This is a genomic window from Microbispora sp. NPDC049125, assembly GCF_040802045.1.
Classification (GTDB): domain Bacteria; phylum Actinomycetota; class Actinomycetes; order Streptosporangiales; family Streptosporangiaceae; genus Microbispora.
Genome location: NZ_JBEZDW010000025.1, coordinates 1 through 96,968, shown reverse-complemented (window position 1 = coordinate 96,968; position 96,968 = coordinate 1). Strand labels below are relative to the sequence as shown.

The 96,968-nt window shown below is 70.0% G+C and carries 89 protein-coding genes, 1 tRNA gene and 1 rRNA gene; 46 read left to right on the top strand and 45 right to left on the bottom strand.

Annotated elements, in window-relative coordinates; all coding sequences use genetic code 11:
* Positions 1 to 63: 63 nt before the first annotated feature.
* Positions 64 to 153, bottom strand: a tRNA-Lys gene (locus tag AB0B72_RS26385).
* Between the two features lie 157 nt (positions 154 to 310).
* Between AB0B72_RS26385 and AB0B72_RS26380 the strand changes: the two genes are divergently transcribed.
* The gene (locus AB0B72_RS26380) at positions 311 to 1,300 is read left to right on the top strand and encodes a bifunctional lysylphosphatidylglycerol flippase/synthetase MprF (protein WP_367741641.1); all 990 of its coding nucleotides are present in this window, start codon (positions 311 to 313) and stop codon (positions 1,298 to 1,300) included.
* Between the two features lie 9 nt (positions 1,301 to 1,309).
* Complete coding sequence (locus AB0B72_RS26375) at positions 1,310 to 1,444, top strand: hypothetical protein (RefSeq protein ID WP_367741640.1); 135 nt, start codon at positions 1,310 to 1,312, stop codon at positions 1,442 to 1,444.
* An 18-nt stretch (positions 1,445 to 1,462) separates the two neighbouring features.
* Here the strand turns inward: AB0B72_RS26375 and fabI are convergent, their stop codons facing one another.
* From fabI to AB0B72_RS26360, 3 genes are read right to left on the bottom strand one after another with little or no spacing between them, the layout of a single operon-like run.
* The gene (gene fabI / locus AB0B72_RS26370) at positions 1,463 to 2,266 is read right to left on the bottom strand and encodes an enoyl-ACP reductase FabI (RefSeq protein ID WP_367741639.1); all 804 of its coding nucleotides are present in this window, start codon (positions 2,264 to 2,266) and stop codon (positions 1,463 to 1,465) included.
* A complete protein-coding gene (locus tag AB0B72_RS26365) occupies positions 2,263 to 3,225 on the bottom strand; it encodes an NAD-dependent epimerase/dehydratase family protein (RefSeq protein ID WP_367741638.1) in 963 nt (320 codons plus the stop codon). The genes fabI and AB0B72_RS26365 overlap by 4 nt, the downstream gene beginning before the upstream one ends.
* Positions 3,222 to 4,115: a ScbA/BarX family gamma-butyrolactone biosynthesis protein gene (locus AB0B72_RS26360; protein ID WP_367741637.1), complete on the bottom strand. Its 894-nt coding sequence runs from the start codon at positions 4,113 to 4,115 to the stop codon at positions 3,222 to 3,224. Before AB0B72_RS26360 ends, AB0B72_RS26365 begins: the two co-directional genes overlap by 4 nt.
* 243 nt (positions 4,116 to 4,358) lie before the next feature.
* Here AB0B72_RS26360 and AB0B72_RS26355 point away from each other — a divergent pair, with 243 nt between their 5' ends.
* Positions 4,359 to 4,973: a ScbR family autoregulator-binding transcription factor gene (locus AB0B72_RS26355; RefSeq protein WP_367741636.1), complete on the top strand. Its 615-nt coding sequence runs from the start codon at positions 4,359 to 4,361 to the stop codon at positions 4,971 to 4,973.
* Here AB0B72_RS26355 and AB0B72_RS26350 read toward each other — a convergent pair.
* The 3 genes from AB0B72_RS26350 to AB0B72_RS26340 form a co-directional block, all read right to left on the bottom strand.
* Positions 4,970 to 5,587: a ScbR family autoregulator-binding transcription factor gene (locus tag AB0B72_RS26350; protein ID WP_367741635.1), complete on the bottom strand. Its 618-nt coding sequence runs from the start codon at positions 5,585 to 5,587 to the stop codon at positions 4,970 to 4,972. The genes AB0B72_RS26355 and AB0B72_RS26350 overlap by 4 nt on opposite strands.
* 82 nt (positions 5,588 to 5,669) lie before the next feature.
* Positions 5,670 to 6,482 carry a BTAD domain-containing putative transcriptional regulator gene (locus AB0B72_RS26345; protein WP_367741634.1) on the bottom strand — a complete coding sequence of 271 codons (813 nt, stop codon included), beginning with the start codon at positions 6,480 to 6,482 and terminating at the stop codon, positions 5,670 to 5,672.
* A gap of 113 nt (positions 6,483 to 6,595) precedes the next feature.
* A complete protein-coding gene (locus AB0B72_RS26340; RefSeq protein ID WP_367741633.1) occupies positions 6,596 to 7,237 on the bottom strand; it encodes a 2-oxo acid dehydrogenase subunit E2 in 642 nt (213 codons plus the stop codon).
* A gap of 257 nt (positions 7,238 to 7,494) precedes the next feature.
* On the opposite strand from AB0B72_RS26340, the gene AB0B72_RS26335 reads away from it, so the two are divergent.
* The 3 genes from AB0B72_RS26335 (at position 7,495) to AB0B72_RS26325 (ending at position 11,175) form a co-directional block, all read left to right on the top strand.
* The gene (locus tag AB0B72_RS26335; protein WP_367741632.1) at positions 7,495 to 8,526 is read left to right on the top strand and encodes a fatty acid desaturase; all 1,032 of its coding nucleotides are present in this window, start codon (positions 7,495 to 7,497) and stop codon (positions 8,524 to 8,526) included.
* A gap of 22 nt (positions 8,527 to 8,548) precedes the next feature.
* Positions 8,549 to 10,015, top strand: coding sequence for an MmgE/PrpD family protein (locus AB0B72_RS26330; protein WP_367741631.1), 1,467 nt, complete (start codon positions 8,549 to 8,551; stop codon positions 10,013 to 10,015).
* Between the two features lie 398 nt (positions 10,016 to 10,413).
* Positions 10,414 to 11,175, top strand: a complete 762-nt coding sequence (locus tag AB0B72_RS26325) for a BTAD domain-containing putative transcriptional regulator (RefSeq protein WP_367741630.1) — start codon at positions 10,414 to 10,416, stop codon at positions 11,173 to 11,175.
* A 71-nt stretch (positions 11,176 to 11,246) separates the two neighbouring features.
* Here the strand turns inward: AB0B72_RS26325 and AB0B72_RS26320 are convergent, their stop codons facing one another.
* The gene (locus tag AB0B72_RS26320; protein WP_367741629.1) at positions 11,247 to 11,654 is read right to left on the bottom strand and encodes a hypothetical protein; all 408 of its coding nucleotides are present in this window, start codon (positions 11,652 to 11,654) and stop codon (positions 11,247 to 11,249) included.
* A 33-nt stretch (positions 11,655 to 11,687) separates the two neighbouring features.
* Positions 11,688 to 12,053, bottom strand: coding sequence for a nuclear transport factor 2 family protein (locus tag AB0B72_RS26315; RefSeq protein WP_367741627.1), 366 nt, complete (start codon positions 12,051 to 12,053; stop codon positions 11,688 to 11,690).
* A 106-nt stretch (positions 12,054 to 12,159) separates the two neighbouring features.
* Here AB0B72_RS26315 and AB0B72_RS26310 point away from each other — a divergent pair, with 106 nt between their 5' ends.
* A complete protein-coding gene (locus AB0B72_RS26310) occupies positions 12,160 to 14,832 on the top strand; it encodes an AAA family ATPase (protein ID WP_367741626.1) in 2,673 nt (890 codons plus the stop codon).
* A 13-nt stretch (positions 14,833 to 14,845) separates the two neighbouring features.
* Here AB0B72_RS26310 and AB0B72_RS26305 read toward each other — a convergent pair whose 3' ends face one another.
* The 9 genes from AB0B72_RS26305 to AB0B72_RS26265 form a co-directional block, all read right to left on the bottom strand.
* Entirely contained in the window at positions 14,846 to 15,454 is a 609-nt protein-coding gene (locus AB0B72_RS26305; protein ID WP_367741625.1) for a flavin reductase family protein, read from the bottom strand.
* A gap of 16 nt (positions 15,455 to 15,470) precedes the next feature.
* Positions 15,471 to 15,992, bottom strand: a complete 522-nt coding sequence (locus tag AB0B72_RS26300; RefSeq protein ID WP_367741624.1) for an NADPH-dependent FMN reductase — start codon at positions 15,990 to 15,992, stop codon at positions 15,471 to 15,473.
* Between the two features lie 49 nt (positions 15,993 to 16,041).
* Complete coding sequence (locus AB0B72_RS26295) at positions 16,042 to 17,412, bottom strand: LLM class flavin-dependent oxidoreductase (RefSeq protein WP_367741623.1); 1,371 nt, start codon at positions 17,410 to 17,412, stop codon at positions 16,042 to 16,044.
* A complete protein-coding gene (locus tag AB0B72_RS26290) occupies positions 17,409 to 18,251 on the bottom strand; it encodes an ABC transporter permease (protein ID WP_367741622.1) in 843 nt (280 codons plus the stop codon). Before AB0B72_RS26290 ends, AB0B72_RS26295 begins: the two co-directional genes overlap by 4 nt.
* Positions 18,244 to 19,032, bottom strand: coding sequence for an ABC transporter ATP-binding protein (locus tag AB0B72_RS26285; protein WP_367741674.1), 789 nt, complete (start codon positions 19,030 to 19,032; stop codon positions 18,244 to 18,246). The genes AB0B72_RS26290 and AB0B72_RS26285 overlap by 8 nt, the downstream gene beginning before the upstream one ends.
* Positions 19,033 to 19,052: 20 nt before the next feature.
* Entirely contained in the window at positions 19,053 to 20,063 is a 1,011-nt protein-coding gene (locus AB0B72_RS26280) for an ABC transporter substrate-binding protein (protein WP_367741621.1), read from the bottom strand.
* 289 nt (positions 20,064 to 20,352) lie between these two features.
* Positions 20,353 to 21,435, bottom strand: a complete 1,083-nt coding sequence (locus AB0B72_RS26275; protein WP_367741620.1) for an MBL fold metallo-hydrolase — start codon at positions 21,433 to 21,435, stop codon at positions 20,353 to 20,355.
* A 6-nt stretch (positions 21,436 to 21,441) separates the two neighbouring features.
* Positions 21,442 to 22,815 carry an MFS transporter gene (locus tag AB0B72_RS26270; protein ID WP_367741619.1) on the bottom strand — a complete coding sequence of 458 codons (1,374 nt, stop codon included), beginning with the start codon at positions 22,813 to 22,815 and terminating at the stop codon, positions 21,442 to 21,444.
* On the bottom strand, positions 22,812 to 23,393 hold the full coding sequence (locus AB0B72_RS26265; RefSeq protein ID WP_367741618.1) for a winged helix-turn-helix domain-containing protein: 582 nt from the start codon (positions 23,391 to 23,393) through the stop codon (positions 22,812 to 22,814). Before AB0B72_RS26265 ends, AB0B72_RS26270 begins: the two co-directional genes overlap by 4 nt.
* Positions 23,394 to 23,601: 208 nt before the next feature.
* On the opposite strand from AB0B72_RS26265, the gene AB0B72_RS26260 reads away from it, so the two are divergent.
* Complete coding sequence (locus AB0B72_RS26260; RefSeq protein WP_367741617.1) at positions 23,602 to 26,136, top strand: glycoside hydrolase family 9 protein; 2,535 nt, start codon at positions 23,602 to 23,604, stop codon at positions 26,134 to 26,136.
* A gap of 126 nt (positions 26,137 to 26,262) precedes the next feature.
* Here the strand turns inward: AB0B72_RS26260 and AB0B72_RS26255 are convergent, their stop codons facing one another.
* A complete protein-coding gene (locus AB0B72_RS26255; protein ID WP_367741616.1) occupies positions 26,263 to 26,406 on the bottom strand; it encodes a hypothetical protein in 144 nt (47 codons plus the stop codon).
* Between the two features lie 177 nt (positions 26,407 to 26,583).
* Between AB0B72_RS26255 and AB0B72_RS26250 the strand changes: the two genes are divergently transcribed.
* From AB0B72_RS26250 to AB0B72_RS26230, 5 genes are all read left to right on the top strand, one after another.
* Entirely contained in the window at positions 26,584 to 27,225 is a 642-nt protein-coding gene (locus AB0B72_RS26250; RefSeq protein WP_367741615.1) for a B3/4 domain-containing protein, read from the top strand.
* A 207-nt stretch (positions 27,226 to 27,432) separates the two neighbouring features.
* Positions 27,433 to 31,134, top strand: a complete 3,702-nt coding sequence (locus AB0B72_RS26245; RefSeq protein ID WP_367741614.1) for a multifunctional oxoglutarate decarboxylase/oxoglutarate dehydrogenase thiamine pyrophosphate-binding subunit/dihydrolipoyllysine-residue succinyltransferase subunit — start codon at positions 27,433 to 27,435, stop codon at positions 31,132 to 31,134.
* 105 nt (positions 31,135 to 31,239) lie between these two features.
* Positions 31,240 to 31,413 (top strand): DUF6104 family protein, encoded by a 174-nt coding sequence (locus AB0B72_RS26240; protein WP_367741613.1) that lies wholly within the window; start codon positions 31,240 to 31,242, stop codon positions 31,411 to 31,413.
* A 119-nt stretch (positions 31,414 to 31,532) separates the two neighbouring features.
* Positions 31,533 to 32,378 (top strand): DUF4097 domain-containing protein, encoded by an 846-nt coding sequence (locus tag AB0B72_RS26235; protein WP_367741612.1) that lies wholly within the window; start codon positions 31,533 to 31,535, stop codon positions 32,376 to 32,378.
* Complete coding sequence (locus AB0B72_RS26230) at positions 32,375 to 33,193, top strand: helix-turn-helix transcriptional regulator (protein WP_367741611.1); 819 nt, start codon at positions 32,375 to 32,377, stop codon at positions 33,191 to 33,193. The genes AB0B72_RS26235 and AB0B72_RS26230 overlap by 4 nt, the downstream gene beginning before the upstream one ends.
* A 65-nt stretch (positions 33,194 to 33,258) precedes the next feature.
* On the opposite strand, the gene AB0B72_RS26225 is transcribed toward AB0B72_RS26230, so the two are convergent.
* The 3 genes from AB0B72_RS26225 to AB0B72_RS26215 form a co-directional block, all read right to left on the bottom strand.
* Positions 33,259 to 34,221 (bottom strand): zinc-binding dehydrogenase, encoded by a 963-nt coding sequence (locus tag AB0B72_RS26225; protein WP_367741610.1) that lies wholly within the window; start codon positions 34,219 to 34,221, stop codon positions 33,259 to 33,261.
* A gap of 90 nt (positions 34,222 to 34,311) precedes the next feature.
* Positions 34,312 to 34,740: a type II toxin-antitoxin system VapC family toxin gene (locus tag AB0B72_RS26220; protein WP_367741609.1), complete on the bottom strand. Its 429-nt coding sequence runs from the start codon at positions 34,738 to 34,740 to the stop codon at positions 34,312 to 34,314.
* Complete coding sequence (locus AB0B72_RS26215) at positions 34,727 to 35,017, bottom strand: hypothetical protein (protein WP_367741608.1); 291 nt, start codon at positions 35,015 to 35,017, stop codon at positions 34,727 to 34,729. The genes AB0B72_RS26220 and AB0B72_RS26215 overlap by 14 nt, the downstream gene beginning before the upstream one ends.
* A gap of 456 nt (positions 35,018 to 35,473) precedes the next feature.
* On the opposite strand from AB0B72_RS26215, the gene AB0B72_RS26210 reads away from it, so the two are divergent.
* The gene (locus tag AB0B72_RS26210; protein WP_367741607.1) at positions 35,474 to 36,598 is read left to right on the top strand and encodes a serine protease; all 1,125 of its coding nucleotides are present in this window, start codon (positions 35,474 to 35,476) and stop codon (positions 36,596 to 36,598) included.
* A 144-nt stretch (positions 36,599 to 36,742) separates the two neighbouring features.
* On the opposite strand, the gene AB0B72_RS26205 is transcribed toward AB0B72_RS26210, so the two are convergent.
* A complete protein-coding gene (locus AB0B72_RS26205; RefSeq protein WP_367741606.1) occupies positions 36,743 to 37,228 on the bottom strand; it encodes a subtilase-type protease inhibitor in 486 nt (161 codons plus the stop codon).
* A gap of 209 nt (positions 37,229 to 37,437) precedes the next feature.
* Here AB0B72_RS26205 and AB0B72_RS26200 point away from each other — a divergent pair, with 209 nt between their 5' ends.
* The 11 genes from AB0B72_RS26200 to AB0B72_RS26150 all read left to right on the top strand — a co-directional run bounded on the left by AB0B72_RS26200 (position 37,438) and on the right by AB0B72_RS26150 (position 53,545).
* The gene (locus AB0B72_RS26200; protein WP_367741605.1) at positions 37,438 to 38,643 is read left to right on the top strand and encodes a serine protease; all 1,206 of its coding nucleotides are present in this window, start codon (positions 37,438 to 37,440) and stop codon (positions 38,641 to 38,643) included.
* Positions 38,644 to 39,029: 386 nt separating this feature from the next.
* Positions 39,030 to 40,208, top strand: a complete 1,179-nt coding sequence (locus tag AB0B72_RS26195; RefSeq protein ID WP_367741604.1) for a serine protease — start codon at positions 39,030 to 39,032, stop codon at positions 40,206 to 40,208.
* A gap of 395 nt (positions 40,209 to 40,603) precedes the next feature.
* Complete coding sequence (locus AB0B72_RS26190) at positions 40,604 to 41,833, top strand: serine protease (protein ID WP_367741603.1); 1,230 nt, start codon at positions 40,604 to 40,606, stop codon at positions 41,831 to 41,833.
* Between the two features lie 530 nt (positions 41,834 to 42,363).
* A complete protein-coding gene (locus AB0B72_RS26185) occupies positions 42,364 to 43,617 on the top strand; it encodes a serine protease (RefSeq protein ID WP_367741602.1) in 1,254 nt (417 codons plus the stop codon).
* A 559-nt stretch (positions 43,618 to 44,176) separates the two neighbouring features.
* Positions 44,177 to 45,436: a serine protease gene (locus AB0B72_RS26180; protein ID WP_367741601.1), complete on the top strand. Its 1,260-nt coding sequence runs from the start codon at positions 44,177 to 44,179 to the stop codon at positions 45,434 to 45,436.
* A gap of 493 nt (positions 45,437 to 45,929) precedes the next feature.
* On the top strand, positions 45,930 to 47,111 hold the full coding sequence (locus AB0B72_RS26175; RefSeq protein ID WP_367741600.1) for a serine protease: 1,182 nt from the start codon (positions 45,930 to 45,932) through the stop codon (positions 47,109 to 47,111).
* A 136-nt stretch (positions 47,112 to 47,247) separates the two neighbouring features.
* Positions 47,248 to 47,451: a hypothetical protein gene (locus AB0B72_RS26170; protein ID WP_367741599.1), complete on the top strand. Its 204-nt coding sequence runs from the start codon at positions 47,248 to 47,250 to the stop codon at positions 47,449 to 47,451.
* 548 nt (positions 47,452 to 47,999) lie between these two features.
* Positions 48,000 to 49,079, top strand: a complete 1,080-nt coding sequence (locus AB0B72_RS26165; RefSeq protein WP_367741598.1) for a serine protease — start codon at positions 48,000 to 48,002, stop codon at positions 49,077 to 49,079.
* A gap of 553 nt (positions 49,080 to 49,632) precedes the next feature.
* A complete protein-coding gene (locus AB0B72_RS26160) occupies positions 49,633 to 50,823 on the top strand; it encodes a serine protease (RefSeq protein ID WP_367741597.1) in 1,191 nt (396 codons plus the stop codon).
* Between the two features lie 228 nt (positions 50,824 to 51,051).
* Positions 51,052 to 52,218 carry a serine protease gene (locus AB0B72_RS26155; protein ID WP_367741596.1) on the top strand — a complete coding sequence of 389 codons (1,167 nt, stop codon included), beginning with the start codon at positions 51,052 to 51,054 and terminating at the stop codon, positions 52,216 to 52,218.
* A 214-nt stretch (positions 52,219 to 52,432) separates the two neighbouring features.
* Positions 52,433 to 53,545, top strand: coding sequence for a serine protease (locus AB0B72_RS26150; protein ID WP_367741595.1), 1,113 nt, complete (start codon positions 52,433 to 52,435; stop codon positions 53,543 to 53,545).
* A gap of 151 nt (positions 53,546 to 53,696) precedes the next feature.
* On the opposite strand, the gene AB0B72_RS26145 is transcribed toward AB0B72_RS26150, so the two are convergent.
* Together AB0B72_RS26145 and AB0B72_RS26140 are read right to left on the bottom strand one after the other, a co-directional pair.
* On the bottom strand, positions 53,697 to 55,073 hold the full coding sequence (locus AB0B72_RS26145; protein ID WP_367741594.1) for a hypothetical protein: 1,377 nt from the start codon (positions 55,071 to 55,073) through the stop codon (positions 53,697 to 53,699).
* 187 nt (positions 55,074 to 55,260) lie between these two features.
* Positions 55,261 to 56,445: an NADP-dependent malic enzyme gene (locus AB0B72_RS26140; RefSeq protein WP_367741593.1), complete on the bottom strand. Its 1,185-nt coding sequence runs from the start codon at positions 56,443 to 56,445 to the stop codon at positions 55,261 to 55,263.
* Between the two features lie 270 nt (positions 56,446 to 56,715).
* On the opposite strand from AB0B72_RS26140, the gene AB0B72_RS26135 reads away from it, so the two are divergent.
* Positions 56,716 to 57,243: a CGNR zinc finger domain-containing protein gene (locus tag AB0B72_RS26135; protein WP_367741592.1), complete on the top strand. Its 528-nt coding sequence runs from the start codon at positions 56,716 to 56,718 to the stop codon at positions 57,241 to 57,243.
* A 42-nt stretch (positions 57,244 to 57,285) separates the two neighbouring features.
* Here AB0B72_RS26135 and AB0B72_RS26130 read toward each other — a convergent pair whose 3' ends face one another.
* Entirely contained in the window at positions 57,286 to 58,770 is a 1,485-nt protein-coding gene (locus AB0B72_RS26130; RefSeq protein ID WP_367741591.1) for a cellulose binding domain-containing protein, read from the bottom strand.
* Between the two features lie 244 nt (positions 58,771 to 59,014).
* Positions 59,015 to 59,338, bottom strand: a complete 324-nt coding sequence (locus tag AB0B72_RS26125) for a helix-turn-helix transcriptional regulator (protein ID WP_367741590.1) — start codon at positions 59,336 to 59,338, stop codon at positions 59,015 to 59,017.
* An 84-nt stretch (positions 59,339 to 59,422) separates the two neighbouring features.
* Here AB0B72_RS26125 and sodN point away from each other — a divergent pair, with 84 nt between their 5' ends.
* From sodN to AB0B72_RS26110, 3 genes are all read left to right on the top strand, one after another.
* Entirely contained in the window at positions 59,423 to 59,824 is a 402-nt protein-coding gene (gene sodN / locus AB0B72_RS26120; protein WP_367741589.1) for a superoxide dismutase, Ni, read from the top strand.
* Positions 59,825 to 60,116: 292 nt separating this feature from the next.
* Entirely contained in the window at positions 60,117 to 60,542 is a 426-nt protein-coding gene (locus AB0B72_RS26115; RefSeq protein ID WP_367741587.1) for an ATP-binding protein, read from the top strand.
* A gap of 17 nt (positions 60,543 to 60,559) precedes the next feature.
* Positions 60,560 to 61,339 carry an RNA polymerase sigma factor SigF gene (locus tag AB0B72_RS26110; RefSeq protein ID WP_367741586.1) on the top strand — a complete coding sequence of 260 codons (780 nt, stop codon included), beginning with the start codon at positions 60,560 to 60,562 and terminating at the stop codon, positions 61,337 to 61,339.
* A 7-nt stretch (positions 61,340 to 61,346) separates the two neighbouring features.
* Here the strand turns inward: AB0B72_RS26110 and AB0B72_RS26105 are convergent, their stop codons facing one another.
* Complete coding sequence (locus tag AB0B72_RS26105; protein ID WP_367741585.1) at positions 61,347 to 61,757, bottom strand: hypothetical protein; 411 nt, start codon at positions 61,755 to 61,757, stop codon at positions 61,347 to 61,349.
* An 87-nt stretch (positions 61,758 to 61,844) separates the two neighbouring features.
* Here AB0B72_RS26105 and AB0B72_RS26100 point away from each other — a divergent pair, with 87 nt between their 5' ends.
* Positions 61,845 to 62,837, top strand: a complete 993-nt coding sequence (locus AB0B72_RS26100) for a diacylglycerol kinase family protein (protein WP_367741582.1) — start codon at positions 61,845 to 61,847, stop codon at positions 62,835 to 62,837.
* 285 nt (positions 62,838 to 63,122) lie between these two features.
* Positions 63,123 to 63,377 carry a WhiB family transcriptional regulator gene (locus tag AB0B72_RS26095; RefSeq protein ID WP_367741581.1) on the top strand — a complete coding sequence of 85 codons (255 nt, stop codon included), beginning with the start codon at positions 63,123 to 63,125 and terminating at the stop codon, positions 63,375 to 63,377.
* A gap of 102 nt (positions 63,378 to 63,479) precedes the next feature.
* Here the strand turns inward: AB0B72_RS26095 and AB0B72_RS26090 are convergent, their stop codons facing one another.
* Entirely contained in the window at positions 63,480 to 64,943 is a 1,464-nt protein-coding gene (locus tag AB0B72_RS26090) for a histidine kinase N-terminal domain-containing protein (protein ID WP_367741580.1), read from the bottom strand.
* Between the two features lie 89 nt (positions 64,944 to 65,032).
* On the opposite strand from AB0B72_RS26090, the gene AB0B72_RS26085 reads away from it, so the two are divergent.
* The 5 genes from AB0B72_RS26085 to AB0B72_RS26065 all read left to right on the top strand — a co-directional run bounded on the left by AB0B72_RS26085 (position 65,033) and on the right by AB0B72_RS26065 (position 70,674).
* On the top strand, positions 65,033 to 66,184 hold the full coding sequence (locus tag AB0B72_RS26085; RefSeq protein WP_367741579.1) for an 8-amino-7-oxononanoate synthase: 1,152 nt from the start codon (positions 65,033 to 65,035) through the stop codon (positions 66,182 to 66,184).
* The gene (locus tag AB0B72_RS26080) at positions 66,181 to 66,909 is read left to right on the top strand and encodes a GntR family transcriptional regulator (protein ID WP_367741578.1); all 729 of its coding nucleotides are present in this window, start codon (positions 66,181 to 66,183) and stop codon (positions 66,907 to 66,909) included. Before AB0B72_RS26085 ends, AB0B72_RS26080 begins: the two co-directional genes overlap by 4 nt.
* Positions 66,910 to 67,014: 105 nt before the next feature.
* Positions 67,015 to 67,737, top strand: a complete 723-nt coding sequence (bioD, locus tag AB0B72_RS26075; protein ID WP_367741576.1) for a dethiobiotin synthase — start codon at positions 67,015 to 67,017, stop codon at positions 67,735 to 67,737.
* Positions 67,738 to 67,757: 20 nt separating this feature from the next.
* Positions 67,758 to 68,756, top strand: coding sequence for a biotin synthase BioB (gene bioB, locus AB0B72_RS26070; RefSeq protein WP_367741575.1), 999 nt, complete (start codon positions 67,758 to 67,760; stop codon positions 68,754 to 68,756).
* A 271-nt stretch (positions 68,757 to 69,027) separates the two neighbouring features.
* Entirely contained in the window at positions 69,028 to 70,674 is a 1,647-nt protein-coding gene (locus tag AB0B72_RS26065) for an acetolactate synthase (protein ID WP_367741574.1), read from the top strand.
* A 38-nt stretch (positions 70,675 to 70,712) separates the two neighbouring features.
* Here AB0B72_RS26065 and AB0B72_RS26060 read toward each other — a convergent pair whose 3' ends face one another.
* Positions 70,713 to 72,356, bottom strand: a complete 1,644-nt coding sequence (locus AB0B72_RS26060; RefSeq protein ID WP_367741573.1) for a serine/threonine-protein kinase — start codon at positions 72,354 to 72,356, stop codon at positions 70,713 to 70,715.
* 424 nt (positions 72,357 to 72,780) lie between these two features.
* On the opposite strand from AB0B72_RS26060, the gene AB0B72_RS26055 reads away from it, so the two are divergent.
* On the top strand, positions 72,781 to 73,158 hold the full coding sequence (locus AB0B72_RS26055) for a thioesterase family protein (protein WP_367741572.1): 378 nt from the start codon (positions 72,781 to 72,783) through the stop codon (positions 73,156 to 73,158).
* 67 nt (positions 73,159 to 73,225) lie between these two features.
* On the opposite strand, the gene AB0B72_RS26050 is transcribed toward AB0B72_RS26055, so the two are convergent.
* The 8 genes from AB0B72_RS26050 to AB0B72_RS26015 form a co-directional block, all read right to left on the bottom strand.
* On the bottom strand, positions 73,226 to 73,438 hold the full coding sequence (locus AB0B72_RS26050; protein ID WP_367741570.1) for a biotin/lipoyl-binding carrier protein: 213 nt from the start codon (positions 73,436 to 73,438) through the stop codon (positions 73,226 to 73,228).
* 30 nt (positions 73,439 to 73,468) lie between these two features.
* Entirely contained in the window at positions 73,469 to 74,818 is a 1,350-nt protein-coding gene (locus AB0B72_RS26045; RefSeq protein ID WP_367741569.1) for an acetyl/propionyl/methylcrotonyl-CoA carboxylase subunit alpha, read from the bottom strand.
* Between the two features lie 134 nt (positions 74,819 to 74,952).
* Positions 74,953 to 76,269, bottom strand: coding sequence for an HD-GYP domain-containing protein (locus AB0B72_RS26040; RefSeq protein ID WP_367741568.1), 1,317 nt, complete (start codon positions 76,267 to 76,269; stop codon positions 74,953 to 74,955).
* Positions 76,266 to 77,636 carry an HD-GYP domain-containing protein gene (locus AB0B72_RS26035; protein WP_367741567.1) on the bottom strand — a complete coding sequence of 457 codons (1,371 nt, stop codon included), beginning with the start codon at positions 77,634 to 77,636 and terminating at the stop codon, positions 76,266 to 76,268. The genes AB0B72_RS26040 and AB0B72_RS26035 overlap by 4 nt, the downstream gene beginning before the upstream one ends.
* 460 nt (positions 77,637 to 78,096) lie before the next feature.
* Positions 78,097 to 81,231, bottom strand: coding sequence for an FG-GAP-like repeat-containing protein (locus AB0B72_RS26030; protein ID WP_367741566.1), 3,135 nt, complete (start codon positions 81,229 to 81,231; stop codon positions 78,097 to 78,099).
* 453 nt (positions 81,232 to 81,684) lie between these two features.
* The gene (locus AB0B72_RS26025; RefSeq protein ID WP_367741565.1) at positions 81,685 to 82,611 is read right to left on the bottom strand and encodes an NAD-dependent epimerase/dehydratase family protein; all 927 of its coding nucleotides are present in this window, start codon (positions 82,609 to 82,611) and stop codon (positions 81,685 to 81,687) included.
* 33 nt (positions 82,612 to 82,644) lie between these two features.
* A complete protein-coding gene (rsrA, locus tag AB0B72_RS26020; protein ID WP_367741563.1) occupies positions 82,645 to 82,911 on the bottom strand; it encodes a mycothiol system anti-sigma-R factor in 267 nt (88 codons plus the stop codon).
* Positions 82,908 to 83,549, bottom strand: a complete 642-nt coding sequence (locus AB0B72_RS26015; RefSeq protein ID WP_367741673.1) for a sigma-70 family RNA polymerase sigma factor — start codon at positions 83,547 to 83,549, stop codon at positions 82,908 to 82,910. Before AB0B72_RS26015 ends, rsrA begins: the two co-directional genes overlap by 4 nt.
* Before the next feature lie 249 nt (positions 83,550 to 83,798).
* Between AB0B72_RS26015 and AB0B72_RS26010 the strand changes: the two genes are divergently transcribed.
* Positions 83,799 to 84,539, top strand: coding sequence for a class I SAM-dependent methyltransferase (locus tag AB0B72_RS26010; RefSeq protein ID WP_367741562.1), 741 nt, complete (start codon positions 83,799 to 83,801; stop codon positions 84,537 to 84,539).
* Positions 84,540 to 84,563: 24 nt separating this feature from the next.
* Here the strand turns inward: AB0B72_RS26010 and AB0B72_RS26005 are convergent, their stop codons facing one another.
* Positions 84,564 to 84,896, bottom strand: a complete 333-nt coding sequence (locus AB0B72_RS26005) for a TraR/DksA family transcriptional regulator (RefSeq protein ID WP_367741561.1) — start codon at positions 84,894 to 84,896, stop codon at positions 84,564 to 84,566.
* A gap of 135 nt (positions 84,897 to 85,031) precedes the next feature.
* Positions 85,032 to 85,799, bottom strand: coding sequence for an SOS response-associated peptidase (locus AB0B72_RS26000; protein ID WP_367741560.1), 768 nt, complete (start codon positions 85,797 to 85,799; stop codon positions 85,032 to 85,034).
* Between the two features lie 116 nt (positions 85,800 to 85,915).
* Here AB0B72_RS26000 and aroA point away from each other — a divergent pair, with 116 nt between their 5' ends.
* Entirely contained in the window at positions 85,916 to 87,235 is a 1,320-nt protein-coding gene (aroA, locus tag AB0B72_RS25995; protein WP_367741559.1) for a 3-phosphoshikimate 1-carboxyvinyltransferase, read from the top strand.
* Positions 87,236 to 87,283: 48 nt separating this feature from the next.
* On the top strand, positions 87,284 to 88,330 hold the full coding sequence (gene rsgA / locus AB0B72_RS25990; protein ID WP_367741672.1) for a ribosome small subunit-dependent GTPase A: 1,047 nt from the start codon (positions 87,284 to 87,286) through the stop codon (positions 88,328 to 88,330).
* A gap of 17 nt (positions 88,331 to 88,347) precedes the next feature.
* Here the strand turns inward: rsgA and AB0B72_RS25985 are convergent, their stop codons facing one another.
* The gene (locus AB0B72_RS25985) at positions 88,348 to 88,785 is read right to left on the bottom strand and encodes a DUF4442 domain-containing protein (protein ID WP_367741558.1); all 438 of its coding nucleotides are present in this window, start codon (positions 88,783 to 88,785) and stop codon (positions 88,348 to 88,350) included.
* A gap of 82 nt (positions 88,786 to 88,867) precedes the next feature.
* Here AB0B72_RS25985 and hisN point away from each other — a divergent pair, with 82 nt between their 5' ends.
* Complete coding sequence (gene hisN / locus AB0B72_RS25980; protein WP_367741557.1) at positions 88,868 to 89,653, top strand: histidinol-phosphatase; 786 nt, start codon at positions 88,868 to 88,870, stop codon at positions 89,651 to 89,653.
* Positions 89,654 to 89,674: 21 nt separating this feature from the next.
* Here hisN and AB0B72_RS25975 read toward each other — a convergent pair whose 3' ends face one another.
* Positions 89,675 to 90,499, bottom strand: a complete 825-nt coding sequence (locus AB0B72_RS25975; RefSeq protein ID WP_367741556.1) for a fructosamine kinase family protein — start codon at positions 90,497 to 90,499, stop codon at positions 89,675 to 89,677.
* Positions 90,486 to 90,944, bottom strand: a complete 459-nt coding sequence (locus AB0B72_RS25970; RefSeq protein WP_367741554.1) for a low molecular weight protein-tyrosine-phosphatase — start codon at positions 90,942 to 90,944, stop codon at positions 90,486 to 90,488. The genes AB0B72_RS25975 and AB0B72_RS25970 overlap by 14 nt, the downstream gene beginning before the upstream one ends.
* Positions 90,945 to 91,105: 161 nt before the next feature.
* Here AB0B72_RS25970 and pstS point away from each other — a divergent pair, with 161 nt between their 5' ends.
* Genes pstS through AB0B72_RS25945 form a run of 5 tightly spaced genes read left to right on the top strand, consistent with a single transcriptional unit; the run spans position 91,106 to position 95,584 of the window.
* Positions 91,106 to 92,209, top strand: coding sequence for a phosphate ABC transporter substrate-binding protein PstS (pstS, locus tag AB0B72_RS25965; RefSeq protein ID WP_367741553.1), 1,104 nt, complete (start codon positions 91,106 to 91,108; stop codon positions 92,207 to 92,209).
* A gap of 4 nt (positions 92,210 to 92,213) precedes the next feature.
* Positions 92,214 to 93,194, top strand: coding sequence for a phosphate ABC transporter permease subunit PstC (gene pstC, locus AB0B72_RS25960; protein WP_367741552.1), 981 nt, complete (start codon positions 92,214 to 92,216; stop codon positions 93,192 to 93,194).
* Positions 93,195 to 93,199: 5 nt separating this feature from the next.
* Positions 93,200 to 94,078, top strand: coding sequence for a phosphate ABC transporter permease PstA (gene pstA, locus AB0B72_RS25955; RefSeq protein WP_367741671.1), 879 nt, complete (start codon positions 93,200 to 93,202; stop codon positions 94,076 to 94,078).
* A gap of 4 nt (positions 94,079 to 94,082) precedes the next feature.
* The gene (pstB, locus tag AB0B72_RS25950; protein ID WP_367741551.1) at positions 94,083 to 94,859 is read left to right on the top strand and encodes a phosphate ABC transporter ATP-binding protein PstB; all 777 of its coding nucleotides are present in this window, start codon (positions 94,083 to 94,085) and stop codon (positions 94,857 to 94,859) included.
* Between the two features lie 20 nt (positions 94,860 to 94,879).
* On the top strand, positions 94,880 to 95,584 hold the full coding sequence (locus AB0B72_RS25945; protein WP_367741549.1) for a response regulator transcription factor: 705 nt from the start codon (positions 94,880 to 94,882) through the stop codon (positions 95,582 to 95,584).
* A gap of 5 nt (positions 95,585 to 95,589) precedes the next feature.
* Here the strand turns inward: AB0B72_RS25945 and AB0B72_RS25940 are convergent, their stop codons facing one another.
* Positions 95,590 to 96,732 (bottom strand): serine hydrolase domain-containing protein, encoded by a 1,143-nt coding sequence (locus tag AB0B72_RS25940; RefSeq protein WP_367741548.1) that lies wholly within the window; start codon positions 96,730 to 96,732, stop codon positions 95,590 to 95,592.
* A gap of 153 nt (positions 96,733 to 96,885) precedes the next feature.
* Positions 96,886 to 96,968 (bottom strand): 5S ribosomal RNA (rrf, locus tag AB0B72_RS25935); the annotation flags it as partial.

Here is a 96,968-nt window from a genome sequence, read left to right as displayed (position 1 = left end):
TAAACGCCCGATCCCCGTTAGGCCGCTACGGGAACCTCTCCTCGGACCGATCACTCGGCCCAGCGGAGAGGGCAGGATTCGAACCTGCGTGGGCTATCACACCCGACCGGACTAAACGCCCGATCCCCGTTAGGCCGCTACGGGAACCTCTCCTTCGACCGGCTTTCCGGTTCCCCGGAGCCGCTCACAAATTCATAGTGCCCGACCGCTCTGACATTCGCCTGACTTTCCGCTGATGCGATTTAGGTGGCCCTTCCTGGGCCGTTCCGAAGATGCTTCACTGAATACAGGACGAAGAATGGAGTAGATCGTGTCTGTCATTACCACGGATACCGGGGTGATCCAGTCCCTGCGTGCCCACGCCGACAACCCCTCGGCCTTCCTGGCCCTCAACCGGGAGACCGACGCCTTCACCTCGCCCGGCGTCGAGGGCCTGATCGCCTACCGGCGGGCCGGCGGCCACCTGGTCCAGCTCGGCGGCCCCTTCGCCCCGCCCGGCGACTACGACGTGCTGCTCGACCGCTTCCTGGCGTACGCCGACGACAACGACCTGCGCGTCGTGTCGGTGCAGCTGCAGCGCGACGACGCGGAGCGCTACGCGAGCCGCGGGTTCACGGTCAACCAGATCGGCGCGTCCTGGGCGGTCTCGCTGGACGGCTTCACGCTGCGCGGCACCAAGTTCATGCAGCTGCGTAACAAGATCTCCCGGGCCTTCCGGAACGGGCTGACCGTGACCGAGGTGGACCCGGCCGACCTCGGCGAGGCCATCGCGGAGATCGACCGCGAGTGGCTCGGCGCGAAGGGCGAGCACGTGCATCAGCTGGAGTTCCTGGTCGGCCAGCTCGGCGGGCCGGCTCAGGAGCACCGGCGGCTCTTCCTGGGCCGGGTCGAGGGCCGCCCGGTCGGCTACATCTCCTACTGCCCGGTGTACGGCACCCGCCCCGGCTGGATGCACGACCTGAGCCGCCGCATCCCCGGCGGGTCACCCGGGATCATGGAGGCGATCAACAGCACCGCCATCGAGGTCTTCCGCGGCGAGGGCGTCCCGTGGCTGCACTTCGGGTTCACCCCGTTCACCGGCCTCGACGCGAGCCTTGAGCTGCCCGGCCACAACCTGGGCTTCCAGTGGCTGATGCACGCGCTGTTCGCCCAGGGCGCCGATCTGTACCCGGCGCAGACCCAGCTCGCCTACAAGCAGAAGTGGGGGCCCGATCTCATGATCCCCGAGTACATCGGGTTCCGTGGCCGGGCCTCCGTGGCCGCCTTCGCCCACGTCTTCCGTGCCTGCGGCGCTTTCTAGGAGGAACCCATGTCCGTTGAAGAGTTGATGCAGTCGCTGATCCAGAGCATGTTCGGCGTGTTCGGCGCCCCCGACGACCCCGAGGTGGCCAAGCACGCCGACGACGTGCTGGCCGACCTGCACACCGCCCTGGCCGGGGGCTGAGCGCCGCTCATCCAGCAGTCACCCCGGCGCGTCCGCCGGGGTGCCGAGCGCGACCGCGTGGGCGCCGCCGTCGACGTGGATCACCTCGCCGGTGACCTGCGGCAGCCAGTCCGACCACAGCGCGCAGATCGTCCGGCCGACCGGGGTGGCGTCGGCGGCGTCCCAGCCCAGCGGGGCCAGCGTCGGCCACACGGCCTCGAAGTCGCCGAAGCTGCTGCCGATGCCCGACGCGGCCACCGTGCGCAGCGGCCCGGCGGCGACGAGGTTCACCCGCGTGCGCTGCCCGCCCATCGCGTGCGCCAGGTAGCGGCACGAGCTTTCCAGCCCCGACTTCGCCACCCCCATCCAGTCGTAGCCCGACCACACCTGCGACGCGTCGAAGTGCAGCCCGACGATCGACCCGCCGCCCGCCTTGGCGAGCAGCGGCCCGAACGCCCGGCCGAGCGCCACGAACGAGTAGGTCGAGATGTGCAGGGCCGTGGACACGTCGTCCCAGGAGGCGGACATGAACCCGCCCCCGAGGGCCGACTTCGGGGCGAAGGCCACCGCGTGCAGGATGCCGTCGACCATCCCCCATCTGGTGTCCAGGTCGGCCACGACGGCCTCGATGTGCTCGGGCCTGGTGACGTCCATCTCCAGCACGTCGCACGGCCGGGGCAGCTTCTCCGCCACCCGCTCGGTGACCCGCAGGCCCCGCCCGAACCCGGTGAGCACGATCTCGGCTCCCTGTTCCTGGGCCAGCCGGGCCGCCGCGTACGCGATCGACTTGTCCGTCAGCACGCCCGTGACGAGCAGGCGCTTTCCTTGCAGCAACATGGTCATCCCACTTTCGTGGTCGGAGAGAGAAGCTCGCGGTACCAGGAGACCGCGGCGGGGAAACGTGCCTCGAATCCCGGTCCCGGGTCGAGCGCCGTACGGGACCAGACGGCCGAGGTGTCGTACCAGTGGTCGTCGGCGAGCAGCGTGAACTGGTGGTCGGTCATCGCCGGCACGGCCGTGCGAGAGAGCGCGCGGTGGTCGGCCGCGGGCAGGTCGAGTTCGGGCAGCGGCAGGCCCAGGCAGCCGTGGACGGTGGTGAGCAGCCGCCGTACGCTGACCGGCTCGGGGTGCCCGACGTGCAGCACCACTCCGGCGCCGTCCGACCCTGCCTCCAGGGCCAGCGCGCCCACAACACGGGCCAGGTCGCCGACCGACACCAGCGTCATCAGCGCCCGGCCCCCGTCGATCCACGCGGGAACCAGGTGGAACAGCCGCAGCAGCGCCGGGACGAACCACTTGTCCCCCGGCCCGTAGACCAGGTGCGGCCGCAGCACGGTGCCTCCCGCGGCCAGCACGAGCCGCTCCGCCGCCGCCCGGCTCATGCTCGTCGGCGACACCGGGTGGGGCACCAGCGCGCTCTCGGCGTCCCCCCGGTGCGTGCCCATCCCGTAGACCGACGTCGTGCTCAGGTAACGCGTCCTGCGGACCCCGGCGCTGCGGGCCTCGGCGAGCAGCGCCGCCGTGCCTCCGAAGTTGACCCGGTCGCACAGCTCGGCGTCGCCGGCTATCTGCGAAGCCAGGTGGATCAACGTGGAGACCCCGTCGCAGCTTCCGCGAAGTGACCGCGGGTCGGCGAGATCGCCGCGGGTCAGCGTCGCCCCGGCCATCCATTCCGGCAGCGCCCCTCTGCGGAGCACCCGGACGGGGCGGTCGGTGGCGGCGAGCAGCAGCCGCACAACGGCGGAGCCGATGAAGCCGGTGCCCCCCGCCACCAGGATCGCGTCCCCTTCACCGGCGTTCATGCAGAAAGGTCCTCATGCACGTTGAGCACGCCGACGGCGACCTCGGCCCCGCCCTGGACGAAGACCACCCGGACGCTCGCCGAGTCGCCGTCGTCGGCCAGGACCGTTCCGGTGACCAGGCACGGCTCGTCGAGGTCCACGTACTGGGCGAAGCTGAAGTCGCAGGACAGGAGGATCATGCCGGTACGGCCCAGCATCAGGTGGGCGGCCTGCCGCCCGGCCTCGATGACCGCCATGCCGGGCACATGGTCCACGGAGTGCTCGAACATCACCGGGTGCCTCCGGTCGAGCCGCAGCAGCCACGTGTCCGGCATGAGCGTCTCGGCCAGCACCACGTCCGCTTCGGCGTCCCGGCCGACCAGGCAGGGCCGTACCGGCTCGGGGATGACCGCCGGCGGGCCGTCGACGAACGCCCGCACCCCGCGCAGGCGCATGTACAGCCGTGGCGGCACGCAGCTCATCCGGGCGTCGGCCGTGGCGATCCGTTCGCCGTCCCGGTACGCGCTGAACTGCAGGCTCATCCCCCCGACCTGATCCCGCCGCCGCTTGATGTCATGACATTTCACCATCAGGGCGATCGAGGCGACGGTGTCGCGCAGCTCCAGGCCGGCCTGGGTGACCTGGAACGACTTGGCGTGCGAGAGGAACTTGACGTCTTCCCCGATCGAGAAGCCCTCGTGCGCCACCAGCAGGCCCGCCTGCCGGATCGTCTCCGCCACGAGCATCGGATCGTGGGAACGGCCCGACCTCAACCCGAAGAAGCTGTGGCTGCGGGGCCACTGGGCCCCGACGAGGAAGCTGTCGCTCGTCAGCTTCACGATGTCGGTGAGGAAGACCTCCGACACGGCCTCCCGGTGCACGAGGCGCCGGGGGACGGTTTGCTGGAACATCCCCGTGATCATCGGTGGGGAGAAGCGGGGTGCGTCGTCGTTACCGTGCTTACCGTGCTCATTGATCGTCGTGTGCATCGAACACCTCACGAAGAGACGGGTGGCGGCCATTGCTTTATGACATAGGGGGCAAGGCCGTACAATACCTACCGACCGGTTTTTTTTGCTTTGTTACTCAGCAGTTGGGTCTACTGTGGGAAGAGAGATCAAGATGAGCGCGCATGGAACGGAAAGGCACTGAAGGTGAGACAGCAGCGGGCCGAGATCACCCGCTCGGCCATCCTCGACGCGGCGGCCACCGTCTTCGATGAGCATGGCTACGCGGCGGCGAGTCTGTCCGACATCATCTCCCAGGCGGGCGTCACCAAAGGCGCCCTGTATTTCCACTTCCCCTCGAAAGAAGAGCTGGCCAGGGAGCTGATCGACGCCCAGTTCCAAGTCGGCGCGCTCCCCGTCGCCGTCACCGACGCCGGCATGCAGACCCTCATCGACGTCTCCCACGACCTGGCCGCGAACCTGATGGACAACGTCCGCGTGCGCGCGGGCATCCGCCTCGTCATCGAGTACGGCACGTTCGAGTCACCCTCGCCCGACGCGTACCAGCGGTGGGTCGACGTGGCGAGGGTCTGCGCGGCCGGCGCGCGGGACAAGGGCGACCTGCGCAGCGGTCTGGAGCCGGACGACGTCGCGCACTACGTGATCTCGTCCTTCACCGGCGTGCAGCTCAGCTCCCAGGTGTTCTCGCGGCGGGCCGACCTGCGGCGCCGGGTCACGGTCATGTGGGAGCTGCTGCTCCCCGGAATCGTCCCGCCCCGACGGCTGGCGCGATTCTCCCCGGGCGGCAGCTCAGCGGTCTAGGGGTCCGCGGCGCGCAGCTTGCCCAGGAACTCATCGGAGACGAGCGCCGGGAGCAGCGACTCCCACATCGCGGTGAGCGCGGCGGTCATCCGGGCCCGGGGCAGGCCTGCGCACGCGAGCCCCTCCAACCCGACGCCGATCGCCACGACGATGATCGTGTAGGAGTCCTCGCGCACGCCGGGGTGCAGCTCGCCCAGCGTGCGCGCCCTGGCGAGCAAGTCCACGGCCAGCCGGAGCCAGCCGTTGTAGACGCCGGCCGGGCCGTCGTCGGCTCCGCGCTCCCGGGCGAGCCGGAAGCTGGCCCGCAACGTCGGCTCCTCGTCGAGCCAGCGCAGAAGTACGTGGGTCATGTCGATCAGCGCCTGGATGAGTGGCAGCTCCCGGGAGGCGAGCTGCCCGGCCAGGGCACGGAGTCGCTGGCCCCCCTGCTGCTGCACGGCCGTGGCCATGTCCTCCTTGGCGGAGAAGTGGAAGTACAGCGCGCCCTTGGTCATGCCGGAGGCCCGGCCGATGTCGTTCAGGCTGGTTCCCGCGAACCCGTTGCGCGCGAACACCTCGGCCGCCGCCTCGACGATTCGCTGCCGGGTGATGTGGGACCGCTCCTGTCGCGCCACGTCCGAACTCCTGTCACGTCACCGTCCCCCACTGGTCCCCCCGGCACCGCTGCCACCGCTCCCCGCGGCCTCAGCGGTGGCCTCATCGTCGGACCGCCCCCACTCCGGCCCTGGGCTCGGCCAGATGACGGTCGGAGACGAGCACCCCCCGGTGCAGGACCTGCAGCACAGGCGACGGCTCCATTCCCAGGCCGTTGACGAGCCTGGTCCTGAGCTGGCGATAGACGCTGAGCGACTCGGCGCGCCGCCCGGCCCGGTAGAGCGCCAGCATCTGCTGCGCCGCCAGCCCCTCGTGGGTCGGATGCCGGGCGACCAACGCGCTCAGCTCGGCCAGCAACTCGTGGTGACGTCCGAGACGCAGGTCGGCGTCGATCCTGCGCTCCAGGACGTTGAACCGGGCCTCTTCCAGGCGGCACGCCTCGATCTCGGTCATCGGCCCCAGCTGCACGTTCGACAGGGCGCCGCCCCGCCACATGGCCAGTGCCTCGCCGAACTTCGCCGAGGCCTTCTGGAAGTCCCCGGCCTCCCTGGCCCGATGCCCGGCGGTCGCGAGCTTCTGGAACTCCCAGACGTCCATCCGGCCGTCGCCGATGTCCAGGAGATAGCCGCCCGGCTGGGTCACCACGATGCCCTTGGGCACCCGCGTCGTGTCGCCCGTCCGGTCGAGCGCGGCCCCGATGAGGTTGCGCAGATGCATCACGTACGTCTGAAGGGTGGTGCTCGCGCTGCGCGGAATCGTGTTTCCCCACAGCTCGCTGAAGAGCGCGGCGATGGGAACGGACTCCCCGGCGTGCAGCGCCAGCGTCGCGAGCAAGGTGCACGGCTTCGCGGCTGAGGGGGTTACCGGGATTCCCGCCACACGGACCCGTAGGGGCCCGAGGATCTCGATCTCCATGTCATCTCCCATACGACGGAGGTCATATCGAAGATAATAAAACGGGACGACCGGTTTGTATATGAAAATCGGGGCGATCGGTCTTTTTTTGAGTATCCGCAGGTGAGAGCTTCTCAGGCCACAGTCAGACGCATGATCGCGTCCTGGATCGCGGTCAGGAAGGCGACCGCCTCGCGTGTGTCGAGCACCGCCAGGTCGTACGCGACGACGACGGGCCGCACCCATCGGGCGCCCAGCCGCTCGACGGCGCCCAGGAAGAACGTGGCCACCGAGTGCGCCACGACCACGGGCACGCCGTGCAGCACCGAGTGGCCGCCCAGGTGCGACAGGATGGCCGGCACGCTGTTCGGCGGGCTTCCGGGGAGCGCGCTCTCGATCGCGGCCAGACAGTGCTCGGACAGGTCGGACAGGTCGAGCAGATCGACATCGGGAAGCACCTCGACGGTGAAGTCGCCCTTCGCGGCCGGCACGGCGACGCCGAGGTTGACCCAGGACTGCAGCCGCAGCTCGCCCCGGTTCGCGCGGCGCTGCCGTACGGACGGGTGCTCGGCCAGGGCGCGGGCGGTGAGGTTCGCGAACGCCTGGAAGGGTGTGATCGGCCGGCCGTCGGAGCTCAGCTCCGCCGCCGCGTCCTCGAGCGCCCCGGCGTCGATCGGCGCGTGGACGGACGCCGGCACCATCTGGGTGTGGAGCCAGCTCATGGCCTCTCGCGCCGGGGGGAGCACCACTGCGGGTGTGACATTGACCTGGGACACGAAATCCTCCTCGACTCCTTGATCTGACGTTCGGTGGTGAATATCGGGCGACTGCACAACCACACCTTTTTATCCCGGCCGGCAGGCTGCGGCAATGGCGGCGCCGGTCCACGTCAGCGGATCGTCAGGCCAATCGAGAATGACTCGGACGGCGGTCGAGAATTCGCGTCAGCCGCCTGTCAGAGCTGTTTGCGAGAATTATCGCCGAATGGCAGGAACAACGCTATGACGTTTCCACGCGGGAGGTCTTCGTTCCCATGTCAACCGAAGCGCAAACGATCACGATATCCCCGACGGGCACCCACGAGGACCTGACGGAGCGCATCAGGCGGGCGGGCCTGCTGGCCCCCAGGCGGGACTACTACGTCCTCAAGATCACCACCACTCTCCTGCTGATGGCCGGCTGCTGGGTGGCGTTCTTCCTGATCGGCGACTCATGGTGGCAGCTCGTGGTCGCGGTGGCGCTCGGGCTGACGTTCGTCCAGTCCGGCTTCATCGGGCACGACGTCGGGCACCGGCAGATCAGCCACACCAAGCAGCTCGCCCAGGCGATCGGCTGGGTGCACATGAACGTGCTGATGGGAATGACCTACGGCTGGTGGGTCAACCACCACAACCGCCATCACAGCCATCCCAACAACCTGGACAAGGACCCCGACACCCGGCGCCGCAAGGTGATCTTCCACGTCGACGAGGTGCCGACCAAGGGAGCCACCGCGTTCGGCCGGTTCGTGATCAGGCACCAGGCCGTGATGTTCTTCGTGCTGCTGGCCCAGGAGGCGTGGCGGGTGCACGCGTCGGGCTTCCAGGCGGCCAGGGCGGGCACGCTCAAGCGGCCGTTGACCGAGCTCGGGCTGACCGTGCTGCACGGCCTGCTCTACCTGGGGGCCGTCCTGGCAGTGCTGCCGCCGGTCAAGGCGATCGTCTTCATCCTGCTCAACCAGGCCATCTTCGGGTTCTACCTGGGTGCCGTCTTCGCCCCCAACCACAAGGGCATGGTCGTGCACCGCAGCGACGTCGAGCTGGACTGGCTGCACCGGCAGGTGCTCACCTCGCGCAACATCCGCCCGGGGCGGATCACCGACTTCCTGTTCGGCGGGCTGAACTACCAGATCGAGCACCACCTGTACCCGACCATGCCGCGGGTCAACCTGGGCCGGGCCCGGCCGATCGTGCGCACCTACTGCGCCGAGCACGGCATCCCGTACGTGGAGGTCTCGGCCTGGGAGTCCTACCGGCAGGTCGCGGGCTTCCTGAACGAGGTCGGCGCGGAGGCCACGGCCCGATGACCGTCCACGACAACCTGCCGCGATGACCCTGCTGGAGGAGCTCACCGGCTGGGCAGCGAAGCTGACACTCGACCAGGTGCCGCCTCGAGTGGTGGAGATGGCCAAGAGCCAGGTGCTGTCGCAGCTGGCGGCCATCCGTGGCGGGATGGCGCATCCGCAGGGACAGACCCTCCTCCGCGCGTTCGGCACGCCGCTCCAGCCGACGGCGAAGAAGGCGGCGACCGTGCTGGCCGGGCTCACCTCCTGGCTGCACCTGGACGACACCGCGTACGCGGGGCACCTGTCCAACTCCACGGTCAGCGTGCCGTTCGCCTACGCCGAGGCGTGCCGGCTCGACGGCACGGCACTGCTGACCGCGATCATCGCGGCGAACGAGTGCGCGGCGCGCATCACGGCCTCGGCCACCCTGGGCCCGTTCCGCGGGCAGATGGCCGCGCACACGCATCTGGCCGGAGCGATCGCCGCGCGGCTGCACGCCTCCGGCGCGCCGGCCGGCCGCTGGGTCGACGCGTTCGGGCTGGCGTTCGCGATGCCGATCTGGACGCTCACCCACGGCTTCATGGGCAGCGAGGCGCGGATGCTCAGCTCGGCGCTGCCCGTCCGGGTCGGGCTGGCGGCGGTCGACTCGGCCGCCGGAGGGCTGAGCGGCGCACCCGACATCCTCGAACACCCCAAGGGTTTCCTCGCCACGTTCGCCCAGGTGCCGGTGCCCACCGCGATCACCGTGGGGCTCGGCGACCGGTGGCACACCGAGACGCTCTCGTTCAAGGTGCACCCGTCGGGCCCCGGCACCGACACCGCCGTCGACTGCGCCCTCCGCCTGCACGCGGAGCTCGATCCGGACGAGATGGAGGCGATCGAGGAGATCGTCGTCCGCGCGTCCCTCTACACGCTCATGGTGGACAAGGCCGCCGCCGAGTACCTCGACGGGCCGCGCACCCCCGTCAGCGCGCTGGTGTCGGCCACGCCGTACGCGGTGGCGACCGCGCTGAGCACCGGCGGCCTGACCCCGGCCGACTTCACCGCGCCGGCCACGGACGACCCGGCCCGCTGGGCGCTGGCGGCCAAGGTGCGCCTGGTGCACGACAAGGAGATGACGACCATCCTGCTCCACGCCGACGCGCCCTTCGGCGAGGCGATCAGGGCGGCCGGCGAGCGTGGGGCCGCCTGGGTCCGTGACTTCGGCGGGCCGCTGCTCGCCGACCTGCTCGGGCCCATCGGGCCGCCACGCGCCTCCTTCGAGGACGCGGTGAAGGCCACTCCCGCCGCGGTGTCGGTCCACCTGGCCGGCGGGCGGGTCGTCGAGCACCGTGCCGACGTGCCCGTGGGGGGCATCGGCCCGGACACCAGGGCGAGCCACCGGCGGCTCGTCCGCGGCAAGTTCCTCGAAGCGGGCGGGCCCGCCGAGGTCGCGGACGCGGTGAACGATCTCGAACGGCTGTCGGCCTCCGAGATCGGCTGGTTCCTGCGCACCGCCCTGCAACGCTGACCGTCCCGCACCACCCTGCGACGCCGACGTTCCCGCGCCCTGCGGCACCGGCCTTCCCGGTCGCCGCCTGCGGGGAGGTCGGCGTCTCTGTTTGGATCACCGCCGTGAAAGGCCGTTCCGCTGCCCCCTGCGGTAAGCGGCCGTATCGAAGCCGTCTCTCACCGTCACCTCCTTCCCCACTCGAACCGCACTGGACCAACAAGACTCGCGACAATTCGAGTGGCTATATTGGCCGTTAGCACGGCAAAAGGGGGGGAATTGGGGCTTGGATTCCTTAGCGCGAGCCTGGAGGCCGATCACCCATTTCACCTTTCGTGGCAACCGACGAACGCTCGGAGGAAAAGGAGTAGTCGGTGACCGGAACAGTGCTCTTCAGGTTATTCGGTTCCGTTTGTCTTATGGACGGTGACCGCCGCATCGCGGTGCGCGGCATGCGTCAGCGCACCCTCCTGGCCGCATTGTGCGTGAACGCGGGCAGACCCGTCTCCAAGGAGCAGTTGCTCGACGAGCTGTGGGACGGCAAGCCGCTGTCCAACGTCGACAACGCCCTGCATGCCCTCGTCGCCAGGCTGCGCAGGGTTCTCAACGACGCCTACGGCGAGCAGTTCGCCAAGGAGCGGCTCATCACGCTGCCCACCGGGTACATGCTCAAGGCCCGCGACGAGGAGGTCGACGCGCTGCTGTTCGACAAGCTCGTCGCCCAGGCCCACGAAGTGCTCGGCACCGATCCCGTGCGGGGGGTCGAACTGCTGGGGCAGGCCCTCGCGCTGGCGGACGGGCCCGCGCTCGACGACGTCGGCGGCGGCCCCGCGCTGCGCAGCGCGGCCCTGCACTACGAGGAGCTCCGCCTCACGGCGATCGAGGACAAGATCGCGGCCGGCATCTCGGCCGGCGCGGAGCGGGGCACGATCAGCGAGCTGAAGCGAATGGCGGTGCTGCATCCGTGGCGGGAGCGGGTCTCGGAGCTGCTGATGCTCTCGCTCTATCGGGCCGGGCGCCAGGTGGAGGCGCTCGACGTGTACAACCAGATACGCCGCAGGCTGACCGAGGAGCTGGGCGTCGAGCCCTCCCCCGTCCTGCGGATGCGGATGCAGTCCATCCTCAACCAGGATCCCGCCCTGCAGGAGTCCACGGTCCTCACGGCCGTCCCCCACCGCTGAACGCGGCAGTGCCCGGCCTCCCTGGAGGTCCGGGCACTGGTGGCGCCGCCGTACGGTCTTCAGCGGGACGGTCATCGGGCCTGACGCAGGCCCGCGTACTGGAGAGCGGCGAAGGCGGCGACGACCACCGCCTGCAGGACGACCCACACGGCGCCGAGGGTGTTCACGTCGATGCCGCCGAGCTCAAGCTCCAGGACGCTGGCCACCGCCCACAGGAGGTTGGCCGCGATCACGGTCCCCACCGCGGCCGGGCTGACCCGGGCCGGACGGCCGACCGCCCAGACCACGACGGCGTAGGCGAGCAGGAAGACGCCGATCCCGCGCTGGAAGCCGACGGACAGGCCCAGCAGATCGTGCAGCGGGCCGGCCAGCGCGAGGTAGGCCAGGCCGTTGACGCCGGTGACGAGGGCGTCGAGGTTGAGCGCCAGCTTGACGAGGTTCTGGTTGCCGGTGGCGGTGGTGGCAGTGGTGGCAGTCATCTTGTCTTTCCTTCCAGGTGGTTTCGGGGAGTGTCAGGCGGCGGGCACCTGGTCGAGGAAGCCGTACACGGTCGCGATCCGGCCGTCCTCGTCGAGCACCGCGACGTCGAAGCCGATCACGATGGCGTCCCCGCCCTCGGGGCCCAGGTGCCAGTTGAAGCGGGCCACGTTGTGATGGGCGTCCACCTCACCGGCGAGGGTGAAGACCAGGCCGGGGAACTGGCCCTGAACGGCGGCCATCACCGCGTCGATCTGGTCGCGCCCGTGCACGCCCGCCAGCGGGTCGATGTAGGAGGCGCTCTCGGTCAGCACCTCCTCCATCTCGGCGCGGCGCTCGGCGGCGTCGGTGATGTTCCAGCAGTTGAGGTAGCGCTCGGCCAGCTTGGTCATGTCGCTCATCGGTGGTCTCCTGTCGTCGTCGTCCGATGTCATAGACGCTACGGATCTCGGCGAACGAGAGAATCTGTCAGTGGTAAGTACTTTCCGGAGCGCGCGTAGGTAGGTCATGGGCATGTTGTACGGACGGGCCGCCGAGCAATCCGTCATCGAGTCCCTGCTGTCGGACTGCCGCGAGGGGCGCAGTGGCTGCCTGCTCGTGCGCGGCGACCCCGGCATCGGCAAGACCGCCCTGCTCGACCACGCCGCCGCCACCGCCGCCGGTGACCTGCCGGTGCTGCGCGCCACCGGGATCGAGTCCGAGGCGGAGCTGCCGTTCGCCGGTCTGCACCTGCTGCTGCGCCCGGTCCTCGACCGGCTGGACGCGCTCCCCGAGCCGCAGTCACGCGCTTTGCGCGCCGCCTTCGGCCTGGCCCCCGCCGAGGCCGGGGACCGGTTGCTGGTCGGCCTGGCCGTGCTGTCGCTGCTGTCGGAGCTCGGCCCGCTGCTGTGCCTGGTCGACGACGCGCACTGGCTGGACCGGGCGTCGGCGGAGGCGCTGCTGTTCGCCGCCCGCAGGCTCGACGCCGAGGGCGTCGCGCTCGTGTTCGCCGCCCGGGAGCACTTCTCCGCGCCCGGTGTGCCCGAGCTGCGGCTCCACGGCATCGACGCCCCCTCCGCCGCCGCGCTGCTCGGCGGCGGCCTGTCGCCGTCTCTGCGGTACCGGGTGCTGGCCGAGGCGAGGGGCAACCCGCTGGCCCTGATCGAGCTGCCCGGCGCGCTGCGCGACGAGCCGCTCGACGAGCCGCTCGACGGGGTCCCGCTGCCGCTCACGGAACGGGTCAGCGCCGCCTTCCTCTACCGGGTCCAGGGGCTGCCCGAGCGCACCCAGGCGATGCTGGCGCTGGCCTCCGCCGACGACACCGGTGACCTGGCGCTCCTGCTCCGCGCCGCCGCCCGCCTGGACGCCGGGCTGCGGGACCTCGCGCCCGCCGAGACGGCGGGGCTGGTCCGGATCGAGGGCGACACGGTGACGTTCCGCCATCCGCTGGCCCGTGCCGCCGTCTACCAGGGGGAACCGCCGAGCATGCGGCTGGCCGTCCACCGCGCGCTGGCCGACGCGCTGACCGAACCGGCGGACGCCGACCGCCGGATCTGGCACCTCGCCATGTCGGCGACCGGCCCGGACGAGGAGATCGCGGCCGAGCTGGAGCGGACCGCCGTACGGGCCAGCAGCCGGGCCGGATACGCGGCCGCCGCGTCCGCGTACGAGCGGGCGGCCCGGCTGAGCGCCGACGGCGGCCCGGCGCGGGCCCGCCGGTTGACGCTGGCCGCCGAGAGCGCGCTCGCCGCCGGTCAGCTCGACCGGGCGGCCGAGCTGGCCGGACACGCCAGGCTCCGGGTACGGCAGGCGGACGACGACGAGCTGAACGCCCGGCTGGCCCACGTCGGGGCCACCGCCGACTTCCTGCGCGGCGCGCTGCACACCGCCCACCAGACGCTGCTCGACGTCGCCGACACCGCGTCCGGCCCGCAGGCGGCGCGGATGCTGCTGCAGGCCCTGCACAGCGCCTGGTACATCGGCGGAGACGAACTGGAGCGGACCACCGCCCTGCTGGAGGCGCTGGACCTGCCCGCCGAACACCCGGTGGGCCCGGTCGTCCGGTTCGTGGTGGCGGTGAGCCGCCGCCAGGGGCCGTCGCCCTCGCTCACCGAGGTGGTCGCGCGGACCCGGAGCCTGGGCGCCGAGGCGCCGCGTGACCTGGTCCAGCTCTGCGGCCTGGGCCTGGCCGCCGGTCAGGACGCCGAGACCGCCGAGGTGGCGGCCGAGCTCATCGCGGAGTCCCGGGCCAGGGGCGGCGTCGGCGCGCTGCCCACGCTGCTGTTCTTCCTGGCCGAGACCGAGCTCTTCCACGGCAGGCACGCCGACGCGCTGGCCACCGGGAGCGAGGCGCTGCGCATCGCGCAGGACACCGACCAACGCCAGTGGGCGAGCCAGCTGAACGGCTTCCTCGCCTGCCTGGCCGCGCTCCGCGGCGACGAGGCCCTGGCCCGGCGGCACGCCGCCGACGCCCTGGGCGACACGGTCGGCGACGTCCCCGCCGCCGGCGCGCCCTGGGCCACCTGGGCGATGGGCCTGCTGGACCTCGGCCACGGCCGGGCCGAGGCCGCGCTGACCCGGTTGGAGACCCTCACCGAGATGCACATGGTCGCCACCGCGCGCAGCGTGCCCGACATGGTCGAGGCGGCGGTACGGCTGGGCCGGCCCGAACGGGTGCTCACGACGTTCGCCCAGTACGAGGAGTGGGCGCGCTTCTGCGGGCAGCCGTGGCTGGACGCGCTCGTGCTCCGCTGCCGGGCACTGCTCAGCGACGACGACACCGAGCCGGACGAGCTGTTCGCGGCCGCCCTCGACCTGCCCGGACGGCCCTTCGAGCGGGCCCGCACCCAGCTGCTGCTCGGCGAGCGGCTGCGCCGTACCCGGCGCAAGGCCGAGGCCCGCCCGCACCTGCGCGCCGCGCTGGAGACCTTCGAACGGCTCGACGCCACACCCTGGGCCGACCGTGCCCGCACCGAGCTGGGCGCCACCGGCTCGGCCACCCCCGACAGGCACGAGCCGGGCGCGCTGGCCACGCTCACCCCGCAGGAGCTCCAGATCGTACGGCTGGCCGCACGCGGCCTGTCGAACCGGGACATCGCCGCCCAGCTCTTCCTCAGCCCGCGCACGGTGGCCCATCATCTCTACAAGGCGTATCCCAAGCTCGGCGTCGTCTCCCGCCGGGAGCTCGCCGACTTCACCTGAGCGCAGCCCCTGATCAGTGCGCCAGGAACCTGCCGAACCTGCCCTGGTGGTACAGGAGAGGACGGCCTCCCGCGCGCACGTCGGTCCCGGTCACCAGCCCGACCACGAGGACGTGGTCGCCGACCTCGACGATGTGGTGGGGGCGGCAGACGAGATGGGCCGAGGCGCCGTCGAGCAGCGGAACGCCCTCGTGCCCCTGCGACCAGCTCGTGGGATGGGCGAACCTGTCGATGCCCTTCCTCGCGAACCGGGCGGCCAGGTCGGCCTGGTGGGAGGCGAGGACGTTGACCGCGAACAGGTCCGCCTCCCGCAGCAGCGGCCACGTGGCCGACGACTGCGCGACGTAGAACGACACGAGCGGCGGGGTCAGGCTGACCGACGAGAACGACGTCGCCGTCAGCCCGACCGGCACTCCCTCCGGGCTCGCGGTGATCACCACCACGCCGGCCGCGTGCACGGCGAGCGCCCGGCGGAACTCCTCCCCGGCCACAGGCTCGGCCCGCTTCGCGTCCACGGGCACCGGCTCGTGGTCGGGCACCAGGCGCAGCCACGCCTCGGCGCGGCCCTCGGGGCCCTCGTCCCTGACGGCCGTCATGACCGCGCCGCCCGTCGCGCCGCCCATCGCGGATCCTCACCGGTCATGCCGGCACCTCCTGTCGGTACGAGAGCTGGGGGGCCACCTGGCCGGCCCACCGGGCCAGCACGTCGTCCAGGTCGGGTATCTGAGACTCCAGCACGGCGAGCCCGGGTGTGGGAACGAACGCGCCGAGCTCGACCAGCAGGGGGCGCAGGTGCACCTCCACCGCGAGGGAGTGCTTGGGGTCACCCATCACCAGCAGCGGCAGCGCCGCCGTCCCGGCCAGCGCCTGGTGGGGCAGCCGGTCGAGGAAGGCCTTGAGCAGCCCGGTGTAGGTGCCCTTGTACGTGGGGCTCGCCACGACCAGGATGTCGGCCTCGCGTACGAGGTCCAGCGCCACCTCCACCCCCGCCGACGGCTCGGGGACGAACAGCTGCGCCGCGAGCCCGGCGAGGTCCACCACGTCGCCGTGAGCGGCCGGGCCGGGAGCGAGCCGCCCGGCCACCGCCTCCGCCGCCCGTACGGCCACGCCCAGCGTGCGCGACCCGTCCCTCGGGTTGCCGACCAGCGTCACGATGCTCATCGCGTCCTCCTCCTTGGTGCCGGGGTGTCGTGACCCGTCCGCGCGGCGGTCACGAGGCGACCGCCACGGTGGTGTCCGCCACGGTGGTGTCCGCGGCCTCCTGGGCGGGTGCCGCATCGGTGTGGCGGCCGGCGGGCCGGGCGAGGCCGTAGCGGTCGCGCAGGGTCCGGCCCTCGTACTCGTACCGGAACAGGCCCCGGGCCTGGAGCTCGGGCACCACGTGGTCGACGAAGTCCTCCAGGCCGCTGGGCAGGAGGGGCGGCATGATGTTGAAGCCGTCGGCCGCGCCTCCCTCGAACCACTCCTGGAGCTGGTCGGCGATCTGCTCCGGCGTCCCGGCGACCACCCGGTGCCCGCGCCCGCCGGCGAGCCGGCCGATGAGCTGCCGGATGGTGAGGCCCTCCCGCCGGGCCAGGTCGACGACGAGCTTGAGGCGGCTCTGCTGGCCCTCCGTCTCCACCGGCACCTCGGGCAGCGGCTCGTCCAGCGGATGCCCGGACAGGTCGACGCCGAGGATGTTGGACAGCTGGCCCACGCCGTACGCGGGGACGATGAGGTCCTCCAGCTCCTTCTCCAGGCGCAGCGCCTCCCGCTCGGTGGCGCCGAGGATGGGCGAGATGCCGGGCAGGATGAGGATGTCCTCCGGCCGCCTGCCGTACGCGACCGCCCTGGCCTTGATGTCGGCGTAGAACTCCTGGCCCTCCTCAAGCGTCTGCTGGGCGGTGAAGACGGCCTCGGCGTGGCGGGCGGCGAAGCCCCTGCCGTCCTCCGACGAGCCCGCCTGGACGAGCAGCGGGCGTCCCTGCGGCGGGCGCTGCGTGTTGAGCGGGCCCCGCACCCGGAAGTGCGGCCCCTCGTGGTCGACCTGGTGGATCTTGCCGGTGTCGGCGTAGACCCCGGAGGCCCGGTCGCCGAGCACCGCGTCGTCCTCCCAGCTGTCCCACAGCTTGGTGACGACGTCGAGGAACTCGTCGGCCCGCTCGTAGCGGAGGCGGTGCGCCGGCCGGTCGATGCCGAAGTTGTGCGCCTCGGCCTCCCCTGCCGAGGTCACGATGTTCCAGCCCGCGCGTCCGCCGCTGATGTGGTCGAGCGAGGCGAACTTGCGCGCGACGTGGAAGGGCTCGTTGTAGGTGGTGGACACGGTCGCGATCAGCCCGACGTGGTCGGTCACCGCCGCGAGCGCCGACAGCAGGGTCAGCGGCTCCAGCCCGCCGAGCGCGTTGTGCCGGACGTTCCCCCACAGGGCGAGGCCGTCGGCGAGGAACACCGAGTCGAGCCTGCCCCGCTCGGCGACCCGCGCCAGGTGCTGGAAGTGGCGGACGTCCGTCACCCGCCGCGGCTCGGTGCGGGGGTGCCGCCAGGCCGCCTCGTGGTGCCCGACGCCCATGAGGAAGGCGTTGAGGTGCAGTTTCCTGGTCACGTGGTCCTCCAGGTCGAAAAGCGGCGCTCCAGCAGGACGAGGAGCTGGTTGAAGAGCAGGCCGATCAGGGAGATCGTGATGATCCCGGCGTACATGTCCTGGATCCGGAAGTTCGACTGGGCGGCGTTGATGAGGTAGCCGAGCCCGGCCTTGGCGCCGACCATCTCGGCGAACAGCAGCACGAGGATGGAGTACGCCCCGGCCAGCCGGACGCCGGTGAAGATCGCGGGCACGGCGGCCGGGAACAGCACCTTCTGGAACAGCCGCACCGGGGACAGCCCCATCGACCTGGCCGACTTGACCAGGAGCGCGTCCACCGTCTTCACCCCGCTGACGGTGTTGAGCAGAATCGGCCACGAGCAGGCGTAGAAGACGAAGGCGATCTTCGAGGTCTCGCCGATCCCGAGGATGAGCGTGAAGACCGGCAGCAGCGCCACCGGGGAGGTGTTGCGGAACAGTTCGAGCACCGGGCTGAGGAAGTCGGCCACCGGCTTGTACCAGCCGATGAGCAGCCCGAGCGGGATCGCCGCCGCGATGGCCAGGGCGAACCCGGCGAGCGAACGGCCCAGGCTGGCCCCGACGTGGTCGAGCAGCTCACCGCCGCGCAGCAGGTCGTATCCGGCGGCCAGGTCCTCCGACAGGGGCGGCAGGAAGACGCGGTCGACGACTCCGGTTCGGGGCAGCGCCTCCCACAGCGCGAGCAGCAGCACCACGGCGAGCGACCGCTTGGCTGCCGTCCCCAGGCGGCCGGCCGCCCGGCGGGGCGGCCTGCCCGTGTCGCCGTACGAGCGGGCCTGGGCGGCGCGTGCGGGGGCGTGAGGGGTGAGGGTGTCAGCCAACGGAGGCCACCTCCTGGGCCCGTGCGGCGGCGACCTCGTCGCGCAGCAGCTTCCACAGCCGGTGGCGGTACTCGCCGAAGCCCGGGTCGGCCCGCAGGTCGCCGGCGCGGCTGTCGAACTCCACGTCGATGACCTGCTTGATCCGGCCGGGCCGGGAGGTCATGACCGCCACCCGCTGGCCGAGATAGACGGCCTCGTCGATGCCGTGGGTGATGAATACGATCGTCTTGCCGGTCTTGTCCCAGATGCCGCGCAGCTCCTCCTGGAGCGACTCGCGGGTCTGCGCGTCCAGGGCCGCGAACGGCTCGTCCATCAGCAGCACGTCCGGGTCGAAGGCGAGGCTCCGCGCGATCGCCACCCGCTGGCGCATGCCGCCCGACAGCTCGTGGGGGTAGCGCCGCTCGAACCCGTTCAGCCCGACGAGGTCCAGGTAGTGCCTGGCCCTGTCCTCCCGCTCCCTTCTCGGCACCGACTTCGCCTCCAGCCCGAAGGCGACGTTGCCCAGTGCGGTGCGCCAGGGGAACAGCGCATACTGCTGGAAGACGATCCCCCGGTCCAGGCCCGGGCCGGTGACCGGCGCCCCGTCGAGCAGGATCTCGCCGGAGGTCGGCGGGGTCAGCCCCGCGACGAGGTCGAGCAGCGTCGACTTGCCGCAGCCGCTCGGCCCGACGAGAGTCAGGAACTCGCCGTCCCGGACGTCGAGGTCCACCCCGTCCAGCGCGGTGAAGGGCCGTTCGGCGTCCCGGACGCGGAACACCTTGCCCACCCCCCGGATGCTGATCTTCGTACGGCTCTCGCGGCTCACTTGGCACTCCCGTTCGCGAAGGGGTTGTACGCGTTGGTGTAGACGTCGGCGGCCTTGACCTGGCCGGGCCGGAGCTCGCCCTCGCGCTGGAGCCAGTCGATCCAGGTCTGGAACTCCTTGGCGCCGATCACTCCACCGGTGCTGGAGACGCCGTAGCTCTTCCAGTAGCCGATGGCGGTGGCGTCCTCGCTGCGGCCGCGCTTGGCGATGATCGACTTGAGCCGGGCGACGACCTCGTCCCTCGGGTGGCTCTTGGTCCACTCGATGGCCTTGGCGACGCCGGTGACGAACTTCCTGGTGGTGTCCGGATTCTTGGCGATGAAGTCGTCGCGCAGCACGTAGGTGCCGGCGTTGAACGCGCCGAGCAGCTCGTAGTCGGTGAACAGCGGGTGGATGCCGCCGCGCTCGACCGCCTTGTCGCGCAGGATCCCGCCGAGTGTGGCGACGTCGATCTGCTTCTGCCGCAGGCTCTGCTCGGTGTTGACGGGCGGCACCACGACGAGCTCGACCTGCTTGATCTCGTCCTTGGTCAGGCCCTGGCGCTTGAGGTACTCCTTGAGCACGGCCTCCAGATGGGCGCCGAGCGTGTTGACGGCGACCTTCTTGCCGATGAGGTCGCGGGCCGACTTGATCGGGCTGCCGTCGAGGACGTAGTAGCCGTTGAACGTCTCCTTGTCCTCGCCGTAGTAGCTGATCACCGCCTTGATCGGGGCCCGGGCGGCGACGAGCTTCGCGACGGCGCCGTTGAAGGCGCCGCCGAAGTCGGTCTGCCCGGTGGCCGCCGACTGGATGTCCTGCGGGCCGCTGATCGTGTTGCCGACCCATTTGAGCGTGACGCCATTGAGAAAACCGAGGTCCTGGGCGAGCTCGGGCAGGATGACCGTCCCGGGGCTGCCCTGGTAGCGGAGCTCGGTGACCTGCCGGTCTCCTTGGCCGGCGGCGGCCGAGCCGCAGGCGGACAACGTCGCGACCAGGGCGGCCGCGACGGCGAATCTGAACGTGCGCATGCGAAGTCCTGCCGGGTGTACGCGGCGGCGCTCAACGGGCGCCGCCGACCGCGGGGCGCGCGACCGTCCTGGGCGCGCGAGGGGGGAGGGAGATCGAGGTGGACAGCCGCCGACGTCGGTGGGGCGGCCGGCCCGGCGATGGGGCGGATTCTCCTAGGCGGCGCGGCGACACTGGGCGCTGCGGACGTGACCGAAGTCCACGTGGGCGCGCCGGGTCAAGTACAGGCCCTGGCTCATAACGGACACGCTAGATGCGTTCAGGGCAGATAGTCAACATTCCCTACTGGATTTACATGGAAAGCGACGGCTCCCCGGCCGTAGCGTTCCACCGGTCGGGCTCCCCCGCCACGCGCGACACCAGTCCTCTGGCCTCCAGCCACACCAGGTGGGCGAGCGTCTCGTTGTTGGCCGCACGCCGCATGTACGGCGGGATCGCCTCCCAGGGCCGCGACCAGGTCAACCGGGTGGCGACGTCCCAGCAGGTGGCCCCGCCGCCCTCCGCCACGGTGCGCCGCACCTCGTCGAGCCGCTCCTCGTGGTGGCCGATCACGTAGTCGACCCGCTCGGCGAGCTCCAGGAAGCGGAACTCGTGGGCGGGCAGCACCTCGTCCACGTCGAGTTTGCCGACGGCGCGCAACGCGTCGAGATAGTCGGCGAGGGGGTTGGCGGCCGACTGCGGGTGCACCGCCACCATCGGAGTGATCTTGGCCAGCACGTGGTCGCCCGAGAAGAGCAGCCTGCGCTCCGGCTCGGCGAAGCACAGGTGGCCGGGCGAATGCCCGGGAGTCCAGATCGCGCGCAGATCCCATCCCGGCAGGCCGAGCCGTTCGCCGTCCTCGATGAGCCGGTCGGGGGCCGCCATCGCGACCATGTGGCGGATCATCATGGAGGCTCCCGCCAGCTCCTCGGCGGTCAGCTCGGGCACGCCGCAGCGCAGCAGCAGCCCCCGCTCCCGCTCCACGAGCGCCTCGATGGCCGAGTCGTCGTAGCGGTCGTGCACGAGGCGCGCGTCGGCCGGGTGCAGCCCGATCCAGGCTCCCGACACCTCGCGGACCCGCCCGGCGAGGCCGTAGTGGTCGGGATGGATGTGCGTCACCAGCACGGCCTTGACGTCGGTCATCTCGTAGCCCGCGACCCTCAGGCCGGAGGCGAGCCCGTCGTACGCCTCGTCGGTGTTCCACCCGGCGTCGATGATCGCGACCCCGGAGTCGATCTCCAGGGCGTAGACGAGGACGTACCGCAGGGGGTTGACGGGGATGGGCACCGGGATCGACCACAGGCCGGGCCGGACGCGCTCCACCGGGGGCAGCACCCCGTCCTGCCACGCCGTCCGCTGCTCCGTGCTCGCCGCCGTCACGGTCACCTTGCCCATCGGCCCCTACCCCTCTTGCGACGCCGTTCCTGCCTGATTGTGCCCCCTTACCGAATGATGTTCTACCAGGGATGCCGCCGGCCGTTCCGGGAGCCGTACGAACAGCAGGGCTGAGGCGAGGACGATCACGGAGACGACCGCCCACGCGGCGCCCACGCCGAGTGCCCCAGCGAGCGGCACGAGGCAGAGCGAGGCGGGCAGGGCGCCGAACTGGAGCTGGAGCGAGTCGACCGACATGACGGTCGCCCGCCGGTCGGCCGCGACGCGCTTGTGCATCAGCTCGTCGCGAAGGAGCATCGCGACCGAGAGCGCGGCGAAGAGCACGGCGTACGCCGCCCCCATGGCGGCGATGGCGACCCAGCCGTGCAGCGTCACCGAGGCGGCGAGGGCACCGGTGGCTACCGCGACGGCGACCGTGGCCAGGACGGCCGCGCGGACTGAGCCCCCGGCCAGCCGCGCCACGGCCGGGGTGAGGGAGCTTCCCGCCGCGTTGGCGGCGAAGCCGGCGGCGGCCACGAGGGCGTAGGCGGTGCTCCCGGTCTCGGGGAGACCGGTGAGGGCGGCCAGGCGGCCGGGGGTCAGGGTCTCGATCGTGGTGAGCAGCAGGCCCCCCGCGGCGGCGACGAGCAGCAGCCGCGCGAGCCCCCGGTCGACCAGGGCCAGCCGCACGCCCCCGGCGATCGTCCGCGGGACGTCCCTGACGACCTGTCCCACCCGTGCGCGATGGGGCCTGACCGGCTCGTGCATGATCGCCAGTGCGGCCACGAGCAGGACGACGGCGGCGCCGGCCCCCGTCCAGACGGGGACGGCCAGGGCGTCGCGCAAGCCGAGCAGCGGTACGGCTCCGCCCGCGAGGATGCCGAGCGTCAGGGCGATCGCCCCCGCCGCCCCGCCCGCCGCCAGCCCCGGCTTCAGGTCGGCATCGCTCCCCTGCTCGGCGTGCAGCGCGTCGACGTACCAGGCCTGCGCCGGGCCGCTCGACAGCGCCCTGGCGATCCCCTTGAGCACGGCCGCGGCGAAGAACGGCCAGAACGAGCCGGCCAGCGCCAGCGTGGCCAGGCCCACCGCGCTGAAGGCGGCCGCGGCGGCGAGGACGCCCCTGCGGCCGACCACGTCGGCGAGGCCGCCGGTCGGCAGCTCCAGCACGACGATCGTGACCGAATACGCGGCTCCCACGACGCCGATTTGGGCGAGGTCCAGCCCGCGCACCGTCATGAGCAGCACGTACGGCGCCATCATCAGCCCCGGGGGCAGCCACGTGAGGAACTCGATCAGCGCGTAACGGCGCGTCAGGCCGCGTCCCGAGGGCGGCGCGGGTGAGCGTCGCGTCATGCCGCGCGCGGAGGACAGCTCGGCCGGGCGGCGCGCAAGGCCGCTCATCGTCCCTCCTCCTCGCCTGGCGGACGGCGCGGGTGGGCGGCGAGAAAGACCGCGACCTGCCGCGTGTCGGGCGCGTCCCTGTCCCGCTCGGCGGCCTCGCGGATCAAGGTGAACACCTGGTCCTTCAGCGCGGACAGGGACGCCGCCGTGAGCCGGACCACCTCGTCGGACATCGTGGCCGCGTCGTTCCACTCCGGGCTCCACCGGTCCCGTTCGCGCTCGAACCGCTCCACCGCCGCCGTCAGCACCTCGATCTGCCGGCGGCGCATGAAGGTCGCCGCCTCGCGGCCCTCAGGGGTCGCCCCCATCTCGAGATCGCTCCACGCGGTGCCGCGGTGAACCGCCCGCCAGCGGCGCTCGCGCCGGTCACGCTGACCGGGATCCTCCTCCACGAACCCGTACCGGGCGAGCTGCCTCAGGTGGTAGCTGGTCGAGCCGGAGCTCTCCTCGAAGCGGGCCGCCAGCTCCGTGGCCGTCGCCGGCCCGTCCATCCGCAGCGCGCCCAGCAACCGCACCCGCAGCGGGTGCGCGACCGCCCGCAGCGTGCCCGGATCGCTCACATGGAAGGTCTCCTCCATGCCACTCACCTCCTTGATCAAGGACGCTAACATTGCAAAGACTCGTTTGCAAATAATCCTTTGGAGAAATGAAATTTTCACCGATCTCTCCCGGCATCGGCCGGTCACGTGAGGGCGGAGGCGAGCGTCGTTGACGCCTGGCGAAACCCGGGGGAAACATGAGGCGCTCACCCCTTGGGAGCGCTCCCACACCTCATCGAGGATCACCGTGCTCAGACGATTCAGCATCCTTGCCGTCGCGGCGCTGGCCGCCGCGTGCCTGACCGGCTCCCCGGCCCATGCCGCCGACGAACCCGAGCAGATACCCAACGGCACGTTCGACACCACCACGGACCCGTGGTGGCACACCGCGAACCTCACCTTCGCGATCGACGACGGCCGGCTGTGCGCCGACATCCCGGGCGGCACGGTCAACCCCTGGGACGCGATCATCGGCCTCAACGACATCCCGCTGGTGAAGGACGAGACCTACGCCTTCAGCTTCTTCGCCACCGCCAACCCGGGGAAGGTCGGCCGGGCCTACGTCCAGCTGCCCGTGGATCCGTACACCCAGTACCTGTCGGCCGCCCCGGAGCTGAGCGTCTCGGGCAACACCTACAACTACACGTTCACCTCGCCGGTCGACCTCGCGAGCGCCCAGGTGGTCTTCCAGATCGGCGGCAGCGCCGAGCCCTGGCGGTTCTGCGTGGACAACGTCTCCCTGAAGGGCGGCGCCGAGCCCGAGGTGTACAAGCCCGACACCGGCCCCCGCGTCCGGGTGAACCAGGTGGCCTACCTGCCGAAGGGCCCGAAGAACGCCACCGTCGTCACCGACGCCACCGAGGCGCTGCCCTGGCAGCTCAAGAACTCCGCCGGGACGACGGTCGCGCACGGCACCACCACGCCGCGCGGCGTCGACGCCAGCTCAGGGCAGAACGTCCACTCCATCGACTTCACGTCGTACAAGAAGGCCGGGACGGGCTTCACGCTGACCGCCGACGGCGAGACCAGCCGCCCGTTCGACATCAAGGCCGACGCCTACCAGGGTCTCAAGCTCGACGCGCTGAAGTTCTACTACACACAGCGCAGCGGCATCGCGATCGACGACTCCCTGCGCCCCGGGTACGGCAGGCCGGCCGGCCACGTCGGCGTGTCCCCCAACCAGGGCGACACGAACGTGCCGTGCCAGCCGGGCGTGTGCGACTACTCCCTCGACGTGTCGGGCGGCTGGTACGACGCGGGCGACCACGGCAAGTACGTCGTCAACGGCGGCATCTCGGTGGCCCAGCTCATGAGCGAGTTCGAGCGGACGAAGAACGCCGCGACCGCCAAGCCGATCGGCTCCCTGGCGATCCCCGAGAGCGGCGACGCGGTCCCGGACGTCCTCGACGAGGCCCGCTGGGAGCAGGAGTTCCTGCTGAAGATGCAGCGGACCGACGGCATGGTGCACCACAAGATCCACGATGAGAACTGGACCGGCCTGCCGCTGCTGCCCCACCTCGACCCGCAGAAGCGCGAGCTGCACCCGGTCTCCACCGCGGCCACCCTCAACCTCGCCGCCACGGCCGCCCAGGCCGCCCGGATCTTCGCGCCGTACGACGCCGCGTTCGCGGCGAAGAACCTCGCGGCGGCCAAGAAGGCCTGGGCCGCGGCGAAGGCGAACCCCGCCGTCCTCGCCTCCCCGTCCGACGGGGTCGGCGGCGGGACCTACGACGACGCCGACCCCAGCGACGAGTTCTACTGGGCGGCGGCGGAGCTGTACATCACGACCGGCGACGCCGAGTACAGGGACTTCGTGCTCGCCTCCCCGCACCACACCGGAGACGTCTGGGGCCTGGGCGGCTTCGACTGGGGCCACGTCGCGGCGCTCGGCCGCCTCGACCTGGCCACCGTCCCCAACGCCCTGCCGGGCCGCGACGCCGTGCGCCAGTCCGTGGTCGCGGCCGCCGACCGCTACCTCGCCACCGTCCAGCGGCACCCGTACGGCCTGCCGTACGACCAGGGCGACTACGTCTGGGGCTCCAACAGTGGGTTCCTGAACACCATGGTCGTGATGGCCGCGGCGTACGACATCACCGGGACGGTCAAGTACCGCGACGGCGTGCTCCAGGGCATCGACTACATCCTCGGCCGCAACGCGCTCAACCAGTCGTACGTCACGGGCTACGGCGAGGTGGCGTCGAAGAACCAGCACAGCAGGTGGTACGCCCACTCGCTGGACACCTCGCTGCCCAACCCACCGCACGGCACGCTCGCCGGAGGCGCCAACTCCGGCATCCAGGACCCGGTCGCGCAGGCGAAGCTGAAGGGCTGCAAGCCCCAGTTCTGCTACATCGACGACATCGGCTCGTACTCCACCAACGAGGAGGCCGTCAACTGGAACGCGCCGCTGTCGTGGGTGTCGGCCTTCGTCGCCGACCAGGGTGACGGCACCGTGCGGGCGCCGGCCTCGTGCCAGGTCACCTACACCGTGCACGGCTCCTGGCCCGCGGGCTTCACCACCCAGGTCACGCTGAAGAACACCGGCGCCAAGGCGATCGACGGCTGGTCGCTCAAGTGGTCGTTCCTCGGCGGCCAGAAGGTCGGCCACGCCTGGAGCGCGGCGCTGTCGCAGGAGGCCGCGACGGTCACCGCGGCCAACGAGCCGTACAACAAGACCATCAAGCCCGGCCAGTCCGTGTCGTTCGGCTTCAACGGCGTCGGGGCCCCCGGCGCGAACCCGGCGCCGGACCTGTTCCTGCTGAACGGCGCCGCCTGCGCCTAATCCCTTGGGCCTGATTCCCTGGGCCTGATCCCCGGCAAGACCCGGCCGCCGCCTCACCCGAGGCGGCGGCCGGTTCCGTTCACGACGCTCATCCCGGCCCCACCAGCTCGGCCAGCCCGGGCGCCGTCAATCCCAGCCGTCGCGGCTCGCTTCGACGTCCACGGCTTCGGTGAAGCCGGGCACGGTCCCTGTCACGCCGTCGAAACGGCTGCGATGCCGCCGGATGACGATGTGGTCGCCTTCGCCGGTGATGTCGCCTGTGACCGTCATGAGTAAAGGCCAAACGCCATCACTCTCCGCACACAACGAAATGCACACAGCGAAATGCACGCAGCGGCGGAACGCCAAGTGCGGCATTCCGCACCGCCGTGCTCGCCGCATGGCGGGTGACCCGCACGGAGCCACGGCGCCCACCGGCCCCTCGCGCCTGGCCGTAGGCTTTCCGGCGTGCTCGAAGACATACAGGTGGAACCCGCCGTCATCGCCCTTCGCCCCGACTTCGCCGTGCTGGCCATCCGGGCGTACGGCCTGCGCAACGGGCCCTCCGACGATCGGTCCAGGAGCTGGCTGAAGGCGGCGTCGGCCGAGGCGCCGCCACCCGATCACGAGCGGATCGAGGCCTGGCGCGCGGCGTACCGGGCTTTCGGCGCCAAGCCGCAGCGGACCCGGCCCTCGGTCGACGCACTCGTCCGGCGGATGCCGCTGCCCGAGATCAACCTGGTGGTCGACGCCTACAACGCGGTCTCCGTACGGCACGCCCTGCCGATCGGCGGCGAGGACCTGCGGCGCTACCAGGGCACGGCGCGGCTGGTGCGGGCGGCCGGCGACGAGCCGTCAGAGGAGGCGCTGGGCGTCCCCGAGATCGGCGAGGTGGTGTGGCGCGACGACGCCGGCGTCACCTGCCGGCGGTGGAACTGGCGGCAGTGCGTGCGCACCAGGATCACCGAGGAGACGGTGGACGCCCTGTTCCTGCTCGAACGCCTGGAGCCCCTCTCCCTGGACGAGCTGCGGGAGGCGGGCGACGACCTGGTTCGCCACCTAACCGAAATATCCTATGATGTCCGTATTGAGTCGTGGGTGGCGAGCTGACCCCAGGCCCCTCCACCCCGATGTGACCATTCGGTAAGCAACTCCTCACCACCCAGTCGGACTACCCGGGCGTGACCTGTTTGATCGGTCCTGGGAGGATGGGCCGGGACCTGCGACCCGACGGGCTCACCTCACTGTGCGAGGCGAGTAGCCTTGGACAGGTTCATCAAACATCAACGCCGATCTGCGGAAGAGGCGATTTCCGCCGTGTCGTCTGAGTCGTCGCGGACAAACCCGCTGGCAAGCTTCGGGCAGAACGAATGGCTTGTCGACGAGCTGTACCAGAAGTACCTGGAAGACCCCGAATCTGTGGACAAGGCCTGGTGGCACTTCTTCGCTGACTACAACGGCGCGGGCAAGTCCGCGCCCCCCAAGTCCACCCCCGGCACGTCGAACGGCGCCACCACGGCGGCCGTGACGTCCGAGGCCCCGGCTCCCGCGACCCCGGCACCCCAGACGCCCGTCGCCGCACCCGCTCCGGCTCCCGCGGCGAAGCCGCAGGCCACGGCCGCTCCGAAGCCCAAGGCGAGCGCCCCGGCCTCACCGGGCGCCGTCGAGGAGAGGCTGCGCGGCGCCGCGGCGCGCACCGCGCTCAACATGGAGTCCTCGCTCTCGGTCCCGACGGCCACCAGCGTCCGCGCGGTTCCCGCGAAGCTGCTGGTGGACAACCGGATCGTCATCAACAACCACCTCCTGCGCGGGCGCGGCGGCAAGATCTCCTTCACGCACGTCATCGGCTACGCCATCGTCCAGGCGCTCAAGGCGATGCCGGACATGAACCACGCCTACGGCGAGGTGGACGGCAAGCCGGCGCTGATCCGGCCGGAGCACGTCGGCCTCGGGCTCGCGATCGACGTGCAGAAGGCGGACGGCAGCCGCCAGCTGCTGGTGCCGTCCATCAAGCAGGCCGAGACGCTGGACTTCCGCCAGTTCTGGGTGGCGTACGAGGACATCGTGCGCAAGGCCAGGGCCGGCAAGCTCGGCGTTGAGGACTTCCAGGGCACCACGATCTCGCTGACCAACCCCGGGACGATCGGCACGGTCCACTCGGTGCCGCGCCTGATGCCCGGCCAGGGCACGATCATCGGCGTCGGCGCGATGGAGTACCCGGCCGAGTACCAGGGCGCGTCGGAGGAGACGCTGTCCCGCCTCGCGATCAGCAAGGTGATGACGCTCACCTCGACGTACGACCACCGGATCATCCAGGGCGCCCAGTCGGGCGACTTCCTGCGCCGCATCCACCAGCTGCTGCTCGGCGCCGACGGCTTCTACGACGAGATCTTCGAGTCGCTGCGGATCCCGTACGAGCCGGTCCGGTGGGTCCAGGACATCTCGGCCACCCATGACGACGACGTCGCCAAGTCGGCCCGTGTTCTCGAGCTGATCCACGCCTACCGGGTCCGCGGTCACCTCATGGCCGACACCGACCCGCTGGAGTACCGCCAGCGCAAGCACCCCGACCTGGACATCAAGTCGCACGGCCTGACCCTGTGGGACCTGGAGCGGGAGTTCGCGACCGGCGGCTTCGGCGGCCGCCCGCTGATGAAGCTGCGCGACATCCTCGGCGTGCTCCGCGACACCTACTGCCGCACCGTCGGCATCGAGTACATGCACATCCAGAACCCCGAGGAGCGGGCCTGGATCCAGGCGCGGGTCGAGAAGCCGCACGCCAAGCCCGGCCGCGAGGAGCAGCTCAACATCCTGCGCCGGCTGAACACCGCAGAGGCGTTCGAGACGTTCCTGCAGACGAAGTACGTCGGGCAGAGGCGGTTCTCGCTGGAGGGCGGCGAGTCGCTGATCCCGCTGCTCGACTCGGTGATCAGCGAGGCGGCCGGCGAGCGGCTCGACGAGGTCGTCATCGGCATGGCCCACCGCGGCCGGCTGAACGTGCTGGCCAACATCGTCGGCAAATCCTACGCCCAGGTGTTCGGGGAGTTCGAGGGCAACCTCGACCCGCGCAGCGCCCAGGGGTCGGGCGACGTGAAGTACCACCTCGGCGCCAGCGGCGACTTCGTCGCCCCCGACGGCACCAAGATCAGCGCCTCGGTGGTGGCCAACCCGTCGCACCTGGAGGCCGTCGACCCCGTCCTCGAAGGCGTGGTCCGGGCCAAGCAGGACCTGCTGGAGCGCGGCGAGGAGGGCTTCACCGTCCTGCCGGTGCTCGTCCACGGCGACGCGGCGTTCGCCGGGCAGGGCGTGGTCGCCGAGACGCTGCACCTGTCGCAGCTGCGCGGATACCGCACCGGCGGCAGCATCCACATCGTGGTCAACAACCAGGTGGGCTTCACCACCAGCCCGGCGAGCTCACGCTCGTCGGTCTACGCCACCGACGTCGCCCGGATGATCCAGGCGCCGATCTTCCACGTCAACGGCGACGACCCCGAGGCCGTCGTACGCGTCGGGCAGCTCGCCTACGAGTACCGCCAGGCGTTCCGCAAGGACGTCGTCATCGACCTGGTCTGCTACCGCCGCCGCGGCCACAACGAGACCGACAACCCGGCGTTCACCCAGCCGCTGATGTACGACCTGATCGACGCCAAGCGGTCCACCCGCAAGCTCTACACCGAGGCGCTGATCGGGCGTGGCGACATCACGGTGGAGGAGGCGGAGCAGGCCCTGCGCGACTACCAGGAGCAGCTCGAACGAGCCTTCACCGAGACGCGTGAGGCCACGAAGCGGCCGCTGGAGCCGGGGTCGGTCGTCGCCCCCGAGCCCGACGAGCTGATCCCGTGGTCGCACGAGGACGCCAAGACGGCGATCTCGGAGGAGACGGTCAAGCGGGTCATCGAGACCCAGTTCAACCTGCCCGAGGGATTCACGGTCCATCCGCGGCTCGCCCCGGTGCTCCAGCGCCGCGGCTCCATGGTCACGGAGAACGCGATCGACTGGGCGACCGGCGAGACGCTCGCGTTCGGATCGCTGCTGATCGACGGGCATCCGGTCCGGCTCGTGGGGCAGGACTCGCGGCGCGGCACCTTCGGCCAGCGGCACGCGGTGCTGGTCGACCGGGTGACCGGCGAGGAGCACACCCCGCTCAAGAGCTTCAACCACGGCACCACGAAGTTCTACGTGTACGACTCGCTGCTCAGCGAGTTCGCCGCGATGGGCTTCGAGTACGGCTACAGCGTGGTCCGGCCGGACGCCCTGGTCGCGTGGGAGGCCCAGTTCGGCGACTTCGCCGACGGCGCCCAGTCGATCATCGACGAGTTCATCTCGTCCGGTGAGCAGAAGTGGGGCCAGCGCTCCTCGGTCGTGCTCCTGCTGCCGCACGGCTACGAGGGTCAGGGGCCGGATCACTCCTCCGCCCGCATCGAGCGCTATCTCCAGATGTGCGCGCTGGACAACATGACCGTGGCCCAGCCGACCACTCCGGCGAACTACTTCCACCTGCTGCGCTGGCAGGTGCTGTCGGAGCGGCGCAAGCCGCTGATCGTGTTCACGCCCAAGTCGCTGCTGCGGCTCAAGGCGGCGGCCTCCGCGACGGCGGAGTTCACCTCCGGCGCGTTCCGCCCGGTCATCGGCGACGACACGGTGGACCCCGCGGCCGTCACCAAGGTCGTGGCCTGCTCGGGCAGGATCTACTACGACCTGCTCGCCCGGCGCGAGAAGTCGGGCCGCGGCGACGTGGCGCTGGTCCGCCTGGAGCGGCTCTACCCGTTCCCGGAGAACCCGCTCAAGGCCGAGCTCGCCCGCTACGACGCCGGGGCCGAGCTGATCTGGGCGCAGGACGAGCCGGTGAACATGGGTCCCTGGCCGTACCTCTGCCTGAAGATGATGGAGAAGCCGGAGCTGCTCGGCGGACGCACGTTCCGCAGGGTGTCCCGGACCCCGAACTCGTCGCCCGCCACCGGCTCGCACTCCAAGCACGACGCGGAGCTGGCCGGCATCCTCGACGAGATCTTCGGCTAGACGGCCGGCCCGGGCACGGGCACAGGAGAAGGCGGGAAGTCCCCCATGGTCCGTCCATGGGGGACTTCCCCGTACACGGGTGAGTTGCCGACGGGAGCGGGAGCGATGTACTTCACCGACAAGGGGATCGAGGAGCTCGCCGAACGGCGCGGCGAGGAGGAGGTCAGCGTCGGCTGGCTGGCCGAGCGCCTGCGCGAGTTCGTCGACCTCAACCCCGAGTTCGAGACGCCGGTCGAACGCCTGGCCACGTGGCTGGCACGCCTGGACGAGGACGACTGACCCCGAGCCGTCGGGCCCACAAGACGCGATACATCTTGACTTTTCCAACACACGACATATCGTGTCTTGTGACAGTCGATGCCGTCGCCGGAGGGGTCCCCGGGCGGCACACTCCCTCGGTGCGGGAAAGGGCTGAGCAGATGCCCCAATGGACGATCGACAAACCCGGGCAGATGACGTTCGGAGAGGTCACCGCGCTGAGTGTGCGCGTCGTGGCCGGCCGCGTGGCCGTCCTGGCCAGCGACGGACCGCCCACGCTCGAGGTGGAGGACATCAACAGCGGGCCGCTGCTCGTGACCCACGACGAGGGCACCGGGCGGCTGACCGTGGCGTACAAGGACCTGACCTGGGACGGGGTCACGGGCTGGTTGCGGCCGGGCTCCCGGTGGACGACGCTGACGCTCACCGTGCCGAAGGACTGCCCGGTCCAGGTGGGCGTGATCTCCGCCTCCGCCCTAGTGGCGGGCTTCGAGAGGTCGGCCAGCATAAAGAGCGTGTCCGGCGAGATCATGCTCGACGCGGTCAGCGGCGATGTCCACGCGGAGACCGTCGCCGGGGCGGTCGAGAGCCGGGGGCTCGCCGGCGACCTGTCGTTCAGCAGCGTCTCGGGTGACCTCACCGTGGCGGGAGGCACCCCGCGGCGGCTGTCGGCGAACACCGTCTCCGGGCGGATCACCGCGGACCTGGCGTTCACCCCCACCAGCCATGTCACGCTGAACAGCATGTCCGGGGACGTGGTCGTACGGCTCCCGCAGAGCGTCGACACCGATGTGTCGGTCCGCTCCACCTCGGGCCGGATCGAGTCGGCCTTCCCGGGCCTGGACGGCGGGCGGCACCCCGCCTCCCGGACGCTGTCCGGGCGGCTCGGCGGCGGCATGGCGTCGGTCTCGGCGATGACCGTGTCCGGCGACGTCACGTTGCTGAGCAGGCAGACCACCGACACGCGGGAAGAGGAGAGGGCATGAGCCCGGTGTTCGGGCACGGGCGGCTCCGGCTGTACCTGCTGAACCTTCTGGAGGAGAGCCCCCGGCACGGGTACGAGGTCATCCGGCTGCTGCAGGACCGCTTCCTCGGCGTCTACTCCCCCTCCCCGGGCACGATCTATCCCCGCCTGGCGAGGCTGGAGGAGGAGGGCCTGGTCACCCACGAGGTCGTCGACGGCAAGAAGGTCTTCACCGTCACCGACAAGGGCCGGGCCGAGCTGGTCGACCGGATGGACGAGCTGGCCGAGCTGGAGCAGGAGATCACCGCGTCGGTCCAGGACATCGCGCGGGAGGTCAAGGAGGACGTACGGCAGACCGTGCGCTCGCTCCGCGAGGAGCTCACCCAGATGGCCAAGGACATCGGCAAGGAGAGCGGCCCGTCAGGCCGCGACGTCCGGCGGGACCAGAAGCAGCAGTGGAAGGCGCAGAGCGAGCACGCCAAGCAGGAATGGCGGCGGCAGAAGGACGAGTGGCGGCGCCACAAGGACCACCTGCGCGAGGAGACCGAGCGCTGGCAGCGCGACTGGCGCCGTGTGTGGGAGAGAGTGTCGGCGACCGGCCTGCCCGAGGACCCGCACGCCCACGGCGCCGGCCGGGAGCACCCCCGGGACCTCACCACCCGCGACGTCTCCGAGCAGCTGGCGTACGACGCGGAGCTGGGCCGGCTGCTGGCCCGCTTCGTCTCCGAGATTCGTGAGGCGGCCACCGCCGGGCGTCTCAGCGACACCGCGGTGGCCGAGTGCCGGACGGCCCTGGACGAGGCCGCCGCCCGCATCCGCGACGCACTCCGGCACTGACCGCCGGGCACTGACCGCCGGGCACTGACCGCCGGGCGGTGCCGCCCGGCGGTGCGAGGGCCGGGTCAGAGCGTGAAGACGATCTTGCCGAACACGTCGCCGTGGTGCATCGCGGCGAAGCCGTCCTCGGCCTCGGCCAGCGGCAGCACCCTGTCGATCACCGGGCGCACGCCGGTCTGCTCAAGGAACACGACGAGCCGGGCGAGCTGGTCGCGCGTCCCCATGGTCGAGCCGATGACGGACTTCTGCAGGAAGAACACCTGGGCGAGCTGGGTCGGGGCGACCATGCCGCTGGTCGCGCCGCTGACGACGATCCGCCCTCCCGGGCGCAGGGCACTGAGCGAGTGGTTCCAGGTGGCCTCGCCCACCGTCTCCATGACGGCGTCCACCCGCTCCGGCAGCCGGGCACCGGTCTCGAAGACGCGGTCGGCCCCGAGCTCCAGCGCGCGGGCACGCTTGTGCTCCGAACGACTGGTCGCCCACATGCGGAAGCCCCCGGCCCTGCCGAGCGCGATCAGGGCCGTGGCCACTCCGCCTCCCGCGCCCTGGACCAGCACGGTCGACCCCGGCTGCAGCCCGGCCTTGTCGAACAGCATGCGGTAGGCCGTCAGCCACGCGGTGGGCAGGCAGGCCGCCTCCTCGAAGGAGATCGCCGCGGGCTTCGGCACGAGGTTCCGCCTGGGGACGGCGACCGTCTCGGCGAACGTGCCGTCGTGGACCTCCGACAGGAGCGATCGTTTCGGGTCGAGGGTCTCGTCCCCGTTCACCGGAGTGCCGATCACCGAGTGGACGACGACCTCGTTGCCGTCCTCGTCCACCCCTGCGGCGTCGCAGCCGAGGATGATCGGCAACCGGTCCTTGGAGATGCCGACGCCCTTGAGCGTCCACAGGTCGTGGTGGTTGAGCGCGCTCGCCCTGACGGAGACCGTCGTCCATCCGTCGGGGACGTCCGGCTCGGGGCGCTCACCGAGCGTCAGGCCCTTCAGCGGGTCGTCGGCGTCGGTCTGTGTGGCGGTTACGGCGAACATGGCGGAACAGTACTGCGTACGACCGACACGACTCTCCCGGCCCGCCCCCGTCGGCGCGCCGCCGGGCCTTTCGCCGGCCCGGCGCCGCCGTCAGTTGAGCGGGTGCCGCGTGCGGAGCCCGGGGAAGACCCGGAAGTCCTTGTCACAGGTGATGAACTCACACCCGTGCTCGATCGCCAGCGCCGCCAGATACGCGTCGGGGATCAGCTTCCCGACAGCCGACGTCCGGTGGCACAGGTCGGTGAACACCTCCCAATGACGTCTCCCCGGTGCCAGAACGGTGGCATGCGGCTGGTTGCGCACAAGCCCCGCGAATGACAGCGCCACGTGAGAGGCGGCTGGAGTCTTGTACGTGCGGGGGTTGGTGACGACCCGGACGAAAGCGTTGATCGCGAAGTCGGCGACGCCGTATCCCTGGGCTCCGTTCAGGAGCTCCTCGAGCCACAAGCGGTATTCCTTGTGGCGATCGGCCTCCGGACGGAACGCGTTGATGTACACGTTGACGTCAACGACCATCATCGCGCGCGATCCTCTCCAGCGTCGCGAGCCGCTCCTCGGCGTCCATGAGGTGGTCGATCTCCCCGAGGCTGAATCCCGCAGCGAGCAGCTCCGCGACTCTGGGCGTGTAGCCCGCTTCTCCGGCGAAGACCGGCAGCTCAACCCTTTGCTGTGCGGCGATCTCTTCGGAGCGGTTCATGAGTTGGCGCAAGGCGTCCTCCATGACTGAGTTGAGGGTTCGGCCGTTCCTGGCCGCGAACGCCTTGGCCTCGTTGAGAAGCGTCTCGTCGATTCGCACAGTGGTTCTCCGCACGACTCCAGCGTCCTCGGCTGACATCTTTATGTCAACACTCAATGTAATCGCGTCGTCACAAGATCTCAACGACTTTCGAAAACCTGTCCGAAAAGAGCTTTATGTCCCGCAGCAGACGAGGCTCTGTCCGATTTGGGGCCGGCGTTGCCCAGCGAGAGCAGAAATGCCACCGATAACCATGGGAATGAAGCGCTAGAAATTCATTAAGACCGGTCGAGAATGACCGTAAACCGCGTATCGCCACCAGGCGACCACACCTGCTCCATGCCATCTGACCTGCTGTTATGCCACCCATAACCGCACGGCATGGATAACGGATAGGCCAATCTGATGATTGTTCTGGTTATAGCCGGAGCAATACCCAAGATCGGCTCACTAGCCTACGGAGCGTTTCCTGACGAAATGGGACGCACCCTCAAACGTCCCGGGGAAAGGAGCTCCATGATTTCCCGAGCACGGCGTCTGGCCGTCCCCCTCACCGGCGCGTTCCTCGCGGCCGGCGTGGTCGGCGCCATCCCGTCCACCTCCAGCGCCGCCACTGTCAGCGCCGGACCGAGCGACGTCACCGTCAAGGCCTCGTCGGAGGCGCCCGCCGCGGCGGTCGCCTTCTGGTCGCCAGCCCGCCTGCGAGCCGCCAAGGACTACACCGAGGAACTCGGCAACTCCGTCAAGGGCTTCGGCAAGGTGAGCAAGGCCACGGCTGACGGCAAGGCCGGCACGGTCCCGCCGATCGGGGCCGAGAAGAGCAAGGCCGGCACGTCCAAGCAGGTCAACCTGCCCAACACGGTCGGCCGGGTCTTCTTCACGCTGCCCGGCAAGAACCCGCTGGACCCGAAGAGCTGGAAGTACTGCTCCGGCAGCTCGGTGCAGGGCAAGTACCACAACGTCGTGGCGACCGCCGGGCACTGCGTCTACGACCCGGTCAGCAACCAGTTCTACGACCACTGGGTGTTCATCCCGTCGTACTGGGACGGCAACCAGGCGTGGGAGGGCAAGGCGCCCTACGGGATCTATCCGGCGAAGTGGTTCCAGACGCACGACGACTTCGTGGTCAAGGAGGACTACGACTACGACTACGCGTTCGTGAACGTGGCGTCGGGCTACAAGATCAAGTCGGAGAAGGTCGGCAACACGACGCAGTTCGTCAAGACCCCCGCCGGCCGGCTGGGCGACAACGTCGGCGGCCAGGGCCTGACCTGGAACCGCAGCACCAAGGTGAAGGTCTTCGCCTTCGGCTACCCGGCGGGCCCGCACCCCGACGGCGACCGGCCGTTCACCGGCCGGACGATGAAGTGGTGCTACGGCCAGACGGCGGCCATGCCGGCCGCCGCAAAGTACAACATCCAGGAGCACATCGGCTTCAAGTGCGGGATGACCGCGGGCGCGAGCGGAGGCCCGTGGCTGCTGGACTACAAGAGCAAGACCCGCAAGGGCTATCTCAACGGCATCAGCAGCGTCGCCTGGGACACCGACGGCAACGACCGGTACGACCACATCTCCTCGCCGTACTTCAACGGGGAGACCTACGACGTCTACAAGGTGGCCGCCAACCGGTGGACGCAGTGAGACGGACGGGCTGACCGCACGGCCATTCGGTCATGCCCCGGGGCCCGGCGGACCTCCGCCGGGCCCCGTCCCGTTCCGGCTTTTACGCCGCTCGTACGGGGCGCGCCGCTAGGCTGCCTTCACAGCTCCACGGAGCGACGGCCCTCAGATGGCGAAGAAGGGGCCGTACGACTGCATCTCGCAGTTGTTGCCGAAGGTGTGCTGGTACCAGATGTGCTTTCCGTCCCAGATCCCGCTGGCGGTGACCGTGACCGGATCGTAGATGAGCGGGCAGACCTTCCCGCCGGCAGGAGTGAAACGCGCCGGGTCGCCCCCGACCTTGTCCAGCGCACGGCACGCCTCGGCGGGCGACGGATGCGTTCCTCCCGGAGGAGCGCAGGTGAGCGTGACGTGCCGCTCGGGTGTCCCCGTCCCCTCGCCGCGCGCGACGGCCAGCCTGACGGTGCGGGCCCGGCTCGCACTGCCGCCGCCCGCTTCCGGCGCCGGCGGCACGGGTGCCCCAAGGAGCTGTGCGGGCGACACGACCCCCGCGAGGTCGCCGAAGCCCGCAGGGCCGTTGTGGCCGGCCGGCGCGGACAGGCCCGCGGCGGCCAGCGTCGTACCCGCGAGTAGAGCTAGGAGTGGCGTCATTTCGATCCCCCGTTTCTGCTGCTGGCAGCGTTGCGGGGGCAGAGCGGCCGGGCAAGTGCCCACTCCGGTCCTTGAGGGAATCCGACGCCACAGCGGGCGCAGCGGTTCCACTGGTTTCATAACGAGCTGGCCAAGAAGCTGTGCCCTAGAGGTGCGGATCTGGAAAAATCACCCCTTAATATCGAAATCTCCAATCTGAGAGGTCCCCCGTGGCCCGGCAACTCGCACTCCGCCTCGGTGGCGTCATCGCCGCCGCGGGTGCGGTCGCCGTGCTCTGGACCCAGGTGCGGGCCGTGCCGGCGTCCGCGGCTCCGCCACCTCTGAAGGCGCGCCCCGCCGCCGCGAGCAGCGCGGCGGGGGCCCCAGCGGGGATCACCGGCGTCACGAAGGACGGCGTCAGCTCCTTCGCGCTCGCGCCGACGTCGGCGGACATGCAGCGGGTGGCGTCGTACTGGAGCCCCGACCGGCTCAAGAAGGCGAGCAGCTACGAGCCGAGCACCAAGCCGTCCCCGACGACCAAGGCCACGACCTCCGCGGCGGAGGTCCGCCCGGCGGCGAAGGCCGGTGCCACCAAGGCGTCCGCGAAAACGCTGACGAAGGCGTTCACGAAGACGGCCGCGAAGGCGTCCGCCGCCAGGGCCGCCAAGGATCCGGGTGCCCCGCCGATGGTCGGCAAGGTGTTCTTCAAGGTGGGCGACAAGGAGTACTGGTGTTCCGCGTCCGCGGTGCACTCCCCGAACCACAACCTGGTGGCGACCGCCGGGCACTGCGCCTACGCGCTGGCACAGGACAAGCCGGTCGAGAACTGGATCTTCGTGCCGTCGTACCACGACGGCGTCGCCCCCGCCGGGATCTTCGTCGGCCACACCCTTTTCATGCATGAGGACTTCGCCGGCAAGGGCGACTTCGACCGCGACTACGCCTTCGTGACCGTGCACCGGGGCTTCACCTGGCAGGCGTACACGCAAGGCGGGAAGGTCGCGTACCGGTCGGTCGACGTGGGACGGCTGGAGGACAAGGTGGGGGCGTTCCGCTTCTCGTCCACCAAGCCGATCGGACGGCAGGTCCTCGCGTTCGGCTACCCGAACGGCGCGCAGCCCGACGGCACCCGGCCCTACACCGGCCAGGTGGTCAAGACGTGTTCCGGCGCGACGGAGAAGAAGTTCGTCGCCGCGCCCACGTGGCAGCTCGACCGGGGCGTGCGCCTGGCGGCCTGCCCGTTCACCTCGGGCGCGAGCGGCGGCCCGTGGGTCACCAACTATGACAGCGCCAAGCGCACCGGCTACCTCACCGGGATCACGAGCCTGACCTGGAACCTCAACGGCGGCGGACGGCTCGACGCGATCTCGACGCCCTACTTCAACGCGTTCACCAAGCGCGTGTACACCAAGGCCACCCGCCAGTCGACCGGCTGACCCGGCACCGCTCCCCGAAGGGCTCGGCCTCCACGCCGGGCCCTTTCCCGTACCTCCGGACGACCACAGGAACGGACATTGGGGAAGTTAGACGCAGGTGATATCCATCCGGTGCCGAGGAGCTTGTGTGATTTATGTCACACATCTGAAACGCCGGTCACGCCTCCGCAGGCTCCGGCTTGACACGGAAGCCGCGCGTGCCCACCTGCACAGACATCACGAGATGATCTCAACCTTGACAGGCCTTGTGGAGATTGCAGAAAAGTCTCACCACTCGGACGCCGCAAAACAGGTAAAGCAGAGGTAAAACCAGCCGGTAGTGTCTTGACTATCCCTTTACTGACGAGTGGGGCGCAAGTGGCGCTCCACGACAGCGCAGGAGTTTCATGAATACCCGAGTCAAACGCCTGATCCTCCCCATCGGGGGCGTCGCAGTCGCCGGCCTCATCGGGGCCACCGTGACAGTGCCCGCTCAGGCCGCCGGTGACACGGCCTCGGATCCCCTGGCCACCAGCGGCATCGCCGCCAAGAACGTCATCGCGTACTGGCTGAACCAGAAGGCCGCCAACCTCGTCAGCGCCTCGCCGTACGAGACGCAGGTCACCGCCAAGCACATCTCCAGCGGCGGCCCGTCGGCCGACAGCAAGCCCGGCACCGTCCCGGCCATCGGCGACGAGAAGAAGTCGGGCGGCACCTCCAAGAACGTCAACCTGCCCCGCACCACGGGCAAGGTCTTCTTCCGGGGCGCCGACGGCAGGCCGCACTGGTGCTCGGCCACCTCGGTCCAGTCGCACTACCGCAACCTGGTCGCCACCGCGGGCCACTGCGTCTACGACACCAAGAGCAACAAGGCGACCCTGGACCGCTGGGTCTTCATCCCGGGTTACTACCAGGGCAAGGCGCCCTGGGGCATCTACGTGGGCAAGCAGGCCTTCACGCACTACGACTTCGACGTCTACGAGGACGGCGACCGCGACTACGCGTTCGTCACCGTCTACAACGGCCTCAAGGCCGGCGGCGGCAGCAACCTCCGGGCCACCGCCGAGTGGACCTGGAAGCAGGTCGACAAGGCGACGTACGACAAGTACGACCGCCACATCCGCCGCAGCAAGGGCGGCAAGTACTACATCGTGAAGTTCACCGACGCCGGTCGCCTCGGCGACAACGTGGGCGGGCAGGGCCTGGCCTACAACCAGAAGCTCGGCAAGTCGGTCTACGTGTTCGGCTACCCGAGTGGCTCGCACCCGGACGGCAACCACGCCTTCACGGGGCAGACGCTCAAGTGGTCGTACGGCAAGACCTTCGCCGCCAAGGCCCCCTCGGTCAAGGCCGAGGAGCTGGTGGGCGTGAAGTCCTCCTTCACCGGCGAGGGCTCCTCGGGATCGGCGTGGCTGCTCAGCTACAAGAACAGCCGCCGTCTCGGCTACCTCAACGGCGTCACCAGCGGCGTCGCCGACACCAACAACAACCAGCGCATCGACACCAGCGTCTCCCCGTACTTCGACGGCGAGCTCTACGGTGTCTACAAGGCCGCTGCCGGCGTCTGGTCCGGCTCGATCGCCTAGTTCCTCCGCTGAGACACAGGGCCCGGTCGCCTCGCGACCGGGCCCTGTGGCGTTCCAAAGCATTGGAACGGTTCGCTTAGACGTGATCGGAAGCGAATCGGTGCCATCGTCCTTGTGTGATTTACGTCACACCGAGCGCGCACTCGGCCTCCTGAGTGACCTAGATCACGACACGCGGGGTTTCCGGATTGGATCGCGTCCACCTGGATGGACGTCCAGGGCGATCTCAAAGCTGACACATCTTGTGGAATGTCACAGAAAAGTCACGCCCGACGAACCCCCATATAAGGCTGTTAAACCGCCTCCACGCAGCAAGATCACCGCAGTACTGTCCTGACATCCCTTTACTGACGCATGGGACGCATGAGGCGTTCCACGACAGGGCAAGGAGTTCAATGAACACCCGAGTCACGCGCCTCGCACTCCCCCTCGGGGCCGCCGCCGTCACCGCCCTCGTCGGCACCAGCCTCTCGGCACCCGCCCAGGCGGCCGGCGACACCTCCACCGACCCGCTGGCCACCACCGGTATCGCCGCGTACAACGTCGCCGCGTACTGGTTCGCGCAGGAGTCGGCCAACCTGATCAACGCCTCGCCGTACGAGACGCAGGTCACCGCCAAGCACATCTCCACCGGCGGGCCGTCGGCCGACAGCAAGCCCGGCACCGTCCCGGCGATCGGTGACGAGAAGAAGAGCACGAGCAAGTCGAAGAACGTCAACCTGCCCAAGACCACGGGCAAGGTCTTCTTCCTCGGCTCCGACGGCAAGCCGCACTGGTGCACCGCCACCTCGGTCCAGTCGACCTACCACAACCTGGTCGCCACGGCCGGGCACTGCGTGTACGACACCGTGACCAACAAGGCCACGTTCGACAACTGGATCTTCGTCCCGGGTTACTACCAGGGCAAGACCCCCTGGGGCATCTACGTCGGCAAGCAGGCCTTCACGCACTACGACTTCGACGTCTACGAGGACGGCGACCGCGACTACGCGTTCGTCACCGTCTACAACGGCCTCAAGGCCCCGCACGACGGCATCGAAAAGGACAACTGGGAGACCATCGGCACCTGGAAGGAGGTCGACAAGGCGACGTACGACAAGTACGACCCCAAGGTCCGCACCGACCAGGACGTCCTCGACCTCGACAAGGACGGCAAGAAGAACGAGTCCTCCGGCGGCCACTACTACATCTTCAAGTTCACCGACGCCGGCCGGCTCGGCGACAACGTGGGCGGGCAGGGCCTGGCCTACAACCAGAAGCTCGGCAAGAACGTCTTCGTCTTCGGCTACCCCAGCGGCTCCCACCCGGACGGCAACCACGCCTTCTCCGGCAAGACCCTCAAGTGGAGCTACGGCAAGACCTTCGCCGCCAAGGCCCCCTCGGTCAAGGCCGAGGAGCTGGTGGGCGTGAAGTCCTCCTTCACCGGCGAGGGCTCCTCGGGATCGGCGTGGCTGCTCAGCTACAAGAACAGCCGCCGTCTCGGCTACCTCAACGGCGTCACCAGCGGCGTCGCCGACACCAACAACAACCAGCGCATCGACACCAGCGTCTCGCCCTACTTCGACGGCGAGCTCTACGGCGTCTACAAGGCCGCGCGCAACGTCTGGTCCGGCTCGATCGCCTGACCCGGCTCCGCACCTCCTCAGGGCCGTCAGGGCCCGGAGGGCGCTTCACGCAAAGGGATCTCCATCAGGAAGGCCCGGCCGTCATCGGCCGGGCCTTCCGGCTTTCATGGTCAGTCACCTTTCCGCTTCGGCAGACCCCGCCAATGGACGACCGGCGAATTCGACAGCCATCCCGGTAAACCGAGCGGGGGTGCCGCGCGACGGGGCTTCTTTTGGCCATACTGCCTGCTCGCACAGGGCGAAGTCCTCATCTGTGAGCTTGGTCACAGCGCCCAGGTTGCGCGCGTTTCCACAAACAGTCAGGAAATGGCCGGGAAATGTCACTAGCTGCGGCGATGATTGCCCGGCTCCGGTGACCGGAGGGCCTCCCGTCTGTCAACCCGGCTTTTCGAGGGCCCGGCGGGGCCCGGTTTCCCCGGAGGGGCGGAAACGGCCCCTTTAGCGGCACCTTATCTGCGCTATGTTCTCGCCATCCCTTTACTGACGAATGGGACGCAAGAGGCGTTCCACGACAGACCAAGGAGTTCCCCATGAAGCGTATTTTGGGCTTCGGTGGCGTCGTCGCCACCGCCGGCCTCCTGGCGGCGGGCCTTTCGGTCCCGGCCCAGGCAGCCAATGACGTCGCCAGCGACGCCCTGTCCACCAACGGGCTCGCCGCCTACGCGGTGGCCGCCTACTGGAAGGCCAACAACGCGGCCAACCTGATCGGCGCCACTCCGTACAACGTCGAGACCAAGGTCGTCGCCAAGCACCTCAGCAAGGGCGGCCCCTCGGCGGACAGCAAGCCCGGCATCGTGCCGGCGATCGGCGACGAGAAGAAGACCGTCGCCAAGTCGAAGAACGTCAACCTGCCCAAGACCACGGGCAAGGTGTTCTTCACCACGCCGGACGGCTCCGACGCGGACAGCCGCCCCGACCGCCACTGGTGCTCGGCGACCTCGGTGCAGTCCGCCTACCACAACCTGGTCGCGACCGCCGGTCACTGTGTCTACGACACCGAGACCAACGCCGCGACGCTGAACAACTGGGTCTTCATCCCCGGTTACTACCAGGGCAAGACCCCGTGGGGCGTGTACGTGGGCAAGCAGGCCTTCACGCACTACGACTACGATGTGTACGAGGACGGCGACCGCGACTACGCGTTCGTCACCGTGTACAACGGCCTCAAGTTCGCCCACGACGGCGTCGTGCGTCCCTTCACCGACAACCCGGGTGGGTGGAAGGAAGTCTCCAAGGCGACCTTCCTCAACTTCCCCGGCTGGTTCCGTGACTGGAACAACAACGGCACCTTCTGGTGCCAGCACGACGACAAGTACTACGTGTGGGCCTTCGAGGACGCCGGCCGCCTCGGCGACAACGTCGGCGGCCAGGGTCTGGCCTACAACCAGAAGGTCGGCCAGCCGGTCTTCGTGTTCGGCTACCCGAGCGGATCCCACCCGGACGGCAACTACGCCTACTCCGGCAAGACCCTCAAGTGGAGCTACGGCAAGACCTTCCCGGCCAGCGCCTCGTCGATCAAGGCGGAGGAGCTCGTGGGCGTCAAGTCGTCCTTCACCGGCGAGGGCGCGCTCGGCTCGTCCTGGCTGCTGAAGTACAGCAACACCCGTCGCCTCGGCTACCTGAACGGCGTGACCATCGGCGTCTCCGACACCGACGGCAACGACCGCTACGACACCAGCGTCTCCCCGTACTTCGACGGTGAGCTCTACGGCGTCTACGGCGCGGCCAAGAACCTCTGGTCGGGCTCGATCGCCGTGCCGTTCGAGTCGCCCGCCCTGCACTAACCGTTCGACGTGATCGGAGCCCGCTCCGATCACGGCCGCCTCACCTGAAAGGCCCGGCATCCAGCCGGGCCTTTTCGGCGTTTCAGGCCTGCCGCGGATTGCGCGACGAAACCCATACGGCCGGCCCCGCGGTTTCCGATGAAAAATTGTCGGCCATAGCGGTAAACCGAACAGCCCAGCTGAGCGACGGTGCCGAAAAGGTCATCTTTTCACTCCGGAGGTCCGGCCGCGTTAGACGGAGGCGCGTACGTGATGGTGCCGTTCAAGCGATGTGATATGCGTCACACCGTTTTGTGACAGCCCTGCGGGAATCCCACCACAATGCTCCGTAAGAACGGTCCAACGCCGCCCCTGTGCTGCGTCGATGAACCATCGAGAGAGATGACCGGCGGACTGACCAATGGTCATCCGCATAACGGGATCATCACGGCTCCCGAGGGCCTCCATAAACACGGATAAGTGCTCCTACCTCCCTAGATACACGGCTGTATGGTGCTGCCTATCCCTTTCCTGACGCATGGGACGCATGATGCGTCTCACGACAGACCAAGGAGTTCCCTTGAAGCGCACTCTCGCCTTCGGTGGCATCGTTGCCACCGCCGGCCTTCTCGCCGCCGGCCTGTCGGCCCCGGCCCAGGCCGCTGGTGACGTCTCCAGCACCCCGCTGTCGGCCACCGGCATCCAGGCCAAGAACATCGCCGCGTTCTGGCTGGCCGAGAACGCGGCCAACCTGATCAACGCCACGCCGTACAACGTCGAGACCAAGGTCGTCGCCAAGCACGTCAGCAAGGGCGGCCCCGCGGCGGACAGCAAGCCCGGCGTGGTTCCGGCGATCGGCGACGAGAAGAAGACCGTCTCCAAGTCGAAGAACGTCAACCTGCCCAAGACCACGGGCAAGGTGTTCTTCGCCGACGGGTGGAAGTGGGTCCAGCACGGCCGTTACGGCTGGTTCCCGGAGGCCGTCAACCCGCACTGGTGCTCCGCCACCTCGGTGCAGTCGGCGTACCACAACCTCGTGGCCACCGCCGGTCACTGTGTCTACGACACGGCGTCCAACAAGGCCACGCTGAACAACTGGGTCTTCATCCCCGGTTACTACCAGGGCAAGACCCCGTGGGGCGTGTACGTGGGTAAGCAGGCCTTCACCCACTACGACTACGACGTGTACGAGGACGGCGACCGCGACTACGCGTTCGTCACCGTGTACAACGGCATCAAGTTCCCGGCTGGGGGCTTCGCCGACCTGTGGCAGTTCATCAAGGAGCACAAGTGGGATGAGCTGAAGAAGTACGCGGGCTTCCAGGAGGTCGACTACGCCACCTACAAGGCGTACAAGGACGAGGACGCGCTGCCGCACTACACCTACGGCGGCAAGTTCTACGTCTGGAAGTTCGCCGACGCCGGTCGCCTCGGCGACAACGTCGGCGGCCAGGGTCTCGCCTACAACCAGAAGATCGGCCAGCCGGTCTTCGTGTTCGGCTACCCCAGCGGCAAGCACCCGGACGGCAACCAGGCGTTCTCCGGCAAGACCCTCAAGTGGACGTACGGCAAGACCTTCGGTGCGACCTCTTCGTCGATCAAGGCGGAGGAGCTCCAGGGTGTCAAGTCGTCCTTCACCGGTGAGGGCTCGCTCGGCTCGTCCTGGCTGCTGAAGTACTCCAACACCCGTCGTCTCGGCTACCTGAACGGCGTGACCATCGGCGTCTCCGACACCGACGGCAACGACCGCTACGACACCAGCGTCTCCCCGTACTTCGACGGTGAGCTCTACGGCGTCTACAGCGCGGCCAAGAACCTCTGGTCCGGCTCGATCGCCTAATCTCCGGCCTGCGGAGATCAGAAGATCACCCGTCAGGGCTCGCCCCCTGACTCGTTCCACCCGAAGGGCCCGGCTTCCCAGCCGGGCCCTTTCGGCGTTCCAAGGCCTGCCACTTATGGGCGGTTTATGCCGGTTCGACGATAGTCATGCGCGGCACTCCAGAGCCGACGGCCAGGGCGCTTAGACGCCCGCAGCCCTCATTTGGCTCCCTTTCTCCGATGTGATTCGCCTCACATCCGCGCCAAACCCGCCCCCCTCGTTGCCGCGTTCCAAGACACGTCGGCCGATCATGCTCTTCCGCGCTGATCAGGAAATCCAGCGATCCTGATGGCCGGTCCGCCCGGATAACGGCACGGTCACGACTGATCGAAACCTGTCCGGTTCCTGTGAGAGACGCTTCATACGGCCACGAACCTGACGGTATGTTCCCGGCCATCCCTTTCCTGACGCATGGGACGCATGAGGCGTCCCACGACAGACCAAGGAGCTCCAAATGAAGCGCACCCTCGCCTTCGGTGGCCTCATCGCCACCACGGGCCTTCTCGCCGCCGGTCTGGCCGCTCCGGCCCAGGCCTCCGACACGGTCTCCAGCGACACGCTGGCCAGCACCAACTTCGCCGCCCAGCAGGTGGCGACGTTCTGGTTCGGCCAGGCCGCGGCCAACCTCCAGCTGGCTACGCCCTACAACGTCGAGACCACGGTCTCGACGAAGCACGTGTCCACGGGCGGTCCGGCTCCCGATACCAAGCCCGGTGTCGTGCCGGCCATCGGTGACGAGAAGAAGACCACCAGCACCTCGAAGAACGTCAACCTGCCCAAGACCACGGGCAAGGTGTTCTTCATCGGCGCGGACCACAAGCCGCACTGGTGCTCGGCCACCTCGGTGCAGTCCACGTACCACAACCTGGTCGCCACGGCCGGGCACTGCGTGTACGACACCGCGTCGAACAAGGCCACCCTCGACAAGTGGGTCTTCGTCCCCGGCTACTACCAGGGCAAGACCCCGTGGGGCATCTACGTCGGCAAGACGGCGTTCACCCACTACGACTACGACGTCTACGAGGACGGCGACCGCGACTACGCGTTCGTCACCGTGTACAACGGCGTCAAGCTCGACCCGACCAAGTCCAAGACCGTGGTGCGGTACAACGACGCCACCGCCGAGGAGAAGGCCGCGGCCGACACCGGCAAGGCCGGCTACCTCACCTGGACCAAGGACGGCGTGAAGTACATCGGTTACGTCGCTCTCGCGGACGCCGGTCGCCTCGGTGACGCCGTCGGCGGGCAGGGCCTGGCCTACAACCAGAAGGTCGGCGGCTCGGTCTTCGTGTTCGGCTACCCGAGCGGGGCCCACCCCGACGGCACCCGTCCGTTCACCGGCAACACCCTCAAGTGGAGCTACGGCAAGACCTTCGCCGCCACCGCCCCGTCCATCAAGGGCGAGGAGATGCTCGGCGTCAAGTCCTCCTTCACCGGCGAGGGCTCCGTCGGCTCGGCGTGGCTGCTCAGCTACAAGAGCAGCCGTCGCCTCGGCTACCTGAACGGCGTCACCGCCGCCGTTTCGGACACCGATGGCAACAAGCGCATCGACACCAGCATCTCCCCGTACTTCGACGGTGAGACCTACGGCGTCTACAACGCCGCCAAGGCCACCTGGTCCGGCAAGATCGCCTAGTCAGGGCGATCCGGCCGGCGGGGTCAGTCCCCCGATCGACCGAAGTGACCACCCGCAGGGCCCGGCCGCCAGCCGGGCCCTGCGGCTTTTCCGACCGTTCGGCTCCCGTCAACAAGACGGAGCCCACGAAGGCGCTTTGGGACGCCTACGCGAAGAGCGCCCCGGCCCTGCTCGCGGGAATCTGTGGAAGTTCGTCGACCTCGGTCGCCTCGGCGACAACGTCGGCGGCCAGAGCCTGGCCTACAACCAAAAGGTCGGCGGCTCGGTCTTCGTGTTCGGCTACCCGAGCGGATGCCATCCGCACGGCGACCACACCTTCTCCGGCAAGACCCTCAAGTAGACGTACGGCAAGACCTTTGGTCGGCCAAGAACCTCTGGTCCGGCTCGATCGCCTGATCTCCGGCCTGCGGAGATCAGAAGATCACCCGTCAGGGCTCGCCCCCTGACTCGTTCCACCCGAAGGGCCCGGCTTCCCAGCCGGGCCCTTTCGGCGTTCCAAGGCCTGCCACTTATGGGCGGTTTATGCCGGTTCGACGATAGTCGTGCGCGGCACTCCAGAGCCGACGGCCGGTGCGCTTAGACGCCCGCAGCCCTCATTTGGCTCCCTTTTTTTTATGTGATTCACATCACATTCTCGTCTTCCGCCGAGCGCTCGTTGCCGCGTTCCAGGAGACATCGGCGGCCTGTGCACTTCCGCGCTGATCAGGAAAGCCGTCGTTCCACGAAGCCTCCAGGGCTAGATAACGAGCCGGTCACGGCTGATCGAAACCTGTCCGGTTCCTGTGAGAACGACTTTAAACGCCCAAGATCCTGCCGGTATGTTCCTGGCATCCCTTTACTGACGCATGGGGCGCATGAGGTGTCCCACGACAGACCAAGGAGCTCCAAATGAAGCGCACCCTCGCCCTCGGTGGTCTCGTCGCCACCGCCGGCCTCCTCGCCGCGGGCCTGTCGGTCCCGGCTCAGGCGGCCAGCGACGTCTCCTCCGACACCCTGGCCAGCAACACCGCCGCCCTCCAGGTCATCAAGTACTGGAGGGGAGAGAAGTTCTCGAACTTCCTCAACGCCACGCCGTACACCGTCGAGACCAAGGTCGCCACCAAGCACGTCAGCAAGGGTGGCCCCTCGGCGGACAGCAAGCCCGGCGTTGTGCCGGCCATCGGTGACGAGAAGAAGTCCTCCAGCACCTCGAAGAACGTCAACCTGCCCAAGACCACGGGCAAGGTGTTCTTCCGCGGCTCCGACGGCAAGCCGCACTGGTGCTCCGCCACCTCGGTGCAGTCGACCTACCACAACCTGGTGGCGACCGCCGGTCACTGTGTCTACGACACCGTGACCAACAAGGCCACGCTGGACTACTGGGTCTTCGTCCCGGGCTACTACCAGGGCAAGACCCCGTGGGGCATCTACGTCGGCAAGACGGCCTTCACCCACTACGACTTCGACGTCTACGAGGACGGCGACCGCGACTACGCGTTCGTCACCGTCTACAACGGCGTCCAGCCGTCGTGGGACACCACGAAGCACCAGCTTGTCATCAAGGACGCCGGTCGCCTCGGCGACAACGTCGGCGGCCAGGGCCTGGCCTACAACCAGAAGATCGGCCAGCCGGTCTTCGTGTTCGGCTACCCCAGCGGCAAGCACCCCGACGGCAACCAGGCGTTCACCGGCAAGACCCTCAAGTGGAGCTACGGCAAGACCTTCGGAGCGACCGCTTCGGCCATCAAGGCGGAGGAGCTCCAGGGGATCAAGTCGTCCTTCACCGGTGAGGGCGCGCTCGGCTCGTCCTGGCTGCTGAAGTACAGCAACGCCCGTCGTCTCGGCTACCTGAACGGCGTGACCATCGGCGTCTCCGACACCGACGGCAACGACCGGTACGACACCAGCGTCTCCCCGTACTTCGACGGTGAGACCTACGGCGTCTACAGCGCGGCCAAGAACAGCTGGTCGGGCAAGATCGCCGGCTAGTAGCGGCGATCTCCGGCCGGGGACCCGTTCCCGGCCGGCGTGAACGACCAACCTCAGGGCCCGGCTACAGCCGGGCCCTGAGGCTTGTTCCGTTCCATTCGCATGACCGCTCCGGCGGCTCCAGCCGCGACTTCCGCTGTGAGCCGCGAAAGAGGCGAGCGGTGTGTATGCTTCCCGTGACTTCGAAGGCCCCGGCGTTGACCGCCGGGGCCTTCTCGCGTTTGGGGGCCTTAGACGCGCGAGCTCCACATCGGGTGCCACTTGAAACCTGTGATTTACATCACATCCCACCGGTCCCACGAGCCCCGGCAGTCTCTGCGTTCTCCAGCGTGACCACCGTCGTCACTGACCTGTGATCTGCGGATATGTCGATCTTTGGAGCAAAGATCACGATTCTCAGGATTATCACAGGAAAGTCTCGGGGGTCTCGCAGCGACCGCAGTGGCCGCGCGACAGCTTTCGCCGCGCAAGATCTCGGCTGTATGGTCCAGCCATCCCTTTCCTGACGCATGGGACGCATGAGGCGTCTCACGACAGACCAAGGAGTTCCCCCATGAAGCGCATTCTCGCCTTTGGTGGCGTCGTCGCCACCACCGGCCTCCTCGCCGCCGGCCTCGCCGCCCCCGCCCAGGCGGCGGGCGACGTGTCCACCGACCCGCTGGCCGTCAACGGCATCGCCGTGGCCAACATCGTCGCCTACTGGACGAACGAGCACAACGCGAACCTGATCAACGCGACGCCTTACAACGTCGAGACCACGGTTCCCGCCAAGCACGTCTCGACCGGTGGCCCGAGCGCGGACAGCAAGCCCGGTGTGGTGCCGGCGATCGGCGACGAGAAGAAGACCGTCTCCAAGTCGAAGAACGTCAACCTGCCCAAGACCACGGGCAAGGTGTTCTTCACCGGCGCGGACAACAAGTCGCACTGGTGCTCGGCCACCTCGGTGCAGTCCACGTACCACAACCTGGTCGCCACCGCTGGACACTGCGTCTACGACACGGTCTCCAACGCTGACACCATGAAGAACTGGGTCTTCATCCCCGGTTACTACCAGGCGAAGACCCCGTGGGGCATCTACGTCGGCAAGCAGGCGTTCACGCACTACGACTTCGACGTGTACGAGGACGGCGACCGCGACTACGCGTTCGTCACCGTGTACAACGGCCTGAAGGCGTACAACGGCGCCATCGCTGTCAACGTCGAGGACACCCCGTCGGCGTGGAAGGAAGTCACCGAGGCGTCGTACAACCAGTACGACCCGAAGATCCGCGCCGTCACGTACAAGGACGGCAAGAAGCACTACTGGGCGCGCAAGTTCATCGACGCCGGTCGCCTCGGCGACAACGTCGGTGGCCAGGGTCTGGCCTACAACCAGAAGGTCGGCTCGCCGGTCTTCGTGTTCGGCTACCCCAGCGGGTCGCACCCGGACGGCAACCACGCCTACTCCGGCCAGACGCTCAAGTGGAGCTACGGCAAGACCTTCGCCGCGACCGCTTCGGCGATCAAGGGCGAAGAGCTCGTCGGCGTGAAGTCCTCCTTCACCGGTGAGGGCTCCATCGGCTCCTCGTGGCTGCTGAAGTACAGCAACGCCCGTCGTCTGGGCTACCTGAACGGCGTGACCATCGGCGTCTCCGACACCGACAAGAACAACCGCATCGACACCAGCGTCTCCCCGTACTTCGACGGTGAGCTCTACGGCGTCTACAGCGCGGCCAAGAACCTTTGGTCCGGCTCGGTCGCCTAATCTCCGACCTGCGGAGATCAGAAGATCACCCGTTTGGGGAGACCCTGACAACCCGCTTGACACGCAGGGCCCGGTTCACGCCGGGCCCTGCGCCTTTTCACGGGTCTCCGCTCGCCTCGGCTCCAGGCCTGTTTCCGATATGCACCATGCACGCTGTAAGTTCCTCCCCATCCGTTCACTGATGGCGGGGCGCAGGAGCGGCTCCACGTGCGGCGCGAGGAGTCCCTGTTGAAACGCTTCCTCACCCCCTGCCGGGGTGTCGCGGCGATGGCATCGCTGCTCGTTCTGGGCACACCGGCCCCGGCACGGGCCTACGACACCACCGCCACCCACGCGCTGGCCACCGAGGCGCAGGCGCTGTCCGCCGTCGCCTACTGGCTCCGCGACGGCGGCCGGGCGTTCACGGACGCCACGCCGTACGACGGAGGAGCCGCGATCACCGCCGGCCGCGCCGGGACCGGCGGCGCCGACCCCGACGGCCGGGCAGGCCTGATCGCGGGGATCGCGCACGCGGGCGGTCCGGCGGCCACCTCCAGGAACGTCAACCTCCCGAAGACGACGGGCAAGGCGTTCTTCGTCGCGGCCGACGACCGGCCCCACTGGTGCGCGGCCACCTCGGTACGGTCCGACTACGGCAATCTGGTCGCGACGGCCGGTCACTGCGTCTACGACACCCTGTCCGGGGCGGCGACGCTGCGGAAGTGGGTCTTCGTGCCCGGCTCCTACCAGGGCAGGACGCCCTGGGGCGTGTACGCGGGCAAGCAGGCCTTCACCCACTTCGACTTCGCCACGTACGGAGACGTCGACCGCGACTACGCCTTCGTCAGCGTCTACAACGGGCTGACGCCGAGCCGGGTCAGGCTGTCCACGCGGGCCCAGGTCGCGGCCTTCACCGGGCCGAAGTACAAGCTGCGGACCGGGTACGCCGGGATCAGGCTCACCGACGCCGGGCGGCTCGGCGACCGCGTCGGCGGACAGGGCCTGGCCTACAACCTGAGGGTCGGCACGCCGGTGGCCGTCATCGGTTACCCGGCGGGCGCCACCGTCCACACCCCCGCCCGGGCGAGCGCGACCCCCTCGGCCCGCGTCGCTCGAAGCGACATCCTCGCCCGCTCGTACGGCAGCCCGTTCGCGGCCCAGGACCTCGCGCTCAAGGCGGACGAACTGGTGGCGATCCGCACCGCGGCCCCGAGCGCGTCCGGCTCCTCCTGGCTGGCCGCCTACCGGAGCTCACGGGGCCTCGGTTACCTGAACGGGCTGACCGTGGGTGTCTCCAGGACGGGCGGACGCGCGGGCACCAGCTTCTCGCCGTACTTCGACGGCGAGCTCCTCGGCGTCTACGACGCGGCACGACACCAGTGGACGGGTTCGCTCAGCAGCCCGAACGTTTCATAGGGACTGACCGGTTACATCACCGGAGTCCGGTTGACGACAGCCGCCCTCTCCGGCAAAGGCCACGGAAAACAAAAAAGCAGGTTAATTGCCGCCGTGTCTTCTTATCTCCGGCTTATCGCGGGGTGCCCTAGTGCTGTATGTTCCTTGACATCCCTTTACTGACGCATGGGGCGCAAGTGGCGTCCCACGTACAGCCCGAGGAGTCGAACCCCCCATGAAGAAGCGTGTGCTTCTGCCCCTCGGCGGCGTCATCGCCGCCGCCGGTCTCGCGGCTGCCGCCGTGGCCGTCCCGGCGCAGGCCGCCCCCAAGAACACGTCCTCGACGAAGCTCGCCACAGTCGCCGACGTCTCCGACGTCCTCAGCTTCTGGACGGAGAACGCGGGCGCCAACCTCAAGGCCGCCGACCCGTACGGGATGGAGACCAAGGCCGTTCCCAAGCACGTCTCCAAGGGCGGCCCGTCCGCCTCGGACGGCAAGCCCGGCGTGGTCCCCGCCATCGGTGACGAGAAGAAGACCACGTCGACGTCGAAGAACGTCAACCTGCCGAGGACCGTCGGCCGCGTGTTCTTCACGATCGGCAACGGCCTGTACTCCTGCTCGGCCTCCTCGGTCCAGTCGCAGTACCGCAACCTGGTCGCCACGGCCGGTCACTGCGTCTACGACACGGAGACCAACAGCGCGGTCGTCAAGCGGTGGATCTTCGTTCCGGGCTACTACGACGGCAAGGCGCCCTGGGGCATCTACGTCGGCAAGCAGGCCTTCACGCACTACGACTTCGACGTCTACGAGGACGGCGACCGCGACTACGCCTTCGTCACGGTCTACAACGGCATCCTCCGCGACTACGACAAGCACGTGTGGGTCGACGCCGGCCGCCTCGGCGACAAGGTCGGCGGCCAGGGTCTCGCCTACAACCAGAAGGTCGGCTCGCCGGTCTTCGTGTTCGGCTACCCGGCCTCCGCCCACGACGACGGCAACTACGTCTTCTCCGGCGAGAAGCTCAAGTGGTGCTACGGCAAGCCGTTCTTCCCCGTCGCCGAGGCCTCGGTGAAGGCGGACGAGCAGATCGGCCTCAAGTGCTCCATGACCGGCGGCTCCTCCGGCGGCCCGTGGATCCTCAAGTACAGCAGCGCCCGTCGCATCGGCTACATCAACGGCGTCACCAGCCTCGGCGGGGACACCGACGGCAACGGCCGCAGCGACCTGATCACCTCGCCGTACTTCGACGGGGAGACCTACGGCGTGTACAAGGCGGCCTACTCGCTCTGGTCGGGCTCGATCGTCCGCAAGGACGGCACGCTCGGCATCACCGAGGTGCACAGCTGAGGCACCCGGAAACAGGCGTGTGAAGGGCCCGGCCGGCTGGCCGGGCCCTTCTCTGCCGCTGTCTTCCCCGGCCGCTGTCTTGCCCCTGGCGCTGTGCGACTCCCGCGCCGGTCCCACTTTCCCGCGCGGACTGCCCGCGCGACGCGCCGGCTCAGACCCGGACCGGGTCGCGCGCCGTCACCGGCTCACCGGTGCGCTCCAGCAGCGCCGCCACCCCCGGCTGGGACGCGTACGGCTGGAACCGGCGGCTCATGTCCGCGACGTACGACCGGGTGCGCGCGGACTGGATCCCCTCGGCCAGGTCGAGGGCGGACGCGGCCGCCGAACACGCCTCCTCCAGCTCGCCCTGCTGGACGAGGGCGGAGGCGAGCAGCGAGAGGTTGAACATCTTCCCCCGGACGTAGCGGCCGTCCATGCGCAGTGACCGCCGCGCGTGCCCGACGGCCCTTTCGCCGTCCCCGAGGTCGCGCAGGCAGTGGGCGAACTTGGCGGCGAGGTAGGCCTCGTCGAAGTAGCCGATCCAGCCGGGCTCGTTCTGTGGCGCCCGCCGGTCGAAGGCCAGCTCGGCCTCGTGCAGGGAGACGCCGCACGAGGCCCGGTCCCCCAGCAGCGCGTGCGCGTGCGCCTCCAGCACACGCGCCTCCGCCATCAGGGAGAACACCCCTGAGCGTCTCGCCGCCACGATGGACGCGCGGGCGAGCTCCAGGCCGTGCCGGGCATGCCCGACGTAGACGGCCTGATGGCTCATGCCCGCGAGGATCTCACCGGCGAGACCGTGGTCGCCCGCGTTGCGCGCCAGCCCGAGCGCCTGGACGAGGTAGCGCTGGGCCAGGCCGTGCTGCTCCAGGTCGTAGGCCATCCAGCCGGCCAGCCGGGTCAGCTCCGCCGCGGCGGTGGCGAGCGAGCGCCCGGTGGCCTCGCTATAGGAGCCGTCACGCAGGAGCGGCGCCACCGCCGTGTGCAGGTACCGCACCACCGGGCCGCGGATGCTGCCGCCGCCGAACCGGTTGTCCAGCTCGCTGAACGAGCGGGTGACCTCGCGGATCGCGGCCACGTCGCAGACCCCGACGCGGCGCGGGCCGTCGGCGGAGAGCCCCTCGCCTGCGGGCGCCGTCAGCCAGCGGACGATCCCCGCCGAGCCCGCTCCCAGGGCGAAGGTGGAGTCGAGCAGGAATCTGCGCCGCTCGACGTCGGCCCTCCACAGTTCTGTCACGCTTGCCACACCCTCCTCCCACGAATGGGGGAACTCCTGTCCGAGGTCGGGAGGCACCTCCTCGCCCGGCATGCCGATGTCCTCCGCCGACACCTGCCGTCCGAGCCGCATCGAGAAGATCTCCGCGAGCAGGCCGGGAACCGGCTCGCGCGGGCGCCGGCCCGCGATCCAGCGCAGCACCGAGCCGTGGTCGTAGCTCATTCCCCGCAGCCCGCGCGCCGTCCCGAGGCCGTTGAGCCTGCGGGCCAGCCCCTTGCGGGACAGGCCCGCCTCGGTCAGGTGCTGCTGGAGCAGCCGGTTGGGATCCCGTCGCATCGCTCTCCTCACCATGGACAGGCATAGCCGATAGGTAACGGAGAGCTTTCTTTATAGCACGGACCGTGAACCCTTAAAGGGATTCCCAAACTTCCGGACACGGCGGACCTGAAAGAAAAGGGCCGTGACCGGCGCTGTCGCGCGGTCACGGCCCCCCGTGTCCGGTGATGTCAGGTCGCGTACGGCCTCACCTGCGAGCGACACCGTCCTCGCGGGCCTGCCGGGCGACGGCGGCGCTGACCGCCGGTGCCACCCGCGCGTCGAACGGCGAGGGAATCACGTAGGTCTCGCTGACGTCGTCGCCGACCACCGCCGCCAGCGCGGACGCGGCCGCCAGCTTCATGTTCTCCGTGATGGTCGTGGCCCGGACGTCCAGCGCGCCGCGGAAGACCCCGGGGAAGGCCAGCACGTTGTTGATCTGGTTGGGGTGGTCGGAGCGTCCGGTGGCCACCACGCGGGCGTACCGGGCCGCGACGGAGGGCTCGACCTCGGGCGTGGGGTTGGACAGGGCGAAGACCATGGCGCCGGGCGCCATCGAGGCGATCGCCGCCTCCGGCACGGTGGACCCGGACAGGCCGATGAACACGTCGGCGCCGGAGAGCGCCTGCTCGGTGGAGCCGGTCAGCCCCGACCTGTTGGTGTCGCGGGCCAGGGCCTCCTTGACGTCGTTCAGCCCGCCGCGCCCGGCGTACACGATGCCCTTGGAGTCGGAGACCGCGATGTCGCCGATCCCCGCGCCGAGCAGGATGCGGGTCACGGCGACGCCCGAGGCGCCGGCGCCGGCGACCACCGCCCGCAGGTCACCGAGGGACCGCCCGGCGAGGCGGGCCGCGTTCCGCAGCGCGGCGAGCACCACGATGGCCGTGCCGTGCTGGTCGTCGTGGAAGACGGGGATGTCCAGCCTCTCGCGCAGGCGGCGCTCCACCTCGAAGCAGCGCGGCGCGCTGATGTCCTCGAGGTTGATGCCGCCGAAGGAGGGCGCCAGCCGGACGACGGTCTCGACGATCGCGTCCACGTCGGTGCAGTCGAGGCAGATCGGCACGGCGTCGACCTTGCCGAACTCCTTGAACAGCAGGGCCTTGCCCTCCATCACCGGCATGGCGGCGCCGGGCCCGATGTCTCCGAGCCCGAGGACGGCGGTCCCGTCGGAGACCACTGCCACCACGTTGGAGACCCACGTGTAGTCGTTGATCAGTTCAGGTGTGTCGGCGATCGCGGTGCAGACCCGGGCGACACCCGGGGTGTACGCGAGCGACAGGTCGTCCGCGTCGCGTACGGGGATGGTGGATCGGACCTCCAGCTTCCCGCCGCGGTGCAGCGCGAACGCGGGATCGAGGTCAAGAGATGCCAAGGAGACAGATGAAACGGTCACAGCGACCCCAGTGTCGAAAGGACGAGTTCCTTCGGTAGACGCCGTCAAGAGCACGAGAGCCATGGCTTCGGTAGCCGCCGCAGGCCGTCGTCGTTGACGGTCGCTCTTGAGGGGGATACGGGGGTCACCCGTCTCCTGATTGTGCCACATGATGAGACGGCCGCCGCTGCCGATAAGCCACAGATCCTTCACCGTACGGTGTTCCCCGGGAACCATCCCCCATGTAATACTCGGCGTTACCATTGACCTCTTACGCATCTGGGCGTCCCCGTGGACCTGGAGTCATACGCCGAGCTCGCCGTTTCGCTGGTGAACATGGGCGAGGGGGTGCGCAGCATGGCCGCGCTTCGAGAGCTGCTCGAGGAGACCGGCCGCACCGAGGCCGCCACCCGGCTCACCCGGCGGGATCTCGACGCGCTGTGCGAGCTGCAGGAGGAGCTGACCGAGGTCTTCGACTCGGCGTCGGACGGCGACGAGACCGACGTCGTCGAGCGGCTCAACGGCCTCCTGGTCCGCCATCCCGTGTACCCGCAGATCTCCGGCCACGACGGTCAGCCCTGGCACCTCCACCTCACCGAGGGCGGCCGGGTGGCCGACACGCTGGCCGTGGGATCGGTGATGGGCCTGGCCGTCATCGTCACCCGGCTCGGCGTCGACCGGCTCGGCGTCTGCCAGGCCGTCCCCTGCCGCAACGCCTACCTCGACACCTCGACGAACCGGTCGCGCCGCTACTGCTCCGAGCGGTGCGCCAGCCGGGCCAACGTGGCCGCCTACCGCGCACGCAGACGCGGCGCCTGACCGCCCGGCCGGCGAGCACCGCGCTCGCGGATGAGGCTCTGATCACGCGACCGTGCACGCCCTGCCATTGAGCGCGAAGGCGGACGGCTTGGCGTTGGTGCCGGACTGGGCGGCGAGGAAGCCGAAGCCCGCCGTGCCGTCGGCCGGGATGGCGCCGTTCCAGCCGGCGTCGGTGACCGTCACCGCGCCGCCGCTCTGGGTGTAGGAGGCGTTCCACGCCTGGCTGATCCGCTGGCCGTCGGCGTACGTCCAGGTGAGAGTCCAGCCGTTGACCGCCGTGCTGCCGGTGTTGCGGATGGTCACGTCGGCCTGGAAACCGTCCTGCCACTGATTGGTGATCGTGTAGGTGACGGCGCAGGCCGCCGCGGCGGTCGGCGTGGGAGTCGGGGTAGGGGTCGGCGTCGGCGTCGGAGTCGGCGTGGGAGTCGGCGTGGGAGTCGGCGTGGGAGTCGGGGTAGGAGTCGGCGTCGGGGAGGGTGACGGCGTCCCGCCGAGCTTGGCGGAGATGATCGGGGCGAGACGGTCGGCGATCACCCGGTGGCCGTTGTCGTTGGGGTGCACGGAGTCGCTGAGGTCGGCGCTGGTCAGCCAGCCCTCGGTGTTGACGTAGTACACGTTGGCGTCGCCGCCGGCGTTCAGCGTCCTGACCGCGGCCTGGGTCTGCGCCGCGAACCTCTTGGTGAAGGTCTCCAGCGCGAAGACGGCCGCCGCCGGGTACTTCGACCGCACCGTCCGCAGCAGGTTGGTGTAGGAGGTCTGGAACGTCGTGGTGCTCACGCCGTGGCCGACGTCGTTCGTGCCGAGGTTGATCACCACCGCGTCGGCCTGGTAGCGGGAGAAGTTCCAGTCCGGGGTGGCCGCGTTGGGGTTGAGCTTGGCGAACTGCTTCTCCAGGCCGACACACCCGTCCGCCGTGGCGACCAGGCAGGCGCCGCCCTGGGCGATCTGCGTGTGCCGTACGCCCAGCCGCTCGCCGATCAGCCAGCCGTACGCGGTCAGCGCGTTCTTCGACGACGTGGTGCCCACGGTGATCGAGTCGCCGACGAACTCGACGAGTTTGGAGGGCACCGCCGCCGGAAGCGTCCTCGCGCCCGGGTCGAGGACGAGGCCCTGGAAGACCGCGTCGCCGTGGTAGGAGCCCGCGACGACCCGGTACGAGACGCGCAGCGTGTGATTACCCGCCCGCAGCGGCGTCGTGGTCAGGTTGACCGTGCCGCTGACGTTGGTGCGGTAGACGTCCGGCCCGCCGTCGATGCTGTAGTACAGATCGATGGTGTTGCGCTGCTTGAGCTTCACCGTCGTCCCGGTGAAACCGGTGGTGAAGTACGCGCCGGCCCAGTAGGGCACGTACGCGGCGGGGTCGGTGGTGCTCCACCGGCCGGTGAAGGAGATGTCGGGGTCGGCCGGCGAGCCGTCGCCGGCCGCGGCCCGGGCCCCGGGCGACACCGCGATCAAGGCCGCGCCGAGCGCCGCCGCCAGCGCGGCGAGGACCGAGGAGCGAAGAGCCCCTCTCTTCCCGTACGACATGAACAGTCCTCTGCTCAGGGGTTGGGACACCTGCGTGCTCCCATGCCGTGGTCTTCCCGCCTTTCACCGGCGGGCGGAGCCGGCCCCCCGGCTGCCCGCCGCCGTAAGCGTCAGCGGCGCCGATCGATGGAGTCAAGCTTTCCCGGGGGCCCGGCCGCCGCACGCCCGCTCACAGGCCGATGACCACCGGACGTGCTGAACCTTTCACCCTGACCAGCGGAGACGTACGATCACCCCCGGCCGGTCAGGAGGCGCGATCCGGGGCGGGAGGGAACCGGAACGAGACCCGGGGCCAGTAGCGGAGGACCACCCGGCCGACGATGTCGGTCTCGGGAACGGCGCCGAAATCCCAGCTGTCCTGCCGCCCGGGGGCCGACTGGTTGTCGCTCTCCAGCCACCAGCCCTCCGCCGAGGGCCGGAAGGCACGCTTGACGATCAGGCCGTGCGGGCGCCGCGCCACCACCAGGTCGCCGGGCCGGACGATCGCGTTCCGCCGTACGAGCAGCCAGTCGCCGGGACGGAGGACCGGCAGCATCGAGTCGCCCGACACGGACACGGACGTGAGCACATCCCCCTCCACGTATAGGTATCGCAGGCGAGTAAGGTCGGTCCTGGACCTTGCTGTAACCAGCATTCCTAAGGAAGGATTCCGATGCTCGCACGACTGCTGCGACCCCGGCACGAGGCGTCCGCCCACTGCGACCTCCCGTGCGGGATCTACGACCCGGCACAGGCCCGCATCGAGGCCGAGTCCGTCAAGGCGATCATGAAGAAGTACGCCGACAACGAGGACCCGGTCTTCCGGACCCGGGCGCTCATCATCAAGGAGCAGCGGGCCGAGCTGGTCAAGCACCACCTGTGGGTGCTGTGGACCGACTACTTCAAGCCGCCGCACCTGGAGCAGTACCCCCAGCTTCACCAGCTCTTCTGGGACGCCACCAAGCTCGCCGGCGCCGCCGGGGCCAAGGGCACGATCGACCCCTCGCAGGCCGACGAGCTCCTCGCGAAGATCGACGAGATCTCCAAGATCTTCTGGGAGACCAAGGCCGCCTGAGCCTCCCGATCCGGCCCCGCACGGTCTGTGGACCGCGCGGGGCCGGATCGTTTCGGGAGTTCTCCCGCTCTCCCCGGGAGGCGCTCCGCGCCCCCCGCGGGAAGGGTGGAAGATAGGAGAGAGGACGCCTGCGAGCGGCCTTTCCGGACGGCCGGGCAATGGGGGTGGAATTTACGTGGAGTTACCCCCAAGGATCACCACAATCGGCGCGTCCGGGCGGAGCAACGGGGGGCGACTGGCGGTAGGTTGCAGTCAGCGGCACTCAGCCGGCTCGTAAGGGGCGAGGAGGAACGTGACCGAGGAAACCGAGACGCCTGCGGTGGATCTGACCGGGATTCGTGATGCTGTAAGTGTCCGGCTGCCCGCCGTGAGCGCCTATCTCTCCGTGCTGCGGACGGCGACCGCGGGGCTCGCCGCGCGGCTCGACTTCACCCTCGACCAGATCGAGGATCTCCGGATCGCGGTGGACGAGGCGTGCGCCATGCTCCTGCGGCACGCGGTGCCCGGCACCGACCTTCTCGCGGAGTTCGAGCTGACCGGCCAGGAGATGACGATCCGCGTCGAGGTCAGCACGCTGGGCGTCACCGCTCCCAACCGGGAGGACTTCGCCTGGATGGTGCTGACGGCACTGGCGGACGACGTGGACGCCCTGTCCGATCACGCCGATCACATGGCCATCGTGCTGCGCAAGCGGCGAAGCACCGCGAGGCCGGCGTGACCGAGAGGACGAGTGCCATGGCCTCCGGCGACTCCGCGGTGCCCGACCGCGTGCGGGCACGCACGCTCTTCGGGGAGCTCGCGGAGCTGCCGGCAGACGACCCGCGGCGTCAGCGCATCCGCGACGAGCTGGTCGAGCTCCATCTCCCGCTGGTGGAGTACCTCGCGCGGCGGTTCCGCAACCGCGGCGAGTGGCTCGACGACCTCACGCAGGTGGCCACCATCGGGCTGATCAAGTCCATCGACCGGTTCGACCTCGGGCGCGGCGTGGAGTTCTCCACGTACGCCACCCCGACCATCGTCGGCGAGATCAAGCGGCACTTCCGCGACAAGGGCTGGGCCGTCCGCGTGCCGCGCCGGCTGCAGGAGCTCAAGCTCTCGCTCACCAAGGCGATCAGCGAGCTGTCGCAGCGGGAGAGCCGCGCTCCCACGGTCGCGGAGCTCGCCGTCCACCTGGGCATGACCGAGGAGGAGGTGCTGGAGGGCCTGGAGTCGGCGAACGCCTACTCGACCGTCTCCCTCGACGCCCCCGACTCGGGTGACGACGACGCGCCCGCGGTCTCCGACTCGCTCGGCATCGTGGACGAGTCCCTCGAAGGCGTCGAGTACCGGGAGTCGCTCAAACCGCTGCTGGAGCGCCTGCCTCCGCGCGAGAAGCGGATCCTGCTGCTGCGCTTCTTCGGCAACATGACGCAGTCGCAGATCGCGACCGAGCTGGGGATCTCCCAGATGCATGTGTCCCGGCTGCTGGCCCGCACGCTCGCCCAGCTCCGCGAGGGCCTCACCGCCGAGGACTGAGAGCAGGTCAGCGGCGTCCGGGTGAGTCGTCCTCACCCATGAGGGCCTTGGTGGACGGCGGAGCGAGCAGGGCCACCAGCGCGACGGCCGCCGCCGCGACGACAGGCACACCGTAGCCGTACTGCCCGGCCTGGATCAGCGTGATCGCCACCGGAATCGCGAAGATCTGCGTCACCACGGCCGGGCCCCGGCTCCATCGCAGGACCCGCCACAGGCCCCAGGCCACCCAGAGCAGGGCGGCGCCTGCGAGCACGGCGAATCCGGCCTCGGCGAGCGCGGTCACCAGGTCGGCGGCCTGGTCGACCATCGTCTGCACGACGGCGTAGCCGCCCAGGGCGACGGCGAGCAGGCCCTCGACGGCCACGACGGCCGCGGCCACCGTCAGCGTGGCCGGCCGGCCGGCGGAAGTGCTGATCACACCGCCACACCCTACTCGCAGCGAACCTCGCCCCCGAGCGCAGGCGTCGCCCGGCGGGAGCGGTAAAGGGTTCGTTAACCTTCAGGCATGCGGGCTCTCCTCCTCGTCAACCCGAAGGCCACCACGACGCACGATCGGACGCGCGACGTGCTGATCCGGGCCCTGAGCGCCGCCGTGGACCTGTCCGTCGAGGAGACCGCCTACCGCGGGCACGCGTCCGTGCTCGCCGCCACCGCCCACGCCAAGGGATTCGACGCGGTGGCGGTCCTCGGCGGCGACGGGACGATCAACGAGACCGTGAACGGCCTGCTCGACGCGGAGCCCGACCGGCCGGCGGCCGAGCGGCCCGCGCTGATCGTGATCCCCGGGGGCAGCGCGAACGTCTTCGCCCGGGCCCTCGGCCTGCCCAACAACTCCGTCGAGGCGACGGGCGCCGTCCTGGAGGCGCTGCGCGAGGGTCGGCGCCGGACGATCGGACTGGGCCAGGCGATCTGGCACGACGAGGTTTCAGGCCCCGATATGGGGGCACAGGCCGACTTCGACCATCAAAGGTCTCGATATTTCACATTTTGCGCTGGCCTCGGATACGACGCGGAAGTCGTCCGGGCCGTGGAGGGCCTGCGGAGCGCGGGGTACCGCGCGCTGCCGACCCTGTACGTCATGACGGCGGTGCGGCACTTCTTCATGACCGACCGCCGCCGCCCCGCCATCCGCCTGAGGCGTCCGCACCGGCCAGACGAAGAAGGGATCTTCATGGCGATCGTGTCCAACACGGCGCCGTGGACGTACGTCGGGGCGCGTCCGGTCAACCCGACCCCCTGGGCCGGCTTCGGCACGGGGATCGACCTGCTCGGACTGCGGAAGATGAACCTCGCGACAATCTTGGCCCTTGTACGGCAGATGCTCGGGGAGCGCCGTGGACTGCCGAAGGGGAGACACCTCGTCCAGCTGCATGACGAGGCTGATTTCACCCTGGAGGCCGCGCGGCCGGTCGCCTTCCAGCTCGACGGCGACTACCTGGGTGAACATGAATGGATTGTTTTCCGCTCTATCCCCGACGCATTACAAGTCCTGGTCTAGGTTGTTACATGTAGTCATAGTGTGACGTATCCGACAGCCAGGACGGGCAAAACCTTGTCCCAAACCTCTTGTGTGCTGTTGGTACGGCTGAAAAGCTGACTACGACGTCGGAACGTAGGACCTTTACGGAGGCCAACACCGCCGTACGGATACCCCGACGATCACTTGGACAGCCCGGTCCCCACACCATGGAGCCGGGCAAGCCTTCGCAGTAGCTAGTGAAAGACTTCACAAAGTTTACGCCGCGGAGCCGCCGAGGCTCCACTTTACGAAGGAGTGGAACGCATGGACTGGCGCCACCGCGCTGCCTGCCGTGACGTGGACCCCGAGCTGTTCTTCCCGATCGGGAACACTGGTCCGGCACTGATGCAGATCGAAGAGGCCAAGCAGGTCTGCCGCCGGTGCACGGTGGCCGACTCGTGCCTCAAGTGGGCCCTTGAGTCCGGTCAGGACGCGGGCGTCTGGGGCGGGCTCAGCGAGGACGAACGCCGCGCACTCAAGCGCCGCACCGCTCGTGCCCGTGCCCGTGCGGGTGTCTGAACCCCGCGTGAACCCCCCATCTCTGGCACCGACCCCCATTTCACCGAACCGGTGAATGCCGGATATAAACGGCATTCACCGAAATGCCCGGGGATGCCGGAGCTACGTCTGAGCCACGGGGATGCTGACGCTGACCTCGGTGCCCCCACCTTCTCTCCCGGAGACCTTCAGCCTTCCTGACAGCTCGCCCTCCACCAGCGTGCGGACGATCTGCAGTCCAAGGCTACCGGTCGCCTCCAGATCGAATCCGGGGGGCAGCCCCTTGCCGTCGTCCGCCACGACGACCGCCAGCCGGTCCGTGTCGCGCGACACGAGGACCTGCACGTTGCCCGAGCTGTGCGAGAAGCCGTGCTCCACGGCGTTCTGCAGGAGTTCGGTGAGCACCATCGCGATGGGGGTGGCCACCGCGGCGGGAAGCACTCCGAAGCTGCCGATCCGTTTCGGCATGACGTGGGCCACCGACACCTCGGCGGTCATCGCGATGACACGGTCCGCGATGTCGTCGAACTGCACCATCTCCTCCGGCATCTGGGCCAGGATCTCGTGGACGATCGCGATGGAGCCGACTCGCCGGACCGCCTCGCTGAGCGCCTCCTGCCCCTCCGGGTTGTTCAGCCGCCGAGCCTGGAGCCGCAGCAGCGCGGCCACGGTCTGCAGATTGTTCTTGACCCGGTGATGGATCTCCCTGATCGTCGCGTCCTTGGTCAGCAGCTCACGCTCCCGGCGCCGCAGCTCGGTGACGTCGCGGATGAGCACCAGGGCGCCGATCCGCCCGCCGCCGACGATCAGCGGGATCGCCCGCAGCTGCACGACCGTCCCGCCGTTCTCCACCTCGGTCTCGCGCGGCGCCCGGCCGCTGGCGACCAGCATCAGATCCTCGTTGATCGGCTCGTCCGAGTAGCACAGGTCGGCGGTCGTCGTGCCGAGATCGGCCCCCACCAGGTCGGCGTGCAGCCCCAGCCTCCGGTACGCCGACAGGGCGTTCGGGGAGGCGTAGGTGACCCGGCCGGCCTTGTCGAGCCGCAGCAGCCCGTCACCCACCCGGGGTGACCGTACGAGTATCGGCTCCGCCTCGGGGAACGGGAACCGGCCCTCGGCCACCATCTGGGCGAGGTCGGAGGCGCTCTGCAGGTAGGTCAGCTCCAGCCGGGACGGCGTGCGGGCCGACGACAGGTTGGTGGAGCGCTGGATCACCCCGATGAAATGGCCGCCCATGCCGCGCCGTACCGGGATGGTCTCCTCCCGCACCGGCACCCCGCTGGACCAGTCGGGGTCGCCCTCACGGCAGATGCGGTGCTCCGTCCACGCGATGTCGATCAACGGCCGGTCCCGCCGGGCGACGACCATGCCGACGACGTCGTCGTGGTACACCGTGGGGCCGGTCGTCGGGCGCATCTGCGCCACCGCCACCCATCCGGTGCCGCCCTGGTCGGGGACCCAGAGGATCAGGTCGGCGAACGACAGGTCCGCGAGGAGCTGCCAGTCGGAGACCAGGGAGTGGATCCAGTCGAGGTCCGCGGAGTCGAGCGCGGTGTGACGTGACACCAGGTCGCTGAGAGTCGGCACGTGAGCATGATGCGCCGCGGGCCGCCTCTAACGCGAATCGACCTTTCCCCACGCCGAATTCGCCGTGTCCACCTGGCAAGATGCACTCCATGACAGGGCCGATCGACAGATTGCGCGCGGCTGCCGCCGAGCGGGAGGCGGCCGGCCTCCGGCGGGCGCTGCGCCCGCGCTCCCCCGACCATGACGGCCTGCTCGACCTGGCGTCCAACGACTACCTGGGGCTTTCCAGGGACGAGCGGCTGATCGAGGCCGCGGTGCGGGCCACCAGGGAATGGGGCACGGGGTCCACCGGGTCACGCCTGGTGACCGGGACGACCCGGCTCCACACGGAGCTGGAGGAGCGGCTCGCCGCCTTCACCGGCGCCGCCGGCGCGCTGGTGTTCTCCTCCGGCTACCTGGCCAACCTCGCCGCGGTCGCCGCGCTGGGCAGGGGCGGCCTGGTGGTGTCCGACGCCGGCAACCACGCCTCCATCGTCGACGCCTGCCGCCTGTCGCGCTCGCGTGTCGTCGTGACGCCCCACCGGGACGCCGAGGCGGTCGCCAAGGTCCTCGCCGAGCGGAGCGAGGAGCAGGCCCTCGTGGTCACCGACGCGGTGTTCTCCGTCGACGGCGACCTCGCGCCGCTGCGCGAGCTGCACGAGGCGGCCGTACGGCACGGCGCTCTGCTCGTGGTCGACGAGGCGCACGCGCTGGGCGTCGTCGGCGATCAGGGCAGGGGCGCGGTCCACGCGGCGGGGCTCGCGGGGCATCCCGGCGTTGTGAGAACCGTCACGCTGTCCAAGTCGCTCGGCACCCAGGGCGGCGCGGTGCTGGGCGCGCCCGAGGTGGTCGGCGCCTTGGTCGACACCGGCAGGTCGTTCATCTTCGACACCGGGCTCGCCCCCGGCTCGGCCGCCGCCGCGCTGGCCGCGGTCGAGATCCTGGAAACCACCTCTGACCTGCCCCGACGCGCTCGGTCCAACGCGGCGGCGCTGGCCGCCATGGTGGGAGAGCTCGGCTTCGAGCCGCCCGCCCCGGCGGCGGCCGTGGTGCCGGTCGTGCTCGGCCCGCCCCGGCTCGCGCTGGACGCCGCGGCCGTGTGTGCGGAGCACGGGGTGCGCGTGGGATGCTTCCGCCCACCCTCGGTGCCGCCCGGGCGGTCCTGCCTCAGGTTGACCGCGCGGGCCGATCTGAGGTCGGATGATCTCGCGGTGGTCAGGGGCGCGCTCACCGCCGTGGCCGAGTTGAAGGTGGACAGGTGACGGACCGCAGCGACGACCCACTCCGGGTTCCGAAGTACTACGACGTGAAGCGGAGCCTGCTCGAGCTCACCAAGAGCCTGCCGGCCGGCAGCGCGCTGCCGCCCGAGCGGACGCTCGCGGTGCGCTTCGAGACCTCCAGGACGACCGTCCGGCAGGCGCTGTCCGAGCTCGTCGTCGAGGGCCGGCTGCTGCGGATCCAGGGCAAGGGCACGTTCGTGGCCCAGCCCAAGGTCGCCCAGGTGCTCCAGCTCACCTCGTACACCGGGGACCTGCGCACGGTCGGCCTTGAGCCGGACACCAAGATCCTGGACATCAGCTACATCACGGCCGACGAGACCCTGGGACGCCGGCTGGCCGTCAACCCCGGCGGGCGCGTTCTGCGGATCCACCGCCTCCGCCTGGCCAACGGCGAACCCATGTCGATCGACACCACCCATCTGTCGGCCCGCCGCTTCCCCCGCCTCAAACGCGAGATGGAGGTCCACGCCTCGCTCTACGAGACGCTGCACAACGCGTACAACGTGCGGCTGACCGACGCCGAGGAGGTCATAGAGACCGTGCTCGCCACGCCGTACGACGCGCAGGTCCTCGGCGTCGACGTCGGGCTGCCCATGCTGCTGCTGACCCGCCACGCCTTCGACGCCGACGGCAACCCCGTCGAGTACGCCCAGTCGCTCTACCGGGGCGACCGCTACAAGTTCGTCACCCGCCTGCGCAGGCCCTGACCGTACGGCTCTCGCACCCCGGCGCCGCCCGCCGCACCACGACGCCGCCGCCCCGGCGCTCCCCTCCGCGCCTCCCCCGCGCCGCCACGCCCTACGCTGCTGGGGATGAGCATTCTCGTGGTGACCGGGACCGACACCGGTGTCGGAAAGACCGTCGTGACGGCCGCACTGGCCGCACTGGCCCGGGAGCGCGGGGCGGCGGTCGCGGTGGTGAAGCCCGCGCAGACCGGAGTCGCGGCCGGCGAGCCCGGCGACCTCGACGACGTGATCCGGCTGTCGGGGGTGACGACGACCTTCGAGCCGGCCCGCTATCCCGACCCGCTCTCACCGGCCGCCGCCGCCCGGACGTCCGGGCTGCCGCCGCTGTCGCTCGACTCGGCCGCCGCGCGGATCCGCGAGGTGGCCGCCTCCCACCGGCTGGTCGTCGTCGAGGGGGCGGGCGGCCTGCTGGTCCGCTACGACGAGGACGGCGGCACGATCGCGGACCTGGCGCGGAGCCTGGGCGCCCCCCTCCTCGTGGTGGTGCGTGCGGGCCTCGGGACGCTCAATCACACGGCGCTGACGCTGGAGGCGATGGCGGGGCGGGGGCTCGACCTCGCCGGCGTGGTGATCGGGTCGTGGCCGGCCGAGCCGGGCCTGGCCGAGCGCAGCAACGTCGCGGACCTGGAGATGCTGGCCGCCCGGCCGCTTTCCGGAGCGCTTCCCGAAGGCGCGGGCAGCCTCGGCCGCGTCGCCTTCGCCAGGGTGGCGCGGGCCTGTCTCGCCCCGGCCCTGGGTGGAGTGTTCGATCCTGCCGGATTCCGCTCGGCCTTTAAGCTTCCGTTGTGACCGAGACCCCGGAGCGTCCAGTGACAACAGACATCGTGGAGATCGCCCGCGTCCAGGTTCTGGACGAGGGCAGAGGCCTCGACGCCGCTCAGGCCCTGGAATGCCTGACGCTGCCCGACGACCGCCTGCCGGAGCTGCTCGCCCTCGCACATGAGGTCCGGATGAAGTGGTGCGGCCCCGAAGTCGAGGTGGAGGGCATCGTCTCCCTCAAGACCGGCGGCTGCCCGGAGGACTGCCACTTCTGCTCCCAGTCCGGCCAGTTCTCCTCCCCCGTCCGAGCCGCCTGGCTGGACATCCCGTCGCTGGTGCGGGCGGCGGTGGAGACGGCCACGACCGGTGCCACCGAGTTCTGCATCGTCGCGGCCGTACGCGGGCCCGACCGGCGGCTGATGGACCAGGTGCGCGAGGGTGTGAAGGCCATCCGCGAGGCCGTCGACATCAACGTGGCGTGCTCGCTGGGCATGCTGACCCAGGCCCAGGTGGACGAGCTGGCGGAGATGGGCGTCCACCGCTACAACCACAACCTGGAGACCGCCCGTTCGCACTTCTCCCACGTCGTGACGACGCACAGCTGGGAGGAGCGCTGGGACACCTGCCAGATGGTGCGCGCGGCCGGGATGGAGCTGTGCTGCGGCGGCATCATCGGCATGGGCGAGACGCTGGAGCAGCGCGCCGAGTTCGCCGCGCAGCTCGGCGAGCTGGAGCCGGACGAGGTCCCGCTCAACTTCCTCAACCCCCGGCCCGGCACGCCGTTCGCCGGCTATCCGCTGCTGGAGGGGGCGGAGGCGCTGAAGACGATCGCCACGTTCCGCCTGGCCCTGCCGCGCACGATCCTGCGGTACGCCGGAGGGCGTGAGCTCACCCTCGGCGACCTCGGCACGAGGGAGGGCATGCTCGGCGGCATCAACGCGATCATCGTGGGCAACTACCTGACCACGCTGGGCCGGGCCCCGGAACAGGACCTCGAACTGCTCACCGACCTCCGTATGCCGATCAAGGCCCTCTCCCAGACCCTCTGACCCGGCGCGACGCCCCTCTCACTCAGCGCGACGCCTCACGAAGGCACACGGCGCCGGCTCCGGCCGCGACCCGGCGCCGCTGTGCTTGCCGCTGTGCCCGCCGCCGAGCCCGCCGCCGAGCCCGCCGCTGTGCCCGCCTCCGGGCTCGGCGTACGGCCCGTACGCTGGCCTGATCTGCCGCCGGGAGTGTTACAGGCCGGATTTGAGGGCAGGTTCTGCCGGACCAACAGCTCTTCTGTCCGGCTAAGTGACTGACTGGTAGGTTCCCGGCATGGAGTCCCCCAAGCACGCTGGCGACATAGCGGTCGCCGTTTCCCAGGCCTACGGCGTCGACACGATGTTCACCCTTTCCGGCGGGCACGTCTTCCCGCTGTACGACGGGGCCGTCCATCAGAGCATGCGCATCCTCGACGTGCGCCACGAGCAGAGCGCGGTCTTCGCCGCCGAGGCGACCGCCCGGCTGACGCGTAAACCCGGCCTCGCGGTGCTGACGGCGGGCCCCGGCATCACCAACGGCGTCTCCGGGATCGCGACGGCGCACTTCAACGGCTCCCCGCTCGTCGTCCTCGGCGGGCGTGCGCCGCGCTCTCGATGGGGCTCGGGGGCGCTCCAGGAGATGGACCATCCGCCGCTGCTCGAACCGATCACCAAACTCGCCTTCACCGGCTCGGGAGCCGACTCCATCGGGCAGGACGTCGAGATGGCCTTCCGGACGGCCCTGGCCCCCCATCGGGGCCCGGTCTTCCTCGACGTCTACATGGACGACCTTTTCGGCGCGTCGGAGGAGTACGAGTCGGAGACGCTGGCGCCGTCCCCGTTCGAGCCCGACCCTGACGCGCTGGCCGCGATCGCGGCGCTGATCGCGCAGGCCGAGCGGCCGCTGCTGGTGCTGGGCTCCGACGTCTGGATGGAGCGCGCCGAGGAGTCCGCCCGCGACTTCATCGAGGAGTGGCGCCTGCCCGTCATCCCGAACGGCCAGGGCCGCGGCATCCTCCCTGCGGGGCACGAACTGCTGGTCAGCCGGGCCAGGGGTGTCGCGTTCGGCCAGGCCGACCTCGTCATCGTGGTCGGCACGCCGCTGGACTTCCGGCTCGGCTACGGCTGGTTCGGCGCAAAGGACGGCGCGCCGCTCGCCAAGGTCGTGCACATCGTGGATGCCCCGTCGCAGCTCGCGACGCACACCGGCCTCGCCCAGTCGGCGGCCGGCGACCTGTCCCTCATCTTCTGGGGGCTGAACGCGGCGTGCACGACGGCGGGCGTGAACCCCAAGGCGTACGCCTCGTGGACGGCGACCCTCGCCGAGGAGGCGGCGGCGGCGGTCGCGGCGGACGCCCCGCTGCTTGAGGCGGCCTCCGACCCGATCCACCCGATGCGGATCTACGGCGAGCTCGGCCGGCTCCTGGCCGACGACGCGGTCGTCATCGGCGACGGGGGCGACTTCGTGTCCTACGCCGGCAAGTACGTCGAGGCGCGCAGGCCGGGCAACTGGCTCGACCCCGGGCCGTACGGCTGCCTCGGCACCGGGCTCGGCTACTCCATCGCCGCCCGGCTCGCCCGGCCGTCGTCGCAGGTCGTGCTCCTGCTCGGGGACGGCGCCGCGGGCTTCTCGCTGATGGACGTCGACACCCTGGTGAGGCACCGGCTGCCGGTCGTCATGGTCTGCGGCAACAACGGCATGTGGGGCCTGGAGAAGCACCCCATGCAGATGCTGTACGGCTACGACGTGGCCGCCGACCTTCAGCCGCAGTGCCGGTACGACCAGGTCGTCACCGCACTCGGCGGAGGCGGCGAGCTGGTCACCTCGCCGGACGAGATCGGCCCGGCGCTGCGGCGGGCGTTCGACTCCGGCGTGCCGTACATGGTGAACATCGCGACCGACCCGCAGGTGGCCTACCCCCGCAACACCTCAGGCGTGTGACGACGCCGGAGCCCCGCACGCGGGGCTCCGGCCGGCGTTCATCCGCTCGGGGACGGGCTGGGCGAGGGGCTCGGCGACGGCGACGCACACGCCTTCCTCTGCACGGCGATCTTGACCGTCGAGCCGTCCGGCTTGGGCGTGCCCGCGGCCGGGACCTGGTTGACGACCAGTCCGAAGCAGTTGCCGGCGCCCGTGTACGTCACACCCGGCTTGAATCCCGCCTTCGTCAGCCTCACCTTGGCCACGCTCTCCGTGAGCCCCTTGACCGACGGCACCTTGATCATGCCGCTCGTGTCGCTCGGGGACGGCGAGGGCGAACGGGACGGCGACCGGGAGGGGGAGGCGCTCGGCGAGGGGCTGGACGACTGGCTCGGCGACGGCGAGCGTGAGACGGTGCGCGAGGGGCTGGCCGAGGGCGTGTGGGTCCGTCGAGTCTTCGACGGCGTCGGGCTCGGCGAGGGACTGAGTATCGTCAGCGACGGCGCCGGGGAGGGCCCCTGCTCCCCCGGCCCTGCGGAGGCCCAGGAGTTGAGAGCGGCGAGCGCCAGCCCGGCGACCACCGCGACCCCGGCCACTGCGGCGACGACCGGCCCGGTCCTGCGTTTGCGCGTCCCCTGCGCCTCCGCCGCGCGGCGCGACACGCGTGACCCCGGTTGCGACGGCCCTGCGGCGGTCGTGGCGGCGGCGGAACCGTCGTTCCACGTGTCCCGCGTGACGCGGTAGGTGTGTCCCCTCGTCGTGGGCCCACCCTGCTCGGGCCCGGGCTGCGGGTAGGCCGGACCGGCCTGCGTCGAGGCCGACCCCAGATCCAGTGCGGCCACCATGCCGTGACGGCCGTGTGCGGCCTCGGCGGCCGTGTCGAGGGAGCCGCTCGCCGGAAGCACGGACTGACGGGCGGCCTGGCTCATCGCGGCGGCGGACGGCCACCGGTGCGCCGGGTCCTTCGCCATCGCCCGTTCGACGACCGCCCGGATGCGCGGGGGAACGTCGGGCGGGAGGGGCGGCGGCTCCTCCCGGATGTGCTTCAGCGCGATCGTGACGGGGGTGTCGCCGTCGAAGGGCCGCCGCCCGGCGAGGCACTCGTAGGCCACGACGCCCAGCGCGTAGATGTCGACGGCAGGGGTGACCGGAGCGCCCTCGGCCTGCTCGGGCGCGCAGTACGCCGCCGTGCCGAGCACCATGCCCGCGTCCGTCAGCCGGCTGTTGACGTCCGCCCTGGCGATGCCGAAGTCGGTGAGCACCAGCGTGCCGTCCGAACGGACCAGCAGGTTGCCGGGCTTCACGTCGCGGTGCACGATGCCCCGGTCGTGCACCGCCTGGAGCGCCGACGCGGCCTGCGCGATGAGCTCCATCGCCGGCTCGCCGCCGATCCGGCCGAGCCGGGCCAGCAGCCGGTCGAGGGGCTCGCCGTCGACGAACCGCATCACCAGGTAGGCCGTCGGCCCGTCGCCGGGCACCTCCGTGACGCCGTAGTCGTACACGTCGACGACACCCGGGTGGTTGACGGTGGCCATCGCGCGGGCCTCGCCCTGGAAGCGCACGGCGAATCCCGGATCGTCGAGACGCCCGGGCAGCAGCACCTTCACGGCGACGGTACGCGCGAGGACCACGTCCTCGCCCCGCCAGACCTCGCCCATGCCCCCGGCGCCGATCCGCGCCTCCAGCCGGTAGCGCCCAGCCAAGGTCGTCCCTTGCGCCACCATCGCGCCCCGTACCCCCTAAGTCACACTGTCCCCCGAAGTAGTCCAACCAAGCAGGTTGGTGTCGCGGGAAGATAACGACAAGGTCACAGGAGCCTGAAGGGAGACGGCTCCCGGAGCGGGGGTCAGATGCCGAGCCTACCGGTTATCCGCCCGTACTGCCGTGCTCCGAGCAACGGGCGGACCAACCGCGCGGAGTGACCTGGACCACCATCCGGCGGCGGCAGCGGGGGCAGTAACGCGGCGGCTCCATCGCCCGGGCGGCGCCGCAGGCCAGGTGATCGCCCTCGCCGGCGGGCCCGCCGCAGTGGTCGCAGTAGAGGTCCACGGTCCCTCACCCTAACCGCAGACCGGCGTACGTGTGCGGAGCGGCGGGGCCGCCCGGCGAGCCAATAGGCTGGCGCGCATGACTCTCGCTCCCGGTCTGCGCGCCGACGTCCTGGTCATGGTGGAGCGCTCGGACACCGCGATCCAGGTGGGCAGCGGCGACGTGCCGGTCCTGGGCACGCCCAGGCTGCTGTCGATCGCGGAGGCCACGACCGTGAAGGCGGTCGAGCGGCACCTGGAGCCCGGCCAGACCTCCGTCGGCACCCGGGTCCAGCTGGAGCACCGGCTGCCCAGCCCCGTCGGCATGCACGTGAAGGTCGCCGCCGAGCTGACCGAGGTGGACGGCAGGCGGCTCGTCTTCTCCTTCACGGCCGTCGACAAGACCGGGGCGCTCGTCGCCACGGGCTCGATCGAGCGGGTGGTCGTCGACCGCGAGAGGTTCCTGTCCCAGCTGTGACCTGGTCCCACCCGTCGACGTCCTACTCGATGACGTTCCGCCGGATGACGCCCTATTCGACGACGTCCTACTCGATGACGGCGATGAGGTCGCCCTCCTGGACGACGTCGCCCTCGGCCACCTTCAGCCGGGCCACCGTTCCGGCGTCCTCGGCGAGGACGGGGATCTCCATCTTCATCGACTCCAGGATGACCAGCGTGTCGCCCTCCTCGACGATGTCGCCCTCACCCACGATGACCTTCCACACGTTCGCCACCATCTCGGCGTGTACCTCGGCCATCCGGCACTCCCATCACTCGGATCAAGCGGATCAGACGCGTCTCATGCGTGAGACGAGCCCGGTGTCGTAGTCCCCGCTCACGAACTCGGGGTGGTCCAGCAGCTCGGCGCAGAACGGCAGGTTGTTCTTCGGCCCCTCGACGCGGAACGCCGCGACCGCCGCACGCGCCCGCGCGAGCGCCTCCTCGCGGCTGTCACCGTGGACGCAGAGCTTGGCCATGAGCGGATCGTAGAACGGCGTGACGACGTTTCCCGCGACGTATCCGGAATCCACCCGCACCCCCTCGCCCACCGGCTCCTCCCACACGTCGATCTTTCCAGGTCCCGGGAGGAAGCGCCGGGGATCCTCGGCGTACACCCGCATCTCGATCGCGTGCCCGCTCGGCCGGACGTCGACCGGGTAGACCTCGCCGGCCGCGATGCGGATCTGGTGCTCCACCAGGTCGAGCCCGGTGACCAGCTCGGTCACGGGGTGCTCCACCTGGAGGCGGGTGTTCATCTCCAGGAACACGAACTCCTGCGCGTCGGCGTCCACGAGGCACTCCACCGTGCCGGCCCCCTGATAGCCCACGGCCTCTCCGGCCCGTACGGCGGCGGCGAGCATGCGCTCGCGCAGCTCGGGCGTGAGGCCCGGCGACGGGCTCTCCTCGACGACCTTCTGGTGCCGCCGCTGGACGGAGCAGTCCCGCTCGCCCAGCGCCAGGACGGTGCCGTCGGCGAGGCCGAGGATCTGCACCTCGACGTGCCTGGCCCGCTCGACGAAGCGCTCCAGCAGGATGGCGGGGCCCTCGGCGCCGGCTCCCCCGCCGAACCGGGCGGCCGCGCGGGCGGCCTGCTCGTACGCCTTGGCCAGCGAGCCCTCGTCGCGGGCCACGCCCATGCCGATGCCGCCGCCGCCTCCGGCCGTCTTCACCATGACGGGGTAGCCGATCTTCTCCGCGGCGCGTACGGCCTGCTGGAGATCGGTCACCGGCTCCCTGGTCCCGGCGGCCACGGGGACGCCGGCCGCCTCCATCAGGTTCCGCGCGTTGATCTTGTCGCCCATGCGGTCGATGGCCTCGGGGCCGGGACCGATCCAGACCAGCCCGGCATCGCGCACCGCCCGGGCGAACGCGGCGTTCTCCGCCAGGAATCCGTACCCGGGATGCACGGCGCGCGCGCCGGTCGCGGCGGCCGCCCCGACGACCTTGGCCACGTCGAGGTAGCTCTGCGCCGGGGCCGCCGGGCCGAGCAGCACGGCCTCGTCGGCCTCGGTCACGAACGGCAGGTCCGTGTCCGCCTCGGAGTGGACCGCGATCGCGCGCAGGCCCATGCCCTTGACCGTACGGATGATCCGACGGGCGATTTCACCACGGTTGGCGACGAGAACTGAGTCGAGCACGCAGCCAACTCTAAGGTGATCTCCCCTCCGGACCTCCGCCCGTTTCCGACTGAACCCGAAGGGCCGAACTGTAGGGTCGCCACAAGGCGGCTCTCCCGTGTCCTGCGGCGGAGCATTTTCCATTGGGATGTCTGCTACAACCGGGTGACCACGACGAGCCGGTCCACGACCCGCGCCATCGCCTCCACCACCACCGGGTCGTAGGCCGCGCCCCCGTCGAGCCGCAGACGCTCCAGGGCGGCGGCCGCCCTGTCCCTGTCCGTGGAGCCGCCCACCAGATCGTCGTACGCGTTGGCGGCCTTGATGATCCTGCTGGCGAGTGGCGGCGAGTCGCCGACCGGCTCGCACTGCCGACGCACGACCTCGGCCACGCCGTCGAGCACACCCGTCTTCCTGATCACCTCGGCGCCGAGCTCGGCGATCCGCTTCGCCTGCGCGGGGTCGGCCAGCACGGTGGCGCCGCCCGGGATGGGATCGCGCAGCGAGAGCTGGCCGATGTCGTGCATGAGCGCGGCGTACTCCAGCTCCAGCAGCTGCGGCTCCGCCATGCCGAGCTCCCGGCCAACGGCGAGGGAGAGCTGGCTGACCCGGCGGGAGTGCCCCGGCTCGACGTACCCGCCGACCTCGGTGACCCTGCTCAGCGCCCGCACGGTCTGCAGGTACGTCGCCCGGATCCCGGCGTACTTGCGGAACGCCAGCTGGGTGACGAGCAGGGGCGCCGCGAACGCAGGCAGTGCCGTCATGTCCATGCTGTGCGAGGCCAGGGCGAGCAGGATCCCCGACGCGGCCACCGCGGCGCCCAGCGGCACCGCCATCCGGATCTCGTCCCTTACGGCGACGCCGAACGCCGTCCGCACCTGCTCGGACCGGAGCATGGCGGCGATGACGACGTCGGCCACGAGCATGACCGCGACGAGGACGGCCATCACGCCCAGCGCCGGCCACCAGTTGTCCTGCGGGGCGGGCCCGTACGAGGAGGGCGACTCGGGGGCGCGGGCCAGCTCGTGGAGACGGTGCGCCAGCGGGCGGTAGGCGAAGGCCAGGAGGGAGCCGGCGAGCAGCCGCCTGGCCATGGCGTCGAGCCGCGGCGGGCGGCCGACCGCGAGGTGCGGCAGCCCTCCCGCGATCATGCCGACGGACATCACGGCGACGACCTGGAGGGCCGGGTGCTCCGCCTCCCTGCCGCCGACGTCGAGCAGCAGCGCGTATCCGAGCGCGGCCGCGGTGGAGACCGGCGCGACCTCCCGGTTGCCCGGCATCGTCAGCCGGGCCAGCTCCCCGGCGGCGATGAGCGCGCCGAACCCGATGGCCACACGCGGGTCCCGCAGGCCGACGGCCGCGGTGTGCGCGATGCCCGCGACGGTCAGCATCATGGCGGCGCAGATGAGCAGCAGCTGCCCCGAGTCCAGGCCGTGCGACGGCCCCACCGCCGCCAGTCGCCGCTCCCTCACCGCTCGGACACCACCTGGATCGGCGTCGTGGGGTCGTCGTGGTCCTTCATCGTCGTCTCGGCGGCCACGTCGTCCGGCGGGGCGGGCACGGGCTGCGCCAGGTGCCATCCGTCCCGGTCGAGCGCCTTGATGAACGTGCTCACCATGACGGGGTCGAACTGCGTGCCGGAGTTCTTGCGCAGCTCGGCCACCGCGACGTCGATGGACTTCGCCTTGCGGTAGGAACGGTCCGACGTCATGGAGTCGAAGGCGTCCGCCACCGCGATGATCCGGGCGAACTCCGGGATCTCCGGCCCCGCCAGGCCCATCGGGTAGCCCTTGCCGTCGTGCCGCTCGTGGTGGTGCATGATCCCGGCGAACGCCTCGTCCAGGAAGTCGATGCCCCGGACGATCTCCAGCCCGCGCATGGGATGCAGCTGGATCGCCGCGTACTCCTCCTCGGTGAGACGGCCCTCCTTCTGCAGCACCTTGGTGGGCACACCCAGCTTGCCGACGTCGTGCAGCATTCCGGCGTACCGGATGGCGCGCAGCCGCTCGCTGCCCATCCCGATCTCCTCGGCGATCATCGACGAGGCCGCCGAGACGCGGGTGCAGTGGCCGCGGGTGTAGTAGTCCTTGGTCTCCACGGCCTGGCACAGGGCGGCGATGGTCGCGTCGTACGAGCGCTGCTCGGCGTGGTAGTGGCCGAAGGCCCACCGGGCCACGAACAGCGGCAGCAGCACCAGGACCGTCGAGATCGACTGGACGGTCGACCACAGCGCGGCGATCAGCAGACCGAACGTGGCGAAGCCGACGTAGGAGCTCAGGAACTGCACCATCGACCGCAGCGACACCTGGTGCCTGCCGACGATCGACGCGAGCTGGAGCATGATCGCGGTCAGGACGAAGTTGGCCGCCACGAAGGCGGCCGTTGCGGCGCCGTACGGCACGAGGATGCCGGGGAAGTCGGAGACCTGCGGCAGGCCCACGGCTCCGGCCCCGCCCGTGCGCTCGTACGCCCAGCCGGCGGCGTAGCCGCAGAGCACGTACTGCGCGCCGTTGAACAGGCGTTTGACGAGCGCGAGGCCGGGACGCACGCTCAGGACGGCCGTCAGGCCGACCAGCGCGGCGCCGGTGGGGCCGACCAGGACCACGGCGGCCAGCGCGGCGGAGTAGCTGACCGACACCGCGACGTGGGGCACGCTGAGCAGCGTGGGCACGGACTCGCAGAGCAGGAACAGCAGGGCCAGGACCAGGAGCCGCGAGCCGTCGATCACGGACAGCACGCCGGGCGTCATGACGCTGTGCGTGAGCAGGAGACCGGCGCTCCCGACGAGCACCAGGAAGTAGACCTTGGCAGGCCACGGCAGTTCCCGCAATGCGGCCACCTCAGGAGAGAGAGGGCCTGGGGGCCCACCCCCCGGCAGGCCCTCAGGCACGAGCTAGGTCCAGGAGATTCCCGGTGATGAGGTGACCACATCGGCCACGACGAGGACCGGAGTGAGCAGCGCCAGGGCAACTAGCAGCCTGACGACGGTCTTCCCAAGCATTGCGCCGCCTCCACGTCGATTCCGTTCCTCAGGCTACAGAAGGCCGCGCCGCCGGTCGGGGATGTCGCCACCATCGCGGCCAAACCGTAACCAAGCCATCACACCGCGTGCAATTGTCCTGCTTCGCCGGGTCATTGGAGTAAGGCCGTTTCCCGCTCCTGTCCGGCTGCTCTACGGCCAGGGGCTCGCGCACGGCGGAGGAGGACCGGGAGACGAGGTGGAAAGGCGGCGCCCCCACGCCGTGACCCGCTGGAGCCGCCGCCCGTGCGCGGCGTCCAGCGGGTGCCCCGTGCCGGCGTCAGGTCTTGCGCACCTGCCCGCTGCCGAGCCAGGCCGTCACCGCGCCGGTCGACGTGGAGAGCAGATAGTCCAGGCGGCGGTCGCCGTTGACATCGCCGAGAAAGACCTGGTCGCGGGACGGCGCCCGGAGGCCCGTGGTGATCTCACCCTGGAGCGGCCAGGTCGAGCCGCCGGTGTTGCGCCAGCCCCAGATCCGGCCCCGGTCGCTGACCGACAGGTAGTCGTCGCGGCCGTCGCCGTCGATGTCGGCGAAGGTGATCGTCGAGTTGTGCAGGCCGATGCCGGCGGCGATCTCTCCCAGGTCGGCCCAGGTCTTGCTGGGCAGCCTGTTGCTCCAGGCGTGCACCTGGCCCTGCGGGCCGACCATCAGGTAGTCGTCGCAGCCGTCGCCGTCGACGTCGGCGAACCGCAGGTTGTCCCGCGTCCCGCCACTCACCCCTGCGGCCACCTGGCCCCAGTCGGTCCACGTCTTGCCGGGCAGGACGTTGAGCCAGCCGCGCACCCGGCCCTGCGGGTCGACGAGGAGGTAGTCGTCGCGGCCGTCGCAGTTCAGGTCGGCGAACCGCACCTCCTCGCGGGTCCCGCCGGCCACGCCGGCGGCCACCTGGCCCCATTCGATCCAGCGCGGCGACGGCAGGTCGTTGATCCAGGCTTGGACCCGGCCCTGCGGATCGACCAGCAGGTAGTCGGTCCTGCGGTCACCGTTCAGGTCGGCGAAGCGCAGGTCCGCCAGGGTCGCGCCGGGCACGCCCGCGGCGATCGTGCCCTGGGGGCTCCAGCGTCCGGCCCCGGCGAACCGGGCGCCCAGCCACGCCCAAACCTGCGCGGAGCCGTTCGCCGCCAGGTAGTCGGCGCTGCCGTCGCCGTCAACGTCGGCGAACTCGACGTCGGCGCGCGACATCCCGACGCCGGAGGCGATCTCGCCCAGGGAGAACCACGACTGACCGCCGGACTGGCCGATGGTGTTGAGCCAGGCCCGCACCCGGCCCTGCGCGTTCACGGCCAGGTAGTCGTCCCGGCCGTCCCCGTCGATGTCGGCGAAGCGCACCTCGTCACGGCTCACACCGAAGCCCGGGGCGACGACGCCCCATTCGGTCCAGGTCTTGCTGGGCAGGTTGTTGAGCCAGGCGCGCACCTGGCCCTGCGGGCTCACCAGGAGGTAGTCGTCGGTGCCGTCGCCGTCGATGTCGGCGAACCGGACCTCCTCGCGGGTGGCGCCCGGGACGCCGGCGGCGACCTCGCCCCATTCGGTCCACCTCTTGGACGGCAGGACGTTGCCCCAGGCCCGTACGCCGCCCTGCGAGTCGATCATCAGGTAGTCGTCGCGGCCGTCACCGTCCAGGTCGGCGAACCGCAACCCCTCACGGGTACCGCCCGGGACGCCGGCGGCGACCTCGCCCATTTCGGCCCACCTGGGCGAGGGCAGGGCGTTGGCCCAGGCGCTGACCCGGCCCTGCGAATCGGCCATCAGGTAGTCGTCGCGGCCGTCACCGTCCAGGTCGGCGAACCGCAACCCCTCACGGGTACCGCCCGGAACGCCGGCGGCGATCATGCCGCCCCATCCCTCGAACCGGTCCCAGCCGGTCATGACGGCGTTCGCCGGGTTGCCCGCCGTCGGGCTCGCGGAGTCGGGAGCGCAGACGTTCCCGTTGCCCGGCGGCGTGCGCGTGATCTCGCCGGCCCGCATCGCGGTCTTGATCGCGTTGTGGTACGCGTTGGCCATCTTGCGGTAGCCGGAGTCGTTGGGATGCAGCCGGTCGAAGAAGTCGCTCCTGGTCAGGCCGATGCTGCTGGGATCGACGAACTGGACCCGCCGGCCCTGAAGGCGCAGCGTGCCCACGATGGTCTGGAGGAACCTGTTGTAGACCGTCATCCGATCGTTGACCGTGCTGTCCAGTGAGCCGACGAGGCCCGAGACGATGACCGTGGTCAGCGGGGACATGTCGGTGATCCGCTCGACCGTGTCCTGGAGGCGGCCGGGGGCGCCGGCGATGTCCTCGTTCTTGTCCAGGTCATTGGTGCCGGCGTTCAGGATGACGACGTTGGGCGCGTAGCGGCCGATCGCGCAGTCGGTCGCGACCGCGGCGATCTGGGCGATCCGCCAGCCCCGGTGACCTTCGTGGTCGGTGTCGGGGATGCGGCCCTCCCCGGAGTCGAGGGAGCCGACGAAGTCGAGGTTGCTCGTGTCATCGTCGAGTTCGCTCCACAGCGGGCCCCGGTAGCCGACGCCGTCCAGGTCGCTGCCGCCCTCGCCATAGGTGATGGAGTCACCCAGGGGGAGCACCCGCAGGTCGGTGGTGCCCCGGATCAGGCCTTTGTCCCTGGCGTAGTTCCTGATGGCGTCCGCGAGGGAGGAGAACTTGCCGTTGAGCCACCCGCCGAACTGCCTCATCTTGCCGGCGAGTGCGCCCCACCAGCCCTGGATCTTGTTCGCGGCCTGGTTGAGCAGATCGACGACGTCCGTTCCGAGTTCGCCCCAGGTGCGCGTGTTGAAATAGTTGCCGATTCCCAGTTCCCACGCGGCGGTGAAGATGCCGCCCACCACGCCGATCGCCACGGCGTCCTGGATGTGCGGCCAGTCCAGCGGCACACCGTCCACATAGTCCGATATCAGGTTGTAGAGCACCGTTCCGATGAATCCCCAGATGAAGCCGCAGACCGGTTTCGACACGGCCAGCAGCCCCATGGAGTTGAGGGTCAGCAGGCAGGTCACGCGCAGGACCATCCCTATGCTGAAGGCCGCCACACCGATGAGGATCTTCGTCCACGTGATGTTGGTCCGCACCTCGTCGGATTCGACGGTGACGGACAACCCGGTGCTCGTCACCGTGAACTCACCGTCGAAGTCGACCCAGTCATCGGCCTGGATCTGTGGGAAGTCACCCCGATGACCGTCGAACTCCTCCTTGATGGTGTCGCTGAGCAGGTCGTTGCGCCCGTTGTACTCGGCCACCACCGCCTCCAGTTCCGCGCGGTCGTAGCCGCGGGGAATGGCGAAATCGAGGGTGGTGCTGGTGGTCGCCGCCTTCGCGGCGGGCTGGAAGCCCACTTGGAGCAGCATCGAGAGGGTCACCAGGAGGGCCGCCAGGACCCTGACCCTCCGTCCCGGTCGTCGGAAAACGCGGACAGGCATCTGACCTCACCGTCGGTCCAGAGGGACACCCCTCGGGTGTCGCGAAATCCCGAGATCACATCCAAGCCGGGCCCGAGTGCCGATCGATGTACTCCGCGTGAACACTGATCGCGAACCCGGTCGGAACGCGACGACCTGCGCCTCCGCGCATCTTCCACTTCACGTCCGGCCGGGTGCTCTGGAACGACTCGGCAACTTCCTGCCGGTCTTCATGGTGCTGTTCCTGACCGGCCGCGACATCCCCCCGGCCGCCGCCGGCCTGGTGCTCGGCGCGGCCGGGCTCGGCAACGTGCTGGGCAACACGATCGGCGGCTACCTGGCCGACCGGCTGGGCCGCCGCTGGACCATCGTCGTGTCGACAGCGGCAATGCCCTCCCGGCGGGTAAGCGCTGCGTCAGTTCGTCGTCCTCGTCCTCGTCCTCGTCTTCGGCGGCCGGCTCGGTGGGCGGGGTGTCACCTCCGGTCGGGAAGTGCCTCGCGTGCCCATTCGACGGTGGCCTTGAGGCCGGTCGCAAGGTCGTGCCTGGGCCGCCAGCCGAGCTCCTCCAGGGCGGGCGCGGGGTCCACGGCCATGGCGGGGAGGTCGCCCAGCCGGGGCGGCTCGAAGCGCGGCTCGTCGGGCGTGCCCGCCGCCGCCGCGACCAGCGAGTGGAGCTCGCGATCGGTGGTCTGGACGCCGGTGCCGAGGTTGAAGCGGCGGCCGTCGCCCTCGGTGCCGCAGGCGCGGGCGAAGGCGTCCACCACGTCCTCGACGAAGATGTAGTCCCGCGTCTGGGACCCGTCGCCGTACAGGACCGTGGGCCTGCCGGCCAGCAGGGCGTCGGTGAAGATCGCGACGACGCCGGCCTCCCCCTCGGGCGACTGGCGGGGGCCGTACACGTTCGACAGCACGAGCGTCGTGTACTCCAGTCCGTACAGCGCACGGTAGGTCGCGAGGTACAGCTCGCCGCTGAGCTTCGAGGCGGCGTACGGGGAGCGAGGGTCGGTGGAGGCGTCGCCGGGCACCGGGATCACCGACGGCCTGCCGTACACGGCGACGGAGGACGCGTAGACCACCTTCCGCGTCCCGGCGCGCCTCGCGGCCTCCAGGACGTTGACCGCGCCCTCGACGTTCATCCTCGCGTCCGTGACGGGGTCGGCGACGCTGCGGCGGACGCTGATCTGCGCCGCCAGGTGGCAGATCACCTCGGGCCGCCACTCCTCCACGACACCGGAGAGGGCCGGGTCGCGCACGTCCATCTCGTGCAGGCGCGCCTGCGGGTTGCGATTACGTCCGGACGACAGGTCGTCCACGACCGCGACCTCGTGGCCGTCGGCCACCAGCCTGTCGACCAGGTTCGACCCGATGAATCCCGCTCCACCCGTGACCAGCGCCCGCATGTTCCGCCTCTCCAGGAATGTACGGGGAAGATCCTAGTCGGCGAGCTCGGCGCGAACCTGCTGGATGCGGACCAGCACGCGGGCGCGCAGGTCCTCGGGGACGGGATCGCAGCCACATCGTTTGGCCACGAGGCGTTTGATGGCCTCCTCGAGGCCGTATTCCTTGAGGCAGGGACCGCACTCGTCGAGGTGCTTCCTCACCTCCGCGCAGCCGCCGCCGTCCAGCTCGCCGTCGAGATAGGTGTAGACCCGATCGAGCACTTCACTGCACGGGGTGTCGTGGTGGTTCCCGCAGCTCATCGCTCCTCCTCCCGAACCGGCCCGTCGAGATCTCCGCCGCGGGAGTCCGACCGCACGAGCCCGCGGTCGCGTGCGTAGTCCTCAAGCTGACCGCGCAGCTGTCGGCGTCCGCGGTGGAGTCGCGACATCACGGTCCCGATGGGGGTTCCCATGATCTCCGCGATCTCCTTGTACGGGAAGCCCTCCACGTCGGCGAGGTAGACCGCGATGCGGAAATCCTCGGGGAGCGCGGCGAGCGCGTCCTTGACGTCGCTGTCGGGCAGGTGCTCCAGCGCCTCGATCTCGGCCGACTTGAGGCCGGCCGACGTGTGGGACTCGGCCCTGGCGAGCTGCCAGTCCTCGATCTCCTCGGTGCCGGCCTGCTTGGGCTCCCGCTGCTTCTTCCGGTAGCTGTTGATGAAGGTGTTCGTGAGGATGCGGTAAAGCCAGGCCTTGAGGTTCGTGCCCTCCTGGAACTGGTGGAAGGACGCGAAGGCCTTGGCGAAGGTCTCCTGTAGGAGGTCCTCCGCGTCAGCTGGGTTACGGGTCATCCGGAGCGCCGCTGAGTAGAGCTGGTCGAGGTAGGGCATGACATCACGCTCGAACCGCTCACTGCGCTGCTCCAGAGTCTCCTCGACTGTCTTGGAGACCGGACCCACCCCCTTCTGGACGCCGTACCCAGCCGAGGATACCGGCCCGGTGACAGCGCCCCAGTCGAGGGCTTCTGGCAGCACCAACGTCTTCATGCCCAACTGCAACATGGCGGGCGTAGAGTCTGTTCCCGGTGCAGTTTGAGGTGACGAACGCCCCGGTGCGGGGAAAAGAACAGTCACCGGCTTGGTAGCCCGGAAATGAGTTTTCGCTATCTCATGCCGCCTTCTGAGATAGCCATAGTCCAGGAGCCGCTCGTGCTGCCTATACCGGCCAACGAACTCAACGGCTCGGGCACGCTCGGGCCGTACTGGGCCTTCTACCAGGCGGTGGTCGCCGAGCAGCTCCGCCAGTGGCTGCCCCGGCGGCCGTCCCTGCTGCTGGACCTGTCCGGCGGCAACGGGCGGTGGCCGGCCCAGGCGGCCCGCGCCGGGCACCGCGTGATAGAGGTGATGGACTTCCGCAGGCCCGCCGAGCCGTGGCTGCGGGACGCCTCCGACCGCATCCAGAAGGTCCGCGCCGACGACCTGGGGTTCCTTCCCGACGCGTGCGTCGACGGGGTGGTCGCCGAGGAGCGGGTCCTGTCGGTGGAGATCATGGCGGAGTCCGTGATCGAGGACGTGGCCCGCGTGCTGAAGCCCGGCGGGCGGGCGCTGCTCTGCGTCGACTCGCTGGTCCTCGGCATGGCGATCCTCGCCGAGCAGAACTACTGGGCCCACCTGTGCCAGACCGGCGAGGTCATGCTCATCCCCTGGCCCGACGGCAGCATCACCCGGTGCTTCACCAGCGCCCAGGTCCGGGAGCTGATCGCCGGCGCCGGGCTGGAGGTGGAGTGGGTGCGCCCCCGGACCGTGCTGTCCCCCTCCACGGTCGACCACGTGCTGAGCTCGCAGAGCCGGTCGCTGTCCTGGCTGGTGCGGACCGAGCTGGAGACGCAGGCCGACGGCGACGACACCGTGGGCATCCACCTGGTGGCCAGCGCCCGCAAGCCCCTCTGATCGCCCAGGCTCCCAGGGCCGGCCCTAGCGGCGGCGTTCGGTGCGCGACTGGCAGGCGACGCAGCGGGCCGCCTCCGGACGCGCCTCCAGCCTGCCCTCGGGCACCGGCTTCCCGCAGTCCACGCACTGGCCGTAGCCGCCGTCGTCGAGCCGCTTCAACGCGGCCAGCACGGCGGTGCGCTGCTGACCGGCGACGTGGAGCATGGCCCGGACGCGGTCGGTGTCGAACAGATCGGCGGCCCCGTCGGCCGCCGACCTCTCGTGCGGAGGGACCGGTTCGCCCTTCAGCACCCTGATGGACCGGTCGATCTCTTGGAGCATGCCTTCCAGGCGCATGCGCACGGTCGCGACGTCCACGAGTCCGCACCTCCGGGAACGGGGGAGCATCCGCGCGGGAGCCCCGGCCTCCCGGCGAGCCATCAGCCCTTAACGGTGTGTTAAGTGCTATCTCACCGAATGCCCATTCGAGGTGTTACTTACACCAGTGGTGTTTCAGAAGAGCACGACCTCGCCACCGTCCCCCAGCAGAGGTTCGACCAGCTCCGGGCCGTTGTTACGCACGTTGTTCACCGAGGTGGACACCGCGTACGCTTCGAGCCTGTCGGGGCCGGCAGGGACGAGGAGCCCCGCCGGATCGCTCAACCCCGGGTCGAGCCAGTCGGCCCACCGGTCCCGCTCGACCATCATGGGCATCCGGTCGTGGATACGGCCCAGCTTGTCCTCTGCGGTGGTGGTGATGACGGTGCACGTGCACAACCACTTCAGCGGGTCGTCGTCGTCCCGGCCGGGGTCCTTCCAGAACTCGTAGAGCCCGGCCATCGCCAGCACGCCGCCGTCGGCCGGGTGGATGAAGAAGGGCTGCTTCTTGTTGTCCTCCCCCGGCATCCACTCGTAGTAGCCGTCGGCGGGGAGCAGGCACCGGCGCGACTTGAACGCCCTGCGGTACGACGGCTTCTCCGCCACCGTCTCGATCCTGGCGTTGATGAGCCGCGACCCGATCGACGGATCCTTCGCCCAGCTCGGCACCAGGCCCCATCTGACCAGGCGCAGCTGCCGCACCGGCCGGTCGTCCCCGGCCGCGGAGCCCTCACCGCCGGGGGACTCCGGCTTGGGGGCTCTGCACATGACCGCGTAGACGTTCTTCGTGGGCGCCACGTTGTAATCGGGCCGGAGATCCTGGTCGGGGACGCCGTCCACCTCGACCTCGAACTCCTCGAGCAACTCCTGCTTCTTCCGCGCCGACGCGTACCTCCCGCACATGCCCTAAAGACTGCCATCCCGTCCGTGTCCGCGCGCGCCCGCTCAACGACGGAAAGCGGGGGGGCGTGACGTGCCGCGCGGGCACCCGAGGGGGAGCTCCCGATAAGCTTCTGGGCATGGCCGCTCCGCACTCCGCGTCCGGCGACGCCGGGCCGCATCCCGCACCGCCGCACTGGCCCGCACCGGCGGTCACGGCTCCGGTGGACGCCACGGTCCGGCTGCCGGGGTCCAAGTCGGTGACCAACCGCGCGCTGCTGCTCGCCGCGCTGGCCGAGGCGCCCGGCTCCGTACGGCTGGCACTGCGCAGCCGCGACGCCGATCTGATGGTGGCCGCGCTCCGGTCGCTGGGCACCGAGATGACCTCCTCGAACGAGAGCGCCTCCAGCGTCGACTGGGAGATCGTCCCGCACGCACTCACCGGCGGCGTCTCCATCGACGTGGGCCTGGCCGGCACCGTCATGCGCTTCGTGCCCCCGGTCGCGGCGCTCGCCGGCACCCCCGTCTCCTTCGACGGCGACCCGCACGCCCGCAAACGGCCGATGGGCCCGATCCTGGGCGCCCTGCGCGCGCTGGGAGCGTCGGTCGACGGCGACGCGCTGCCGTTCACGATCAGCGGGCCGATCCCCGGCGGCGAGGTCGTGCTCGACGCCTCCGTCTCCTCGCAGATGGTGTCGGGCCTGCTGCTGGCCGGGGCCCGCTTCGAGAAGGGCGTCACCGTACGGCACAGCGGACCGCCCGTGCCGTCGATGCCCCACATCGCGATGACCGTGCACATGCTGCGCCAGGCCGGCGTGGAGGTGGACGACACCGAGCGGGACGTCTGGCGTGTCCAGCCCGGCCCCATCCGCGCGATGGACGTCACCGTCGAGCCCGACCTGTCCAACGCGGCCCCCTTCCTGGCGGCCGCGCTCGTCACCGGCGGCACCGTGGTGATCCCCGGATGGCCGGACGAGACGACCCAGGGCGGCGACGAGCTGCGCCACCTCCTCGCCGCCATGGGCGCCGCCGTGGAACGCGTCCCCGAAGGGCTGCGGGTGACCGGCACCGGGGCCGTCCAGGGCGTCGAGGTGGACCTGCACGACGTCAGCGAGCTCACCCCGACCATCGCCGCGCTCGCCGCGCTGGCCGAGGGGCCGTCCCGGATCAGCGGCGTCGCGCACATCCGCGGCCACGAGACCGACCGCATCACGGCGCTGGCCACCGAGATCAACCGGCTGGGCGGCGACGCCCGCGAGACCGACGACGGCCTGGAGATCCACCCCAGGCCGCTGTCCGGCGGGGTGTTCCGCACGTACGCCGACCACCGGATGGCCACGGCGGCCGCGGTCATCGGGCTCGCGGTGCCGGGCGTGGAGGTCGAGGACATCGCCACCACGGCCAAGACCCTGCCGGAGTTCGCCCGCATGTGGGCCGAGATGCTGGGCAGCACGGGATGAAGGCGTGATCCGCACGGCGGACCGCGCGAGACGATCGGGGCGCGGGCGCTGAGGAAACGGCAGTACGACGAGGACGACGTCAGGGTCAGACCGGGCAAGGGCTCCCGGCCCCGGACGCGGCAGCGCCCTGCCCACAGTGGGGCCGTCGAGGGCTTCGTCGTGGCGGTCGACCGCGGCCGGTACACCTGCCTGGTCGGCCACGAGGTCGCCCTGCCCCCGGAGGACCGCCGCCGTAAGAAGCGCGCGGCGGAGGCCGGCGAGCCGTTCCTCGTGGTCGCCATGAAGGCGCGTGAGCTCGGCCGCAAGGGGATCGTCGTCGGCGACCGCGTGGCGCTGGTCGGCGACGTGACCGGGCAGCCGGACTCGCTCGCCCGGATCGTGCGGGTCGAGGAGCGCGGCTCGATGCTGCGGCGCAGCGCCGACGACACCGACGACGTCGAACGGCCGATCGTCGCCAACGCCGACCAGCTCGTCATCGTCACCGCGCTCGCCGACCCGCCGCCGCGGCCCCGGATGATCGACCGGATGCTGGTCGCGGCGTTCGACGCCGACATCGAGCCGTTGCTGTGCCTCACCAAGGCCGACCTGGCCCCCGCCGCCGATCTGGTGTCGCTGTACGACCCGCTCGGCGTGCCGTACGTCGTGGTGCGCAGGGGCGGGGAGCTCGACGAGCTGCGTGAGGCGCTGGCCGACCAGATCAGCGTGATGGTCGGCCACTCCGGGGTCGGCAAGTCGACCCTGGTCAACGCGCTCGTGCCGCACGCCCACCGGGCGGTCTCCCACGTCAACGCGGTCACCGGCCGGGGCAGGCACACCTCGACCTCGGCGGTCGCGCTGGAGCTGCCCGGAGGCGGCTGGATCATCGACACGCCCGGGGTGCGCAGCTTCGGCCTGGCGCACGTGGAGGTGGAGACCGTGCTCGCGGCCTTCCCCGACCTGAACGAGGCGGCCGTCGACTGCCCGAAGGGCTGCACCCATCTCGGCGACGACGACTGCGCGCTCGACCGTTTCGTGGCCGAGGGCCACGCACCCCCGGCACGGCTGGAGTCGCTCAGGCGGCTGCTGTCCAGCCGCGAAGGGGCCGACGACGACTGACCACGCGGGTCAGGGGGTCAGCGGTTGGGGCGCAGCGTCCACGAGACCGTCATCTCGCACACGGTGACATCCCGCGCGTCGCGGATGCCGACCTCCACCTCGAACTCGGGGCGCCTGCCCGCGTCGAGCTCGGCGACGACCGCGGCGGGGTCGGCGACCAGCGTCGCCGACGCCGTCACCTCCCCCTTCGCCAGCTTGCGGTAGCGGATGCGGGCGTCGGTCGCCAGCGGCACGGCCCGGGATAGCTGGTCGCCGAACGCCGACAGCATGGCCGCCCCCGACGCCGACTCCGCCAGCGAGAACAGGGCGCCGGCGTGCGGCCCGCCCACGTGGTTGTGCAGGTCGTCGCGGTCGGGCAGGCGGGCCACGGCCGCACCGCCGCCCACCGAGTCGAAGGAGATCCCCAGCAGCCGCGCGAACGGCACCGTGTCGAGCAGAAATGCGCCGATGTCCATGGCCGCAGATGTTACTAGCCAGTACGGCCTGGAGCGATCCGGACCTGATGTCCGGGCCCGCGGGCGCGATACCTTGGGGCCTGTGATGGGATACAGCGACGATCTGCGCCTCGCGCACGTGATGGCGGACGCCGCCGACGACATCACGATGCGGCGGTTCAAGGCCGTCGACCTGAAGGTCGACACGAAGCCCGACCTGACCCCGGTGAGCGACGCCGACCGGGCCGTCGAGGAGGCGATCCGCGGCACGCTGAAGCGCGCCCGCCCGCGCGACGCCGTCATGGGCGAGGAGTACGGCATGACCGGGTACGGCATGCGCTCATGGATCGTCGACCCGATCGACGGCACGAAGAACTACGTACGCGGCGTGCCGGTGTGGGCCACGCTGATCGCCCTGATGGAGCGCGGCCAGATCGTGGTGGGAGTGGTCTCGGCGCCGGCGATCGGCCGCCGCTGGTGGGCCGCCAAGGAGGGGGGCGCCTGGACGGGCCGCAGCCTCACCAAGGCGACCCGCTGCCAGGTCTCGTCCGTCGGCCGCCTGGGCGACGCCTCGTTCTCCTTCTCCGACCTGGAGGAGTGGGAGAAGGGCGACCGGCTCGACCCCTTCCTCGACCTCACCCGTGATGTGTGGCGCAGCCGCGGCTACGGGGACTTCTGGTCGCACATGCTGGTCGCCGAGGGGGCGGTGGACATCTCGGCCGAGCCCGAGCTTTCCGCCTGGGACATGGCCGCGCTCACCGTCATCGTGGAGGAGGCCGGCGGCGCGTGCACCGCGCTCGACGGCACCCCGCCACTCGACGGCGGCAGCCTGGTCTGCACCAACGGCCTTCTCCACCCCGAGGTGCTGAAGCGCCTGTCCCGCCGCTGACGGCGCCCCACCGCGGCACCCTCAGATGGCCAGCACCTCGGCGGCGGCCGACAACAGGCTGCCCCGGTAGGCCTCGCCGTACAGGCAGACGTGCACGGCGAGCGGGTGGAGCTGGTGCATCGGGACGCGCTCACGCCAGCCGTCCGCCGGCGGCGCCGCCTCACGGTAGGCACCCAGGATCGTGCCGAGATGGGGCGCGCCGAAAAGCGCCAGCATCGCGAGGTCGGTCTCCCGGTGCCCGCCGTGCGCCGCGGGGTCGATCAGCACGACCCGGCCGCCGCTCCAGAGCAGGTTGCCGTTCCACAGGTCGCCGTGCACACGGCTCGGCGGCTCGGCCGGCCCGGCGACCTCAGGCAGGTACGCGCAGGCCTCCTCCACCAGCTCGACGTCGTGCGCCGTCAGATGGCCGCCGTCACGCGCCAGCCGTACGAACGGCAGGACGCGGCGGGTGACGTAGAACGACGTCCAGTCGGGGACGGGTGTGTTGTCCATCGCCAGCTCGGCGATCGTTCCGGGCCAGGGCGCGCCGAAGCCGCCGGCCCCGGCGGCGTGGAGGGCGGCGAGCTCCCGCCCGAACCGCTCCGCCGCGCCGGCGCTCGCCGGCCCCGTCTCGACCCATTCCAGCACCAGAATGTCGCCGTCCGCCTCGATCACCTCAGGCACGGCGACGGCGTCCGCCTCGGCGAGCCAGCGCAGCCCCGCCGCCTCGGCGGTGAAACCGGCCCCGCCGTCACCGGACACCGGCTTTGCGGCGACGGACTTGACGAAGGCCCGGCGGCCGTCGTCGAGCTCGGCCTCGTGGAGCGTCCACGCGTGGCTGCGGCCGAGATCCCTAATGATCTTCAAGGTGCTTCGCCACCCCCTCGGCGGCGTCCTCGATCATGCGCAGGACCTCGACGAACCCCTCGGCGCCCCCGTAGTAGGGGTCGGGCACCTCCGCGTCCGCGGGGGCCGCCGGGTCGAAGGAGCGCAGCAGCCGCACGTCCGCGCCCGGCGGTGCGATCCGCCGTACGGCGCGCAGATTGTCGCGGTCCATCACCAGGATCAGGTCGCGCTCGGCGAACCACGCGGGGTCGAACTGGCGGGCCCGGTGCGCCGAGCCGTCGTAGCCGTGGTCGGCCAGCGTCGACAGCGCACGCTCGTCCATCGGGTCGCCCGCGTGCCATCCGCCGGTGCCGGCGCTGTCCACCTCCACGTCGAGCCCGCGGCCGGCGAACGTGCGCCGCAGCACGACCTCGGCCATCGGCGACCGGCAGATGTTCCCCATGCAGACCAGACATACGCGCTTCATGAAGCGATCCTCTCCCATAACGGTCGTGACCTGGTCGTTATCTATCCGAGATCACACAAAGCGACCGTGCCAGTTCACCACTCGTTCACCTTTACCAGGGGATCAGGCCACCTTCGCTCCCTAATGTCCCTGCTGTTGAAGAGACAACGGGAGGAACAACCGTGAAGTATGCAGGCCGGCTCGCCGTAGCCGCCATCGCCGGCGTGCTCTCGCTCGCCGCATGCGGTACCGATGACAACTCCGGCACCCCCGGAGGCACGTCGAGTGCCGCCGCTCAGGGTGACGACACCACCAAGGGCAGCATCAACGCCGCCGGCTCGTCCGCCCAGGCCAACGCCATCGCGGAGTGGAAGAAGTCGTTCCAGTCGGCGAACCCGGGTGTCAGCATCAACTACCAGCCGAGCGGCTCGGGCGCCGGCGTCCAGGCCTTCATCCAGGGCACCGTGGCCTTCGCCGGCTCCGACTCGGCCCTCGACGACACCAAGGGCGAGCCCGCCCAGGCCGACGCCCGCTGCAAGACCGGCAAGGCCATCAACCTGCCGATGGTGATCGGACCGGTCGCCGTCGTCTACAACCTGCCAGGGGTGGACGGCCTCCAGCTGTCGCCGAAGACCATCAGCGGCATCTTCAACAGCAAGATCACCAAGTGGGACGACCCGGCCATCAAGGCCGACAACCCCGACGCGAAGCTGCCCTCGACCGCGATCCAGGCGTTCCACCGCTCGGACGAGTCCGGCACCAGCGCCAACTTCACCAAGTTCCTCCAGGCCACGGCCGAGTGGCCGTACGAGCCCGCCAAGGCGTGGCCCGCCGAGGCCCAGGGCCAGGGCTCCAAGGGCTCCGACGGCATCGCCTCCTCGGTCAAGAGCACCGAGGGCGCGATCAGCTACGTCGAGCTGTCCTTCGCCGAGAACTCCCAGCTCCAGAAGGCCAAGGTCGCCAACGGCTCGGGCGAGTTCGTCGAGCTCACCCCGGAGAGCGCCGCCAAGACCGTCGAGGCCGCCGAGGTCAAGGGCACCGGCAACGACCTGAAGCTCGGGATCGACTACGCCACCAAGGCCGCCGGCGCCTACCCGATCGTCCTGGTGACCTACGAGATCACCTGCGAGAAGGGCCTCGCCGCCGACCAGGCCAAGCTGGTCAAGTCGTTCCTGACCTACACCGCCGGTGACGAGGGTCAGCAGGCGCTGACCACCCTGGGCTACGCCCCGCTGCCGACCAGCCTCATCTCCAAGGTCCGCACCGCTGTCGAGGCGATCTCCTAGCCAGATGGCCACATCACTTGGTACCAGGAAGAGCGGGCCGGCCCTTGGCCGGTCCGCCTTCCGGCGCAGCCGCGGAGACGCTCCCTTCCGTTTCGCCTCGCTCGCCGCCGGCATCGCCCTTCTGGCGATCATGGCCGCGATCGGGGTGTTCCTGGTCGTCAAGGCCGTCCCCGCCCTCCAGGCCAACACCTCCCACTTCCTGACCGAGTTGACCTTCCAGCCGAACGCGACCAAGCCCGTCTTCGGCATCGGGGCCCTCGCCTTCGGCACCGTGCTGAGCTCGCTGATCGCTCTGATCATCGCCACCCCTGTGGCGGTGGGCGTCGCGCTGTTCATCTCGCACTACGCGCCGCGCCGGCTCGCCTCGGCCCTGGGTTACGTCGTCGACCTCCTCGCGGCGGTTCCCAGCGTCGTGTACGGCCTGTGGGGGGTCGCCTTCCTCGTGCCGTTCATGCTGGGGCCGTCGAAGTTCCTCAACACCTACTTCGCCTGGATTCCCCTCTTCGGAGGCGATCCGGTGGTGGGCAAGAGCATGCTCACCGCCTCACTGGTGCTCGCCATCATGATCCTTCCGATCATCGCCGCGATCTCCCGCGAGGTCTTCCTCCAGGCGCCCAAGTTCCAGGAGGAGGCCGCGCTGGCCCTCGGCGCCACCCGATGGGAAATGATCAGGATCGCGGTGCTGCCGTTCGGCCGCCCCGGCGTCATCAGCGCCGCCATGCTCGGCCTCGGCCGGGCGATGGGCGAGACCATCGCGGTCGCCCTGATCCTGCCGGCCACGTTCAACATCTCCTTCCACGTCCTCACCCCGAGCGGCAACAGCATCGCCGCGAACATCGCCAACGGCTTCGGTGAGGCCACCGACATCGGCCGCGGGGCGCTCATCGCCACCGGTCTCGTCCTGTTCCTCATCACGTTGCTGGTGAACATGGCCGCCCGCATGGTCATCGCCCGCCGCAAGGAGTTCCGGGGGGCCGCCGCGTGACCACCGTGCAGACCGGCATCCACCCCATCTCCACGAGCCGGCGCGTCAAGGACCGCATCGTCCAGGTGCTCGTCTACCTGGCCTTCGCGCTCGCGATCATCCCGCTGCTGTCCGTGCTGTGGCTGGTCGTCACGAACGGGCTCAAGCGCTTCGACCTGGAGTTCCTCACCCACTCGATGCGCAACATCGGGGCGAGGGACGCCGGCGGCGGGGCCTACCACGCGATCATCGGCACGCTTGAGCAGGTCCTGCTGGCCTCGCTCATCGCGGTCCCCATCGGCCTGCTCACCGCCGTCTACCTCGTCGAGTACGGCGAGGGCGGACGCCTGTCGAGAGTCATCAGCTTCTTCGTGGACGTCATGACCGGCGTCCCTTCCGTCGTTTCCGGGCTCTTCGTCCTGGCCTTCTGGATCCTCGTGCTCGGCATGCCGTTCTCCGGATTCGCCGGAGCCCTCGCACTGTCGATCCTGATGATGCCGGTGGTGGTCAGATCCACCGAGGAGATGCTCAAGCTCGTGCCGAACGAGCTGCGCGAGGCGTCCTACGCGCTGGGCGTCCCCAAGTGGCGCACGATCGTCAAGGTGGTGCTGCCGACCGCGTTCACCGGCATCATCACGGGCATCATGCTGGCCGTCGCCCGCGTCGCCGGTGAGACCGCGCCGCTGCTGCTGACCGTCTTCATCACCGACTCCATCAACGAGGACCCGTTCAACGGTCCGCAGATGGGGCTCCCCCTGTATGTCTTCGATCAGGCCGGCCGGCCGAACGACACCGCCATCGACCGCGCCTGGAGCGGCGCGCTCACGCTGATCCTGATCGTCATGCTGCTCAACCTGGTCGCACGCCTCATCAACTGGTGGCGTTCGCCCGCGAGGAGGTCCTAGGAACATGGCCAAGCAGATCGAGGTGTCGGACCTCGACGCCTACTACGGTTCGCACAAGGCGATCGAGGGCATCACGATGACGATCGAGCCCCGCTCGGTCACGGCGTTCATCGGCCCCTCCGGTTGCGGCAAGTCGACGTTCCTGCGGACCCTGAACCGCATGCACGAGGTCATCCCCGGCGCCCGCGTCGAGGGGAAGGTCCGCCTGGAGGACCAGGACCTCTACGGCCAGGACGTCGATCCCGTGTCGGTCCGGCGCACCATCGGCATGGTGTTCCAGCGCCCCAACCCCTTCCCGACGATGTCGATCTTCGACAACGTGGCGGCGGGGCTGCGGCTGAACCACCGTCACAGCAGGTCCCAGCTCGAAGGCATCGTCGAGGACTCGCTCAAGGGCGCCAACCTGTGGAACGAGGTCAAGGACCGGCTCAACAAGCCGGGTTCCGGCCTGTCCGGCGGTCAGCAGCAGCGCCTGTGCATCGCACGGGCGATCGCCGTGCAGCCGCAGGTCCTCCTCATGGACGAGCCCTGCTCGGCTCTCGACCCCATCTCGACGCTGGCGATCGAAGATCTGATCGGCAAGCTCAAGCAGGACTACACGATCGTGATCGTGACCCACAACATGCAGCAGGCGGCCCGGGTCAGCGACAAGACCGCGTTCTTCAACCTGGCGGCACAGGGCCAGCCGGGCAAGCTCGTCGAGATGTCCGACACCTCGAAGATCTTCACCAATCCGACTGAGAAGGCGACCGAGGACTACATCACGGGGCGCTTCGGCTGACAAGCATTGGAGGCACGCCGGTGACGGCATCCGCAGTGGCGGGGGACACGCGGACGGCGCCCATACTCCTGGTGGCCGATCCGGACGCCGTTCTCATACGGCAGCTTTCGGCCGCCTTGCAGGCCGAGGGCGTCGATGTGACCGGCGTGCCGGACGGCGCCCAGGCGCTGATCCAGGCCGGCGCGCTGCGGCCTGACGCCGTTCTGATCAGCGCGTCCCTTCCGATCGTGGGCCCCGTGGACTTCGTCCGCGCCGTACGGCACGCGCGAGCCGTACCCGTCCTGCTCGGCATCGACTTCGGCAGCGATGCCGCGCAGGCGCTGCAGGCCCTTGAGGCGGGGGCCACGGCCTGCGTCGCCAGGCCCTATCGCGTCCCCGAGCTTCTCCCCCTCGTTCATGCCGCCTTCCGCCGGCAGGACACCCATCGGATCGTGCTTACCATCGGGGACGTCGAGCTGGACGTCACCGCGTACCAGGTGAAGGTGGGAGGAAGGATCGTCCACCTGCCGCTGCGTGAGTTCGAGCTGCTGCACTACCTGATGCGCAACGCCGACCGGACGGTCACCCGCGAGCAGATCATGCGCAACGTGTGGCACTCCGCGGACGGCATGTCGACGAACACCATCGCGGTTCATGTGAAGCGGCTGCGGGCGCGGCTCGGCGACGTGGAGGACGCGATGATCCAGACCGTCCGCGGGGTCGGCTACCGTCTCGTGTCGAGCTGACCACCTCATCCCGGGCCGGCCACCGCCCGCCGGGTGGTGCCGTCGCAGGCCGCGAGGAGCGCGTCGGCGACGTTCGTCTGATGGCGGACGTCGGCGCTCCTCGTGGTGAGCCTGTTCGTGAGGTACGCGACGACGAGGCCGCGCTCGGGGTCGGCCCACGCGATGCAGCAGCCGCTGCCGTTGTGCCCGAACGTGCGCCGGCTGGCGCGCGCGCCCATTGGCCCCGGGGCCGGCCAGCCCGGCCTCGGGCCGCCGAGCTGGAAGCCGTGGGACCAGCGGATCGGCACCTTCACCGTCCGGTCGATCTCGCCTTCGCTTGTCGGCGTCCTGGCCAGCTCGACGGTCGCGGGTTCCAGGAGGCGCACACCGTCGGCCGAGCCTCCGCGCAGCAGCATCAGATAGAAGGCCGCCAGGTCCCGCGCGGTCGTCGAGACGCCTGCCGCGGGGATCACCGCACGCCGCGTCGAGCGCCTGTTCAGCACCGTCTCCACACCGACGCCCGCCGGTCCCCCGGCCCGGATGGGGACGTGCCGCGGCCATTCCGCGTCCGGGAGCCCCAGGTAGGTGTCACCCGATCGCAGGGGCGCCAGCAGTTCGAGGGCGAGAAGCCGTTCGATCGGGCTGCCCGTGACCCTGCGTACCAGCTCGCCGAGCACGAACCCGTACGCGAGCGGCTGGTAGGCCGGAACCTGCCCCGCCGGCCAGCGCGGCCGGGCGTTCTGGATGCGCCGCACCGAGCGCCGCCAGTCGGTCATGGCGAGCAGGTCTCCGAAGAGCGTCCCTCCGCTGGGCAGGCCGGAACGGTGCTGCAGCACGTGGCGGATCGTGATGCGATCCTTGCCGTGGCGCCCGAACTCCGGCCAGTACGTGGCGACCGGAGCATCCAGGCTGAGCCGTCCCCGCTGGGAGAGCAGGTGCACCAGCATCGCGGTGTACGGCTTGCCGGCCGAGAAGATCCAGAACAGCGACGTAGGCTCACAGCCGAACGCCCGGTCGAGCACGACGGCGCCGTCCCGGAGGACGCAGAGCTGCGCCTTCGCTCCCCTGGCTTCGACGAGCCCGACCACACGTGAAAGGCCGGCCTGGTCCATGCCGAGGGCCTCGGGGGTGTGTTCCGTCCAGTCGATGTCGTCCTCCGGGGGTCGCACGATGACGCGAACGACGGGTCTCCTCGATTCTGCCGCCGCTTGCGGCGCGACGAGGACCCGTCCAGCCGGTCGGCCCCTGGTGGAAACAGGAAAAATGGTGGAAACAGAAAAAGCCACCCCGTTGGGGTGGCTTCTCCTGTCGAACAAATGATTGTCCGGCGGTGTCCTACTCTCCCACACCGTCCCCGGTGCAGTACCATCGGCGCTGGAAGGCTTAACTTCCGGGTTCGGAATGT

Excerpts from the sequence above, each read along its gene's own strand:
- bioD (WP_367741576.1), top strand. The coding sequence starts at position 67,015 with ATGAGCATTCTCGTGGTGACCGGGACCGACACCGGTGTCGGAAAGACC.
- AB0B72_RS26145 (WP_367741594.1), bottom strand. The coding sequence starts at position 55,073 with ATGCGACGGGATCCCAACCGGCTGCTCCAGCAGCACCTGACCGAGGCG.
- rsrA (WP_367741563.1), bottom strand. The coding sequence starts at position 82,911 with ATGAGCTGCGGGAACCACCACGACACCCCGTGCAGTGAAGTGCTCGAT.
- AB0B72_RS26065 (WP_367741574.1), top strand. The coding sequence starts at position 69,028 with ATGGAGTCCCCCAAGCACGCTGGCGACATAGCGGTCGCCGTTTCCCAG.
- AB0B72_RS26265 (WP_367741618.1), bottom strand. The coding sequence starts at position 23,393 with ATGGAGGAGACCTTCCATGTGAGCGATCCGGGCACGCTGCGGGCGGTC.
- AB0B72_RS26050 (WP_367741570.1), bottom strand. The coding sequence starts at position 73,438 with ATGGCCGAGGTACACGCCGAGATGGTGGCGAACGTGTGGAAGGTCATC.
- pstB (WP_367741551.1), top strand. The coding sequence starts at position 94,083 with ATGGCCAAGCAGATCGAGGTGTCGGACCTCGACGCCTACTACGGTTCG.
- AB0B72_RS26375 (WP_367741640.1), top strand. The coding sequence starts at position 1,310 with ATGTCCGTTGAAGAGTTGATGCAGTCGCTGATCCAGAGCATGTTCGGC.
- AB0B72_RS26310 (WP_367741626.1), top strand. The coding sequence starts at position 12,160 with ATGGGCATGTTGTACGGACGGGCCGCCGAGCAATCCGTCATCGAGTCC.
- AB0B72_RS26100 (WP_367741582.1), top strand. The coding sequence starts at position 61,845 with ATGCGGGCTCTCCTCCTCGTCAACCCGAAGGCCACCACGACGCACGAT.
- aroA (WP_367741559.1), top strand. The coding sequence starts at position 85,916 with ATGGCCGCTCCGCACTCCGCGTCCGGCGACGCCGGGCCGCATCCCGCA.
- AB0B72_RS26185 (WP_367741602.1), top strand. The coding sequence starts at position 42,364 with ATGAAGCGTATTTTGGGCTTCGGTGGCGTCGTCGCCACCGCCGGCCTC.
- sodN (WP_367741589.1), top strand. The coding sequence starts at position 59,423 with ATGCTCGCACGACTGCTGCGACCCCGGCACGAGGCGTCCGCCCACTGC.
- AB0B72_RS26230 (WP_367741611.1), top strand. The coding sequence starts at position 32,375 with ATGAGCCCGGTGTTCGGGCACGGGCGGCTCCGGCTGTACCTGCTGAAC.
- AB0B72_RS26055 (WP_367741572.1), top strand. The coding sequence starts at position 72,781 with ATGACTCTCGCTCCCGGTCTGCGCGCCGACGTCCTGGTCATGGTGGAG.
- AB0B72_RS26280 (WP_367741621.1), bottom strand. The coding sequence starts at position 20,063 with ATGCGCACGTTCAGATTCGCCGTCGCGGCCGCCCTGGTCGCGACGTTG.
- AB0B72_RS26330 (WP_367741631.1), top strand. The coding sequence starts at position 8,549 with ATGACCCTGCTGGAGGAGCTCACCGGCTGGGCAGCGAAGCTGACACTC.
- AB0B72_RS26225 (WP_367741610.1), bottom strand. The coding sequence starts at position 34,221 with ATGTTCGCCGTAACCGCCACACAGACCGACGCCGACGACCCGCTGAAG.
- AB0B72_RS26220 (WP_367741609.1), bottom strand. The coding sequence starts at position 34,740 with ATGATGGTCGTTGACGTCAACGTGTACATCAACGCGTTCCGTCCGGAG.
- AB0B72_RS26130 (WP_367741591.1), bottom strand. The coding sequence starts at position 58,770 with ATGTCGTACGGGAAGAGAGGGGCTCTTCGCTCCTCGGTCCTCGCCGCG.
- AB0B72_RS26025 (WP_367741565.1), bottom strand. The coding sequence starts at position 82,611 with ATGCGGGCGCTGGTCACGGGTGGAGCGGGATTCATCGGGTCGAACCTG.
- AB0B72_RS26190 (WP_367741603.1), top strand. The coding sequence starts at position 40,604 with ATGAACACCCGAGTCACGCGCCTCGCACTCCCCCTCGGGGCCGCCGCC.
- pstC (WP_367741552.1), top strand. The coding sequence starts at position 92,214 with ATGGCCACATCACTTGGTACCAGGAAGAGCGGGCCGGCCCTTGGCCGG.
- AB0B72_RS26275 (WP_367741620.1), bottom strand. The coding sequence starts at position 21,435 with ATGGGCAAGGTGACCGTGACGGCGGCGAGCACGGAGCAGCGGACGGCG.
- AB0B72_RS26195 (WP_367741604.1), top strand. The coding sequence starts at position 39,030 with ATGAATACCCGAGTCAAACGCCTGATCCTCCCCATCGGGGGCGTCGCA.
- AB0B72_RS26210 (WP_367741607.1), top strand. The coding sequence starts at position 35,474 with ATGATTTCCCGAGCACGGCGTCTGGCCGTCCCCCTCACCGGCGCGTTC.
- AB0B72_RS26365 (WP_367741638.1), bottom strand. The coding sequence starts at position 3,225 with ATGAACGCCGGTGAAGGGGACGCGATCCTGGTGGCGGGGGGCACCGGC.
- AB0B72_RS26110 (WP_367741586.1), top strand. The coding sequence starts at position 60,560 with ATGGCCTCCGGCGACTCCGCGGTGCCCGACCGCGTGCGGGCACGCACG.
- AB0B72_RS26000 (WP_367741560.1), bottom strand. The coding sequence starts at position 85,799 with ATGTGCGGGAGGTACGCGTCGGCGCGGAAGAAGCAGGAGTTGCTCGAG.
- AB0B72_RS26270 (WP_367741619.1), bottom strand. The coding sequence starts at position 22,815 with ATGAGCGGCCTTGCGCGCCGCCCGGCCGAGCTGTCCTCCGCGCGCGGC.
- AB0B72_RS26160 (WP_367741597.1), top strand. The coding sequence starts at position 49,633 with ATGAAGCGCATTCTCGCCTTTGGTGGCGTCGTCGCCACCACCGGCCTC.
- AB0B72_RS26335 (WP_367741632.1), top strand. The coding sequence starts at position 7,495 with ATGTCAACCGAAGCGCAAACGATCACGATATCCCCGACGGGCACCCAC.
- AB0B72_RS26300 (WP_367741624.1), bottom strand. The coding sequence starts at position 15,992 with ATGAGCATCGTGACGCTGGTCGGCAACCCGAGGGACGGGTCGCGCACG.
- fabI (WP_367741639.1), bottom strand. The coding sequence starts at position 2,266 with ATGACCATGTTGCTGCAAGGAAAGCGCCTGCTCGTCACGGGCGTGCTG.
- AB0B72_RS26205 (WP_367741606.1), bottom strand. The coding sequence starts at position 37,228 with ATGACGCCACTCCTAGCTCTACTCGCGGGTACGACGCTGGCCGCCGCG.
- AB0B72_RS26150 (WP_367741595.1), top strand. The coding sequence starts at position 52,433 with ATGAAGAAGCGTGTGCTTCTGCCCCTCGGCGGCGTCATCGCCGCCGCC.
- AB0B72_RS26305 (WP_367741625.1), bottom strand. The coding sequence starts at position 15,454 with ATGGGCGGCGCGACGGGCGGCGCGGTCATGACGGCCGTCAGGGACGAG.
- AB0B72_RS26095 (WP_367741581.1), top strand. The coding sequence starts at position 63,123 with ATGGACTGGCGCCACCGCGCTGCCTGCCGTGACGTGGACCCCGAGCTG.
- AB0B72_RS26345 (WP_367741634.1), bottom strand. The coding sequence starts at position 6,482 with ATGGAGATCGAGATCCTCGGGCCCCTACGGGTCCGTGTGGCGGGAATC.
- AB0B72_RS26030 (WP_367741566.1), bottom strand. The coding sequence starts at position 81,231 with ATGCCTGTCCGCGTTTTCCGACGACCGGGACGGAGGGTCAGGGTCCTG.
- AB0B72_RS26085 (WP_367741579.1), top strand. The coding sequence starts at position 65,033 with ATGACAGGGCCGATCGACAGATTGCGCGCGGCTGCCGCCGAGCGGGAG.
- AB0B72_RS26240 (WP_367741613.1), top strand. The coding sequence starts at position 31,240 with ATGTACTTCACCGACAAGGGGATCGAGGAGCTCGCCGAACGGCGCGGC.
- AB0B72_RS25970 (WP_367741554.1), bottom strand. The coding sequence starts at position 90,944 with ATGAAGCGCGTATGTCTGGTCTGCATGGGGAACATCTGCCGGTCGCCG.
- AB0B72_RS26315 (WP_367741627.1), bottom strand. The coding sequence starts at position 12,053 with ATGAGCGACATGACCAAGCTGGCCGAGCGCTACCTCAACTGCTGGAAC.
- AB0B72_RS25985 (WP_367741558.1), bottom strand. The coding sequence starts at position 88,785 with ATGGACATCGGCGCATTTCTGCTCGACACGGTGCCGTTCGCGCGGCTG.
- AB0B72_RS26325 (WP_367741630.1), top strand. The coding sequence starts at position 10,414 with ATGGACGGTGACCGCCGCATCGCGGTGCGCGGCATGCGTCAGCGCACC.
- AB0B72_RS26255 (WP_367741616.1), bottom strand. The coding sequence starts at position 26,406 with ATGACGGTCACAGGCGACATCACCGGCGAAGGCGACCACATCGTCATC.
- AB0B72_RS26320 (WP_367741629.1), bottom strand. The coding sequence starts at position 11,654 with ATGACTGCCACCACTGCCACCACCGCCACCGGCAACCAGAACCTCGTC.
- AB0B72_RS26165 (WP_367741598.1), top strand. The coding sequence starts at position 48,000 with ATGAAGCGCACCCTCGCCCTCGGTGGTCTCGTCGCCACCGCCGGCCTC.
- AB0B72_RS26175 (WP_367741600.1), top strand. The coding sequence starts at position 45,930 with ATGAAGCGCACCCTCGCCTTCGGTGGCCTCATCGCCACCACGGGCCTT.
- AB0B72_RS26360 (WP_367741637.1), bottom strand. The coding sequence starts at position 4,115 with ATGTTCCAGCAAACCGTCCCCCGGCGCCTCGTGCACCGGGAGGCCGTG.